Source organism: uncultured Chloroflexus sp. (assembly GCF_938091255.1).
Taxonomy (GTDB): domain Bacteria; phylum Chloroflexota; class Chloroflexia; order Chloroflexales; family Chloroflexaceae; genus Chloroflexus.
Genome location: NZ_CALLJH010000025.1, coordinates 1 through 92,267, shown reverse-complemented (window position 1 = coordinate 92,267; position 92,267 = coordinate 1). Strand labels below are relative to the sequence as shown.

Annotated in this window: 79 protein-coding genes and 2 tRNA genes; 44 read left to right on the top strand and 37 right to left on the bottom strand. The window is 58.5% G+C overall.

Annotated elements, in window-relative coordinates:
- Positions 1-1,519: hypothetical protein (locus tag Q1A00_RS09710; protein ID WP_299756501.1), on the top strand; the 1,519-nt coding region annotated here is incomplete at its 5' end.
- 118 nt (positions 1,520-1,637) lie between these two features.
- Positions 1,638-3,185, top strand: a complete 1,548-nt coding sequence (locus Q1A00_RS09705) for a nicotinate phosphoribosyltransferase (protein ID WP_298406612.1) — start codon at positions 1,638-1,640, stop codon at positions 3,183-3,185.
- A 592-nt stretch (positions 3,186-3,777) separates the two neighbouring features.
- On the opposite strand, the gene Q1A00_RS09700 is transcribed toward Q1A00_RS09705, so the two are convergent.
- Positions 3,778-6,057: a histidine kinase N-terminal 7TM domain-containing protein gene (locus Q1A00_RS09700; RefSeq protein ID WP_298406614.1), complete on the bottom strand. Its 2,280-nt coding sequence runs from the start codon at positions 6,055-6,057 to the stop codon at positions 3,778-3,780.
- 245 nt (positions 6,058-6,302) lie between these two features.
- Between Q1A00_RS09700 and Q1A00_RS09695 the strand changes: the two genes are divergently transcribed.
- The 11 genes from Q1A00_RS09695 (at position 6,303) to Q1A00_RS09645 (ending at position 17,125) form a co-directional block, all read left to right on the top strand.
- The gene (locus Q1A00_RS09695; RefSeq protein WP_298406616.1) at positions 6,303-6,776 is read left to right on the top strand and encodes a hypothetical protein; all 474 of its coding nucleotides are present in this window, start codon (positions 6,303-6,305) and stop codon (positions 6,774-6,776) included.
- Between the two features lie 76 nt (positions 6,777-6,852).
- Positions 6,853-7,758, top strand: a complete 906-nt coding sequence (locus tag Q1A00_RS09690) for a GGDEF domain-containing protein (protein WP_299756497.1) — start codon at positions 6,853-6,855, stop codon at positions 7,756-7,758.
- Positions 7,759-7,803: 45 nt separating this feature from the next.
- Entirely contained in the window at positions 7,804-8,328 is a 525-nt protein-coding gene (locus Q1A00_RS09685; RefSeq protein ID WP_298406620.1) for a type 1 glutamine amidotransferase domain-containing protein, read from the top strand.
- The gene (locus Q1A00_RS09680; protein WP_298482870.1) at positions 8,325-9,725 is read left to right on the top strand and encodes a glycosyltransferase family 4 protein; all 1,401 of its coding nucleotides are present in this window, start codon (positions 8,325-8,327) and stop codon (positions 9,723-9,725) included. The genes Q1A00_RS09685 and Q1A00_RS09680 overlap by 4 nt, the downstream gene beginning before the upstream one ends.
- Positions 9,725-11,566: an SLC13 family permease gene (locus Q1A00_RS09675; protein ID WP_298406624.1), complete on the top strand. Its 1,842-nt coding sequence runs from the start codon at positions 9,725-9,727 to the stop codon at positions 11,564-11,566. Before Q1A00_RS09680 ends, Q1A00_RS09675 begins: the two co-directional genes overlap by 1 nt.
- Before the next feature lie 79 nt (positions 11,567-11,645).
- Positions 11,646-12,713: a hypothetical protein gene (locus tag Q1A00_RS09670; protein WP_366144824.1), complete on the top strand. Its 1,068-nt coding sequence runs from the start codon at positions 11,646-11,648 to the stop codon at positions 12,711-12,713.
- A 444-nt stretch (positions 12,714-13,157) separates the two neighbouring features.
- Positions 13,158-14,540: a circularly permuted type 2 ATP-grasp protein gene (locus Q1A00_RS09665; protein WP_299756492.1), complete on the top strand. Its 1,383-nt coding sequence runs from the start codon at positions 13,158-13,160 to the stop codon at positions 14,538-14,540.
- A 19-nt stretch (positions 14,541-14,559) separates the two neighbouring features.
- Complete coding sequence (locus Q1A00_RS09660; protein WP_298406630.1) at positions 14,560-15,342, top strand: helical backbone metal receptor; 783 nt, start codon at positions 14,560-14,562, stop codon at positions 15,340-15,342.
- Complete coding sequence (locus Q1A00_RS09655; RefSeq protein ID WP_298406632.1) at positions 15,339-16,211, top strand: DUF547 domain-containing protein; 873 nt, start codon at positions 15,339-15,341, stop codon at positions 16,209-16,211. The genes Q1A00_RS09660 and Q1A00_RS09655 overlap by 4 nt, the downstream gene beginning before the upstream one ends.
- A gap of 86 nt (positions 16,212-16,297) precedes the next feature.
- On the top strand, positions 16,298-16,828 hold the full coding sequence (locus Q1A00_RS09650; protein ID WP_298406633.1) for a glycine/sarcosine/betaine reductase selenoprotein B family protein: 531 nt from the start codon (positions 16,298-16,300) through the stop codon (positions 16,826-16,828).
- A gap of 18 nt (positions 16,829-16,846) precedes the next feature.
- Positions 16,847-17,125, top strand: coding sequence for a hypothetical protein (locus Q1A00_RS09645; protein WP_298406635.1), 279 nt, complete (start codon positions 16,847-16,849; stop codon positions 17,123-17,125).
- Positions 17,126-17,163: 38 nt separating this feature from the next.
- Here Q1A00_RS09645 and Q1A00_RS09640 read toward each other — a convergent pair whose 3' ends face one another.
- Positions 17,164-18,606: a 1,4-alpha-glucan branching protein domain-containing protein gene (locus tag Q1A00_RS09640; RefSeq protein ID WP_298482866.1), complete on the bottom strand. Its 1,443-nt coding sequence runs from the start codon at positions 18,604-18,606 to the stop codon at positions 17,164-17,166.
- Positions 18,607-18,665: 59 nt separating this feature from the next.
- A complete protein-coding gene (locus Q1A00_RS09635; RefSeq protein WP_298406639.1) occupies positions 18,666-20,306 on the bottom strand; it encodes a serine/threonine-protein kinase in 1,641 nt (546 codons plus the stop codon).
- A 150-nt stretch (positions 20,307-20,456) separates the two neighbouring features.
- Here Q1A00_RS09635 and Q1A00_RS09630 point away from each other — a divergent pair, with 150 nt between their 5' ends.
- The 8 genes from Q1A00_RS09630 to Q1A00_RS09595 all read left to right on the top strand — a co-directional run bounded on the left by Q1A00_RS09630 (position 20,457) and on the right by Q1A00_RS09595 (position 30,219).
- Positions 20,457-21,122 (top strand): winged helix-turn-helix domain-containing protein, encoded by a 666-nt coding sequence (locus Q1A00_RS09630; RefSeq protein ID WP_298406641.1) that lies wholly within the window; start codon positions 20,457-20,459, stop codon positions 21,120-21,122.
- A gap of 16 nt (positions 21,123-21,138) precedes the next feature.
- Positions 21,139-22,446: a 3-phosphoshikimate 1-carboxyvinyltransferase gene (gene aroA / locus Q1A00_RS09625; protein ID WP_298406643.1), complete on the top strand. Its 1,308-nt coding sequence runs from the start codon at positions 21,139-21,141 to the stop codon at positions 22,444-22,446.
- The gene (locus Q1A00_RS09620; RefSeq protein ID WP_298406645.1) at positions 22,443-23,024 is read left to right on the top strand and encodes a hypothetical protein; all 582 of its coding nucleotides are present in this window, start codon (positions 22,443-22,445) and stop codon (positions 23,022-23,024) included. The genes aroA and Q1A00_RS09620 overlap by 4 nt, the downstream gene beginning before the upstream one ends.
- A 21-nt stretch (positions 23,025-23,045) precedes the next feature.
- Positions 23,046-24,029: a UDP-glucose 4-epimerase GalE gene (gene galE, locus Q1A00_RS09615; RefSeq protein ID WP_299644945.1), complete on the top strand. Its 984-nt coding sequence runs from the start codon at positions 23,046-23,048 to the stop codon at positions 24,027-24,029.
- Positions 24,022-26,034 carry a protein kinase gene (locus Q1A00_RS09610; protein WP_298406649.1) on the top strand — a complete coding sequence of 671 codons (2,013 nt, stop codon included), beginning with the start codon at positions 24,022-24,024 and terminating at the stop codon, positions 26,032-26,034. Before galE ends, Q1A00_RS09610 begins: the two co-directional genes overlap by 8 nt.
- 93 nt (positions 26,035-26,127) lie before the next feature.
- Positions 26,128-27,075, top strand: a complete 948-nt coding sequence (locus tag Q1A00_RS09605; RefSeq protein WP_298406651.1) for a MoxR family ATPase — start codon at positions 26,128-26,130, stop codon at positions 27,073-27,075.
- A gap of 219 nt (positions 27,076-27,294) precedes the next feature.
- Positions 27,295-29,832 carry an ABC transporter permease gene (locus Q1A00_RS09600; RefSeq protein ID WP_298406653.1) on the top strand — a complete coding sequence of 846 codons (2,538 nt, stop codon included), beginning with the start codon at positions 27,295-27,297 and terminating at the stop codon, positions 29,830-29,832.
- 120 nt (positions 29,833-29,952) lie between these two features.
- Entirely contained in the window at positions 29,953-30,219 is a 267-nt protein-coding gene (locus Q1A00_RS09595) for an acyl-CoA-binding protein (protein ID WP_298406656.1), read from the top strand.
- A gap of 93 nt (positions 30,220-30,312) precedes the next feature.
- On the opposite strand, the gene Q1A00_RS09590 is transcribed toward Q1A00_RS09595, so the two are convergent.
- Complete coding sequence (locus Q1A00_RS09590; RefSeq protein WP_298406658.1) at positions 30,313-30,597, bottom strand: RNA-binding protein; 285 nt, start codon at positions 30,595-30,597, stop codon at positions 30,313-30,315.
- Between the two features lie 349 nt (positions 30,598-30,946).
- Between Q1A00_RS09590 and Q1A00_RS09585 the strand changes: the two genes are divergently transcribed.
- Positions 30,947-32,212: an MFS transporter gene (locus tag Q1A00_RS09585; RefSeq protein ID WP_298482864.1), complete on the top strand. Its 1,266-nt coding sequence runs from the start codon at positions 30,947-30,949 to the stop codon at positions 32,210-32,212.
- Between the two features lie 564 nt (positions 32,213-32,776).
- Here Q1A00_RS09585 and Q1A00_RS09580 read toward each other — a convergent pair.
- Entirely contained in the window at positions 32,777-33,322 is a 546-nt protein-coding gene (locus Q1A00_RS09580) for a hypothetical protein (RefSeq protein WP_298406661.1), read from the bottom strand.
- 180 nt (positions 33,323-33,502) lie between these two features.
- On the opposite strand from Q1A00_RS09580, the gene Q1A00_RS09575 reads away from it, so the two are divergent.
- Both Q1A00_RS09575 and Q1A00_RS09570 read left to right on the top strand, forming a co-directional pair.
- Positions 33,503-34,594 carry an NAD(P)-binding domain-containing protein gene (locus Q1A00_RS09575; RefSeq protein ID WP_298406663.1) on the top strand — a complete coding sequence of 364 codons (1,092 nt, stop codon included), beginning with the start codon at positions 33,503-33,505 and terminating at the stop codon, positions 34,592-34,594.
- Between the two features lie 55 nt (positions 34,595-34,649).
- A tRNA-Arg gene (locus tag Q1A00_RS09570) sits at positions 34,650-34,725 on the top strand.
- A gap of 106 nt (positions 34,726-34,831) precedes the next feature.
- Here Q1A00_RS09570 and Q1A00_RS09565 read toward each other — a convergent pair.
- The gene (locus Q1A00_RS09565) at positions 34,832-35,173 is read right to left on the bottom strand and encodes a potassium channel family protein (protein ID WP_298406665.1); all 342 of its coding nucleotides are present in this window, start codon (positions 35,171-35,173) and stop codon (positions 34,832-34,834) included.
- A gap of 196 nt (positions 35,174-35,369) precedes the next feature.
- On the opposite strand from Q1A00_RS09565, the gene pepF reads away from it, so the two are divergent.
- Positions 35,370-37,178, top strand: coding sequence for an oligoendopeptidase F (gene pepF / locus Q1A00_RS09560; RefSeq protein WP_298406667.1), 1,809 nt, complete (start codon positions 35,370-35,372; stop codon positions 37,176-37,178).
- A gap of 63 nt (positions 37,179-37,241) precedes the next feature.
- A complete protein-coding gene (locus tag Q1A00_RS09555) occupies positions 37,242-38,000 on the top strand; it encodes an expansin EXLX1 family cellulose-binding protein (RefSeq protein ID WP_298406670.1) in 759 nt (252 codons plus the stop codon).
- Between the two features lie 14 nt (positions 38,001-38,014).
- Here Q1A00_RS09555 and Q1A00_RS09550 read toward each other — a convergent pair whose 3' ends face one another.
- Entirely contained in the window at positions 38,015-39,619 is a 1,605-nt protein-coding gene (locus Q1A00_RS09550; RefSeq protein WP_298406671.1) for an ATP-binding protein, read from the bottom strand.
- 149 nt (positions 39,620-39,768) lie between these two features.
- On the opposite strand from Q1A00_RS09550, the gene Q1A00_RS09545 reads away from it, so the two are divergent.
- The 4 genes from Q1A00_RS09545 (at position 39,769) to Q1A00_RS09530 (ending at position 42,561) form a co-directional block, all read left to right on the top strand.
- Complete coding sequence (locus tag Q1A00_RS09545; protein ID WP_298406672.1) at positions 39,769-40,122, top strand: response regulator; 354 nt, start codon at positions 39,769-39,771, stop codon at positions 40,120-40,122.
- A 172-nt stretch (positions 40,123-40,294) separates the two neighbouring features.
- Positions 40,295-41,086: an HAD-IIA family hydrolase gene (locus tag Q1A00_RS09540; RefSeq protein WP_298406674.1), complete on the top strand. Its 792-nt coding sequence runs from the start codon at positions 40,295-40,297 to the stop codon at positions 41,084-41,086.
- Between the two features lie 55 nt (positions 41,087-41,141).
- Positions 41,142-41,387, top strand: coding sequence for a hypothetical protein (locus Q1A00_RS09535; RefSeq protein ID WP_299756475.1), 246 nt, complete (start codon positions 41,142-41,144; stop codon positions 41,385-41,387).
- 253 nt (positions 41,388-41,640) lie between these two features.
- Positions 41,641-42,561, top strand: coding sequence for a sortase (locus Q1A00_RS09530; protein WP_298406678.1), 921 nt, complete (start codon positions 41,641-41,643; stop codon positions 42,559-42,561).
- 309 nt (positions 42,562-42,870) lie between these two features.
- Here Q1A00_RS09530 and Q1A00_RS09525 read toward each other — a convergent pair whose 3' ends face one another.
- The 11 genes from Q1A00_RS09525 to Q1A00_RS09475 form a co-directional block, all read right to left on the bottom strand.
- Complete coding sequence (locus Q1A00_RS09525) at positions 42,871-43,938, bottom strand: methyltransferase domain-containing protein (RefSeq protein WP_298406680.1); 1,068 nt, start codon at positions 43,936-43,938, stop codon at positions 42,871-42,873.
- A gap of 41 nt (positions 43,939-43,979) precedes the next feature.
- Positions 43,980-44,621, bottom strand: a complete 642-nt coding sequence (locus tag Q1A00_RS09520) for a phosphatase PAP2 family protein (RefSeq protein ID WP_298406682.1) — start codon at positions 44,619-44,621, stop codon at positions 43,980-43,982.
- A gap of 11 nt (positions 44,622-44,632) precedes the next feature.
- A complete protein-coding gene (locus tag Q1A00_RS09515; protein ID WP_298406684.1) occupies positions 44,633-45,787 on the bottom strand; it encodes a glycosyltransferase family 1 protein in 1,155 nt (384 codons plus the stop codon).
- Positions 45,788-45,789: 2 nt separating this feature from the next.
- Positions 45,790-46,845, bottom strand: a complete 1,056-nt coding sequence (locus Q1A00_RS09510) for a lysylphosphatidylglycerol synthase transmembrane domain-containing protein (RefSeq protein WP_298406686.1) — start codon at positions 46,843-46,845, stop codon at positions 45,790-45,792.
- Between the two features lie 96 nt (positions 46,846-46,941).
- A complete protein-coding gene (locus tag Q1A00_RS09505; protein ID WP_298406688.1) occupies positions 46,942-47,898 on the bottom strand; it encodes a GDP-mannose 4,6-dehydratase in 957 nt (318 codons plus the stop codon).
- The gene (locus tag Q1A00_RS09500; RefSeq protein ID WP_299756468.1) at positions 47,895-49,370 is read right to left on the bottom strand and encodes an O-antigen ligase family protein; all 1,476 of its coding nucleotides are present in this window, start codon (positions 49,368-49,370) and stop codon (positions 47,895-47,897) included. Before Q1A00_RS09500 ends, Q1A00_RS09505 begins: the two co-directional genes overlap by 4 nt.
- Before the next feature lie 11 nt (positions 49,371-49,381).
- Complete coding sequence (locus tag Q1A00_RS09495; RefSeq protein WP_298406693.1) at positions 49,382-50,881, bottom strand: sugar transferase; 1,500 nt, start codon at positions 50,879-50,881, stop codon at positions 49,382-49,384.
- 64 nt (positions 50,882-50,945) lie between these two features.
- Complete coding sequence (locus tag Q1A00_RS09490; RefSeq protein ID WP_298406695.1) at positions 50,946-51,089, bottom strand: hypothetical protein; 144 nt, start codon at positions 51,087-51,089, stop codon at positions 50,946-50,948.
- A 189-nt stretch (positions 51,090-51,278) separates the two neighbouring features.
- On the bottom strand, positions 51,279-55,880 hold the full coding sequence (gltB, locus tag Q1A00_RS09485) for a glutamate synthase large subunit (RefSeq protein WP_298406697.1): 4,602 nt from the start codon (positions 55,878-55,880) through the stop codon (positions 51,279-51,281).
- 378 nt (positions 55,881-56,258) lie between these two features.
- Entirely contained in the window at positions 56,259-57,137 is an 879-nt protein-coding gene (locus Q1A00_RS09480; RefSeq protein ID WP_298406699.1) for a J domain-containing protein, read from the bottom strand.
- A gap of 161 nt (positions 57,138-57,298) precedes the next feature.
- On the bottom strand, positions 57,299-57,682 hold the full coding sequence (locus Q1A00_RS09475) for a hypothetical protein (protein WP_298406701.1): 384 nt from the start codon (positions 57,680-57,682) through the stop codon (positions 57,299-57,301).
- Positions 57,683-57,960: 278 nt separating this feature from the next.
- On the opposite strand from Q1A00_RS09475, the gene asd reads away from it, so the two are divergent.
- Positions 57,961-59,007, top strand: a complete 1,047-nt coding sequence (asd, locus tag Q1A00_RS09470) for an aspartate-semialdehyde dehydrogenase (RefSeq protein ID WP_298406703.1) — start codon at positions 57,961-57,963, stop codon at positions 59,005-59,007.
- The gene (locus tag Q1A00_RS09465) at positions 59,004-60,056 is read left to right on the top strand and encodes a hypothetical protein (RefSeq protein WP_298406704.1); all 1,053 of its coding nucleotides are present in this window, start codon (positions 59,004-59,006) and stop codon (positions 60,054-60,056) included. Before asd ends, Q1A00_RS09465 begins: the two co-directional genes overlap by 4 nt.
- 99 nt (positions 60,057-60,155) lie before the next feature.
- On the opposite strand, the gene Q1A00_RS09460 is transcribed toward Q1A00_RS09465, so the two are convergent.
- Positions 60,156-60,584: a response regulator gene (locus Q1A00_RS09460; protein WP_298406705.1), complete on the bottom strand. Its 429-nt coding sequence runs from the start codon at positions 60,582-60,584 to the stop codon at positions 60,156-60,158.
- Between the two features lie 263 nt (positions 60,585-60,847).
- Between Q1A00_RS09460 and Q1A00_RS09455 the strand changes: the two genes are divergently transcribed.
- Positions 60,848-61,705, top strand: coding sequence for a carotenoid biosynthesis protein (locus Q1A00_RS09455; protein WP_298406707.1), 858 nt, complete (start codon positions 60,848-60,850; stop codon positions 61,703-61,705).
- Here the strand turns inward: Q1A00_RS09455 and Q1A00_RS09450 are convergent.
- From Q1A00_RS09450 to dusB, 3 genes are all read right to left on the bottom strand, one after another.
- A complete protein-coding gene (locus Q1A00_RS09450; RefSeq protein WP_298406709.1) occupies positions 61,626-62,432 on the bottom strand; it encodes a lysophospholipid acyltransferase family protein in 807 nt (268 codons plus the stop codon). The genes Q1A00_RS09455 and Q1A00_RS09450 overlap by 80 nt on opposite strands.
- A 54-nt stretch (positions 62,433-62,486) precedes the next feature.
- A complete protein-coding gene (locus Q1A00_RS09445) occupies positions 62,487-62,966 on the bottom strand; it encodes an NAD(P)H-dependent oxidoreductase (RefSeq protein ID WP_299756460.1) in 480 nt (159 codons plus the stop codon).
- A gap of 70 nt (positions 62,967-63,036) precedes the next feature.
- Positions 63,037-64,092: a tRNA dihydrouridine synthase DusB gene (gene dusB, locus Q1A00_RS09440; RefSeq protein WP_299756457.1), complete on the bottom strand. Its 1,056-nt coding sequence runs from the start codon at positions 64,090-64,092 to the stop codon at positions 63,037-63,039.
- Positions 64,093-64,319: 227 nt separating this feature from the next.
- Between dusB and Q1A00_RS09435 the strand changes: the two genes are divergently transcribed.
- Positions 64,320-64,496: a hypothetical protein gene (locus Q1A00_RS09435; protein ID WP_299756454.1), complete on the top strand. Its 177-nt coding sequence runs from the start codon at positions 64,320-64,322 to the stop codon at positions 64,494-64,496.
- Positions 64,497-64,637: 141 nt separating this feature from the next.
- Entirely contained in the window at positions 64,638-64,892 is a 255-nt protein-coding gene (locus tag Q1A00_RS09430) for a hypothetical protein (RefSeq protein ID WP_298407165.1), read from the top strand.
- Between the two features lie 77 nt (positions 64,893-64,969).
- Here the strand turns inward: Q1A00_RS09430 and Q1A00_RS09425 are convergent, their stop codons facing one another.
- Positions 64,970-65,869, bottom strand: a complete 900-nt coding sequence (locus Q1A00_RS09425) for a thermonuclease family protein (protein WP_298490110.1) — start codon at positions 65,867-65,869, stop codon at positions 64,970-64,972.
- Between the two features lie 187 nt (positions 65,870-66,056).
- Positions 66,057-66,701, bottom strand: coding sequence for an alpha/beta hydrolase (locus tag Q1A00_RS09420; RefSeq protein WP_298407160.1), 645 nt, complete (start codon positions 66,699-66,701; stop codon positions 66,057-66,059).
- A gap of 285 nt (positions 66,702-66,986) precedes the next feature.
- On the opposite strand from Q1A00_RS09420, the gene Q1A00_RS09415 reads away from it, so the two are divergent.
- The 3 genes from Q1A00_RS09415 to Q1A00_RS09405 all read left to right on the top strand — a co-directional run bounded on the left by Q1A00_RS09415 (position 66,987) and on the right by Q1A00_RS09405 (position 70,024).
- On the top strand, positions 66,987-67,850 hold the full coding sequence (locus Q1A00_RS09415) for an ABC transporter ATP-binding protein (protein WP_298407157.1): 864 nt from the start codon (positions 66,987-66,989) through the stop codon (positions 67,848-67,850).
- Positions 67,851-67,913: 63 nt separating this feature from the next.
- Positions 67,914-68,972, top strand: coding sequence for an ABC transporter permease (locus Q1A00_RS09410; RefSeq protein ID WP_298407155.1), 1,059 nt, complete (start codon positions 67,914-67,916; stop codon positions 68,970-68,972).
- Complete coding sequence (locus tag Q1A00_RS09405) at positions 68,969-70,024, top strand: ABC transporter permease (RefSeq protein ID WP_299756448.1); 1,056 nt, start codon at positions 68,969-68,971, stop codon at positions 70,022-70,024. Before Q1A00_RS09410 ends, Q1A00_RS09405 begins: the two co-directional genes overlap by 4 nt.
- On the opposite strand, the gene Q1A00_RS09400 is transcribed toward Q1A00_RS09405, so the two are convergent.
- The 5 genes from Q1A00_RS09400 to Q1A00_RS09380 form a co-directional block, all read right to left on the bottom strand.
- Complete coding sequence (locus Q1A00_RS09400; RefSeq protein WP_298407151.1) at positions 70,002-70,754, bottom strand: DsbA family protein; 753 nt, start codon at positions 70,752-70,754, stop codon at positions 70,002-70,004. The genes Q1A00_RS09405 and Q1A00_RS09400 overlap by 23 nt on opposite strands.
- A gap of 76 nt (positions 70,755-70,830) precedes the next feature.
- Complete coding sequence (locus tag Q1A00_RS09395) at positions 70,831-72,177, bottom strand: BCD family MFS transporter (protein WP_298407149.1); 1,347 nt, start codon at positions 72,175-72,177, stop codon at positions 70,831-70,833.
- Positions 72,178-72,180: 3 nt separating this feature from the next.
- Entirely contained in the window at positions 72,181-72,804 is a 624-nt protein-coding gene (locus Q1A00_RS09390) for a helix-turn-helix domain-containing protein (protein WP_298407147.1), read from the bottom strand.
- Positions 72,805-73,254: 450 nt separating this feature from the next.
- Entirely contained in the window at positions 73,255-74,085 is an 831-nt protein-coding gene (locus Q1A00_RS09385; protein ID WP_298407144.1) for an NADPH-dependent oxidoreductase, read from the bottom strand.
- Between the two features lie 160 nt (positions 74,086-74,245).
- The gene (locus tag Q1A00_RS09380) at positions 74,246-76,207 is read right to left on the bottom strand and encodes an AAA family ATPase (RefSeq protein ID WP_298407141.1); all 1,962 of its coding nucleotides are present in this window, start codon (positions 76,205-76,207) and stop codon (positions 74,246-74,248) included.
- Positions 76,208-76,437: 230 nt separating this feature from the next.
- Between Q1A00_RS09380 and Q1A00_RS09375 the strand changes: the two genes are divergently transcribed.
- A complete protein-coding gene (locus Q1A00_RS09375; RefSeq protein ID WP_298407139.1) occupies positions 76,438-77,286 on the top strand; it encodes an ABC transporter substrate-binding protein in 849 nt (282 codons plus the stop codon).
- A gap of 546 nt (positions 77,287-77,832) precedes the next feature.
- On the opposite strand, the gene Q1A00_RS09370 is transcribed toward Q1A00_RS09375, so the two are convergent.
- From Q1A00_RS09370 to nrfD, 3 genes are read right to left on the bottom strand one after another with little or no spacing between them, the layout of a single operon-like run.
- The gene (locus tag Q1A00_RS09370; protein WP_298407136.1) at positions 77,833-78,771 is read right to left on the bottom strand and encodes a molecular chaperone; all 939 of its coding nucleotides are present in this window, start codon (positions 78,769-78,771) and stop codon (positions 77,833-77,835) included.
- Complete coding sequence (locus Q1A00_RS09365; RefSeq protein WP_298407132.1) at positions 78,768-81,728, bottom strand: molybdopterin-dependent oxidoreductase; 2,961 nt, start codon at positions 81,726-81,728, stop codon at positions 78,768-78,770. Before Q1A00_RS09365 ends, Q1A00_RS09370 begins: the two co-directional genes overlap by 4 nt.
- A 13-nt stretch (positions 81,729-81,741) precedes the next feature.
- On the bottom strand, positions 81,742-83,427 hold the full coding sequence (gene nrfD / locus Q1A00_RS09360) for an NrfD/PsrC family molybdoenzyme membrane anchor subunit (RefSeq protein ID WP_298407129.1): 1,686 nt from the start codon (positions 83,425-83,427) through the stop codon (positions 81,742-81,744).
- Positions 83,428-83,716: 289 nt separating this feature from the next.
- On the opposite strand from nrfD, the gene Q1A00_RS09355 reads away from it, so the two are divergent.
- Together Q1A00_RS09355 and Q1A00_RS09350 are read left to right on the top strand one after the other, a co-directional pair.
- The gene (locus tag Q1A00_RS09355) at positions 83,717-84,598 is read left to right on the top strand and encodes a LysR family transcriptional regulator (protein ID WP_298407127.1); all 882 of its coding nucleotides are present in this window, start codon (positions 83,717-83,719) and stop codon (positions 84,596-84,598) included.
- A 274-nt stretch (positions 84,599-84,872) separates the two neighbouring features.
- A complete protein-coding gene (locus Q1A00_RS09350) occupies positions 84,873-85,346 on the top strand; it encodes an NUDIX domain-containing protein (RefSeq protein ID WP_298407125.1) in 474 nt (157 codons plus the stop codon).
- Positions 85,347-85,488: 142 nt separating this feature from the next.
- Here the strand turns inward: Q1A00_RS09350 and dprA are convergent, their stop codons facing one another.
- Complete coding sequence (gene dprA, locus Q1A00_RS09345; protein ID WP_298407122.1) at positions 85,489-86,571, bottom strand: DNA-processing protein DprA; 1,083 nt, start codon at positions 86,569-86,571, stop codon at positions 85,489-85,491.
- 133 nt (positions 86,572-86,704) lie between these two features.
- Between dprA and Q1A00_RS09340 the strand changes: the two genes are divergently transcribed.
- A complete protein-coding gene (locus Q1A00_RS09340) occupies positions 86,705-86,989 on the top strand; it encodes a DUF427 domain-containing protein (RefSeq protein WP_298407120.1) in 285 nt (94 codons plus the stop codon).
- A gap of 166 nt (positions 86,990-87,155) precedes the next feature.
- Here Q1A00_RS09340 and secF read toward each other — a convergent pair whose 3' ends face one another.
- The 4 genes from secF to Q1A00_RS09320 all read right to left on the bottom strand — a co-directional run bounded on the left by secF (position 87,156) and on the right by Q1A00_RS09320 (position 91,267).
- Positions 87,156-88,157, bottom strand: a complete 1,002-nt coding sequence (gene secF / locus Q1A00_RS09335) for a protein translocase subunit SecF (RefSeq protein WP_298407117.1) — start codon at positions 88,155-88,157, stop codon at positions 87,156-87,158.
- A 59-nt stretch (positions 88,158-88,216) separates the two neighbouring features.
- Positions 88,217-89,605: a protein translocase subunit SecD gene (gene secD, locus Q1A00_RS09330; protein WP_298407115.1), complete on the bottom strand. Its 1,389-nt coding sequence runs from the start codon at positions 89,603-89,605 to the stop codon at positions 88,217-88,219.
- A gap of 123 nt (positions 89,606-89,728) precedes the next feature.
- A complete protein-coding gene (locus Q1A00_RS09325) occupies positions 89,729-90,427 on the bottom strand; it encodes a DsbA family protein (protein WP_299756436.1) in 699 nt (232 codons plus the stop codon).
- Positions 90,428-90,493: 66 nt separating this feature from the next.
- The gene (locus tag Q1A00_RS09320) at positions 90,494-91,267 is read right to left on the bottom strand and encodes a YceI family protein (RefSeq protein ID WP_298407110.1); all 774 of its coding nucleotides are present in this window, start codon (positions 91,265-91,267) and stop codon (positions 90,494-90,496) included.
- 297 nt (positions 91,268-91,564) lie between these two features.
- On the opposite strand from Q1A00_RS09320, the gene Q1A00_RS09315 reads away from it, so the two are divergent.
- Both Q1A00_RS09315 and Q1A00_RS09310 read left to right on the top strand, forming a co-directional pair.
- On the top strand, positions 91,565-92,035 hold the full coding sequence (locus Q1A00_RS09315) for a DoxX family membrane protein (protein ID WP_298407107.1): 471 nt from the start codon (positions 91,565-91,567) through the stop codon (positions 92,033-92,035).
- A gap of 103 nt (positions 92,036-92,138) precedes the next feature.
- Positions 92,139-92,214 (top strand) — tRNA-Gly (locus Q1A00_RS09310).
- Positions 92,215-92,267: the final 53 nt, after the last annotated feature.

The window sequence follows — 92,267 nt, the reverse complement described above, 5'->3', positions numbered from 1 at the left end:
GGTGTGGCTGGTACAGTTGCGGAATATTGCCAGTGCATACGAGGCGCGCAACCAGATTGCGCTGGCGCTGAACCTTGACGCCAAAGCCGCTGAGAGTGATGCAACGCTCGCCGCTGCCCTGCGCGACCGCCATAGCCTGCTCGTCCTCGATGACCTCGACGCGCTATTGACCCACGACGCCAATGGTCTCGCAGTGTTGCTCAATGCACTGCTCGGCACGCAACGTCTGCAACTGCTGACCACTGCACGACGCGACCTGCCGGGGAAGGTGTATCACCGGTTGTTTAAACTGACCCGCCTCGACGTGTCTGATGCGCAGCGTGCGTTCGTCGCTTACGCACCGCCGGTTGATGATTGGGGTACATGGACAGTGGAACACTGGCGCGATCTCCACCGCTTGCTTGACGGCTACCCCTTCCCGATCCGATTGGCGGCGACTGCTATGCGGCAGGCGCGGCTGACATTACCCGAACTGCTGCACCGATTGCAACAGAACCCGCGCGGCGCCTTCCGTTACCCCGGTGATGAGGAAGACCGCGAGACCAGCTTAGCGGCAACCCTCGACCTCTCTTACACTCTATTGCCCAAGACTGCGCGGCACGTGTTTGCTCGACTGGCGCTCTTTCCAGCAGGGCTAACGCGCGATGCGGCCCGTGCTATTCTCGGCGATCAGAGCGAGCAGCAGCTCGAAACCTTGGCGCAGCATAGCATGGCTGAACTGCGCGACGACGGCGGCTATCGGCAGTTTGTGCTGCCTGAACCGGTGCGGCGTTACGCCGAGGCGCGGCTGCCGCCGGATGCGCTGGCAACGTATGCACCACGCGCGTTAGCCTTCTTTGCTGCGCTGATCGAGCATGCGAGCGATAATATGAACCGCAATCAGGAGGTAAAGTGGCGACGGATACTCACCCGCGAATGGCCAAATATCGCGCAGTTTCTGACGTGGGGGTATGACCACGAGGAATGTAGTGGCGGAATCAGTCGGGCGGCGCGCGCCACGGCCAAGTTGAGTTTCTACTGGTATCTATCGGGCGAACGGGGGCGACCAGAAACGCTCGATCGCCTTACACGCGCCCTTAGAGCCGCACAGCGTGCTGGCGACCGGCTGGGCGAAGCCAATGTGCAGAAAGCGATGGGGGACGTGCAGCAGTTCCGGGATGATCGTGAGGCGGCGCTGGCGAGCTATCAGCAGGCGCTCACCCTCTACCGGGAGATTGGCTCAAAGCTGGGCGAAGCCAATGTGCTAGCGGCGCTCAGTCGGCTCCATATTGACCGTGATTCGACCGAGTCGCAACGTTTGCTTGCACAGGCACTGGAGTTGCGCCGCTCAATCAATGATAGATACAGCGAGGGCAACGATCTCGGTAAGTATGGCGCTGTGTTGGTGCAGCGCGGGCGCGGCGCAGAGGCGTTGCCGTACCTCGAACGAGCTCGGGCGATTTTTGCCGAGCTTGGCTTGGCTGAGCTTGTGGCATCGACGGATCAGGTGATTACGCAAGCAAGGGGTGATAGGCCGTAGAGCCACACGACTGTGCGGCTCTGCGGCCGTGTGGTGGTACGTTTGTTTGCTATTCATTGACAAGCTTCCCCATTCCTGCTATATTAGTGTATAACTTACACTATATAGCGAGGCACCTATGAACGGCGCGCAGCTCCGTACTGCTACCGGGATACTCTTCACCGACCAGTATCAGTTGACGATGGCCCAGCTCTATTTTCGGATGGGCATTCACGAGCGTCCGGCTCAGTTTGACCATTTCTTCCGACAGCCGCCCAATTATGGCCTGCATGCAGCCGGCTATTGTATCGCCGCCGGTCTTGAGTGGTTGCTCGATTGGATGGAGACAGCAGCGTTTGGGCCAGCCGAACTTGAGGTGTTGCGCAGTCAACGGAATCGGGTGGGCAAGCCGATCTTTGGCGAGGATTTTTTGGCCTATTTGCGCGACCATGGTCATTTTGGCGGGATGACATTGTGGGCAGTGCCTGAAGGTCGGGTGGTGCATGCCCAAGCGCCGCTGACGATTGTGCGCGGGCCGTTGTTGATGGCGCAGATTCTGGAGACCGCACTGCTAAACCATCTCAATTATCAGACCTTGGTGGCGACCAAGGCGAGCCGTATCCGCGAGGCGAGCGGGGCAAGTACGGTGCTGGAGTTTGGCCTGCGCCGCGGGCAGGGGTTAGGGGCGAATGCCGGCACGCGCGCGGCCCTGATCGGTGGCGCCGATTTTACCTCGAATGTGGGATTAGCTCATACGATCGGTCAAACGGCGAAGGGTACCCACGCGCACGCCATGGTGCAATCATTTCTGGCTCTTGGGATGAGCGAACTTGATGCCTTTCGCGCCTATGCCGAGGTGTATCCTGACGATTGTTTGCTACTGGTAGATACAATCGATACCTTGCACAGCGGAGTGCCGAATGCGATCCGGGTGTTTGAGGAGTTGCGCGCCAAAGGCCATAAGCCGGTTGGGGTGCGGCTCGATTCGGGCGATCTTGCCTATCTTGCGATCCAGACTGCGTTGATGCTGGATCAGGCCGGTTTTCCCGATACGGTAATTGTGCTGTCGAACGATCTCGATGAGTTAGTGATTTGGCAGATTCAGAGCCAGATTGCCCAAGAAGCGCGGCGCTATAACGCCGATGCCGATGCGATTATTCGTCGGTTGGTGTATGGTGTCGGTACCCGGCTGGTGACGTCGCACGGCGAGGGAGCGCTGGGCGGGGTCTATAAGCTCGTTGCACTTCACGATGGCAAGGCGTGGCAGCCGGCGATTAAGATTGCCGAGAGCGCGGCGAAGCTGACTAATCCCGGTCTCAAGCGGGTTTGGCGGTTGTACGATGCCCGTGGCAAGGCGACCGCTGACCTGATCGCGCTCGAAGACGAAGATCCATCGAGTGAAGAGTACATCCGCTTGCGGCATCCGAGTGATCATACCCGGCAGCGCATCCTGCGGCAGGCTGAGCTGACTGGGATCGAGCCGTTGCTTGAGCCGGCGATGATTGAGGGGCGACGACTAGTTGAGCCGCTGCCACTTGAGCAGATGCGTGCTCGTCGCTATGCCGATGTCGAGCGGCTTGATCTTGGGGTGAGGCGGATTATGAACCCGCATATCTATCACGTTTCGCTCAGCCAACGCCTGTGGGATCTCAAACAAGAGCTGCTGGCGCGTTTACAACAGGGATAAGCCGCAGAGGGGGCAAAAACGCAGAAGCCGGAGGACGCAAAGACGCGAAGATCGCAAAGGGCGCAAAGCATTTTACGATCTGGGCCAAAGCGCGCTTAAGAACCATCTCAAACAACCTTCGCGCCTTTGCGTTGGTATGCTATACTAGAGTTGGTGCTGGCGCATGACGCGCCGCCGCTGGGGTTTCCCAGAGGAACTTCCCGACTCCCCGCCTGCCGTAAGGCAGAACGCCGCCCCGCGAAACAGCAAGCGGGGGCACTGGCTGAGCAATCAGCCGGTGACGCAAGACGGCAACAGAGAACAGTCCCGCCGGGTTTCCGGTAAGGGGTGAAACGGTCGGGTAAGAGCCGACCAGCGCCAGCAGTAATGCTGGCGGCTAGGCGACTGCGCCGGCGATGGGGAGCAAGGTGCGTGGGGCGGGCTTATCGGTGGGAGAGCGTGGTAAGGCCACGTTCATTGTACCACCCTGTTCGCTCGCATCGCCGCCGCGACGGCAACCCGGGTAACACCCGGCGCGCTAGGAGCGGCCGCTGCTTGGCAGCGAGAGAGATGGCGGCATCAAACAGAATCGGGGGTACGGTCACGCGCCAGCTCATTCCCCTACAATGCGTGATACCGCAACCATCGGCAGATCGCAGAAAAATGTCGATCCTTCGCCGGGAGTGCTCTCGACCCCAATCTTGCCTCCCATGTGAGTGATGAGACGGCGGCAGATGGCAAGGCCAAGTCCGACGCCATGCACTTTCTGCCCATTAAGTTGGCGAACGCGCTGGAATTCTTCAAAGATCCGCTCTTGATCGTCGGGGGCAATGCCAATGCCGGTGTCTTTGACGCAGATGCGCACCCATTCGCCGCGTGGTTCAGCGCAGATTTCCACTCGCCCGTCGGGGCGGTTGAATTTGATCGCGTTGCTGACCAGATTGATCAACACCTGTTCCAACCGGCCAGCATTGGCCGTCACTTTCGGCAGATCAGACGGTACATTCACCACCAACGCCAAATTGCGTTCGCGGGCTTGCGGCAGCATCTGTCCGGCCACATTCTGAATGATCGTACTCACCTCAACCGGCTCGACCTCCATCTCCAATTGGCCGGCCTCTAGGCGCGAAAACTCAAGAATATCGCTAATCAAGCGCATCAGATTGAGACTGGCCTGCTTCATATAGCCGAGCGTCTCTTGCACGTCGGGGCTAAGTTCACCCAATACCCCGCGCCGCAACATATCGGTATAGCCAATGATTGAAGTCAGCGGCGTGCGCAACTCGTGGCTGACAGTGGCAAGAAAGCCGGTCTTGAGGCGGTCGGCCCGTTGGACTTGCTCGTAGAGGCGGATGCGAATAATCGCGTCGGTAATCAATTCGCCGATGGCAGTGACCAACTCACTCAAGGTTGGCGTCATGGTCTGGGGCGCATTGGTGGCTAACCCTAAGACGCCAGTCGCTTGGTGTTCGTGCCGGAGCGGCACCAGTAACAGCGATTGCAATCCTGCTTGCCGTAAGCCAATTGCCAATGGATCTTCCTCGGTGAGTTCGGCCAGATGGATCAATTCTGGCCGTCCTTGTTGGATGCGCTGGATCAAGCTTGCGGCGGCAGCGCCGCTGATGATTTCGTTTTGCAATTGGCCGGCGCCATGGGTCGTGTGGTCAACGACCACTGTAATACGCTGCTGCGATTCGTCGATCAGGCCAATTGAAATCCGTTCCCAATGGCCTTCACGCACAATGATCCGCGCAATCGTATTGAGCAGCGAGCCGGTTTCTTGAGCAGTGTTGGCGCTGCGGGCGATAGCGTTGATTAGGCGCAGCGCAGCGATATGGCGCGCGCGTTCTTGCTCAGCACGCATCCGCTCGCTCACATCACGCACAAGCACCAACGAACCTGTGGCAATCCCGGCGGCAGATTGGAGCGGGCGGAGGCGCACTTCAATCGCTTGGATCCCGTTATCGAGAATGATCGGACGGGTTGGTGCAGTGAGCGTCGTGTTCAACAGATGCTGTAAATCGCGCCCAAAGGGCGAGGTGGCGACCAATTGCGTTAAGGGGCGGCCAATCCAGCGATCGCTATCAACGCCGAGCAAACGGGGTGCGTGCTGGTTGATCTCGGCGACCAGTCCGCGACTATCGAGCACGATCAGGCCGTCAGGCAAGCCGGCGATCACTTCTTGTTCGGCCAACGGAGCGAGGTCGTACAATCGGTAGCGCATCGTCGTGTAAATGCCGAGCGTCGCCGAGATGAAGAGCAGGATCGGAGTAGGGTCATCGTTCCATGGCATCTTTAGTCCGCTAAGGAAAGCAATATTACCGGCAGCCGGAATGAGGGCCGCGGTGAGCATCAGGCGAGCATGATAACGATGCACCGGCGGCGCTTGCCACGAGGCGCGGGCCAGCACGATGATCCCAATGGCGAGACAGACGTAAGCATAGACCGTATGAAACCAAAATGCCGGCCCCCTTGTGACCGACAGCCAGAGGAATGGGCGTGAGGTGTCAGCTTCGACGGTGGCCCACCAGAGGTTATGCAGATTGTTGGTGAGTGCAATGACCAGCGCTATCAATTCGGGCACAAAGATGCCGCGCCGGAGCCAACGTGGCACCCGCCACCATTCACCCGAATAGGCGAGTGCAATAAGGAGCCAGCACGGCCCGATCAGTACCGTCCCTACATTTTGCAACAATGACCAGAAGAGAGTACCTTCAAAGGTCGTGTCAGCAATACTTAACGCATGGCACATATTCCACCATCCAACTGCAGCGAGTAGGAGGGTGAAAGGGCGGCCACCGCGATAGTAGCGGTTTTGCCACATCATGATCGCTAGACCGGCCGAGATAACTGCCGGAATGAGATAGATCATCACAAATGGGATTGCCGCCATTGGTGCGTTCCACTCAGATGTGATCGCTGCCATCTTTCGTCTGAAAAAAACTCTTTTGGCCAATCTGATGTGGTAAGGCGAGGGTTGCGTCGTTTTTACGATACCTCCTATTGTACTTCAAACGAATAAACGGCAAACAACGATTTCCTTACACTATTGATATCAGGATCACTTGACCTTCCACTAACTAGAAGGCGTATGGTAACGACAGCCGTGTCATTGCCGGTCGCGAAGGAGTCATCACAATGCGAAAAAGCCGCGCGTGCTCGTCACCTGCTGAAACAACAAGCCATGAAACACATGCGCAGTTGGGGCTGTGTCCAGCTTGTGGTGCTAAGGGGGTGTCTGTTTCGATACAGACCGTGAAAGTAATGGCTGCAATCAGCTTGCGTTGGTTGCGATCAACGTCGTATCAATTTTGTCATACGCCTCACTGTCCGGTCGTTTACTACTGTGTAGCTGATGCACAGACACTTACGGTTGATCAGGTGCGTGAACGAGTATATCAAAAAGAAACAGATCAATCTAACGTTTTTATCTGTTACTGCTTCCGGTATCGTGCCAGTGATCTTCAGCAGGCTACCGCCGCTGAATACGAAGCCATCATTGCCGATATCAGAGCGGGTATAGCCGCCGGCCAATGCGCTTGCGAGTTACGCAATCCACAGGGATCGTGTTGTTTGGGGAATGTATACCGCGCGCTCCGCGATAGAGGCTGACCCATCACTGTCTTGTCGAGAAGGTTGAAGTGTGCTATCGTTGACGCAGGATCGGTCATCTAACTGCAGGCAGGCTATGGTATCCGCCACCCAGCTCTTTCCAGTCTTGACGAGCGATCAGGCGTTGATAGCACAGCTCAGTGCGCTATTGGGTTCAGCGTGGCAGGTTGTGCCGGTAGCCACGGTTGCATCCTCGTCACCGCATCTTATCGACTTGCGCGAACAGATACCGCCCGATCTCGCCGCGCAAGCCGAGCAGTCGCCTTTGATTGGTCTCGTAGCAGATGTGGATGCTGCCGTCGCCGCGTTACAGGCGGGCGCTCATGAAGTGCTGACAGTAGCTGATTTACAGCCGTTATGTTTGCTGCGCGCGTTGGCGACTGCGCAAACGCGCTGGCAGATTGAGCAAACGCGCCGCCACCAGTTGGCCGAGGCGCGGGCCCAAGCGCATGCCTTGACGGTGCGTTTGCAGAATGAGCAGATCCGCGATCCGCTCACCGGTCTGTATACGCGCCGCTATCTCAACGAGACGCTGGAACGCGAGTTGCGGCGCGCCGATCGTGAACAGGTGGTGTTGAGTGTGGCGTTGATCGATATTGACCAACTTGAACAGGTGAATTGGCAATTTGGCCGTGCGCTCGGTGATGCGGTGTTGCAACATCTGGCGAGTCTGATTGGCCGGCAAGTGCGTGGCGGCGATATCTTCTGTCGCTACGGCAGCGATGAATTGCTGCTCGTATTACCCCGGGTGACGCTAGAAACCGTCCTGCACCGCGCCGAACAGTGGCGCGATGCAGTGGCGCGGACGGTGATTCGCCCTAGTACGCTTGATCTGCAAGTGACGATTTCGATCGGCGTAGCCGCCTTCCCTCGCGATGCGCGCAATGCGGCTGATTTATTGAGCCGCGCAGGGGAGGCATTATACGCGGCGAAGGCGGCTGGTGGGAATTGTGTACGGCCGTGGCCGGGTTCGGGCAAGTAGAGACGTTGCACTGCAACGTCTTTCCATAATACAGGAGCACCAGTCATGCGACTAGCAGGCAAACGGATTGCAGTTCTATTGGCCGAAGGGGTTGAAGACCTTGAGTTTTACGTGCCACTGATGCGCCTGCAAGAAGAGGGCGCTGAGGTGTTGGCCGCTGGGCTTGATCTGCGCCCGGTGCGTGGTAAGAATGGGCTAGAGATGACCCCCACGACGACCATTGCCGAATTGCGCGCCGATGACCTGTTTGGCTTGGTGTTGCCCGGTGGTTGGGCGCCGGATAAGCTCCGTCGCTATCAGGTGGTGACCGATTTGGTGCGAGCGATGGATGCCGCCGGTAAGGTGATAGGGATTATCTGTCACGGCGGTTCGATCGCGATTTCCGCCGGGATTGTGCGCGGTCGTCCGGCCACTGGCTCGACCGGGATCAAAGACGATTTGATTAATGCCGGCGCGACATGGGTGGACGAAGCTGCCTTCCGCGATGGTCATCTGGTGTGGGGGCGAGTGGTGGCCGATATTCCCGCCTTCTGCCGCGAGCTGGTGGCGGCTTTGGTGGAGCGTGCATGACCCCGCGTATCGCTTATTGTTCACCCGTCAACCCTGCCCCGTCGGGTATTTCCGATTATAGCGAGGAGCTGCTGCCCTACCTCGCCCAATACGCTGAGATCACGCTGTTTGTTGCGGATGGGTTGCGTCCGACAAACCCGCAGCTTGAGCGGCAGTTCACGGTCTTGCCTATCCGCAAGCTTGAACGGCTAGCCCGGCGGGGAGCGTTTGATGCGATCGTCTACCATATAGGCAACAGCCCTGCTCATGCCAGTATCTGGCGGGTTGCGCAGCGCGTTCCCGGCGTGATCGTGCTGCACGATTTCGTGCTGCATCACTTTATGCTATGGTACGCGGCGAATGTGCAGCACGACGTGCAACGTTACGTGACAATGATGCGGGCGCGCTACGGCGCGGATGGCGAACATGTTGCTCAGCTCATGATCCGTTCGCGCTTTAGCGAAGCAGCGTTTTCGTTTCCCTGCAACGAAGATGTGCTGGCCGCTGCCAAGGCGGTAATCGGGCATAGCCGGTATCTGTTAGATCGGGTAGCTGCCATCCGGCCCGATCTGCCGCGTGGTCTTGTGCCGATGGGAGTGCCGTTGCCGCCAGTGATTGATCGAAACGAAGCGCGCCGGCGGTTGGGCATTCCGCTTGAGCTGCCGTTATTGGCTACATTTGGCCATATCAATGCTTGGAAACGGATCGAACCAACGCTGCGGGCACTGGCTCTCTTGCGCCGGGAGGGGATCGATGCTCACTGCGTGTTAGTCGGTTCCGTGTCGCCTAATTACGACCTCAAGAGCGTGATCCAACGGCTTGGCCTGCAAGCCGCAGTAACCGTCACCGGCTATGTTGAGCGTAGCCAATTTGAGGATTATGTCGCGGCGACCGATGTTTGCCTGAATTTGCGCTACCCAACCGCTGGCGAAACGAGCGCCAGCCTGTTGCGTCTGCTCGGCGCGGGCAAGCCTACGCTGGTCAGCGCAGTTGATGCTTTCCGCGAACTACCGCCCGACGTTGCGGCGCAGGTGGATGTTGACGAGAGCGAGACCGATATGATCGTCGCCTACTGTCGGCGCTTGCTGGCTGATCCGGCGCTGGCGGCGGCCTTAGGAGCACGGGCGCGAGCCTATGTAGCAACCAATCATACCTTGCCCGGCGCGGCGCGGGCGATGATTGGCTTTTTGGCCGAGGTCTACGGTTGGCCGGCCCCGCGTTTACTCCGCACCGAGCCGCTCTGGGATCCAGCCCCACCTTTGGCGGCGGTAGCTTCGCCTGCATCGCCGGTGCAGCCGGCGGCGTCGCCTTCGCTGTTGGTTTATGCGGCAGCGCGTGCTGCTGCCGACATCGGGTTGACCGAAGACGATACCGCGGCGCTGCGTTCGGTCGCGGCACTGATTCATGAATTGACGTAATGACAAACGATATTGCCTTTGTGTTTATCGTGCTGGGGGTGATGATCGCGCTGTTTGTCAGCGATCGCATCCGGCTCGATCTAGTCGCAATGATGGGGATGCTGGCGCTGATGCTGAGCGGCATTCTCACCCCTGCCGAAGCGGTGGCTGGATTTGGCGATACAACCGTGTTGCTGATCGCCGCGCTCATGGTGGTTGGCGATGGCTTGTTCCAGACCGGCGTGGCGGCGTGGATTGGTCAGCGATTGGGCCTGCTTGCCGGTAACAACGAGCGCCGAATTCTGGTGACGTTGATGATTCCGGTGGCCGTACTGTCGGCATTCATCAGCTCAACTGGCACAGTAGCGATTATGCTGCCGATTGCAGTCAATTTGGCCCGTCGCGCCGGCATTAGCCCGTCACGCTTGCTGTTGCCGCTGGCGTATGCGGCTTTGGCTGGAGGAATGCTAACGCTTGTCGGAACGCCGCCTAATCTCATTGCTGCCGATGCGGTGGTAGCTGCTGGGCGGCCTCCGCTCGGCTTTTTTAGTTTTACCCCGATTGGCGGCTTGGTTGTGATCGTGATCACGCTCGTAATCGTGCTGTTCGGTCATTGGTTGTTGCCAGCGCGGGTTGCGTCGGCGACGGGCGAGACGCGCGGGCCAACACTGGCCGAATTGGCTGCCGAGTACTGCTTAACCGAGGGTCTGGCACAGGTGCGGGTCGCCGCCGATTCGCCGCTAGCCAGTTTGACGCTGGCCGAGGCACGTTTGCACAGCCGGTATGGGGTGACGGTGGTGGGAATTCGCCGCTGGCCGGCCAATCGGCCAGCTCCCGGCCCGGCGCGCGCAGTCACTGCTGCAACGCGGGTACTGGCCGGCGATCTGCTCGATGTGATCGGTGATGAGGCGGCGGTGGCGGCGCTCTGCCGTACCGAGCGATTGATCCCGCAAGCGCCGCAGCCCGATCTGCCGTTTGGGCCGGATTTGCCGGTGATGGAAGTGGCACTCACCCCGCGTTCGCGGTTTATTGGCCAGACGGTGGTTGCTTCGGAGCTGCGCCAACTATTTGGGGTGACGGTATTGGGCGCGCGCCGGTTGGGCCAGCCGCTTGCTGGCGATCCGGCCCACGAGACGTTGCGCTTTGGTGATACGTTGCTGGTTGCTGGTCCGCCGGCCCGGCTTGAGACAATCGTGCGCGATCAACGCACCTTTGGCGATCTGGCGGTGGTGGCGCTGCCGCGTGATCTGGCTGTCAGCGGCGACCGGCTCAGCCGGCGTGCGCTACTCGCGATCGTCATTATGCTGGCGATGTTGGTCGTAATGGCGGGCGGGTGGCTACCGACGGTCACAACGGCGCTGATCGCAGCCGTGGCAATGGCGATAACCGGTTGTGTACCGCTTAACGACATCTACCGTCGTCTCAGTTGGGAGAGCTTGGTGTTGATTGCGGCGATGTTGCCGATGGCGACGGCTCTCACTAAAACTGGCGGCGCAGCTCTGATCGCCAGCGAGCTGGCGATGACGCTCGGCGCGTTCTCGCCGCTAGTGGTGCTGGCCGGTGTGTTCATCATCACCAGTTTCCTCAGCCAATTCATCTCAAATACTGCTACTGCCGTGTTGATGATGCCGATTGCGCTGGGGATTGCGCAGCAATTGGGCCTAGCGCCGGAGCCGCTCATCATCACGGCGGCGATTGCCGCTTCGACGGCGTTTGCCACTCCGATCGCCTCGCCGGTTAACACGCTCGTGCTGGCACCGGGAGGCTACCGCTTTGCCGATTATGCCCGCGCCGGTATTCCGTTGCAAGTGGTGGTGCTCGTGATCTGCCTGTTGGTGGTACCGTTGCTGTTTCCGTGGTGATCGAGCTGGCATGCTTTATGCTACAATCAGCCATGCTGGTTTATGAAATGATACCTGTTACTATATAAGGAGGTTTATGGTGAATGTCAGAAAGATCGGCATTCTCGTCGGTCGCGAGTGGTCGTGGCCGCCCGCCTTTATCGAAGAGGTCAATCGGCGCAATGTTGGTGTGCGGGCCGAGTTCATCAAGCTGGGTGGAACGCGCATGGCCGAGTTGTGCGACTACGACGTGATTGTCGATCGCATTAGCCATGAGATTCCATACTACCGCACGTTTCTCAAGACGGCGGCGCTGAGTGGCACCCGCATTGTCAACAACCCCTTCTGGTGGAGCGCAGATGATAAGTTTTTCGGCGCGTCGTTGGCGACGGCGCTCGGCATTCCCCACCCGCGCACGGTGGCGCTGCCGTCGCATTCCTATATCGAAGGCGTGGTTGAAGAGTCGCTGCGCAATCTCCAATACCCGATTCCGTGGAAAGAGCACGTCGATTATGTCGGCGGTTTCCCGGTCATTCTTAAGCCGGCGTGGGGCGGCGGTTTTAAGAAGGTCTACAAGGTGCATTCGTATGAGGAGTTGTGGCGTGCTTACAACGAGACCGGCATCGAGTGCATGATGCTGCAAGAGTACATCGCGTGGGAGAAGTATGTGCGCTGCATCGTGATCGGTCGCCGCCACATTATGACGATCAAGTTCGATGCCAATGCGCCGTGGCCGCACCGCTATTTCCGCGACGATAACTACCTGACCCCTGACGAAGGCCGGCAAGTGGTGGAAGGTGCACTCAAGCTGAATCAGGCTCTCGGCTACGATATGAACACGGTCGAGTTCGCTATCCGCAATGGTGTTGCCTACGCGATTGACTTCACCAACCCCGCCCCCGACTTCGATGTCAATTCGCTCACACCCTTCTATTTCGACTGGGTGGTGCGCACGATGGCCGATTTCACCATCGAGCTGGCCTTGCAAGGCCGGGCCAAGCCGGAGGAGTTTGCATGGCATCGCTTGTTGAACGGCCCGATGGCCCCGGCTGCTGCACCGATTGCTGCACCGGAAGCTGCTCCCAATGGTGATCCGCCGGCTGCCGAAGCGCCGGCTGCGCCCAAGCGCCGGACAACGCGCAAGAAGAAGATGGCTGAAGAAGCGTAAAGGTACCCACCCCTCCCGCTGGAGAATGGCCGCGAAAACCCGCAAAAGGCGCGAGAAAGCAAGTTGTCGTTGGGTGCCTTGTGTGTCCCTTGGTGGTTATTCAGAGAGGGCCGAGGAGGGGATACCCCTCACCTTCCCGGCCTCCTCTCCCACCGTCAGGTGGGAGAAGGTAGCGGCTGGATGGCGGGCAAGGCATTGCTGGGCGGAATGCAGCAGCGCCCCTCTATGAGTGATGAAATCGCGCCGTTGTGGGAGATTGCTTCGCCTCGCTCCACTCGACTCGCAATAACAACCCCAAAGCTCTTCGCGCCTTTGCGTTACCAATGCGCCACACAAAAGGAATCTCGTGTTATATTTTTGGTACCTTTTATGTCTCTTTGTGGCTATTCAAAGAGAGCTGGGGTGAGCCATTAAACGTTGTCTAAAGACCGGTAAGGAACGACCATGACCCTTGCACAGGCAATCGCCGATTACCATGCTCTGCTCGATCCGGCGCTGGCAGCCGCATCATGGCAGCGGCTAACCGAAGAAATGCGCGCCCGCCAGCTCTATTTCGGCGAGCGTCCGCTGGCTACCGTATTGCGCCCGCGGTTGATGACGGCATCGCAGTACGATTTGTTACGACGAGGAACGCAACAAGTCGCTGAAGCGGCGCGTGCGATCGTAGCCGCAGCATTTGAACACAACGAAACCGGCCAAGCGGTGCGCGATACGTTAATGCTCACCCCCCTCGAAGAGCGCCTGATCGCGATGCATCCCGGTTATCTCGAACCGAGCGCCCATTCCCGGATGGATACCTTCCTCACTGTGGATGGTTCGTCGCTGCAATTTGTTGAGTATAACGCCGAGAGTCCGGCGGCGATTGCCTACGAAGATTTGCTGGCGCAGGCTTTTTTGGCCATGCCAGTGATGGAAGAGTTCGCCAAACGCTATTCGCTGATGCCGTTGCCTGCCCGCCCGTACATGCTGCGCACGCTGATGGATTGCTGGCGAGCAGCCGGTAGCCCCGGCCAAGAGCCGCAGGTGGCGATTGTTGATTGGCGCGGCGTGCCGACTGCTACTGAATTCGAGATGTTCCGGCGCTATTTCAATGAGCACGGCTTGCCGGCGGTGATCTGCGCGCCGCAAGACCTTGCCTTCCACGATGGCCAGTTGTGGGCGCGGTTGGAAGACGGTAGCGAAACGCCAGTCACAATCGTCTTTAAACGGGTGTTAACCAGCGAGTTTCTTACTCACTACGGTGATGATGCGCTCAGCCATCCGCTGGTGCAGGCGTATGCCGCCGGCGCATGCGTGATCGTCAATTCGTTTCGCGCCAAGTTGCTGCACAAGAAGTCGCTGTTTGCCCTGCTGTCTGATGAACGGTTCCACGATCCGCTGAGCGCTGAACAGCGCGCTGCGGTTGCTGCGCACGTGCCATGGACGCGCGTCGTGCGATCCGGCCAGACGACCTATCAGGGTGAGACGATTGATTTGCTGGCCTTTGCCCGAGCTAACCGCGAGCGGTTGGTGCTAAAGCCGAACGATGAGTACGGCGGCAAGGGGATTACCATCGGCTGGGAGGCGAGTGCCGCCGAGTGGGATGCTGCGCTGAATGCTGCCCTTGCCTCGCCGTTTGTAGTGCAAGAGCGCGTGACCATTGCGTATGAGCCGTATCCGGCACTGGTTGATGGGCAGGTCGTGATCGGCGAGCGGTTGGTTGATAGCGATCCGTTCCTGTTTGGCACCGAAGTTAATGGCTGTCTGTGCCGGCTGTCTACAGTGACGTTGCTGAATGTCACTGCCGGCGGCGGCAGCACCGTTCCGGTCTTCGTGATCGATGGTTGATGACTGTGCGGAGGACGTGATGCAAGTGCGCGATGCCGTTGGCCGGACAATCGAGTTGGTCGCGCCGCCGCAACGGATTGTCTCGTTGGTGCCGAGTATGACCGAGTGGCTGTTTAGCGTAGGCGCCGGCGAGCGGGTAGTGGGGATTACCGACTATTGCATCGAGCCGTCAACAGCCATCGCGCATCTGCCGCGACTGCGCGGTACTAAGAACCCGGATCGGACAGCGATTCTCGCGCTGCACCCCGATTTGGTCATCGCCGAGCAAGAAGAGAACCGTGAGCGTGATGTGCTGGCTTTAGCTGCTGCCGGTGTCAATGTCTATGTTACCGCCATTCGCAGCGTGGCCGATGCCGCCATACAGTTGGCAGCGCTGGCTGACGCGCTTGGGGTGGCGGTCACGGCTGCGCCAATGGTTGCCGCGATGCAGGCAGCTATGGCCGATCCGCCGCCGCCGGCGCGCCGGGTACTGGCGTTGATTTGGCGTGATCCGTGGATGGCGGTGGGGCAAGATACCTACGCTGGCGATCTCTTGCGCCTCAGTGGCGGGATCAATGTAGCCGCAGCGCTGCCGGGCCGCTACCCGCGCGCGCCGCTGCCCGAACTGCTCGCCCTCAATCCCGATATGATCCTCTTGCCGAGCGAGCCGTACCCTTTTAGCGAGCGCGATCTGCCGGCGTTTAGCGACATCGCCGCTCGTTGCCAAATCGCGTTCTGCGATGGCATGGCGCTAACGTGGCCTGGCCCGCGCACTGCCGCAGCAATCGCCTCGTTCCGGCAACTGCTAGGGAGTAACCTATGAGCCAACTGGTCTGGTTGCGCGAAATGGCATTTGGGTTGGCGCTGGGCAATCGGGCGCGTAGCGTGCTCAACGCTGGCCCCGTGCCGGTGACGACGGTCGCTGGGGCAGCGTTGGCCGCCGAACTCAAGCGGGTAGTCAACCGGTTTAAGGCACAGGCGATGGATGCTAGCGGTACGCAGGTGGCCTACGATCGGCTCCGCACGGATCCGGCTTACCTCGCTTTCCGCGCTGAACTCACCCCGCAGTTGCAGCGCTTCGATCCGGCTTCGTTGCCGGATCGGGCGACGCGACTGGCCTTCTGGATCAACCTCTACAACGCGCTGGTGATTGATGCCGTCATTGCTTTTGGCGTCCAGACCAGCGTTGCCAATGAATTGGCCGGCTTGAGCTTCTTTCAGGCGGCGGCCTATCTCATCGGCGGCCAGCGTTGTTCGCTCAACGACATCGAGCACGGCATCCTGCGCGCTAATCGTGGCCATCCCTTTATTCCCGGCCCCCAATTTGCCGCCGGAGATCCGCGCCTCGCGTGGATCATCGATCCGCCTGATGTCCGTATCCACTTTGCACTCAATTGCGCCAGCCGTTCGTGCCCGCCGATTGGCGTCTACAGTGCCGAGCAGATCGATGCCCAGCTCGATCTGGCGCTGCGCAGTTTTGTTGAGGCTGACGTGACCATCGATCCGGCTCGCGGTGAGATCCATCTGTCGCGCATCTTCGACTGGTATCGCGAAGATTTTGGCGGTCCCAGTGGGATTGTACAACTCTTGCGGCAGGCGCTGCCCGATGACGAACGCCGAGCATGGCTGCTACAAGCGCAGCGAGGCCGCTTGGTCTATCGTCCGTATGACTGGTCGTTGAATCGCGGTTAACGCTGGCCGGGATCGACCAACCGACCAAAACGAGGGTATACTACAAGCGCAGGATCACCAGTAGTATAGGTATTGCAGAGGATAATATGACCGGCGACTGGCGCAATCGCTCACTCAAAGATCTCTACCGGCTGACCGGCCAGATCTTCTCGCAGCTACCGGCATTGGCCCGCTTGTGGGGTGGTGCGTATCGTGCGCTCAGTTTCGATACGGTACCCTTCACCCCCCTGCGTAAACCGCTGGCCGAAGCTCGCTTTGCGCTAGTGACGACCGGCGGCGTTCACCGGCACGATCAACCGCCGTTTGATATGGTCGATCCACGCGGTGACCCTACCTATCGCCGCATTCCGGCTGATACGCCGGTGGCCGATCTCACTATCACGCACGACTACTACGATCACACCGATGCCGAGCGTGATCTCAATATTCTCTTCCCGCTAGAATTGATGCGCTCGTTGGCGCAGCGCGGGATTATTGGCAGTCTGGCCGATTGCTACAGCTTCATGGGCCATATCGAACCACCCCATCTCGAAACCTTACTGCGGCAAACTGCTCCTGAAGTCGCCAGCTTCCTCAAGCAAGAGCAGGTTGATGCTATCTTGCTTACCCCAGCCTGAGGGTTGTGCAATCAGTCCGTGGGACTGATCGCACGCATCATCGAAGACGCCGGCATCAGCACGATTTGTATCGTCAGTCTCAAGCCGATTGCTGAACAGGTGCGTCCGCCACGTACCCTGCATCTGGCATGGCCGTTTGGTCATCCGTTAGGCGAACCGGGGAACCGGGCGCAACAGTTGACTGTATTGCATGCGGCGCTACACAGTCTCTACTTCGCCGAGCCGGGAGAGATTTTAGAGCCGGGTTGGCGCTGGCGGCGCGAAACGTACACCATACCGGCGGGGTGGGAGGTATGAGTGATGCCGTCCGGCATCTTAGCCGGCTACGTAATCGCTCATCCCTTGCCAAACAAGCGGTAATTCAACACCGGAAAGATCGCGTCGTGCGTTTCGATCTGCTCAAGCGTAAAGAGATCGGTCGCGCTCAACGACTCTTGGCGCGCAAGCGCGAATAGTTGCTCGAAGCGATCGAGGTGTCGTTGCCAGCCCAATTCTTGCGGATCTTCAGCCCAATCACTCTGTTCAGCTAGCAATATTTCGCGTGCCGCTTGCGTCAGTACCCGTTCGCGAAATCCTTCAACTGCCGGGTAGTGTGCGATTAAATCAGCAAACCGTTGTTCAGCGTCGTGGAGTGCCTGCCAATAGCGCTGCGCGCTTGGCGACTGCCAACGCGAGAGGGAATGAGGGAAATGGGCATCAGTGTGCAGCGAAACGGTCTCGCCCGTGCGTAGGCCGGCCAGTATCGTTCCGGGATGCGTCAAACCGAGACGAGCATCAGTCGCGCAGCGGGTTAATACTGCTTGCAGCCATGTTGGCCCTTCAAACCAGCAGGTTCCCCACCAGCGAGCATCAATTGGTACCACGATCGTGGTGTCAGCCGGCAAGTGATTCAACCGGTACAGGAGTTGCTCGACGAAATGGTTGGCATGTTCTTGCGCGCGCCGCAGCGCATCATACGGATCATATGGTTGTGGCTCATTGAGGCCATTGGCCGTATAACCGGTTGGATCAGCAGCGTTCCGGTAGAGCGGATCACCCGGATATCCTAGTTCGGTAGACCAAATGTGGCGGGATAGTTCGCTCTCAACCCCAATGGCTGCAAGTCGACGCGGGATGATCCAGCCGGGCAATTGGCCAGCGCGCACGTAAGTTGGATCCACAATGACATAACGTAGATCCAAATCGAGCGCTATCTGCTCGATTCCCGGTCGCCATGCGCAACCGGGCAGCCAGAGTCCTTCCGGTCGTTTGAGGTGGCGCGAGATATAGAGCAAGCCGTGCTCGAGTTGCGCTCGCACGAGGCTCTCACGGCTTAGCAATGGTAAAATGGCGTGGCTGGCCGGCAAACAAAGCGGCGTAAGCACCTCGGTTATAACTAATTCTTGCAGCCGCCCGGCCAAATTGCGCTGGTAGCGAGTATTGAATGTGCGCAGCGTTTGGCGATCCCAATCAAGGTAAAACCGTGCGAGATAAGCACCGTGGCGATTGCCTTCCGCTTCAAATCGAGCGAGTTCGGCTTGATGGCGAGCAATTTTATCTTCCAGCCACTGCGTAAAATGCTTGCTGACAACCCGGTCGCGCCACTGTTCCAGTGCAACTGGTGAGCATGCCAAGGCGAGCGTGATCGGTAGATGGTGGCGTTGCAATTCACCGACCAGATCGAGCAGGGGAATCAGCATCTGTGCGGTAAAAGCGTGCAGATACTCTTCGCCAATAGGATGCCGTCCGGGATGACGCACGTATGGGATATGCACTTCAATGACAAACGCGACCGGCATAATGCCCTCGCTCATTACATTCCCACCGGCTCTCGTAATCCATTATAGTACACAGGCGCTTATGGGTTCACCGGTGTTACTGGTACTGGCGTTGGCAGTGGCGTAGCAGTTTCTGTCGGCGTAGCAATACTGGTGGTAGCCGGCGTGCCTTCTGGCGTCGGGGTGCCGGTGGTAGCCGGTGTGCCCGTTAGGGTTGGCGATGGTGTTACCGTCAGCGTTGGCGTCTCTGTTGGCGATGGTGTTACCGTCGGTACTGGCGGCGGTGGTGGCGGCGGCGCAGTTGGCGACGGTGGAACCGGTGATGGGGTGTCGGTAGGCAGAGGTGTTGCGGTTGGGGGGGCTGTCGGCACGGTTGTAAACGTTGCCGTAGCCGTCGGCAGAGGCACGGCCAAGGTGGGTGACAGAGCGGATGGAACCGTCGGCGCCGGTGGGGGTGCGGCGTTATCGCTGAAACTGCGTGCCACAAACACGATTAATGCAATGGCGACCACCAGCAAGATACCGCCGATAATGAAAAACGGCAGTTGATCGGCCCGATCGCTGGGTACCGCAATATTCCCGTGCTCGTACGGATGGGCCGGTGTATTCCGCCGGGCAGGGGGTTTGGCGGGCGGGGCCGGTGGCGCAACCAGCGGTTGGTTGTTTGGTGCGTTAGGCGGTGCAGCCGGGCGGTTCGGTACAACGCTGGCCGATAGCGCTGCTGGCCGGTTGGAGCCTGCCGGTGGATATGAGCTAGGCGCTGGTTGGGGCGCTGGCGGCTCGGCCATTGCCCGTGGTTGGGCCGTCAATGCTGGTATTGTCGGCTCGGCTTGATCGAGGGCCGGCAGTGCGACAAGCGCCGCCAGATCGGCAGCCGTGGCGGGAACAATCCCGTTCCGATCAGCAATATCGCGGAGCGCAGCGATAAAGGCTGCGCCGGTTTGGAAACGCCGTTCGGGGCGTTTGGCCAGTGCGCGGGTCAGCACTAAATCAAGATCAGTCGGTAAATCGGGGGCGATGGAAGAGATCGGCGGCGGCGGCAGTTGGGCATGGGCGACGATCAATTGCGGCGTTGGCCCGCTAAACGGCACCCGTCCGGCAATAATCTCGTAGGCTACCACGGCCAGCGAATAAAGATCGCTGCGTCCGTCAACCCGGCGAGCCTCGGCCTGTTCGGGTGAAATGTATTCCGGCGTTCCCATAAAGACGCCGGTACGAGTCAGCCGTTGATCATCGGTTTCGGGGGTTTGGGCAATGCCGAAATCAGTCAACACCACCCGGCCATTGCGATCAACCATAATATTATGCGGCTTGATATCGCGATGGACAGCGCCAGCGTGATGAGCGTAATCGAGCGCGGCGGCAATTGGTTCGAGTAGGGCAATCGCATAGCCAAGCCCAAGCACGACATGCCGTTCGAGAATGGTATGCAAGGGCAAACCGTCAATGTACTCCATCGCGATATAGTGCAGCCCCTGATCCTCACCGATATCGTATACCGTCACGATATTCGGATGGCGCAGATTAGCGGCGGTACGCGCTTCGCGCTCGAACCGCTTGATAAACTCTGCGTCCATGCTTAGTTGTGCAGCCAGCACCTTGAGGGCAACGATGCGCTGAAGTTGGGTGTCACGCGCCCGATACACGCGCGCCATCCCGCCGCGGCCCAGCTCCTCGATTAACTCGTACCGGCCAATGCGCCGCCCGCTAATACTGCTCACCCGTGTCTCCGATCACCCATTAGTGGAATGCTGTGAATTCAACGTCTGCCACAGGCGAATATGCCATGGTATAATCAGCAAGGTCAAAGCGATTGTACCACATCGCATCTGCGCATTCAAAAGCATGTTGTAGCTGGAGGCTGGTGAACGATGCAATCCGCTCCCGCCCCGCAATTGATTGTCAAACGTAGTAACGGCGACTATCGGGAAATCGTGTGGGATCGATCGGTCATTACCGTTGGCCGTGATAGCTCGAATGACATTATTATCGATCATCCGCTCGCTTCCCGGCGTCATGCGCGCTTTGAACAGACGGAAGAAGGGTTTTTTATTCGCGATCTTGAGAGTACGAACGGCACCTTCCTTAATCAAGAGCGCGTGAGCGGCGCGCGCAGCCTGCATCATGCTGATCAAATCTTGATCGCCGATACCGTTATTGTGTTTAACGACCCCGCCGCAACGATGAAGGGGATGCTTGACCCTGCGCTGTTGCGGGCAGTGCGGGCCGAGATCCGGGTTGATGAACCAACCAAGTCGGTGTACATTCGCGGTGAGTTGCTCACGCCGCCGCTCACGGTGAAAGAGTTCCAATTGTTGGCCTTGCTCTACCGCCGGCAGGGTGAGGTGGTGAGTAAGGAGGAGATCGCTAATCAGGTGTGGGATTATGCCATCTTTGATTACAATGCGATAGATGCGCTTGTCTACCGGTTGCGCCAGCGAATCGAACCCGATCCGTCGCGACCGCGGTATTTGGTGACACAGCGCGGGTTTGGGTACAAGCTGATTGTGGCTCCCGACGCTGAGCCGGCGGGCTAGAGCGGATGAGGCGGCGATGACAGGGATAACATTAACTGCGCCGAGCCGGTTGCGCGGTGTGGTTCAGGTGCCGGGTGATAAGTCGATTTCACATCGCGCGGTGTTGTTTAACGCTATCGCGACCGGCAGTGCGCAGATTGCCAATTTTTTGCCCGGCGCTGATTGCCTTTCTACGGTGGCTTGCGTGCGGGGGTTGGGGGTGACGGTTGAACAGCTCGGTGAGCGCGAGCTGGTGGTGCATGGCGCCGGCTTGGGTGGCTTCCGCGAGCCATCTGATGTGCTCGATTGCGGTAACTCTGGCACAACCTTGCGCCTGCTGGCCGGGTTGCTGGCTGGTCAACCGTTCTTTAGTGTGTTGACCGGCGACGCCTCATTACGCTCGCGTCCGCAGCGCCGGATTGTTGTGCCGTTGCGCGCGATGGGAGCGCAGATCGATGGCCGCGCCGAGGGCGATCGGGCGCCATTGGCGATTCGCGGCGGCGCGCTGCGCGGTGGCCAGTACGAGTTGCCGATCGCATCAGCTCAAGTCAAGTCGGCCCTCTTGCTGGCGGCGTTGAACGCCGATAGTCCCATCACCCTGACCGGTCGCATTGACTCACGTGACCATACTGAGCGCATGCTGGCGGCGATGGGGCTTGATATTACGGTGACTGCCGAGCAGATTACGTTGCGTCCGCCAACCGCGGCCACTGCTCCAGCGGCGCTCTCGCTGCGCGTGCCCGGCGATCCTTCGTCAGCCGCCTTTTGGTGGGTAGCGGCGGCGATCCATCCCGATGCCGAATTGGTTACTCCCGGCGTGTGCCTCAATCCGACCCGCACTGGCGCGCTCGATGTGTTGCGTGCGATGGGAGCGGCGATTGAGGTTGTCAACGAGCGCTTAGAAGGGAGCGAACCGGTTGGCGATGTGGTGGTGCGTTCGTCAACCCTGCGCGGCACAACCATCGCCGGTGAATTGATCCCGCGCTTGATCGACGAAATCCCGATCTTGGCAGTGGCCGCGGCCTGTGCCGATGGTGAGACGGTCATCCGCGATGCGCACGAGTTACGCGCCAAAGAGACCGACCGTATCGCGACGGTGGCAGCCGGTTTGAGCGCGATGGGTATGTTGGTCGAACCAACCGCCGATGGGATGGTCATTATTGGTCGGCCCGGCCAATTGCACGGTACAACCCTTGATAGCTATCACGACCACCGGTTGGCGATGGCATGGGCGATTGCAGCGCTGGTAGCGCGAGGCGAAACCACCATCTTAGAACCGGCAGCCGCTGCGGTGAGCTATCCCGGCTTCTGGCAAGCGCTCGCTGCGGTGCAGGAGACAGTATGAGCGATGGCTTCACCTTTACGGTCGAGATCTTCACACCTACGTTGCTTTACACCGGCAGTTATACGCTGCCCTTGTACCGCAGGGTGAGTGATGCCCTTAACAACCGGATGAGCCGCTTTGTGAACCTCCATGAGGTCAGCATCGCCCCGCTCTGGCGTCCGCAGCACGCGCAGCGGGTGCCACAAGCCTTAGTGGCATGGGGTGATGCGCTGCTCGTGGCAGTGTTAGCAGAGCCTGAACCCCCGCCGGATTATCGCGTTTTAGCGCCGCCGCGGGCTACACAGCCGGTGATGTTTTTTGCTAGCGAATTTGCGGTGCGGGCCGAAATGTATCGCCGGCCAGACGTTGAATTGGAAGAGATGTTGACGGCGTTGGCCGATGATTTCATTCCGCTCCGCAACGTGACGATCTTCCCGATCAATGGCGGTGCGCCGTTGCACCGCTCGTTTGTTTGTTTGGCACAGCGCGCTATCCAAGCCCTCTACAGTGTGCGTAGTCCGGCTCAGTCTGAACCGGCGCCAGAAGCGCCGGCGGCTGCGGTTGAACCTGCTTCAGATGGAACCACACCCGAAGGTTAATAGACGAGGGAGATGACTACTATGAAGGTATTGGTTACTGGCGGCGCTGGTTACATCGGGAGCATTACTAGCGCCGAATTGGTGCGGGCCGGGCATGAGGTGATTGTCGTTGATAACCTCTATCAAGGGCATCGCGCTGCTGTACCGCCAGAGGCGATATTTGTCGAGGCTGATTTAGCCGATCGCAATGCGCTGCGCGAAATTTTCGCTGCTTACCCCGGCATTGATGGGATTATGCACTTTGCCTCGTATACGCTGGTCGGTGAGAGCATGGAACAACCAATGCTCTATCTGCGCGATAATCTCGTCAATGCTGCCAATCTGCTCGAAGTCGCTATTGCCGCCGGAGTGCGTCGGTTTATTCTCTCGTCAACCGCGAATCTGTTTGATCAACCCGAACGCATTCCTATCGCTGAACACGAACGGATTGTCCCCGGTTCGCCCTACGGTGAGTCAAAGTTTTTTATCGAGCGGATGCTGCACTGGATGCACCGGATCTATGGGATGCGCTACGCTTGTCTGCGCTACTTTAATGCTTGCGGCGATACGCCCGACCGCGGCGAAGATCACGATCCGGAAACGCATTTGATCCCGATCGTGTTGCAAGTGGCGTTGGGCCAACGCCCGCACGTTACGATTTTTGGCGATGATTACCCGACCCGCGATGGTACCTGCGTGCGCGACTACATCCACGTGCTGGATCTGGCCAGCGCCCACATTTTGGCGATGGAGTCGCTCGACCGCTTGGGTGAACGTCGCTATAACCTCGGCAATGGTCAAGGCTTTACCGTGCGGGAAGTGATCGAGACAGCGCGCAAAGTGACCGGCCATCCGATTCCGGCGGTGGTGGGGCCGCGCCGACCCGGCGACCCGGCAGTATTGGTCGCCTCTTCTGAAACGATCCGCGCCGAGCTGGGCTGGCAGCCGCGCTACCCTGATCTTGAGTCGATTATTGCATCGGCTTGGGAATGGCATCGCACCCATCCACACGGTTATGATGACTAGCATCTCTTCGTCACCCAGCTTGCCGCGCATCTTCGGCCAATACGAGATTGAGCAGCGGATTGGGCGCGGTGAGTCAAGCCGCGTCTTTCTCGCTCATCATATCCGGATTCGCGAGCATAAAGTTGCGCTGAAGGTGTTGCTCAGCCAAGAGGCGGCGCGAATTATGCGGTTTGAGCAAGAGGCGAGCATCGCTGCTCGCCTTCGGCATCCACATATTTCACGCTTGATCGACTACGGCGTGCAAAATCCGTTTCACTACGCGGTGTTTGAATATATCCACGGCAGCTCGTTACGTGATCTGCCCAAGTTGCTAGCATCAACGAATGCAAACGCGCTGAAGAAGGGTTCTTATTTGCCCTTGTCGCCCGAATTGGCGCTGCGCTATTTTCAACAGATCGCTGCTGCCCTTGATTATGCCCATAGCCTTGATATTGTCCATCGTGATCTGGCACCGGGCAATATCTTGATCGATCCCGATGCCGAGAAGGCCTACTTGATCGACTTCGGGATTGCTCGCGATCCTGACCAGTCGTTGACCTCAACTGGCATGATTATGGGCACGCCCGGTTTTATCGCACCAGAGTGTATGCGCGAGGCGCAAAAAGCTACCCATTTATCCGATATATTCAGTTTGGGTGTAGTGCTGTTTTATATGCTGACCGGCGAGGAGCCATGGTTTAAAAAGCCAAAACCGGGGGATAGCTGGCTGGAGTTGCCACAGGTTCGCTCATTAGCTGAAGCGGGGCAGAAGCTGCCGGAGGAAGTGGATCGGATTATTCGCACCCTGTTGGCATGGGAACCGCACCATCGCTATGCTAGCGCTAGGGCTGCGGCCGCCGATCTTGAAGCAGTACTTGCTCCCTATTTGTCGCAAACACAGGTCGTTCCGGTGGCTGCGGCCAGTGTTGCGCAACCGGCAAGCCAACCTAAACCGTTCACCCTCATCGAACCCAATGAGGTTGAGCGTGCGTTGACCGGTGCCGTGTTTCACGAACCGCTCGAGCGCGCACAGCAGCGCGCGCGTAAGCTCGATGCCTATCATATTAGCCAGTTACTTGACCAGTGGGCCCAAGAGCACCCGTTCCGGCTGCCGCTGCTTGGCCGGTTGGCCCGTTTGCATAGCGTCCGGCACTACAATGTCTTCTTCTTCCATTTGCAATTGCTGGTTGAGCAGCGCCGTGACGCTGGGATGGAGGAAGAACCTGACACCCAACAGAAAGAATTACCGCCCCATCGTGAAGTGGAGCGTTGGCAGATCGAATTACCGCCACCCAAGGAGTTTCAAGACAAGGCGGGTAGCCTGCTGGTTGTGCCCGGTTCCGAACAAGTGGTTAATTGCCCGGCTTGTAAAGGAGAAGGCGTGATCGTGTGCTCGATGTGTAAGGGCATGCGGCGCGTGACGGTGACTGAACAGCCGTCTGCCAGATCAATGACCGCCGAGCAACCAGCCGGCACGACGGAGGACGCCGGCGCATCGACGGTGGTACGCCAACGGGTCATTGCTTGTCCGCAATGTAATGGGCGCGGTTCGCTCCCTTGCAAGCGATGCGCCAGTTTTGGCCGCGTCGTGCAGCGCAAGTTGATCGAGTGGTCGCGCCGCATCGTGCGCGATGAGGCTCAGAACGATCTACCTGATGTTGATGAGACATGGCTGCGCCGCACATGCAAAGCTGAATTGGTGTATAAACACCGGGTGATTGGGCAAATTCCGCCTGAATGGCTCCAAATCACCGAAGTGAAAGCGATGATCGATCGCCAGCGGCAAGCGCTCGATAACGATAGCCGCATTGTGATGGCTGAACTGCAAATCCATTTTATCCCACTAACCGAGATCGGATTCGATCTTGGCCGGCAGGAGCAATCCTACCGGTTGGCGATCTATGGGTTCGAGAATCTGATCCCACCTGATTGGCGGCTGTTGCACTGGGAGCGAATTCTCTTTTCTGCCGGCATCGGTGTGCTGTCGCTCTTTTTGATTATTAGCTTGGCCTTTCTGACGCTGTGAAGATCCCCGTTGCGACTGTAGCGCCGTTGCATTGCAACGGCGCTACGATTGGCGATAGGACCATCGTGTTCCCCACGCATTGGAGAATATGCTATGCAAACTGCGCAGTTGGCGTCGGCGTTGTTGAATGAAGCGCGCAAGACACTGGTTGGGCAAGAGGAACCCTTGACGTTGCTCCTGACGGCATTGCTCAGTGGCGGGCATGTGTTGCTCGAAGGTCCGCCCGGTACGGCTAAGACGCTCATGGCCAAGACCTTGGCTCAGATGATCCAAGCCGAGTTTCGCCGTATTCAGTTTACGCCTGACTTGATGCCATCTGATATCGTGGGCACTCAAGTCTTCGATCTGAGCAGTAGCCAATTTCGCCTGCGGCAAGGGCCAATTTTCACCCAAGTGTTGCTTGGCGATGAAATTAACCGCGCGCCGGCCAAGACGCAGAGCGCGTTGCTTGAGGCAATGGAGGAGCGGCAGGTGACGATAGAAGGTCAACGATTGCCTTTACCGGAGCCGTTTTTTGTGATTGCGACCCAAAACCCGATTGAGTACGAGGGGACGTACCCGCTGCCCGAAGCCCAGCTTGACCGCTTTCTGTTTAAGGTGGTGATTGATTATGCTCCGCGCGAAGTTGAGACCGAGGTCTTGCGGCGCTATCACCTCGGCTTCGACGCACACCAGTTGGCTGCTGCCGGGTTGCGCCCCATTGTGACGCCGGAGGCGTTGGCTGCCTGCCGGGCCGAGATTGCACAGGTGCAGGTTGAGCAGGGGATTCTCGATTACATTGTCTCGATTGTGCAGGCGACGCGCACTAGCCCTGAATTGTTGGTCGGCGCATCGCTGCGGGCCGGAGTGGCGATGTTGCTGGCGGCAAAGACGCTGGCGGCAATTCACGATCGTGGCTACGTGACGCCTGATGAGGTGAAGATGTTGGCCCGTCCGGTGTTGCGCCACCGGATCGTTCTGCGGCCAGAAGCCGAGATTGAAGGGCTGAATGCCGATATGGCGATCGGGCGTATCCTCAATCGGGTGGAAGTGCCGCGGTAAGATGTTCTGGAAAGACGTACCTTAATTGTTGCTTATGGGTGGTTGGCACACAGGGTCGCTGTATGCTAACCACCCAAAATTATCTCTGGAGAATACGCGCATAGCGATCCGGTTCATGAAAAAATAAGAGAACAGTGGCAAAATGATAGAAGGACACAATCACTGCCCAGTGCCTGATCATCGTCTGTATTGCGCGTTTCACAACCATAACGAGGTCGTATGCTTTTCCGTAGTTCCATCCGCTGGATTGTGCGCCATCCGTGGCAGATGTTGCTCTGTATTCTAGGGGTAGCATTAGGAGTGGCAGTCGTAGTGGCGATTGATCTGGCCAATGCCAGTGCGCGCCGCGCTTTCCAATTGGCCGGCGATACTGTGGCCGGCCAATCAACCCATCAAATCATTGGCGGCCCATCCGGCCTGCCCGAAACGGTCTATCCCGAACTCCGGCGGCGCTTTCCAACCTTGGCTGCGGCGCCAATTGTCGAGGGGTATGTGATTGCCCCCTCCCTCGGCCCCGGTGTTTATCAGCTTTTTGGAATTGATCCATTTGCCGAAGCGCCCTTCCGGCCCTATCTGGCCGGCGGTGGTGCGGTTGATGTGGCCGCGCTATTGGTTGAACCGGGGGCGGCGCTGCTGGCTCGTGCCAATGCCGAACGGGCCGGTTTGCAGCTCGGTGATGCGTTGCCGATCCAGATTGGCCCGCGCACGGCTACCGTGCAGGTGGTGGGAGTGCTGGAACCGGCTGATGATCTTAGCCGGCGCGCGCTGGCCGGGATGATCGCCGTTGATATTGCCAGCGCGCAAGAGTTGCTCGATAGTGTCGGACGGTTAAGCCGGATTGACCTGATCGTACCTGAGTCATTTGATCTGGCGGCGCTGGCGCCGCTGTTGCCGCCCGGCGCGACGGTGCAACCGGTGGCGGCCCGCGCCGGCGCGTTGCAACAGATGACGGCTGCTTTCGAGCTGAACCTTACTGCGCTCAGTCTCTTGGCCCTGATTGTTGGCATGTTCCTTATCTATAACACAATGACGTTCAGCGTCGTGCAGCGGCGCGCGCTGTGGGGGACGCTGCGCTGCGTGGGGGTGAGTCGCGGCCAATTAGCCGGTTTGGTCTTGGCTGAAGCGTTGCTGATCAGCTTCTTGGGCGTGGCCGGTGGGTTGGTGTTGGGTGTGGTGTTAGGACGCGGCTTGGTTGGCTTGGTGACGCAAACCATCAACGATCTCTATTTTGTGGTGACAGTGCGCGATCTGAGCGTTGAGCCGGCGGTGTTGCTGAAAGGCGCAGTGCTGGGGATAACAGCGACGCTGTTGGCGGCGCTGGCTCCGGCCTTGGAAGCAATGTATACCCCACCGCGTACCGTCTTGCGTCGTTCGAGTATCGAAGAACGGGTGCGGCGGGCAACGCCGCGCTTGGCCGGCGCTGGCGTTGGCTTGCTCGCGATCGGTGGTGCGCTGCTAGCAATGCCGGCGCCTACCGGCGCTGTTAGTCTCTATGTCGCCTTCGGCGGGTTGTTTGCTGTCGTTATCGGAGCGGCCTTGCTCACCCCGCTGGCGCTAGTGGGGCTGATGTCCCTGTTACGTCCGGCGTTAGGGCGGGTATTGGGGTTGCTGGGCCGGATGGCAGCACGCGATGTGGTAGCAAGTCTCTCACGCACTGCGGTTGCCGTCGCTGCCTTGATGGTTGCGGTGTCAGTAACGATTGGCGTTGGTATCATGATCGGCAGCTTCCGCCAAACTGTGATCAGTTGGCTTGAGCAAAGCCTCGTCGCTGACATCTACCTCTCGCCGCCAAGCAATGTCGCCAACCGGATCGACACGACGCTTGATCCGGCCTTGCCAGCGGTGTTGGCAGCTCTGCCGGGAGTTGAGTCGATGACGACCTTCCGCAGTGTGCAGATTGATTTGCCTACCGGGCCGACAACGTTATTGGCGGTGGATGGAGCGACCGAGCAGGGACGGCGCGCGTTGCGCTTCCAACAGGGTGGTGATGCGGCGACGTGGGCCGCGTGGGAAAACGGCGCGGTGTTGATCTCAGAGCCACTCGCCTTTCGCACTGGTTTAGGGGTGGGTGATACCTTGACGGTGCGTACCGATCGCGGCTTGCGCGACCTGCCGATCGCTGGCGTCTATTACGATTATGCCTCTGATCGGGGTGTGGTGCGGATCAATGCCGCTACCTATCGCGCTTTGTGGGACGATCCGGCGATCTCGTCGCTGGCGATCTACGTGCGCGATGGCTACGACGTTGATGCCGTCATTGAACAAGTGCGGGCCATAAGTGCTGCCTATGGGATGGTGTTGGTCAATTCAAGCCGGGCGTTGCGTGAAGGGACGTTGGCAGTCTTTGATCGCACCTTTGCTATCACGTCGGTATTACAATTGCTGGCAACCATTGTCGCCTTTATCGGTATCTTAAGCGCATTAATGGCCTTGCAACTCGAACGCACCCGTGAATTGGGCGTCTTGCGCGCAAACGGTTTAACACCCGGCCAACTGTGGGGCGCAGTGCTGGGCCAAACCGGTCTGATGGGGTTGGCTTCCGGTCTGCTGGCTGCGCCGTTGGGGTTTGCGTTGGCGCTCGTGCTGACCTATGTTATCAATAAGCGTTCGTTTGGCTGGACACTGGAACTCGCCGTTGATCCGGCCCTGTTTGGGCAGGCGTTGGCGGTTGCGATCGGGGCGGCTTTGCTGGCCGGTATATGGCCGGCGCTGCGCATGAGCCGGATTAGTCCGGCGGTGGCGTTGCGTGATGAGTAGCGTATTGCGCCTTGTTATGAAGGGCGGCAATTTGACTGCCGCACTTCATCGTTTTCTTGGTATAGATATAGTAAATATGGTACGATACTGCTATCATTCGCGCACAGTGAGGAGAGGAATATGAGCGATCTGCGAGCGGCTTTTGAACGAGCAGCGCAAGAGGTGCAGGAGTTGCCGCGCCGCCCCGATAACGAGACATTATTGCAATTGTATGCGCTCTATAAGCAGGCCACGGTTGGCGATGTGCAGGGATCGCGGCCCGGCGTGCTGGATATGACCGGGCGGCTGAAGTATGATGCGTGGACAAAACTCAAAGGCCTCTCAACCACCGATGCGATGAATCGTTACATTGAATTGGTTGAGCGGCTTAAGCAAACGATCAAGTAGACGACGATCCGTATACAAACAATAAACCGGTGAACAATGGCGTTCACCGGTCTTGTTTTTTGCCAGCGCCTTGAGTGACGTGGCAGCTACTTTCTAGTAGCGGCGGCCAAAATTGCCTCGCGGCGCGCTGCGCGGCTTGTCTTCAGCCTCATTCACGCGCAGATTGCGCCCGCCAATCTCAAGGCCGTCGGTCGCCCGGATGACGGAGGCGACGTTATTGGTCTCGATCTCAACAAACCCGAAGCCACGCGAGCGACCAGTATCGCGGTCGTTAATAACACGCGCGCTCTGCACCTCGCCGTGCGGCTCGAAGATCGCACCTAGCTCAGCATCACCGACACTCCACGGCAAATTCCCGACGAACAGTTTCACTAACATTGCATACACTCCACAGAGACTTGGTTTGGCAGACACGTTCGTGGCATACCAAAAACCGGCTATCACAGACCTCTCGTACAGCCGCCGCCGATAGATATATCGGGCGTTCGCTCCGGCGATCGACAACGTTCCTACTTCGAGCGATGAAGCACTGCCGATCGACCTAAAGCTTGAGAGTTCTCTGATGCCGGTCTCGCAGCACACGACGTTGATTGACTTCTATACTATACCACACTTTTACAGAATTGCAAGAGGATAGTTTCGATCAGTCGCGGGAATGATCCCTTTTCGTCGAAACAAGGCTACGATTCATTGTGTGGAAGCGCAAGAATAAACAGTAGGATAAGCTATGACCACGTCGTCAGAAGCGGTGCTGGCCCGTTATGCCCGGCGGAATTTCTGGTTGAATGTACTCGATGGCAGCGCCTTCACCTTCGGTATCAGCCTTGTTTCGCGGTTTACCGTCTTGCCGCTGATCGTCGAACGGTTGACCGATGCGCGATGGGTGCAGGGATTGATTCCGGCGATCTTTTTTGCCGGCTGGTTATTACCGGGATTGTTTACCGCGCCGTTGATAGCAGCGCAGCCGCGGCGCAAGCCGTGGGTGCTACTGGCGACGATCGGTGAACGCCTGCCCTTTTTGGCGATGGGCATTATTCTGCTAACGTTGCCTGATTTACCGACGAGCGTGTTGCTGGTAATCGTGCTAACGCTGTACGCCATCTTCGCCACGAGTGCCGGTCTCACGTCAATCGCGTGGCAAGATCTAATTGCGCGGGTCATTCCGGGCCGCCGTTGGGGAGTCTTCTTTGGTCTACAGGCTGGTTTGGGCGGTCTGCTCGGCATTGGCGGCGGTGCGCTGGCAGCAGCGATTTTGGCCCAGCAACCATTCCCGCAAAGTGCTGGCATGCTCGCCTTAATTTGCTTCGCAGCGATGGTGGTCTCATACCTTTTTCTTGCTCTGACGGTCGAACCGGCCCAAGCGCCGGCGCCGACCCGCCCGTTTCACGTCTTTTTGCGCGGCTTGGGGCCGCTCTTGCGGCGTGATGTCGCTTTCCGGCGCTATCTGTTCTGCCGAGCGGCGATTGCGCTCGGCTTGACCGGCCATAGTTTCTTGACAGCGGCTGCGCTAGAGCGGTTTCAGGTACCGGCGGCAGAGATTGGTCTGTTTACCAGCATGATGCTGGCTGCGCAGGCACTTGGCAATATCGGCTTGGGGGCGCTGGCTGATCGATGGGGCCACAAACAGGTATTAGTGTTGTCGGCGGGGATGGGGATGGCGGCGCTGGTGTTAGCTCTTATCGCGCCGGCAAGCGCGTGGTTTTACCTTGTCTTCGCCTTAGTCGGCGCGGCCCAGGCTGGCTACCAGCTCTCCGGCTTTACGCTTGTCTTTGCCTTTAGCCCACCAGCCGAACGAACCACCTACATTGGCGTCGCCAATCTGGCATTGGCCCCGGTAGCCGCGTTGGGGCCAGTAGTGGTAGGTCTTGTGGCGACAGTAACCGGTTATGGTGTGATGTTTGCCCTGCTCGCGCTGGTAGGCGTGATTGGTATGGGGTTGTTGCATTGGCACGTGGCAGCGCCGGCTCGCACCGGGCAAGTGCCGGCAGCGTGATAGACTGCCATCCCCCGCTCCCGCTTGTTGTTGCGAGCCGCCGGTCAATGGCGAATCAATCCCCCGCGCGCACGGGCGGGATAACTCAGCAACCCAAGCATACGCCAGCAGCCTCGGCAATCCCCCGCACGCACGGGAGGGATTTGCGCCAACGAGCAACAACGCGGTCTGCAAACGGCGATCCCCCGCGCGCACGGGTGGGAACCGCGCCGGCACGGCGATCGGCAGTGTTAAAACGGCAATCCCCCGCGCGCATGGGCGGGAAAGTCTGTACACATCGTTCCCACTGAAGTACAAACCTAGCTTCTGGCGCTGCGCGCTGCATAATGACCGGCGGGAAGCGGTGTGCGCCTACTCTGGCCTAGTTCCCGCTGCAGCGGGAGATTGCTGCGGTCGGGCGACCTCTAGCGCAGCTAAGTGCTACCACTCGCTGGCAATGACCGAAGGGCGATCCGTAGGTATGGGTAATCCTGCATGCAAGCAAGCCTCCTTGCGTCACTACTCGCTCGCAATGACCGGTTGGAGATCACTTGCGCAATGACAGGAGAGAACACCGTCATCCCCTCACACACCGCTGGCAAACGACATTGTGTTACGCGGTGGTTGTGGTATTGCGACCGGTAATGCCGGCCCGCAGTAACACAGGCGATCGTCGCGCCAGTCAGCTAACCCGATTTCGGTCAGCCATGCCGTGACAGTGGCTGCCCGGCGTAGGGCAGTTGATTCGGCTAATGGGGCGAGTTGTTGGAGGATGCGTGCAACATCGTGGCGGGTCAAACCTTCGAGGGTGTCGCGGAGGGCGGCAATCACCGAGCGGGTTGGCTCGTACCGTAAGAGTTGCCGGCGCAGGGCAGCGCGCTGGTCGGCGCGGTTGTAGCGCGTGAAAGCAAGCCCAAACTTGGTTAGTCGCGCCGCCTCGGTCTGCTCACCCATCTCGATTAAGCCAATGATCCGCGCTGCCTGCATATAGTAGAGACCTTGACGCTGACCCTTGGCGCCGATGTACTCTCCGATCTCCTCTGCCGTTACTCGCCCACGCGCAATCGCTTCCGCGACTCGCGCAACGTCCCAAAGCATATCGGCCTGTGGAATGTCCGCTGTGGCCAGCATCGCAGTACCTCCTCTTCCTTGCACGTACCCGCTCGTACTATGTCTTTACCATACCATACTCGAACGTTTGTGTCAATAGGAATATTCGCGCAAGTATTCACATCTTAGCGCGCGCACGGTTGTGTCTTTTGCGGGTATGATACAAATGGAGATAGCAATGCACGTTGGAGGTGTTTATTCATGACCTACGATCTTCCGCTCACTTCTACTCACGAGGTGGCGATTGTTGGCGCTGGCCCAATTGGTCTCGAACTAGCGGTGTGCCTCAAGCAAGCCGGGGTTGATTACATCCAGTTCGATGCGCGCCAGATTGGGTATACGATGACGTGGTGGCCGCGCAATACCAATTTCTTCAGTACGACCGAGCGGCTGGCGATTGCCGGTGTGCCTATTCCTAATAACCATCAGCAGCGTATCACCGGTGAAGAGTATTTGGCGTATCTGCGCACGGTGGTTGAGCTGTTCGATCTGCGTGTGCAGAGCTACGAGCCGGTCAGCGCATTACACCGCGAGCGCGACGGTTTTACGCTCATCACCCAGCCACTTAGCGGGCCGCGCCGCTATTACGCGCGCCGGGTGGTGTTGGCGATTGGCGATATGCACTTTCCCCATCGCCTCAATATCCCCGGTGAGGATTTACCACACGTGAGCCACTATTTTCGCGATCCGCACGACTATTTTCGCCGCCGGTTGCTGATCGTCGGCGGCAAGAATTCGGCGGTTGAAGCGGCATTGCGTTGCTGGCGGGCCGGCGCGCAGGTGACGTTGTCGTACCGGCGGGCGCAGCTCGATCCCAATCGGGTTAAGCATTGGCTGTTGCCCGATTTTGCCGCCCAAGTTGAGGCTGGCACTATCCGCTTTCTCCCTCAGACGATGCCAATCGCGATCGATGCCGGCGGTGTGACGCTGGCTCGTACCGATGCCGATGGTCAGCCTACGACCGAGCAGTTCTATTACCCGACCGATTTTGTCTTGCTGGCGACCGGTTTTCGTGGCGATCAGAGCCTGCTTGAGCAGGCTGGCGTGATTTTGCAGGGGCCAAACCGGGTTCCAGTTTATCATCCCGCAACGATGGAGACGAATGTGCCCGGTTTGTATCTGGCCGGTACGGTGGCTGCCGGGATTCAGCAACGCTATACGCTCTTTATTGAGAATTGTCACGAGCACGCCGGCAAAATCACTCAAGCGCTCACCGGGCAGTGGCCGGCGCGGTTGGGTGATGTGGCCGCGCGTACTTATCAGCTCAGTTTTGAGCAGATCGCGGCGAATTGAGCATTCGCTCCCTCTTGCCAAAATTGCCGAGTGTGCAGTATAGTAATCGGCATGCGGGGCTGTAGCTCAATGGATAGAGCACCGACCTTCTAAGTCGATGGTTGCGCGTTCGAGTCGCGCCAGCCCCGCCACTGCCTTGTTGATCTTATTCCCTCGATGTGGAAGGCCCCTCTTCGATCGGTTGGGTGAGTGTAGCCAGCAATTGTTTGCTGCGTTCGATCCGTTGGTTGATCTAGGCTAACTCGGCTTGCATGCGATCGACTGCATCTTTCTCAACAAAAAACGCTCAACGTTGGCTGTGAGCAGCCCAAAGAGCGCGATGCCGATAATCATCACAAAGACGGCAACGCCACGTCCCCGCCCTATGGCCGGGTAGGTGTTGCCGTAGCCGACGGTGATGATGGTGGTTAAGGCCCTCCAGCCGGCATCAGCGAATGTAGCGATCGGACCGCCGGAGCCTTGTTTGGCTACTACCATCAGCGTCGCGCCACCTACCACGAGCGCCAGACTAGTGACGCCAATGACAGCCGGCATGCGCTGGCGTAACATACGGCGCGATTGGCGCCAGAGACGGGTCACAATGGTACGCTCGAAACGGGCCAACAGGATCGCGCGTCATTCAGGTAGCGTTGCTCTTCAATTCGGTGTCGTGATGGCTCTGTTGTAGCAATCTTTCAGGGCTGAGCGTTTAGATCGGTGCGGTTGGTGCGATTTTTGGCAAATAAACAGGTATAATACCTCGCGAACCGCAATCGTATTGAAGGAGACCATTGCAATGCAGACAGTGCGGGAACGCAGCGAGATTCCGGATCAGTATAAGTGGGATCCGTACAGTATCTTTCCCTCTCAGGCAGCGTGGGAAGCGGCGATCGATGAGACTGATGCGCTCATCGCTACTGCCGTGCAATTCCGAGGCCGACTGGGTGAAGGCCCGCGCATCATTGCCGATTTTCTCAGTCTGAGCGAAACGATTATGCGCAACGTCGGCCAGATCGCGGTCTTTGCGACAATGTTTTACACGGTTGATACCAACGACCGCGAGGCGAGCGCGATGCGCGATCGGGCGACTGGCTTGCAGGCGCGGGCGAGCGCGGCGCTGGCCTTTGGTGAACCGGAGTTGTTAGCGATCGGTGGCGATCAGTTATTGGCATGGGCCGAGCAAGATGAGAGTCTGGCGACCTATCGCCATTATTTCGAGCGACTGCTCGCGCGTGCGCCACACGTTCGCTCCGCCGAGGTGGAAGAGTTGCTTGGTCAAGTGCGCGATCCCTTTGCCGCTGCCAGCGCGGTGCATGGCGTGCTGGCCAATGCCGAATTGCGCTTTCCGCCAGCGTATGATAGTAACGGCGAGGCGCACGAGATTACCCAAGGTACGATCAATGCGTTGATTACCCATCCCGACCGCACGTTGCGCAAGAATGCATGGGAAGGCTATGCCGATGCCCATATCGCGGTCGAAAATACGATGGCGCAGTGTCTGGCTGCCGGTGTTAAGCAGAATGTGTTCATGGCCCGCGCCCGCCGTTATGCTTCGGCATTGGAAGGTGCGCTCAAGCCGAATGTTATTCCGCTTGAAGTCTTCCACAATCTGATCGCCACCTTCGAGCGCCATTTACCGGTGTGGCATCGCTATTGGCGAGTGCGCCGCGCAGCGCTAGGGGTTGATGAACTACACGTCTACGATACCAAAGCGCCGCTTGCCACGCCATTGGTTGTGCCATACGAGCAGGCAATTGATTGGATTTGCGCGGGTATGGCGCCGTTGGGCAGCGAGTATGTGCAGATTATGCGCCGCGGTTTGCGCGAACAGCGGTGGGTTGATGTCTACCCTAATCGCGGCAAGCGGGCTGGCGCATTTTCGACCGGCGCCCCCGGTACCCATCCGTTCATTATGATGTCGTACAACGACGACATCTTCAGCCTCAGCACACTTGCCCACGAATTGGGCCATTCGATGCACTCGTACTATACGCGCCGCACCCAGCCGGTGATTTATTCGAACTACGGCTTGTTCCTCGCTGAAGTGGCTTCTAATTTCAATCAGGCGCTCGTGCGCGATTACCTGTTCAAGACGCTGACCGATCGTAATGCCCAGATCGCTCTGATCGAAGAGGCGATGGCTAATTTCCACCGTTACTTTTTCATTATGCCGACACTGGCCCGCTTTGAGCTGGCCATCCACCAGCGCGCCGAGCGCGGTCAGCCGCTGACCGCTACTATCTTCAATGAGCTGATGGCCGATCTCTTCGCCGAAGGGTATGGTGCTGAAGTTGTGGTTGATCGGGCGCGGGTCGGTAATACATGGGCTCAGTTTTCTACCCATCTCTACGCCAATTTCTACGTCTATCAGTATGCGACCGGCATTGCCGGCGCGCATGCGCTTGCCGCACCGATCATTGCCGGTGAGGCCGGTGCGGCTGAACGCTATATCAACGAGTTCCTCAAGGTCGGTGGTTCCCGCTTCCCGCTCGATACCCTGCGCCGGGCCGGGGTTGATCTCGCTTCGCCTGAGCCGGTCGAGCGTACCTTTGCCGTTATGGCATCGTATGTTGACCGGCTGGAGCAGTTGGTCAACGAGGTCTAACCCGCCGGGTGGCGCATTGGAGAGCGCTACCCGCGGCTATGCATTCCCTGAGAGGTTCCTGCGATGCGCCGCTCTTATGGGTGGATGCTGCTGGTCGCTCTGCTCTGGCTGGCGTTGTCACCAGCGACAGCCCAATCCCCGTATCGCGTCTTAGTGCCGCTCGTGGCTCGCTCAGTCCAGAATCCGCTCTTCAGCGGCGAGGCGACCTATTATCTCGAAGCCGACGGGAGCGGCGCCTGTCTGTTTGACCCGATCCCCGGTGATCGGATGGTGGCAGCGATTAGTTATCTCAATTACGGCAATGCCGATTACTGTGGCGCGTATGCCGAAATCTTTGGGCCGCAAGGAAGTGTGGTGGTGCGGATTGTTGATATGTGTCCGGATCATCCCGGCTGCGGGCCGAACCATCTCGATCTGAGTCCAGAGGCGTTTGATCGGATTGCGCCACGTGCATGGGGGAGAGTGCCGATCACGTGGCGCGTGATCAGCCCGTCGCTGAGCGGGCCGGTGCAGGTTCATCTCAAAGATGGCAGCAATCCGTGGTGGTTAGCATTTCAGGTGCGCAATCATCGCAATCCGGTTGCTAAGCTCGAATATCGCACACCACAAGGACAGTGGGTCCAACTGAGTCGCACCACCTATAATTACTTCATCCGGCAATGCAATTGCGCTGGCGGCGAATTTGGCCCCTTCACGCTACGAATTACCGACATATATGGCAATGTGCTGACTGAGACGGTGCAGTTTACCTCTTTCTCAAGTACAAGCAATTCGCCGGGTGAATTGGTCAACGGGATCGGCCAATTTCCCTACGGGCCGTGAACGTTGCGCACCGCTTAATCGGGAAACAGTTCATCAACCGCTTGTTGCGCTGTGACCATATCGCTGGCGCGGCGTGTGCGCTGTTCGATAAAGCGGTAAAACTGTTCGTCATAGGCACGAGTTTGCACCACCACCGGCATCGGCACCGCATGGCCTAGCACTAACGCCTGCTGGCGCGTGTCGAGATTGGCTAGCACGGCCCGCAAGCGCGCGCTGCCGCCAACGCCGGTAAATACGGCGTCAATGTCCTGTTCATCACTGAGCAGCGCCGTGATCCGGGTGCCAAGCTGGCTGAGCACTTCGCTGTCGATCGATGAAGGGCGTTGGTCAACGACCAGCAGTGTCACGCTGTACTTGCGCATCTCGCGGGCAATTGTACCAAAGATAGTTTGGCGGGCAAGACGCGGATTGAGAAACTTGTGCGCCTCTTCGATCGTGATCATCAACGGTCGGGGTCGGTCAGCCTCACTTTTTGTGTGCAGGTACCGCTCGGTTTGCTCGCGCCAGCGCTGGTGAATCCGGCGGGTCAGCACATTAGCGACGAGCATGTACGCCAGTGGGTCATCATAGCGACCAAAGCTCAGCACCACGTGTCGTCTGTCTAGGAGTGCTTTGATCAGATTATCGACTGGTGAAAGATCAGCCTGTGCCTGCACAAATCCCAGCCGCTTGAGTTGCAATGTCTTGCGTTTGAGCGCATTGAGCGAGGCGAGGCTAGCGCTCTTCTCGTCGGCAAAGTTCTTTAGCTCTTCTTGATCCATCGCCCAGAGCTCGGCCAACCATTTTGCGCCGTACTTGTCTACCAATAGCTCCGCCGTTTCGGCAGCGGTTGGATTAAGATTTAGCTCTTCGCTTAACAAGAGCACATCTTCCGGCTCGATCTGGTCATAACCGATCACAATTTCGCCGTCGATGCGCGAGCGGTCAAACGCGCCGCCGGCCAGCGCGTAGAGCAACACCTTGCTGCCGAAGAGTTGGCGCAATCCTTTGACGAAATTGGCTCCCTCTGAGCGAGCTGACCATCCATACTCGTCGTGCATGTCGAAGATCAGATTAGAGGCCACGTCGCTGAGAATAACGCCGCACACCAAGAGTCGGGTTAGAAAACTCTTGCCGGTGCCGCTCTTACCAAACACCCCGTTCGAGCGTTCGACTAGCCGGTTCAGATCAATACATACCGGCGCTGACATATCGAGCGGCGTGCCGATCATAAACCGGCTGCCCTCTTCGTGGCCGAAGACTTGGGTGAAATCTGCGTCGCTCGCTTCAAACAACGGCGCAAAATGGTGTGGCACCGTCTTGACCGGCAACAAATCGGCGCTGCCGTCGAGCGGTAACATCAGGCGCAAATCAAGCCGGACTTCGCCGTAGGTGGTCGTGCCGGCCAGTACGTGACTGAAGAATTCGTCATCCGGCGGCGGATCGGCCATTACCTTGGGTGTGGTCGCGCCGAGACGCACATCCGTCACCATTGAGAAGAAGGTGAAACGCTGCCCCTTCACCACCACAAACTTGCCGACCCGCACATCCTCGACCGGTGTGCCAGCGTCAAGCCGGACGGTCAACCCCTCTAGCAGCGATCCCCCTGTGACGACGCCGAGGCGCTGTCGTTGTGGCATAGCAACCTCCTTCACAATCTTGCTCTGGTGAATCTTAGCACAAGTTCACAGGGTCAAATGAATGGAGTGTCAGGTCAAAGATGTGGAAATTGGAAGGTCATTCTCGTTTCATGAAGTGATAATTGTTCTACATACTGAGAGAGACAATTATGCGCATTCTCATCGTAGAAGACGAATCAAGCGTGCGCTCGTTTTTGCAAAACGCGATGAAAGCGTTGCGGCGCAGCGTAAAGATCGATACGGCAACCCATGGAGCTGATGGTCTCAAGCTGGCGCGCCGTCAATGGTATGATCTGATTATCACTGACTACCACATGCCAAAAATGAATGGATTGGATATGACTTACTACCTCCGCCAAGAGGGTTACACCACACCAATTGTGGTTATTTCGGCTGATCCGATGATCGAACAGGATTCCTTGGCGGCAGGTGCCTCACTGTTTCTCCTCAAGCCGGTTTCGCTCGAAAATCTCCGCTATATGCTCGATGTGTTTGGATTATGAGGGCTGAGTTGATTGGGCTGCCTGTGTGCCATCCCATAAGAAGCGTGCTACAATGCGCATCTGCGCGGGGCAACATACCGGTTGCCCCGCTTCTTGCCTTGATCAGCCGGTGTCGCCAGATATGGTACCATCTCAAACGAGATTGGCGATGTGTGATAGTGTTGGAGACACCATGCAATCAATCCCCCGCTACGATGGCTACATCTTTGATCTTGACGGCACCATCTATCTCGGCGACACCCTTTTGCCGGGCGCTGCCGAGCTGTTAGCAACCTTGCGCCGTGAGGGGCGCCGGATCACTTTTCTCTCGAATAACCCGACCAAAACTCGCCGGCAATACGCCGAACGCTTGCAACGCTTTGGCATTGCTGCTGATGAAAGCGAAATTGTCACCAGCTCGGCGGTTATGGTAGAGTGGCTGTTGGCTAACGCGCCGGGTGTGCCGCTGTTTGTGGTTGGTGAAGCGCCGCTGATTAGCGAGCTTGAGGGAGCTGGCTTCCCGATCAGCGAACGTCCGGGTGAGATTAAGTTCGTGGTAGCGTCGTTTGATCGCACCTTCACTTACCGCAAGCTCCAGATTGCCTTTGATGCCATCCGGGCCGGCGCGCGCTTGGTCGCGACCAATCCCGATCGCTTCTGCCCGGTGCCCGGTGGCGGTGAGCCAGATGCAGCCGCGATCATCGCTGCCATCGAAGCTTGTACCGCAACACGCTGTGAGGTGATCGTTGGCAAGCCATCGCCAATTATGGCCCGCACGGTCAGCAATCTGATCGGGTTGCCACCTGCGCGATGCCTGATTGTGGGTGATCGTTTGATGACCGATATTGCGATGGGGGTGACAGCCGGGATGGATACGGCGTTGGTCTTGACCGGCGATAGTCAACGCGCCGATCTTGAACGCTCACCTTACCAGCCGACCTACGTGCTCGAGCGAATCGATGAATTGATTGGTGACTTGGCTTGACGATCGGGCTGCTTCCAGTTACACTATCAATAATAATCGATAGAGAGGAAAATCCATGACTGCCGCTCGTCGCACCCCCTCTGCTTTACCCCAACCTCCATTTACCGGTGATCAGCCGTCATCACCGCCTGCTGACGCATCTGATACCTCGTGGTTGCTGGCGATGCGGGCGTTGTTGCTGCTGCATAACACGGTTTTGCCGCCCGATCCACTAATCGCAGCCTTGTCTGACGCTGACGTGATCGCATTGCGCGGGAGTCTGATGTTGCTCCAGCATGATGAGGCGGTTAATATTGCCTGATCAACGCCAGTGCTGATAGGTGTGTAGGCTCAGTCGCAGTGTAGAATAAGCGATTAAGGGCGGGGTGCAACCCCGCCTTGTTGACTCTTCAACGCCGTCGTCTGCCAGCCATCTTGCGTCGCCCAGCCACTACGATCCGCCCCCCCATACATCCTTTCGTCTGCGCTATGCGTAGCGTAAGATGCGGCGCAATCCGCTCCGGCGGGTCGCGTGGTATACTGAAGGCAGAACACAGCAATGAGGATAGTTGGCAATGCTCCACCGTTTTCCTATGCTTGGTGAACGAATTTGGCACATCATCGCTCGCCGGCGCGTCACGCCGGTGAGGCGCGGGCCGTGGCTGCTCGGTACGACGCTGATGGCGCTTGGCGCCGCCTTACTGATCTATGTCTTGGTGGCGACATTGCAGATCGAGTATTACCGTTGGGCTGCGCGCGGTGATTCGCCCCTCCCTGCGCCGCAGCTTACCACCAACGGTTTCCGTCCGGCTAATGAACGTCCGTTGCCGTTGCTGACCGGTCTAGCGCCGTCAGCGCCAGCTCCTACCGTTGCGCCGTCAGCGCCGGCTGGCGATATTCCACCTCCTGCCGTCGCTGCTCCAAGCACGTTACCTGCGGTAAACAGTGGTTTGTTGATTTCCGAACCGCCTGAGCCGGTGCGCGCCGAGTGGGTGGCCATGGTTGATCGACTGGTCATTCCAGCAATTCGGGTCGATTTTAAGGTAATAGAAGTTGGTTGGGATACGATCGAAGAAAACGGTCAATTGATCTCGGTGTGGCAGGTGGCCGAGTATGCGGTTGGCCAGCACCGCGGTTCGGCCAATCCCGGCGAAGGCGATAATATTGTGTTAGCCGGTCATGTTGGTGGCTACGGTCGAGTGTTCAAAGACCTCTTCTACCTTAAGCCCGGCGATGAGGTGATTGTCTATAGCCGTGGTCAACCGTACCGCTACCTCGTCAGCGAGCGGATCATCGTTGATGAGGAGGGTGCGCCACCTGAACAGCGTCTCGCCAATGCCCGCTATATTGCACCTACCGGCTATGAAGTGGTGACAATGGTGACGTGTTGGCCACCAAGCGGCCCCGATAAGTTCAAGCAGCGGGTGATCGTGCGGGCGTTGCCGGTGCAGCCAACCAATAACGGTACGGTAATGCCGGAGGGCCCTACTCGTTAATCGCATCAGCACGGTGACCCATCGCGCGAGGTGTTGCCCCTACAAGGCGGTTTTAAGGGCACACGGCCATGTCAAACATCCCTCTTATTGCCGCGTATGTACTGCATGGTAGGGCAGTTTTCAAGCCGCCCTGTTCCTCCACTGTCTGCGGCGCACGAGGTAGGGCGTAGGAGTGCTGCACCTAGCAACCGGCGAATTGCTGTCACCTTTACACCACCTAGCCGGCCAGATAGCACTCACTGAAGCCTCCTGTCATGGTAGTCAGGGCTTTGCTTCACAGAGTTCTCTGATAGTTTGTAGTCAATGCTCTTACAACCGCTCGCTAATCAGCGTAAGATTACCACCGCAACGACGATAAAACTGATCCATCCATGCTTGTGGTGGTAATAACGCCGGATCAGGTCGCCGCTTGAAGCGGCTCTGGATCGTTCGGGCAATGTGGTGTAAGCTAAAACGACGGTTACGCTGCAAATCTCTCATCTGTTGCTCTGTCAGCGGTGGCAAGTTGTTCTTCTTGCTCCATGCTTGCAGTTTTTCAACCGTTACCCCATACGTTTCATGGTGAAACATTGCTAATTCGCGCAGTCCAGCTTGTTGCAAGGCGCGCCGATAATCGTCTAACTTTGGGCGCAACTCCTGAATGTGATAGGCTGTTTCACGTGCAATGTTTGGCGCATCTTGCTCTGGAGTGATGTGATCAGCAATGCACGGCTCATGAATGGCAACCAGCTTGCCGCCACGGCGTAGTATGCGTGCTGCTTCTCTTACTACCTTTTCCAAACTGGTTGAGTGATGGAGCGCTGCCGAAGCAAAGACAATATCATAGCTTTGATCGGCGAGCGGGAGATGTTGGCTGTTGGCAATCAGAATATCGTAGGAAACACTGGCCTGCTGCATCAGTGCTAGTGAACGCCCAACTCCAATCTGATCGTCATCGTTGATTTCAACCGCAACGACGTCGCAACCGCGAATGGCAAACTGCTTGGCTGCCCATCCACGCCCCGCCCCGAGATCGAGGACACGGCTGTGCGGTTTTGGCCGAATGATACTCAGAATAAGGTCAAATTGGTATGCAATTTCAGGCCATGGTTCACTCGCAACGTATGGCAGGCGAAAATCGATGTCAACATGAGTTTGATCATAACAACCGGCATCCTTTGCCATTTGTACCCATCCGCTAGCTTCGGTTGCCAGCCGTTTCCAGTCATCATTATCAACATAGATATAGGCTATGCCCTTACGTATGCAATAGCACTGGTTACAATGAGTACAAATGAGTTCACCATGTTCGATCCACTGAGTCGCATACGGTTCGGTCCAGCGGAGTGGTGCTTGGCAAGCGGGGCAACGAAGGTACTGAATGAGTGTAGGGCGCATGCGATATTATCCTGCTTCTTCACGATAAGAAGAATGTTTATTTACACCAACCCAAACAGCCGGAACACGACCAATACACAAACCACCGCCAAACTCATTCCGGCGATCACCTGCATCAAGGTGTGATTGCGGGTGCGCAACCGTGCCCATCCCAACACAATAGCCGCCGCCCAGCAAATGCCGCCGAGCGCTGGCAAGTAGATGCTGGCCAGCGTAGCGCACGATCCAATGCTGGCCGAGTGAATGCTAATCTTCCAAAACAGATTAATGACAAACGAGATCGCATTCATCACCGCTACCGATACCAGCATTGCCAACAACGGCAACGGTGCGTTCATCGCCCACAAGATGGCCGTGCCTACCAGCACATTCACCATGCCAAACAAGTAGAGTTCATTGCGTTGGGTGCGCACCGAAATATCGTCATCGCTATACGCGCCTTGGCGCAGGCGAATATTGAAAAAGATGGTCGGCGGCACCACGTGCAATAACGCACACACAATCGACCACCACAACCCGCTCACCCGGTTGTCGCTGCCAAGCACGCCGACGATAAAAATACTGACAATACCCAGCGGCACGGGGTGCAGAATTTGCGAAATGCGCCGGGCTATCGCATAGCCGCGCCCCGGTAATGCGCCGCGGCTAAGAGCTTCTGCAGTCAGATCGTTTGGTTGCATCATGCTCATCATCCTCAAGTGGCAGCGGCTTTTGCCGCTAGCTCACGGTAGATTGCTACCAGCGCCTGTCCGGTCTGTTCCCAGCGAAAGGTAGCGGCCTGCGGTGGCCCGGCGGCGCGGAGCGGCGTCGGATTAGCGAGCACAGCACGGATACCGGCAGCAATATCTTCGACCTCTAACGGATCGACCATGATCGCGGCTGATCCGGCCACCTCAGGCAAACTTGCTACCTTAGCAGTGATAACCGGGGTGCCGCAGGCCAACGCTTCGAGAACCGGAAAACCAAACCCTTCGTACAATGACGGATAAACGAAGGCTTCAGCTAGATTATACAATGCCGGCAGATCGTCATCGGCAACAAAATCGAGGAAGTGAACGCGCTCACGCGCGTTAGAGCGCTCAACTGCGGCAAAAATCTCGTCGTATAACCAACCACGCCGTCCGGCAATCACGAGGTTCAGGTCGGGGTTGTCAACGGCTACGAGCGTGAACGCCTGCAACAGACGCACGAGATTCTTGCGCGGTTCGAGCGTGCCGACAAAGAGTAAGAAGCGATCGGGCAAGCGCAGCCGCTCGCGAACCGGAGCCGTCTCAGCCGCTTGCATTGGTCGGAACCGTTCATCCACTGCCGGATAGAGCAGGCGGACGCGCCGGCTGAGAATGCCATACAGCCGGCCTAAATCGTTCGCTGTTGCTTTCGAGTCGACCACGATTAAGTCGGCGCGCTGTAACGAACGCGGCACTGCTGCGCTCAAATAGCGGCGCAACGTTGGTTCGGCGCAGGCTGGTTCGACCAGAAAGGTCAAATCGTGGATGGTGAGCAGCGTGCGGGCTTGGGTTGGCGGCAAGACAAAATCTGGCGCATGCACCACATCGATCGGTCCGATCAGCCACTCGACCCGGATCGGCAATCGCAGCCGTTGCCAGAGGATCGTCAACAGGCGCGGGCTGATCGGGATGGGCCGTAAGGTGATGTTTGGGTAAGTCGCAGCTAATTCGTGGGCATAGCGGGCAAAAGGACTCTGCGGATCAAGCCCGCCAGCGGCATAAAAGAGGTGGAAGGCGAGATCTGGCCCTGCCTGCGCCGCCGCGCGCACCAGTTCGCGCGTATACCGGCCAATGCCGGCCCCCTGCCACATCCCCGCTGTAACATCGATCCCGATCCGCATCGCTACTTCCGCCGACTGAACAAGTAGAGGATAAAGCCAAAGACGACGATGCTCCAGAAATTGATCAGCCGGTCGAGCAAGGTCACGGCGCCACCCAGACTAGCGGCGATGCCGAAGAGGGTCAGTACCGCGGTGATGGTGCCTTCCACCACCCCCAAGCCAGCTGGGGTAATTGGTAATGCCGTTAAGAGCGATGAGGCAAGGGCGACAAAGATAATCGCCGCCAGCGTCAGGTTGAGACCGGTGTGATTGAGCGACTGGATGACAAACCAGAGCCGGAATCCCTCCAGCAGCCAGATCGCGCCGGTAAAGGCGAATAGCCGCGGCAAAATGGCCGGTGTAAACGACTTTAGGGCCGATTGCTCGAAATTGCCGTAGACATTGTGCAGCCGGCGCGGAATAAACCAGCGGATCTGTGGCCCCAGCCAACGCATGCCGGCCAGTCCGCTAACAATGACAACCACGAGCAAGCCGCCGAAGAGAAAGACGATTTGCGTACCTTCAGGCATCTGCGCGCCAAAAGTGAGGTAGCCGGAAAGCACCAGTAAGCCGAACAAGCCAATCATATCGAGCAGCCGCTCGGCGAAGATCGTGCCAAAGGTGGCCGAAAATGAGACATTGCCGTTATGCTTGAGCAAATAGCCCCGATACGCATCACCAAGCTTAGCCGGCACAATACAATTGGCAAACCACGACAAATAGATGTACTCAATCAGCGCCGGCAACGACGCCCAACTGCCCCGGCCCGCTTGGATCGGTACCCCAGCGTTGGCCAATAGCATCCGCCACCGCAACGCGCGCAGCGGGAATGTCATGTAAAACACCACCAATCCCAATCCAAGCAGGATCGGGTTGGCTGAGCGCATATATTGCCACGTCGTGGCGATGTCAATATCAAGACTGCGCACAGCAAACGCAACGATTGCAATCGCAATCCCAAACGAGATCAGCGTGCGTGGTTGGCGCAACCGCTGGCCGAGCGAAAAGCTGCTGCGCTCTTCACCACGTGCTCCGCGTTCCGTGGCCGGTATCTCAACCGATGATGGTTGATCGGTCATAGGTATCTGTGCCTTCCCGTGATTCGTTACGGTTGCTGGTTCGCTATCTGGCATAATCCTACTCGATCCTATGACGTAGATGCAAATATCAATAAGTTAACGTTCGATCTCTGCGCAATACCATGCCCAGAAGCGTTCCACGCCTTCTTCAATTGCCACCGTTGGCGCAAAGTCGAGGAGCTGGCCAGCTTTTGTCGTATCAGCGTAGGTGATCGGCGGTTCAGTCGCCGGCAACGGTTTGATCTCGATCTGGGCCGGATAGCCGGTAATGTGTTCGAGCAAGCTGACAAAGCGCCGCAGTTCAACCGGCTGCGAATGGCCGAGGTTGAAAATTTCGTAAGCTCGTGGGCGGTCGAGCGCATTGATAACACCGGCAATGATGTCGTCAATGTAGGTGTAATCGCGAAACAGGTTTTCACCGCCATTGAAGAGGGTAATTGGCTGCCCACGCACCATGCGCTCGACAAACAGGTACGGCGTCATATCGGGCCGGCCACGTGGGCCATAGACAGTAAAGAAGCGGACAACGCTGATCGGGAACCCGTACAGGCTGTGAAAAGTGTAAGCCAGCACTTCAGCCGCCTTCTTGGTCGCCGCGTATGGCGACAGTGGCCGGTCGGTGGGGTCGTCTTCGCGGAAGGGGATGCGATCAGTCTTGCCATAGACCGATGAGGTCGAGGCGATCACCATGTTCTCGACCTCGGCACGGCGCGCTTGTTCCAACATCACCAGCGTGCCGCCTACATTCACCGCTTCATACAACACCGGATTGGCGATCGATGGCCGGGGGCCGGGCATTGCGGCGAGATGGGCGACATAGCGCGGTCGGTAGCGAGCAAAGATCGCCGCTACGGTTTCGCTATCCCGAATATCGCCCTCGATGAAGGTGAACCCCGGTTGTTGCAGCGCCTGCGCCAGATTGCGTCGCTTGCGCGCTGGGCTGTAGTAATCAACCAAATTGTCAAGACCGATCACCTGTTCGCCGCGCGCCAGCAGGTGATCGACCAGATGGCTGCCAATAAATCCGGCTGCGCCAGTGACAAGATACGTCATACATCCTCGTTATCAAGTGGCTGGGAAGCAGGCTCGGCGGTGATGGTTGCCAGCAGCGCAATCACGGCGCCAAGCTGTACTCCCATATTCAAGACGTGCAGATTTTCAAAGAGATTGTGACCGCTCAGCGCCCCAATAACGCCTATCCCGCCAAGCGCGATGCCGCGCGTTGGCCAATCATGCGCCCGCCGGATCGCGCCAATGGCAATATACCAGACACTGCCGAGCCAAAGAAGATAGGCGAGCGCGCCGATCAATCCGCTTTCAGCCGCAACGTGGAGATAATAGTTGTGAGCATGGCCACGTGAATCATACCACGGTTTGATCCATGTTGGTGTTTGCCCGCTGTACACCAGCCGTTCATAGGCGATACTGAAATTGCCCGGTCCCACCCCGAACAACGGGCGCTCTTGAATCATGTGCCACGCCGCTTGTAGATGGGCCATGCGCTCAACCACGGCAAAATTGGCCGGGGTGATTTCGACGCCGCGAGTGTCGAAGGGGCGCAGGTTTGCAAGGATGGAAGTGACGCGACTGCTGAGTGCTGCCGGTATGAAGCCACTATTGAGCAGCAAGAGACCCCCAAGGCCAGCGATGAGCGCAGCCGCGCCAATCCGCCCTCCTATCCGGCGTCCGTACCGTCCGGCAAACGCAATACCTAACGTCAACGCCCCGACTAACGCCCCGATCCAGCCGCCGCGCGAGAAGCTAGCCAGCAACCCGCCGAGCAAACAAGCCCCGGCAAGGGCAATCGCACCGAGGATCAGCCACCAGTGATATTTGTGCCAGCGTCGCGTTTCGATCAGGGCTAAGCCCATTCCGGCAGCCAATGGCCATGCTTGATTAAGGTAGCCGGCGAACGAGTTGGGCTGGCCGATGGTGCCATACGCGCGCATTCGTCCGCCACCAATCGCGAAGCTTTCCGGGCCGATGCCAGTCAGGTATTGGCCGATGCCGATCAGGCCGGTGATCGCTGGCGCAGCTAGCAAGCAGGATGCGAGGACGGCCCGGCGCCATTGCGCGTGGGCCGGGTCTTGCAAGGCCCACCCTGCGGCGAGGTAGATGAGCAGCACAGTACCCCAACGCAATGTCTCTTTCAAGCCTTCACTGCGGCTCAGCGGGGTTAATGCAGCGGCGAGCGCCAGTGTCCAAATGAAGATCGCTAAGGTAATGCCCGGTATCCCCAGCATTGGCCAACGCTGGCGTGTGTGCCACAACAGGCTCAACGCAACCAGTCCAAAGCAAAACTGGGTAACGCTGACGCCGCCGGGCAGCATCACTAGTTGTTGAAAGGGAACGGAGAGAACGGCTAACGCTACTGGCCAGATCGGATCACTGACAGCAAGCCCCAACCCAACCAGCCCTAGCAGCCAACTCACTGCAAGGAAGGGCGGCAGAACAGCTAAGCCAGCGCCGATCGCAATCGCACCCGCCAGCCACAGCCAACGCGACCAATCTCGTTGTGCCATCATTGGGAACTGCATCACCACGCGCCGCGGCCAGACAAAATCGCTGGAATAACCATCATGAGGATGCGCAGGTCAAGGCTCAATGACCAGTTTTCGGCGTAGTAAATATCAAGCCGAACCTGCTCGTCAAATGAAATTTCGCTCCGTCCCAGTGCCTGCGGTAAGCATGCCAACCCCGGTTGCACTTCCAGCCGGCGATGGTGCCATGGTTCGTAGCGTGCGACCTCTTCGGGCAACGCCGGTCGGGGGCCGATCAAACTCATCTCGCCGCGCAGCACATTCCACAATTGTGGCAACTCGTCGAGGCTGGTGCGCCGTAACCAACGCCCCACCCGCGTTACGCGGGGGTCATCGCGGATCTTGAAAAGTGGCCCATCAGCTTCATTGTGCATCAACAACTCTTGACGGCGCTGCTCGGCGTCGGGAACCATTGTGCGGAATTTGTAGCAGGTGAATAGGTGACCATGCTTGCCGACTCGTTGTTGACGAAAGATCACCGGCCGGCCCGAGTCGATCCAGATCAAGAGCGCAATAATTGCGGCCAGCGGCAGCGTGAGCGGCAGACTCAGCAATACTGCTGCCAAATCAAAGGTGCGCTTGAGCGCCAGATTCAGGCCATGCAATTGAATCTCTTTTGGTTGCAGCAGCGGCACGCCGCTCAGATGCATAATATCAACCCGGTCAAAGCTCAATTGATAAATATCCGGTGCGATTTGATATTCAACGCCCAATTGGTGGCAACGCGCGGCTAATTCGGGTAAGCGATCGTAGTTCCAAAACGGCAAGGCAATGATGACCTGCTGGATCTGTTGTTGTTCGATAACTTGCTCGAGATCGTCAAGATCGCCAAGATGTTGAAACACGCGCGCGCGATTACCAGCGATGATTGGTTGCTCGCTCAGATAACCGGCGAGGGTATAACCGACACCCGGTGATGCAGTCAGCGCGTGCATTACCAATTGGCCCAACCCGGTACCGCCTACCACCAACACTCGTTCGCGGCCCAAACCACGCGACCAAAACCAGTGCCGGATACCGATCAGCAAGAGCCGCCAACTCAGGAGTAACCCAATCATGGTGATGGCGGCAAACGCGAAGATGAGCCGTGAATAAAAGAATGGCCGGTAGAGAAAGACGACCACCATAACCAGCGCGATCATCGTGATCACGCTGCCAGCAATGGCTTCAGCTTCATCGAGCAACGTCATCCGCCGGCTTGAGCGGTAGAAGCCGCGCATGATGAAGTGCAGCCCCAGCAGCAGTTGCAGCATGAAGACGATAGGTAAGAACGCGCTGAACGGCACCTGATTTTCAATCGCCACTTCAGCGATGATCTGGTCAAATGGCGGTGGCCAGAGTACTTGATAGCGCAAGATGTAGGCTATCGCAAAACCGACGAAGATCAGCGCTTGATCCACCAAAAATAAACCAACCATCGTCCAGCGTCGTCGGTGATGCAACCGCTGGCGGGTGGTTGGAGGTTGCTTCTCTTGTGCCGGTGGGTGTTCTATCATGTGCAAGCCTGTGTGCCTGCCCAACCGCGCCGAACGTGGAGTGGTCGTCACTTGCTGCATCAGCTTAAGAAGCATCGTGCTGATACGAGGGTGTGTCTCCGGCTTGCTCAAACTGGATGGCACCTGCCTGCCGATGTTCAAAGTAGAGCATAATCCCCGGTGAAGCCGCAATCAGAACCATCAGTGCTATCAAGCTGATCCAGAGCATACTTGGCTCTTCTCCATTGCTAATCACGAAATGGTAGCGACGATACTACTGTATCAGGCAAGGTGATAGTTGCCCGATGCTGTTATGACGCAGCGCCCTATCTTACCATGACCCGGCTAGTCTGCAAGCTGATAAAAAGCTGACAGATGGGACAGAATTTTTGTCCCATCTGCCGGTGCTGCGTGCCAGTTACGCTGCATGCACTTTGGCTGGCTCTTCGGTGCCTTCGGCAGCGGCTTCAAGTTGGGCCACGGCATCGCGTGGCCGTACGGTGAGGAAGAGATTACGATAACGATCCCAGCGGGCCAGAATCTCACTACCGCGCGGACTCTTGGTCAGCTCGACGTGACGGCGAATGAGGTCGCGCAACCGCATCTCATCGCGATCACTGAGTGGGCGCAGTTCAATCAACTGCGGGTTATAACGCCGGCCAAACGTGCCGTGTTCGTCGAGCACATAAGCCACGCCGCCGGTCATACCGGCACCGAAGTTACGCCCGGTCGGGCCGAGCACAACCACCGTGCCACCGGTCATATATTCGCAGCCGTGATCCCCGATGCCTTCCACCACTGCCGTTGCGCCGGAATTGCGTACCGCAAAGCGTTCGCCGACTCGTCCTGCTGCGTACAGTTCGCCGCCGGTGGCGCCGTACAGCAACGTATTGCCGGCGATCACATTCTCGTGCCAGACGTATTGCGCGTCTGGCGGCGGAGCGATGGTGATCAACCCACCGGCCATTCCCTTGCCGACATAGTCGTTTGCGTCGCCAATCAGCCGCAGTGTTACCCCCGGCGCATTGAAGACGCCGAAGCTTTGGCCGGCGTGGCCGTGGAACGTGATCGTAATCGTATTGGGCGGCAAACCTTTGTCGCCGTACAGATGCCCGATTGCGCCGGCCAAGCGCGCACCGACTGAACGGTCGCAGTTATTGATCTGGTACTGTAAGCGTACCGGGCCGCTGGCTTCGAGCGCGCTGGCGGCATCGCGCATAATCCGGTCGTTGAGGCTCTCTTCCGGCGGCAGTGCGTTTGGTTTGCCGCCGTGGCGGATCGGGCCGCGCCCGATCAGGCTGGCCGCACCCAACACCGGCGTCATATCGAGCAGATCGGCGGTTTCAACCTCGGTGTGGCGCTGGCGCAGCAAGTCGGTGCGCCCAACCGCTTCTTCAATCGAGCGTAGGCCAAGGCTGGCGAGAATCTCGCGCACCTCTTGGGCCAAGTAGCGGAAGAACGCCATCACCATCTCTGGCTTGCCGGGGAACTTGGCCCGCAGATCGCCGCGTTGGGTGGCGATCCCAACCGGACAGGTGTTGTTGTGACAGGCCCGCGCCATAATACATCCTTCGGCCACCAGCGCAGCGGTGCCGAATGAGAACTCGTCGGCGCCGAGCAAGGCCGCTATCACCACATCGCGCCCCGTCTTGAGGCCGCCGTCGACGCGCAGCCGTACCCGCTCGCGCAACCCGTTGAGGATCAGTGTCTGCTGCGTTTCTGCCAACCCAAGCTCCCACGGGATGCCAGCGTTCTTGATGCTGCTGAGCGGCGAGGCGCCGGTGCCGCCAGCGTGACCACTGATTAAGATCGTGTCGGCATACCCTTTAGCTACACCAGCCGCTACCGTTCCCACGCCAGCCGTTGCCACCAACTTGACCGAAACACGCGCATTCGGATTCACCTGCTTGAGGTCATAGATCAACTGGGCCAAATCCTCGATGCTGTAGATATCGTGGTGCGGCGGCGGGCTGATCAGGGCGACGCCGGGCACGGTATGGCGGATACGCGCGATCTCTTCGTTGACCTTATGGCCGGGCAACTGGCCACCCTCGCCGGGCTTGGCCCCTTGCGCCATCTTGATCTGCAACTCGCTGGCGCTGGCGAGATAAGCCGGCGTGACCCCAAACCGGCCCGACGCTACCTGCTTGATCCGCGAGTTGCGCTCGTCGTGGTAGCGCTCCGGCGCTTCGCCACCCTCGCCGCTGTTGGCCATACCTCCCAGCCGGTTCATCGCGATCGACAGCGTCTCATGCGCCTCTGAGCTGGTCGAGCCATGGCTCATCGCCGCAGTTGAAAACCGCTTCACAATCGCCTCGATCGGCTCCACCTCATCAATCGGCACTGGCGGGCCAGCCGGCACAAACTCCAGCAGGTCGCGCGGCTCGACCGGTGGCCGATTGTTGACGAGCTCGGCATAGGCGCGATAGGAAGCATAGCCCTCGCTACTCAGCTCTGGCCCAGTACTGTCGCCATTCAGTGCATGCGGGTTGCGCACCGCTTTGTGGAGTGCATGCACAACTGCCGGACTGAAGGCGTGGTATTCGCCATCCTTCTTAAACTTGTACAAGCCGGGGTGCGGCAACGTCACCCTCCCGGTCTGGAAGGCGCGGGCATGGCGGGCAGCCAGATCGCGGGCAATGCGATTGAACGAAATGCCGCCGACTCGTGATGGCGTGCCGGTGAAACAGCGCTCGATCACCTCGTGGGCCAACCCAACCGCCTCGAAGATCTGCGCGCCGCAGTAGCTGTCGAGGGTCGAGATGCCCATCTTTGACATAATCTTTAACAAGCCCTTTTCGAGCGCGTGGATAAAATGCTCTTCAGCTTCCAGCGCGAGCGTATGGGTGCGCGCCTCGCTCTGCTTGTGGTCGAGGCTATGCTCGGCGCGCTGGCGCACCGCCTCGCGCTCGACCGCGATCCGGCGCACGCTGGCCAGCGCCAGATAGGGATTAATCGCCTCGGCCCCATAGCCGATCAAGGCGGCAATATGGTGGACTTCACGCGCCTCGCCGGTCTCGACCAGCAAGCTCACCCGTGAGCGCAAGCCGGTGCGGATCAAATGGTGGTGGACAGCGCCGGTGGCGAGTAAGATGGGTAATGCAGCGTGATCGGCATCAACCCCGCGATCGCTCAAGATTACGATAGCCGCCCCATCGCGCACCGCCTGCGCCGCCTCGTCACCGATCCGGTCGAGCGCCTTGAGCAGACTCTCGGCCATAATCTGGCGGGCCGGGAAGAGCAGGCTAATCGTCTCCGAACGTAACAGCGGATCGGTTTGGGCACGGATCGCCTGCAACTGGGCATCGGTCAGGATTGGCGATGTCAGTTGCAGCAGATGGGCATGCTCTGGTGTCTCGAGCAAGATCGAGCGGCGGCGGCCAATGCCGACGCTGAGCGACATCACCAGCTCTTCGCGCAGCGGGTCAATGGGCGGATTGGTCACTTCGGCGAAGCGCTGCTTGAAGAAGTGGAACAATGGGCGGCCCAATTCCCACTGTGAGAGGGGCGGGATCGGTGTATCGTCACCCATCGAGCCGACCGGTTCGTGGCCGGTCATTCCCATCGGCTTGAGGATCACGTTCAGCTCTTCGGAGGTATAGCCAAACGCCATCTGCAACGGTTGCAGGTCTTCTGGTTCGTCAGTGGCGATTGCGGGCAATTCGGCTGGGAGATAGCACAAATGCTCGTTCAGCCATTCGGTGTAGGGCTGGCGCGCAGCTAACAGCGCTTTAACCTCGCTATCGGTGTAAATCTGTCCGGCAGCGGTATCGACAGCCAACATCTGGCCGGGGCCGAGTTTGCCTTTACAGACAATCCGCGTTTCAGCGATCGGCACCGCGCCGACTTCCGATCCTGATACGACCAAGCCGTCATCGGTCACGATATAGCGCGCCGGGCGCAAGCCGTTGCGATCGAGCGACGTACCCACGATCACGCCATCCGAGAAAGCTAGCGCCGCCGGGCCGTCCCACGGCTCGATCAGACAGGCATGGTACTGGTAGAAGGCGCGCAGAGTGGGATCAATATCCTGCACCTTTTCCCACGCTTCCGGTACCAGCATCGCCGTAGCATGGCGAATATCGCGTCCGGCCATAACCAGCAACTCAAGCGTATTATCCAGCATTGCCGAGTCAGAACCGCTCTCATCAATCACTGGCAGCAGTTCGCTCATTGGCGGCGCACCACTAGGCAAGAAATCGTCGGGTAACGTGATCGCTTGCTCGCGGGCGCGCATCCAGTTCACATTGCCTTGCAAGGTGTTGATCTCGCCGTTATGCGAGAGCATGCGGAAGGGCTGGGCCCGATCCCACGTTGGGAAGGTGTTGGTGCTGTAACGCTGATGATAGACGGCCAGCGCCGTGGTGAAATCAGGATCGCGCAGATCAAGGTAGAAATCGGCTAAATGGGAACCGAGCAGCAACCCCTTGTAAACAACCGTGCGCGACGAGAAGGAGGGGACGTAGGCCGGCAGACCGGCGCGGCGGAAATACTTCTCCATCGCCTTTCGGGCAAGAAAGATCGTGCGCTCGAAGGCACGATCATCAAGCCCTTGCGGGCGGCCAACAATCACCTGCCGGATCGTCGGCATCGCCTTGCGCGCGCGCTCGCCGAGCACATTGGGATCGACCGGCACCTCGCGCCAGCGCAGCAACGGCAACTGGTGTTCGGCCAGTGCTTGCTCGATCAGCGCGCATGCGGCGGCGCACTGGGCGGGATCTGCGGGTAAGAAGAGCATGCCAAGCGCGAGATCAGTCTCAGCGACGTTAATACCAGCGGCGGTCAGCTCACGGCGTAAGAGCCGGCGCGGTAATTGAGTCAGCACGCCAGCGCCATCACCGGTGCGCGCATCATCAGCCACTGCGCCGCGATGTTCAAGGCGGCTCAATGCAATGAGGGCCAGCTCAAGAATATCGTGGCTCTCCCGACCATTCACACGGGCCACGAAACCGATACCGCAAGCATCGTGCTCAAAGCGCGGATCGTAAAGTCGGGCTGGGTCTCGCGCAGGAAGGTACATCGCTCGTTCCTTGCTCTTCACTAAAAGTAGACGAATGCCAAGTACAGAAAAAGACAAAAGCGCGCTCGCTGCTCCTCGACGATGAGAGAGAAGGGCGAGCGCGCTCTCGCTTTTGCAATTTACCGTAGAGATAGTGATACCGCCGCACAATGACGGCGATCACATCTCGGCGACAAAGCCAATCCAGTTCGATTTACGAATGATAAAGATGGAAGATACAGGAAAGTGCCACACTCGATCGTTGAGTGTGACCACTGTACCGCCCGGTACGGCTAAACAGCACTGTTATCGTGGATTATTACCAAATAATATACCGCACTTTGGGCAAGCGTGTCAAGCGGTTTTGTGCGAAAGTACCAAATCAGCCGGCTCGCCGGATCATTGCTGCTCGGCTAGATTTCCAGTGAGCCGCTGCAACTCTTCGATCAACTGGCGGGCTTTGGGGGAAAGATTGGTCGGCAAAACGGCGCTCACGGTGATGTATAAGTCGCCGTACCGCGGGCTGCCCATCAGCGGCATGCCCTGTTCGGCGATGCGAAATACCCGCCCATTTTGCGTTTGCGCAGGAATGGCCAGCTTCAGCGTTTTACCAGAGAGCAATGGAAGCTGAATTTGCCCGCCCAGCAATAACGTGTACATGCTCACCGGCACGGTTGTGTACAGATCGTTGCCTTTGCGCTCAAAGCGAGGATGCGGCTTGACCGTTACCACGAGATACAGGTCGCCGCGGCGACCGCCGTTCAGGCCGGGTGCGCCTTCGCCGGGAACACGCACCCGCTTGCCGGTATCAATGCCGGGGGGTATCTTAACGGTAATGGTGCGCGGAGTGCCGTTGGGGTTGGAAAACTGCAACGAGCGTTGCGTGCCGTGGTAGGCCTCTTCAAGCGTCAACTCGACGTTCTGCTCGACATCTTGGCCGTTAAGGCTGACATTGAACCCGCCGCCGGGAGAACGCCGGGAGCCAAAGAGGGTTTCAAATAGATCGGCGACATCGGTAGCGTTGCCGTAATCAAACCCGCCATACCCAGCTTGCTCATAGCGGCGAAAATCGCTGCCGAACCGATCATATTTGGCGCGCTGATCTTTGTCAGACAGTACCTGATAGGCTTCGTTAATCTCTTTAAACCGGGCTTCGGCCTGCGGATCGCCCCGATTAACATCGGGATGGTACTTGCGCGCTAGCCGCCGGTAAGCTTGCTTAATCTCTTCATCGCTGGCCGAACGGCTTACGCCAAGCACCTGATAATAGTCCTTCATACACCTGCCTCGCGCCGCAGAGTTTGCCGCCACATGGGTCTGTTTTCGATTGTAGAGAGCATTGTCGCCAGCGTCAAGACAGGCTGTGTTAGATCTGTGTTAGCATAGCAATGGCGCGGGGTATACCCGCGCCAGAGCAGCCGTGTTGCCGCAACGGAACATCAGACAAACTCGAACCGTTCCAATTCGTTGCGCCGGAACGAGGCTAACGCAGCAAGATCGCGAATGGTGCGCTGGATCAGGTCGCGTTCGAGCGGATCATTGTAGCTGCGCACCAACCGCCGGATCGCTTCGTGCCATTCTGGCGGCGGTGTGTAACGGTAGATCGGCTGGCCGCCCATCGTGTTGGTTACGGATAAGAATCCGGATGCGGCTAGTTCGTCGAGCGCCTGTTGCACGCTCCAAATATCGCGGAAGAGCCGTTCGGCGATTGCGGCTGCCGATAGCTCGCTGCGAGGGTTTTCATGAAACATGAGGAGTAAATGCAGCTTAGTTGGTGTATCGAGCACGTGCTCTAACAATCGTTGGACGTGCGGATCGATCATAGTGCTGCTCCTTCCTGCGTGATCAACAGTGATCAGCGTTGCTGAGGGAATAAATAACGACTCCTGCGTCGTGGGAGGAGCACAAATAGCGAGGCAGAGATGAATAATGTTTCAGATCTCACAGAGATTATACACCATCATGGGTTGAAATGCTACTCTTTTACCGGCTTTTTTTACAACAAACGTGGGCGAATAATAACCATTAGTAGTTGTTTATGCAACCGTTCGTCTTTGAGTATAATGAAAGCGACTGAGTTCTAGTGACAGGAGGTCTCGGAATGGCTACGATCCCGGTTGCAGTGCTGGGCGCCACCGGCGCGGTGGGCCAGCGCTTTATTCAATTGCTCGAAGGGCATCCGCTCTTTGAGGTGGTGGCGCTGACCGGTAGCGAACGCAGCGCCGGCAAGAAATATCGCGAGGTATGCCGGTGGGTGCTCGATACGCCGATGCCGGCAGCGGTGGCCGATCTGACCGTGCTTGATGCCGATGCTGATCTGCCGACGCCACTGGTCTTCTCGGCTCTGCCCAGCAATGTCGCCGGGCCAATTGAACAACGGTTGGCCGCCGCCGGCCATATTGTCTGTTCCAACGCCTCCAACCACCGCATGGAACCTGATGTGCCGCTGGTGATCCCCGAAGTGAACCCCGACCATCTGCACCTCATCCCGGTGCAACGGCGCCGGCGCGGCTGGTCAGGCGCGATTGTGACCAACCCAAACTGCACGTCAACCCCGGCGACGATGGTGTTGCGTCCGTTGCTCGATGCCTTTGGCGTGCGCCGCATGCTGCTGGTCAGTATGCAGGCCCTCTCAGGCGCGGGCTATCCGGGTGTGCCTAGCTACGATATTGTCGATAATGTCATCCCGTTTATCGGCGGCGAAGAGCCAAAGCTCGAAATTGAACCGCAAAAGATGCTTGGCCAGTTGCGCGATGATACGATTGTGCCGGCGAGTTTTGCCACTTCCGCGCACTGTAATCGGGTGCCGGTGCTCGAAGGTCATCTGGTTTGCCTATCAATCGAACTCGAACAAAAGGCGACTCCCGATGAAGTGGCAGCCGTCTTACGCCAGTTCCGCGGCTTGCCGCAAGAACTGCGCTTGCCTACTGCTCCTGAACAGCCGATCATTGTGCGTGATGAACCCGATCGTCCGCAACCACGCCGTGATCGCGACGCTGGCCGGGGTATGGCCACGGTCGTGGGCCGGATCCGTCCGTGCTCGCTGTTTGATATCAAGTTGATTGCCCTGAGCCACAATACGATCCGGGGTGCGGCGGGCGCGTCGATTCTGAATGCCGAACTGATGCATGCGCAGGGGTGGTTATGAATGTGCGGGCAACGATTGCCGACCTCACCGGCGATTATGTAATCTATCGCGATTTGCAGCCGTGCGACCCTGCTTTGCCCGGCTTGGCCACGTTACGCACGGTGTTGGGCTTGCCGACCAATGTGACGCCACGTAAGCGGGATGTGGCCTATGCGCGCGTGATTCTTGCTCTTGCCCGCGCGGCGCAGGCGTTGCGCAACGGCCCGCCGCTCACGACTGTGGCTGTGATTGGCGATACCGAGAATGATCGGCTCTTGACCGTTCATTTGCAAAGCTTAGGCGCGATCACTGCATATGGCTTTATCGGCGTTGACCGGCCAGTAGCGCCGGCAACCCTTGAGTGGGCCGATGCGGTAGCGACGGCGACCCGCTGGGCTTTGGTGCAGCAGTGGGCGGCGGAGCTAGCGGCACGGGGGGTGGATTGGGCGCAAACCGCCGTGCTGATCGATATTGACAAGACCCTCCTTGGCCCGCGCGGGCGGTCAGATGGCGCGATTGATGATGCGCGGGCCGAGGCGGCCTTGATGGTTGCCACTGAGTTATTGGGCGACCAGTTTGATCGCAGCTTGTTTCGCCGGAATTATGCCGAGTTGTGCCGGCGGGAATGGCACAGTCTGACCCTCGACAATCAAGACTATACGGTGGCGCTGGCCCTCTTCGCTACGGTCGAGGTGTTTGATTTGCCGGCGATTGAAGTGCAATTGGCCGCCGGCTTGTCGCCGACGCTACTCGAATTGTTGATTGCAGCGCAACAGGTACCGGTTGAGTTGCAGGCGCTGCGCAAGCAATTGATCGAACGAATCGAAGCCGGTGATCCGACGCCGTTTACCCAATTCCGCCGCGCCGAATTGGTGACAACTGCAGCGCGCATGGCCGATGGCCGGCTGGCCCTCAGCAGCGAGCTGTTCCGGCTGGGGCAAGAACTGCAAGCCCGGGGAGCGTTGCTGTTGGCCGCTTCCGACAAACCGGCTGAGTCGGCGTTGCCGTCGCCGGAACAGGCCGCAACCGGTTTGCTGCCGTTGCATCGCACGCCAGCGGTGTTAGATTAGCGTGGCTGGCTGAAACACAGCGTGCGGCAGGTGCCTGCCGCGCGCTACTCTAACGTTGCTTGCGTGTTACCTTCGTCGTAACGAAGCGGATGAATTGGCTCAATCCCCATTGATCACGCGCTCGTGGACGATGTGGGCCGAGGGTAGCAGTCGCTTAATTCGCTCGATCAATTCGTCGATAAAAAAGGGCTTGGTCATGTAGCTATCGACCGCCGCTTCAGCGGCTGCATTCCGCACTTCAGCCGAGTCGTAGGCGGTGACGATCAGCGTTGGCGGGTAATACCCTTGGGCGTGCAACTCTTTAATCAAGCGCACTCCGCTCATGCCGCGCAAATTGTAGTCAGTGATCAGCACATCGAATGGCTGCTCCTTCCAGCGTTCGAGGCCCTCTTCCGCGCTTAATACCGACACGAATTCGTATGGAATGCCAAGCCCCCGCATGGCAAATTCGATGATGCGCCCAATATTATTATCATCCTCTACAAGGAGAATGCGCACTGGATGGCCATTAACTTGCGCGTGTGTCATTGGTCACCCCCCCTGTCGCTTATCCTGCGCCATTGCAAGGAATGAGAGGTAGAGGCGGCGCTGGTAGAATTAGTACTTTAGTCCCATATTAGTGTAGCACATGTTTGTGATTGTCGCTATAACAGTTTTGTCAATTTGCTGCTGGAGCTTGTTATGCTGGAGTTAGGTCGTTGATAGGCTTTGACAGGCCATGAAAGCGAATTTATAATCAACTATAGGGGCTGCCGAATGGTATGACCCGTCTGTCAGGAATATATTACCCTATGCTTTCTGATCAATCTTTGTTGCCACAGTTTCGTCGCAGTGTTATTCTTCTGCTCGCCGTTTACCTCTTTATCTATCCGTTCGCTATCGTATTAGTCGCGCTGGATCGGGTGCCGGTATGGGGCACGTGGATGGGTGGTGCCTTGTTGATTTTGCAAGGCGCGTTGATGGGCGTGTGGCTGACCGTGCGCTATCGCTGGTGGGGGGTGCTGGCAGCCGGCTTGATTCTAGTCATCTCGTGGGCGGTTGAGCACATTGGCGCAACCACCGGCTTTCCTTTCGGGAGTTATTCGTACACTGATGTGTTGCAACCGCAAATCTTCGGCGTGGTGCCGCTGGCTATCCCCTTTGCATGGCTGTTAATTGTCGTGGCCGCTGTTGGCGTCGCCGAGCGGATCCTCAACCGTGATGGCCGTTCGGTAGACGATCGCCTGCTTAATCCGACCCGCGTCTTAACGGCGGCGTCGTTTGCGTTGCTGCTTGACGTAACTATCGAGCCGTTCGCCGTCTACATTAATCGCTATTGGGTCTGGACGAGTGACGAGACCGGTTTTTACTACGGTATCCCTGCGTCCAACTTTATCGCGTGGTGGGTGACGAGCTTGATCTTATCGTGGGTGTTGCTGGCGTTGCGCCAGCAAGCGGCGCGCCACAGCCATGCGCCGCAGCATTTTATGCCGTGGCTACCGCCGGTGTTGTATTTAACCAACCTCACAATGTTCGTGGTCGTTAATCTTGCCCGCGGCCAAGTGTTGCCGGCTCTGATCGGCGGCTTGATTATGCTCGTGCTCGCAGGCGATTGGCTGCTGCCGCGGCTGGCCCGCCGTCTGCGTCGTGTCGCCGAAACCAACCCGTAACTGTATCCCACGTGCGGTCAATCCCCCACCGTCCGCTGAGCAGTGGCTGGAATCGGCCTAGCCGCTGCTCGATAACGTCGGCGCGGAGCGTGTCAACTGCCGCTGTCAGCCGCGCAGCAACATCGGTGCGGATCGCTTCGATATCTTCACGGCTGGCCGGCGGGTGGGGCGGGCCGATTTGTACAAAGGCATGCGGCCATTGCTGACCAAGAAATTCGTAGCGCAGTGCGATCGGGCAGAGGGTGACATCGCCAGCTAGCGCGGCGATGCGGGCAATGCCGGGGTAGATGGTCAGCGGGCGGTAGTCGTTGGCTTCGATCCGGCCTTGCGGGAAGATGTAGAGCGCCCGATCGCGCCGTTCGCGCAATAGGTTCGCGGCATAGATCTGCGCGCGCTGAGATTCGGCGGGATCGCGCCGTTCAATCGAGAAAGCGCCGCACCACGTAAAGAAGCGGTACGCGCGCAGTTGCCGCTCTTCCATCATGAGATAACTGTCAAATGCCCGCTGCATAATCGCGCGGTGAATGAGCATCATCATATACCCATCCCACCACGCCGAATGGTTCAGATAGAAGATGTACGGCCCTCGCTGCGGATCGGGGCGCGGACCGTATTGGGCGAACCAGATGTGATCGAAGCTGCGCCTGAGTGCCGGACGAGCTAACAAATAGTAGATGACTTCATCGGCGATCCAGATTTTGTTGGCTGGGATGCGAGGCGTGACCATAGTGGCTTCGTAGTAAAGATAGACGGCGTCGGGCAGATCAGCGCTCTGCCCGTACTATGGTAGCGCATGCGGCGCTAAGGCTGCGCGCGCGGCCTTATACGCCGCTTGAATGCCGGTGTGTGGTAACGGCGTGTCGTTGGTCAGCGCAAATGCACCGGCAAGCGTAAAACCGCATGTCGCAACCGCAGCCCGCAATTCGTTAAGCACAGCGGCGGCATGCGGCCCGATTGCAACCAATGCTGCGTAGCGTCCGGCCAGATCGGCGGCATAAGCGGCGCGTAGCAGGTCGTTGAGGCGGGCCGGCAGTTGCGGCACGGTGGCCGGCGTGACAATCACGATTAACTCCGCATCGCGCATATCGGCCACGATATCGGCCAGCAGCGCGTCGGGTTGGCCGGAAGGCAACGGGCCGAGAAATGCAGCCCGCTTCACCGGTGGTAATTGGCCGAGCAGCGCGCTCAATACCTCTGGCGCCGGATCATCTTCATCGGCGCTGCCGCAAATACCTAACGTAAACAGATATCCGTCATGCATCACAGGTTGCTTTATCAGACGCCCAGACCCTCAGCCGCAACGGTTCTCGTTATGGTTGAGGGCCGGCGCATTAATCCGCCGCTAGCGCTGTTTCAGGTACAGCAGCGTCAGTTTCGAGGTAGGGTGCAAAAAACCGCTCAATCGCGTCACGGGCAGCGGCAAGACTGGTTGCCGTATGCACCGCCACGCGCAGGTGGTTGCTGCCGGGTAAGCCAACATGGAACTGGCCGATCAACTGCTTGATCTTGTTCAGAGCCAACCGTTCCGGCAATTCTTCGGCGCAGATGGCCATGTACTCGATCAGCAAGTTTCGCTTGTCAGCCTGCGCCGGCGTAAATGGCGTAACCCCGCGGCGCAGATCGGCGATCTGGCGAAAGATCCACGGATTAGCGATCGCGCCGCGCCCGATCATCACCCCATCAGCACCGCTGTCGCGTAACCGAATCAGCGCATTAACCGCTGTTGTCACATCACCACTACCGATCACTGGAATTGAAACAGCACGCTTGACCTCAGCAACCCGCGACCAGTCAGCGTACCCTTTATACCCTTGCTCACGGGTACGCGGATGCAGTGTCAACGCCGCAACTCCAGCAGCTTCGGCTCGCTGCGCTGCTTCGATGTAGTTTAGACTCTGTTCGTCCCAACCAGCGCGAAACTTGAGCGTCACCGGAATCTGGACTGCTTCCCGTACAGCCCGCAAGACACGTTCCATTTTTGGCAGATCACGCAGCAGCGCCGACCCATGGCCGCCGCCGGTCACTTTGGGTGACGGGCAGCCACAGTTGATGTCAATAATGTCGGCGCCTACACGCTCGACGATGCGCGCCGCGTTGGCGACCAGATCAGGATCGTTGCCCGAAATCTGCATCGTCAGCGGGCGCTCTTCCGGTAAATAGTCGAGCAGCCGGTGGCGGCGCAAGGCTTTGGGGCTGACGCTGGCCGCGTTAGTCATTTCGGTGCTGACCAAACCACAGCCGCCGAGGCGCAGAATCATCCGGCGGAAGATGCTGTCGGTTACGCCGGCCATCGGGGCGAGGATGATATTCGGTTCGATACGGATATGCGCGACGTTGTAGGCGGTCGGTAGCCGCGCAATCTCGGCAAGAGTGATGTGTTCGCTCATACCTTTTATTATAGCAGAGAGTGCAGTCACGTTGGCAAAGAGGGTGCATTCCGCGATGGTGTGCGGCTGTTTGACGACTGTTGGGCGAGTTTTCACACTCGCCCTAAAATCTCGCTGCTTTTTCACATTTGTGAAAGTTCTTCCCTGTCTGCTCAAGCTATAGCGCCTCGTATCTTCCGCCGCACACCGACGCTACTGACACGATGCTCTTGGGCGAGGAGGAGGTTATGGTATGGTGTCTCGCTTCGTGCGCGCTCTGCTGCATCGGTTGGGCGATCGCTGCGCTAACGTTCAAACTTTGCTCGATCTGGTTGCCGCCCCATCTGTTGCGCGGCTGCCTAGCGACGACCTTCCTGATCATCAGCGCGATCGTTCTCATCCTCGCTTCTAGCCTGCTCGCCTAGCCGAATGGTTGATTGTGCAAATTGATGGCGCGCGGCATGGCCGGCTTGGGCGTGCTGGTGCGCAGCGAGCGTGGCGCGGTGATCCGGGTCTATACGGGACGCGCGCCAGCCCGCACCAGCAACGAGACCGAGTATTAGGCCTTGAACGTGGCACTGCGTCTGATCCGGCGCGGCTTTCCCAACCGGCGGGTGCGCTGTCTCACCGATAGCCAGTTGCTGGTTGAGCAATTGCGTGGTGCAGCAGCGGTGCGCATCGAACCGATCTGCCTGCTCTGCCAGACCACCCGCGCGCTGATTGACCAGTTTCCCCCGGAGACGTTCAAGCTGGTGCGCATTCTGTGCGACCTTAACCGGTTGGCTGATGCGCTGGCATGGGAGGCGTTGGATGGCCAGTAAGCGTTGCTGCGTCAGGCGGGTATGGGGAGGTAAGGCATAGGCAGATAGTGAATGGTGCGGTACAAAACGTCCCGACCCTACCGCTCGCATCCGATCCCGTCCCGGTCGCCATCAAAGCCATGCGGATCACCATACGTCTGATTTACCCGGAACCGCCGGTGCGGGATGTCGCGGCAATCAAGATCGGGTGGCGGCGGCGGGATGCAGACATCAGGGTAGGCTGGGTGGCATAGCTGGCCGGTTGCCGGTGCAACCGTTGGCTGCGTCGCCGGCACTCTCCGGTTCGCCCACAGGCCGGTGCCATTGTCGCGCGCTCGCTGTTGCGCGGCGAGATAGGTGTCTGCACAGCGTACATCGGGTGGAAAGGTGGCGACTTGCGCCATCCCTTGTTCAACTAGTGCGAGATTGACAAATTGCTCGCCGGCAATGACGTAACGGAGCAGCCTCCCAAACCGATCCCGTTCGCTGACGTCGCGTGCCAGCCAGAGTGGGCCGCTCTCGACAAGGCTGCGGTTGGCTTGAGTTGCCTCACTGTATCCCGGCTGATTGCGCTCAGGTGTATTGACGCCAATGTACCGGACGCGCTCGGTACTGCCGTTGATCCGCACGTCAATTGTGTCGCCGTCAATCACCCGCACGAGCGTGGCCGGTTCCCATTCCAATCCGTCAAGGCAAGCAACAGCTATAGTTGGCGTTGTTCTCGTTGGCGATGGCGCCGGTGATGCCGAATGTGGTGTTGGTGATGGTTGCGTGGTAGTGGGTAATGCAGGAGCCGGGGTTGGCGTGGCAGCCAACGGTTGAGTCACTGGTGGGGTGCTAACGATGGTTGGCGATGGCCGCGCGCCGGGTTGATTGCTGTTATCTGCTGTAGTGCTCATCCGTGCGCCAACGATGCCAATGATGCCGCATATAAGGACGGCGCCAATCAGGATGCTGCTCATCCCGAAGTTTGCGGTAGGTTTACGTCTTCGTCGCATGTGATGTTCCTTTCGCAAACGCGCCAGATGAAACTAGACGCTTGAACGGTTCGATCGTACTCTGCGCCGAACCCGATTGGTAGGGAGTTCTTGCCTGTTTTTGGGCATAAGAACCCTACCAGAGTTGGCTCCGGCGGGGTTCTTAGGTGTCGTGGATCCACACGACTCTATCGTCTTGTCCGATCGCTCATTCAATCACCACGTGCCCTGCCTGTAGCCATTCCCGAGCAATGCGGATGTCCTCTTGGCTCAATTGATGGCCTTGTTCGAGCATAGTCAGCGTGACGGTTGCCCTAGCTGTTTGCAACAGACCCACGAGCCGTTCAGTCTCTGCTATGGTCACTAAACCATCGTGGCTACCCGCTAGTACAAGCACCGGCACGCCCGCTAGCTCAGGCAACGGTTCAGCTTTAAGAGGTGTCATTGGCCGCAACAGGATGGCTCCGGCCAGCACGGCACCGTGAAGTAAGAGGAGCGTGGAGGTAATGTTGGCTCCGTTTGAGTAGCCAACGGCGATGACCCGCTGCCGGTCAACGCTATATTCTAGGGCCGCAGCGTTGAGAAATGCATAGAGCGCCACTGCCTGCCGTTTGATGTCGGCGATGTCAAAGACACCCTTGGCAAAGCGGCGAAAGAAGCGCGGCATGCCCCGTTCCAGCACGCGCCCCCATAGGCTGAACAGCGCGGCGTGCAGCATCAGTTCGCGCCCGATCGGGATCAGGTCGTGTTCGTTGCCGCCAATGCCGTGTAAGAGCAAGAGGGTGGTAGTCGCCGCCGGCGGGTTGGGTGGTGAGATGAAGCAGTGGGTGAAGCTGGTTAGGGCGGTGCTCATGAAGCTTTCGATGATAGATGGCTAGGTTGCGGTTTGGGTTGGGAATATGTCTGCTGCCCGCTCGCACATTTCATAGCATGGCATAGGGTAGGATAGCATGATTGATTGCAATTGACATAATTTTTGTTTCGTGCAGTAGTCGCTCTGCCAAGCTTTAGTTGCGCTAGTTGCGCCCAAAACTGCCTTACATTATCTTGCAGTCTGTCGAAACGGGATTATAATGGCTGCATAACCGCATGGGCCGCCGGCGCAATACCGGCGGTTCTTGTCTTGCGCGAGGTCGTTATGCCTGAACCTGCTATCGTTGCTGAAGACCTGACCTATCGCTATGGTGATTTGCTTGCGGTCGATCACATCAGCTTTACCGTCGCCCCCGGCGAAATTCTCGGCTTTCTTGGCCCGAATGGCGCCGGCAAGTCTACGACGGTCAAGATGTTGACTGGCCAACTCCGTCCGGCTAGCGGGCGCGCGTTGTTGCTGGGGATTGATGTGGCTCGCCATCCCAAGCAGGTGCAGGCCCGCATTGGCGTCTGCTTCGAGCAGCCTAATCTCTACGAGGAGTTGAGCGGCGTTGATAATCTGCGTCTGTTCGCTAATCTGTTCAATGTGCGCGATGTTGATATCAACGCTTTGCTGCGCCGGGTCGGTCTCGATGGTCGCGGCGCCGATCTGGTTGGGCGCTATTCCAAAGGCATGAAGCAGCGGCTAATGATTGCCCGCGCCCTTGTTCATCGTCCCGCTATTCTCTTTCTCGATGAGCCGACCGAGGGGCTTGATCCGACCTCTGCCGAGGCGATCCGGCGCGTCATGCTCGAAGAACAGCAACGCGGCGCGACGATTTTTCTCACCACTCACGATATGTACGAGGCTGACCGGCTCTGTCATCGGGTCGCCTTTATCAATAGCGGCAAGATCGTAGCCCTCGATACGCCGCATAATCTCAAGCAGCAGTACGGCAAGCGCATGGTGCGCGCCGAGGTGGTTGGTTCCGATGGGAAGTTGCTCACCCGCGAGATTATTCTTGACCGTCCCGAAACGCCGACTGAAATTGCCGATCTGCTCGCCCATCAACAGGTGGTGACGCTCCATAGCGAAGAAGCGACGCTAGAGGATATTTTTATTCGCCTGACCGGTCGCGGTTTGGCGTAATGTTTTGTCATTGCGAGGGTGCAACGCGCCCGAAGTGATCCGCCTAGCTATAGGAATCTACCTATGAACGCTGCTGCCATCTGGGCGTTGATCCAAAAAGATGCTCGCCTCTATTTTGCCAATCGCTTGTTTGCTTTGGTGACGGTGCTCGGTTTGGTGGCCTACGCGGCGATCTATTTTCTGTTACCGGCTACGGTTGATGAGACGCTAAAGGTGGGGTTGGTCATTTCCGAAATGCCGCCGGCGCTAGCCGAGGCGCTCGATGACGATGCGGTGGTGGTACAGCAGTTCGCTTCCGTCACCGATCTGCGCGCCGCCGTGGCTGCCGGCGAGGTGACGGTCGGGTTTGCCTTTCCGCCCGATCTGTTTGACCAGCTTCGCCAAGGCGCCCGTCCGACCGTGGAGTTGTTGCTAGCCCCGGAAGTGACACCTGACTTTGTCAGCGTTTACGAAGCGGCTGCCCGCGAGTTGAGTTTCAACCTCACCGGCCAAGCGTTACCGGTCACGATTAGTGAGGTGATCCTTGGCCCCGATCTGGCCGGCGCGCAGATCGCGCCTCGCCAGCGTATGTTGCCGCTCTTTGCGGTGCTCGTGTTGATGGTTGAGTGCCTCGGTTTGGCTAGTCTGATCGCTGCTGAAGTCGAGCAGGGGACGATCCGGGCGCTGTTGGTGACGCCCCTGACGATGCGTGGCCTATTTGTCGCCAAGAGTCTGTTCGGTTCGCTCTTTGCCTTTGCGCAGGCGGTAATACTGCTCGCCGTCACCGGTGGGTTGGCGCAGGCGGCATTCCTCAATCTGACCGCGCTGCTAATCGGCTCAGTATTGATGACCGGCGTCGCGTTTTTGATCGCTTCGCTTGGCCGCGATCTGATGTCGGTGATGGGGTGGGGTATGCTGGCGCTGTTGATAATGGCCCTGCCCACCTTTACAGTCTTGATCCCCGGTTTGGCCGCCGATTGGATCCGGCTCATCCCGACCCACTATCTGGTTGACACGATCTACCGCACGCTCAATTTTGGTGCAGGCTGGGCCGAGGTGGGCAGCAATCTGCTGCCGCTGGCCGCTTCGGCTCTGCTCTTGCTGGCGCTAGGCATGGCCATTTTACAACGGAGGTTCGCATGAGTCTGCGCCGTATCCTTGCCCTGCTCTACCGCGAGGCGGTGCAGGGGCCAAAAAACTTTATTTTCATCTTTACCATTGTGGTGCCGCTTGGTCTGAGTTTGGCGCTCGGCCTGATCTTTGGCACGTTCTTTAGCGGTAAGCCGCGGCTAGGGATCGTCGATCCCGGCGCTTCCCGCCTGACCCAACTGGCCGAAGCGATGCCGGGCCTGATGGTGCGTCGCTACGCGAGCGAGGCCGAGTTGCGCGACGCGACGGCGAATGGGGCAGTAGATGTGGGATTACTGGTATCAGCCGATTTTGATCAGCGCGTGTTAAGTGGGCAACACGGCAGCCTGACCGTGTATGTTTGGGGTGAGAGTTTGCTGCGCGATCGAGTCTTGATTGGTACCGCGATTGCCGATTGGCTGCGCGAGCTAGCCGGTCACGAACCTCCGGTCACCATCGCGACCACGATGCTCGGTGCGAACAACGAGCTGACGTGGCAACAGCGGTTGTTGCCGTTGCTGGTCTTGATGACGGTGGTGTTCGGCGCGCTGATGCTGCCGGCCTCATCGTTGGTCAGCGAGAAGCAGCGCCGCACCTTGAACGCGCTGCTGGTGACGCCGGCGACCCGCGCCGAGATCTATGTCGCCAAGGGGGTGCTTGGCGTGGCACTGAGCACGGTGATGGCGCTGCTAGTGCTGGCCCTCAATGGCGCATGGAGCAGTCAGATGTGGTTGGTGTTGCTAGTGCTCTTCCTCGGCGCAGTGTTATCTGCTGAGTTCGGCATTCTGCTCGGCGTGCTGGTCAACGACATCAACTCGCTGTTCGCCACGGTCAAGGCGCTCGGTTTGCTGCTCTACGCGCCGGCGCTGATCGGGCTGTTCCCGATGATTCCGCAATGGATCGCGCAATTCTTCCCGACCTTCTACATGGTTGATCCGGTGATTTCCATTGTCCAGCGCGGCGCTACCCTCTCCGATATTGCTGGTCAGCTTGCTGTGTTGGCCGTGATGATCGTAGCATTAGCCGGGGTGTTGCGGGCGGCCCCTACCGTCCGGCTAACTGTCTAATCAAACTGGCAAAACTTTCAAACGGCAATGCGCCCCGCACCAATTGGCCATTGACAAGGAAATTGGGCGTTGAATTAATACCCAATCGCGTAGCCGCTTCAACCTCAGCCAACACCGCCGCTTCGGTCGCCGGGTTGTCGAGGCAGGCGATGAGCTGCTCTGTATCAACAGCGAGGTTGCCGGCCAGCTCGATCAACGTTGCTCGGTCGCGCTTCGGCACCCCGCCCCACTCCACCCCGTGGGTTTGGAACAGCATCTCATATACCGGCCAGAACCGATCTTGCGCTGCCGCGCAGTGGGTCACGCTCGCCGCCAAGACTGCCGAACCATGGATCGAGCTTAGCGGGAAGTCGCGCACTACCAAGCGCACGACCCCGGTCTCGACAAACTCGCTGATAATGCGCGGGCGCGTCTCGTTGACAAAGCGGGCGCAGAAGGGGCATTCATAGTCGGTGAATTCGATCATGAGCACTGGCGCCTTGGGATCGCCGAGCGCTCGCGGATCATCATCGGTCAGGTTGAGCAACTCAACCAGATTGATCGCTGGCCGTGGTGTTGCCGTAGACCGGGCCAATTCGGTTGGCGCTGGCGGGACGGTCGGTAAGCCTTGGAGAGCAATTTGTGTTTGCCGTACTTCAACGGGCGAGCGGGTTGGGGTAAGCGGGGCGGTGCTACCGCAACCGATCAAAACCACCGTGAACAAGGTCAGCCAGAAGTGTGCAAGGCGCATAGTGTTGGTCCGTTAGCGGCGGGCATCGTCGGGGCCGGTTCCAAACCGGCCCCAAGCTACCCAACCACGGTTTCAATCACCCGTCCGCTGCGGCCAACGTTGCCGTTGCTCCCAGTGGCCGGCTCTCGCCGCGCACGAAGCCGGGTACGTCGACTCGCTGCAAGATCAGGATGCAGGCGACAAGACCAATTGCTTCGAGCATAAACACGCTCGCATAGGCGATAGTATACGAGCCACTGGCCCAAAGCGCAACATCACGCACCGCACCGCCGGCAAAGATACCGAGACCGCGGAAGAGTAATTGCGTCATCGACCACAGGCCAAGATACGCTGCCGCGTGCCGTTCGGTGGTCATGGCGGCCAGCAACGATACTGCGCCGACGGTATAAATGCCAAAGCCCAAGCCAAACAAGAATAGCACCGGAATAAGCAAGGCTTGCCATTCGGTGAGCGCGATCATACTGAGCAAGAATAGCGGCAGTGCGGTGGAGGCCAATCCAATCATCGCTACGCTAGTCTGCTCGTGCGCGGCGCGGTGGCGGGTGAAGTAGACTGTGCCCAAGAGACTGATCATCACTCCAACCCCCCAGTAGGCGTTGAAGCGGGTGGTCTGGCCGTTATCTAACCCAAACACATCACCGCCGAACGGTTCGAGCACCGCGTCTTGGGCGAAAGCGCTCACCGCCCCTAGCGCGAGGAAGAGGAAGAACCAGCGCGCTCGCTGATCCGACCACATCTGGCGCAAGAGCGGCAGAAACGGTTCGGGTGGGGTTGGATCAACGTTTGCCACCGCTTCCGCTGGGCGTTCCGCTCGCCAGAGGGCAAAGGCGATAAACGCAAACGCGATGGTCATTCCGATCAGCACGAGTCGCCAGAAACTAGCTTGATCATACACTGGCATCAGGCGACCGTAGATGACTCCCGCCAACGGGAAGCTGATCACCAAAAAGACCTGCACAATCGCCAACGCTTGCCCACGGCGAGCCGGCGGGGCGCTATCGCGCACGAGGCTAAGGTAGGTAGCTCCCGAAATAAGGGTACCAACGCCGTAGATGAGAAAGGCAAAGAATGCTAGCCCCCACCCTAATACCGATGAGGGATTAGCCGCCAACAATCCGGTTACGAATGGCAAGAGTGGTAACGATAACAGCATTGGCAAACGTCCACCCCAGATAAAGGGCAGTCGACGCAGTTTGCCGGGCGGGCGCAAGTCTGAGCGGTATCCGGCCCAGATGCTGAGCGGCGCTAACAAGTAGCGCAGCGCCGATAACAACGCGACCGGTGTGGCAGCGAGTGCTAAATCGGTAATCAACACCCGATTCAAAACACCTGATGTCAACAGATCAATGAACGATGAACCGATGTGAAAGGTGCCCAGTTTCAGCGTGCGTGGCACATTCAAGCGTTGTTCTTTCGCATCCACGGTTCACTCCTCTGCTTCATAACCAGCAACGACTGCCAGTTGCACTTCATTCGCCACTCGGCTGATCCGGCGCAAGAGCCGAGCGCTCTCAGCCGGACGCAGGTGGGCTTCCTCGGGGAGATCCATTGCCGCCTCAACGAGCGAATCGCGAAAAAAGAGCGCCGCGGCAATTGCATCGGTCAGCGGCAAGCCGGTGGCACGGGCCAGCCGGGCGTATTTCAAGCCAATAGCCCGCGCCTCTTCGAGTAATGGACTATGCTCATCGTGTGAGCTTACATAACGCAACACCACTCCCATCAACTGCTGGCCGACTCGCCGCCATTCTAGCCGTTCATGCTCCTCCATCGTCATCATCCACGCGGGTGCTGTCGAAGGATTTGATAGTTCGCTTCGTGTCTGCGCTAAGGCTTTGCTAGCTAGGACGCTACTGATCGATTGCGCCGGCAAGGGCCGCCGCGCCGCCAGCGCGAGAATATCGGCGCGGGCAAAACGGCGGTGCCCACCGGGAGTGATGTACACCGGCACGGCCCCTTCATCGGCCCAGCGCCGTAAGGTCGAGGCATGCACCCCTAACAACTGGCTGGCCGCCGATAATGAAAGATAGGTTGGCGGTTCTTTGTCGCTCATTGTTCGTTTAGTTACTCCCCGCGTGTCATTGCGAGTGCAACGGAGCGAAGCAATTCCCCACTCCCCCACATTGTCCTTGCGCGCCGCCGGAGGCGGTGAAGCAATCTCCCACGAGTACGGATGTGCCTTGTTCTAGCATCCATCCCGCCGTAGCGGGGGATTGCTGCGGGGCTGCGCCCCCTCGCAATGAAAAGAGGCTGCTCACGCGCTAATTGTCAACGTTCGCTCAACGCACCCTTAAAATCGCAACCGAGCGTATGCCGCAAACAACCTGCACCCTCACCTTTGAAGAGTGCGTCGCTCCACCATCTGTACTGTTAGTTATACACGGCGCTCGCAAGGCTCAGGAATCTCACTAAAACTACTCAAAACTTTATATAGTATAACATAACTCCCGCTGCACAAGGTATTGCGCAGCGGGAGCGTGAAATGATCGTGAGCGAGGTTGTGTTATTTCAACCGAAAGCCGAGCTGGTGCAGGACATCGCGCAACACATCGCGTCCCGACAGGCTCTGCGGTCCGGCGACGCGCTTGGCCGAGTGATCAACCCAGTCGCCTTCGACATTCATCCGTTGCGCGGTGTAGAAGGCGGCCATCGTGGCGTTGTAGTGCTCAACCGCTGGCGGCACTTGCTCAGGCTGGTACACTTCGCGATGCAGGACGGCAGCCTGCGGCAGGCGGGGCTTGATCGCTGCTGGCCGGTCAGGGTTGGGTTTACCGACGCACATGCCAAACACGGGCATCACCATCGGCGGGAGGCGCAATTCGGTGGCGACATGGAGCGGTTGGTTGCGGATTGCGCCGATGTAGACGGTGCCAAGGCCGAGCGATTCGGCGGCGATCACCGCGTTTTGCGCTGCGAGCGCGGCATCAATTACACCGACGAGCCACATTTCAAGGTAATCTAACCCGTCGTGCGGCATCTGGCGCGCTTCCGCCGCCTGCGCGATCCGGTTGAGATCGGCGAGCCAGACCAAGAAGAGTGGCGCACGCCTGATGTGATTTTGGTTGCCGGCCAGTGTCGCTAGCCGCTCTTTGCGTTCTGGGTCGGTCACTGCCACCACGCTCCACGTTTGCAGGTTCGATGACGTGGCAGCCGATTGCGCCGCTGCGATTAAGGTTTCGAGCGTGCCTTCCGGCAGCGGTTCATTGCTATACGAGCGCACCGAGCGGTGGCTGAGCAGCAGATCGATCGCCGGGTTACTGATGATCTGTTCGGGTATAGCATCGCCGTACCGTTGGCGCAAAAGTTCATGCGTGGTGAGGGTTGTCTCGGTCATGGCACTCCTCAGGTATCTGCTATGTCTTCTATCAGGATTGATTATACACGGTCTCGTAGGTGTGGCATCAGCAATAGTATGCCGGGATAGTAAGGTAAGGGCGGGTTGCAAACCCGCCCTTACGATCCGTCTCGCCGCTTTGTACGCACCTATCCCATCGCTACGACGACGTTGCGCCTTCCACCCCTTCCCGGCGCTGCGCATCGATAATCGTGATCTCAGGCGCTGGCCGGCTAGGAGCCGGGAGTGCCACTGCTTCACGGCGGCGGCGTACCAGTGTGGTGTTCGAGCGCGCCAGCGCCGCGGCAAAGCCAAAAGCTGGCCGTTCCGGCTTCTCGCTCGGCGGTAAGTAGGGATGTTCGGCCTCGACGCGGGCCAAAATCTCGTTCACATCAATATCGGTCAGCTCGTTGCGCAAGATCAACGCCTCGGCGATCGCAATCACTGCCATCCGGTTCTGCTCAAGCATTTGCTTGACGATCCGGTACTGCTCTTGCAAGATCGCCTCGACCCGCGGCTTGACATCCGGCGCTGACAACCCTTGCATTCCAAAGAGCAGGTACGAGAAGAAGCTGTTGTCCATGCCATACGCACCGACCATCATCGCCGCAATGCCAGTTGCGCTCTGCAAGTCACTGGTGACGCCGCTCATTTGCGTGCCGAGGAATAGTTCTTCGGCGGCGCGGCTGGCCAGTGCGATCTTGATCCGGTCGAGCAACTCTTCGCGAGTGCGGGTGTGAATCTCTTCTTCCGGCTTCCACGCTGCAAAGCCGAGCGCGTTGCCGTGTCGCACGATCGTCACCTTGGTCAGGCGCTCTTTCTTGAGCAGTTTGACGGCGGCGTAGGCATGGCCGGCTTCGTGGTACGCTATTCGCCGGCGCTCTTCGTATGACATGCTGCGGATCGGCTGCTTAAGACCCCATTCGTGGATCTCGCGCGCTTGGGTGAAGTCCCAGTAATTGATTGCAGCGCGGCCATCGAAGTGGGCGTGGATGGTAGCTTCGTTGATCACATACTTGATCGCCACTGGTGTATAGCCGATCGTGTCGGCAACCATGCGATCAATCGGCATCGGCTCGTGCTTGACTTTGCTTAGGTAATATTCGATCACTTCGCGGCGGCCATCGGCGTCGGGTGGCTCCACCGCGATCTTGCGGTCAAAGCGACCGGGGCGCAACAGCGCGGCGTCGAGCGTTTCGGCAAGGTTGGTAGCAGCCATCGTCAGTACCGGCGGCATTTCGGCCTTGCCGCGCCGCAATCCGACGAGACGCAGCAGCTTGCCCCACCATGTCTGCTCTTGCGGCGGTGGATCCATCTGCAACAGCAGCTCGTTAAGCAAGCTGCTGCCACCACCCATCATGCCGCCAACACCCATCACCACATTCTCGCGATTGCTCATGCCTGCGCCAGCAGCGCCAGTGCCCATTAAGTTCGAGCTGCGGGCCATGCCAATCGCGTCAATTTCGTCAATAAAAAGGATGCATGCGCCGTATTCGCGCGCGAAGCGACGGGCTTTACGGTAGAGGTTCATCACCTTAATGTTACCCATACCCATCCACGCCGAGAGCAACGATGGCGCGCTAAGGTAGCCAAACGGCACCCCGGCTTCAGTTGAGATCGCTTGCGCAAGGTAGCTCTTGCCAGTGCCCGGAGGCCCAATCAGCAAGATGCCACGGGTGACTTCGCCACCCATTTGCTTAAACTCTTTCGCACCTTTGAGTAGCGTCACCACCCGACGCGCCGCTTCCAACACCTCGGGATTGCCGCGGTAATCTTTGAAGCTGACGCCCGTTTCACCCGGCTTGACCCAGTAGATGCGGGTTCGGGCCATAAAGAAGTACATCAGCCAGAACTGGAAGCCGATGAAAAAGAAGAGGTATACGGCCACCGGAATGATTTGGAGGATCAGATTGCCGATTTCACCGGTGATAATAATGTTAAAAATGCCGGGGAGGAGGTTAGCCGCTAGCCAGATGCCAATGCCGAGAAAGAGCATCAAGCGCAAGAATCGAAATAGCTTCCAATTCCAGCGCTCGAACAGTTTCGCGATCTTTTTCTCTAGCTCCTGCTCGCGATTCGTAGCGGTTGAATTAGGGGTTGGGTGGTAGGGCTCAATTGCCATGCGCGACTCCCATTCCAAAATTGACGTGACGGCTGTGCGCTGATACGTTGACGTTTCGAACGGGGGAAAATACTACGTGTTATGATTATTACGATGCTGCTATATGAAGTATACCGATGGTTAGATGAGCGGTCAAGGCGTAAAGATGAGAATGCTCTCATAAATTTGCGCCGGCTCTGAATGTAGCAGATAGATGCGCATTGCGGCGCATGTGCAATGCGCAGGATCCAATGAAGGGCTTCGTCGGCATGGGCAATGTCTCGCTGCATCACTGGCATCGTTGGCTTGATGGGATGGCTCTTGTGACGGTGGCAGCCTACGTATGGCTGGTGTGGAGCGTGCAGACTGGCGCTGCTCCAATCGACCCGGTCTATGCCAGTATCCGCGAGCGTGGTGTGCTGCGGGTGGCGGTCGATCCCGGCTACCGCCCGTTTGTCGAAGATCAACATGGGATGCTGACCGGCTTTGACATCGAACTCGTACAAGCATTGGCTGCTGAGTTGGAGGTTGAGGTGGTGTTTGTGCGGAGCGGGTTTGATGCCCTTTACGATCAGTTGACTAGCCGGCAGGCCGATCTGATTGCCTCAGCTCTGCCCTACGCTCCCGAACAAGGCTACCGTGCCCGGTTTTCCCAACCCTACTTCGATGGTGGGTTGATGCTGGTTACACGAGCCGTTAGCCCGATTGCCGGCTTGCTCGATCTGCGCGATCGCCGCCTTGGCGTAGTGTTGGGCAGCGAGGGTGATGCCTTGGCGCGCCGCTTGGCTTTGACGACGCCGGTGACGCTCGTTGAAGCCGAAGAAGCCGCATCGCTGACGCACGCCCTGCGCGCTGGCGCGATTGATGCCGCGATCCTCGATCATGTGGCCGCATTGGGTGCGCTGGCCAACGGCGATCTGCGCATCGCCGCTGCGCTGTCCTACGAGCCGTATGTGTTGGCGATGCCCGCCGCCGCCTTCCAGCTCGAAGCTGAGGTCAACCGCGCGCTTGCCCGTCTCGAGGCGCGCGGGGTGTTGGCGGCTTTGCGACGGCGGTGGATGGAGCAAGGCTCTCTCCCATTGCTCCCTTCTCTCCCCTGATGGGGGTTACCGTAGAGGACGCTGAGGACGCGGAGGGAAAGCGATCAGTCAAAACCCCTTTGCGCCTTTCCGTATGCTTCGCGCCTCGGCGTTACCCCCCAGCTCCTCTCTCCTGATGGCGGGAGCGTTTTTTACCGCAGAGGGCGCTGAGGATGCGGAGGGGGCAGGGAAGAGTCACGCTGTCATTGCGAGGGCACGCAGCGATCGAAGCAATCTCCTGCTTCAGCGCACGCCATGCCTGAGCAGATCCTTCCTACTCACGCGAGAGCTTGCTTCACCTCACAGCGGGCCGAGTGGTGCTCGACTCTGACTGCTCGGCTCGCAATGACAATTTGGGGAGCGGCTCTTCCCCCAACACTTTCTGCGCCCTTGGTATTCTTCGTGCCTTGGCTCCCTTTGCGGCAAGGAGTCCGACTCCCCTTCCCCGGCGGGGGAGAGGTTGGGAGTGGGGGAAAGAGCCTTACCGCAGCGGGGGAAGGGGGATCGGGAGCGGGGTGCGGGCACTCCCCTCCCCCGGTGGGAGAAGGACTGGGTGTGGGGACAAGCTTAGTTCACAGCTAACCAGCGCCTGTCCGCCAACCGCGCCAGCCACGGTTGCAAGGCCGGTTCCCACACCGGTTGGGCGGCGATCAGTCGGCGCAGCTCTGTAGTTTCAATTGACATAATATTTTGAAGGGCGGCGATCAACGCTTCGACCTGCTCGAACTGGCCGGCTGTCTCGAACAGGGTGCGCGCCATGCCAAAGCGGTCGCCGATCGGGATTGCGAAACCCAGTTGCCGCGCCAGTGCCGAGCAGTCGGCCCGGCTGAGGAAGAAGCCAGCTTTGACCGGCGTGATCAGATGGCGGATCAGCGCGCTCAGATCGGTCTCTTCGTCGTGGGGGGTGGCCGGTTGCAGGGGAATATACTCTTGTACCACGACCGGCTCACCGGCTAGCCGCTCAAGTTCGCTGCCGATCAACTCCACCACTAAACTGGCCACCGTCTGATAAAAGGGATGGGCCGGAATGCGATGCACCGTGCGCGCCCAAATCGGCACCCAACCGGCGAGATGCTGGTGCAGCAATGTCGTCGCTTGCCGCCGCGCCCAACTGCGCAGCGCAGCGTCGCCATTCGCCTGCGCGGCGGCTTCGGTCGCGATCAGGCGTGCTAGGACGGTCAGTTCCAACCCCAAATGGTCTGGCGCACCCACATTGGGATCAGGGACAAAACCGCATGACTCGTACAATGCCGCCACTCGCTCGGCGGCGGCGGTGTTGAGCATCAGCTCTTCGTCGCGGTAAAGCGATTCGTAAGGGTAGACGTTGCGCCCAATCAGATATTCGTAGGCGACGGCTAACGCCTCGCGCCCGTCCCCCATTACATCAGCTAGTTCTGGCAACATCGCCGCCTCCGCCCATAATTCGGCGGCAGGCGGCGCTAGCAGTAGGCGGCCAATCAGGCTGGCTAAGGCCTGACGGGCCACCAATTCGGAATATGCCGTCACGACTTTTTCCTCGGCAACAAGTACGCTTCACGCGCCGGGCGGAATGGACGCAACAGCCAATGTGGCCGGCGCAAGCCGTCGGGTGAGACCTTCGACGCTGGACGGGTCATCGCTAGCCATTCGCGGTAGACTTCGTGCGCCCGCTTGGTGTCAACAAAAATGTCGCCGTAGCGGTCGTTCGGGCCGGCTGGCTCGATTCGCACTTTCTGGTGCCAGCAGTGCATACCGCTGATTGGGTCGGGATGCACTGAGAAGGTCAGGTTCTGATGCACACCGGCATCTTCCCACCAAATTCGCGCCGTATCGGGGTCTTCGCTCTGGTAAGGTTTGATGCCATGCACTTGGCGCATCTTCCACTGACCATCGCCCTCTTGCTTCAATTCTACCAGCGCGGTCGAGAGCTTGCCGCCACCGTCTTCTTGCAATCGCCAGCGTCCCAAGTGGTGGGAACAGGCGATTACGCCGGGGCGAATGCCTTCAGTCACCCAGACTCGGTCAACGAAGTAGCCAATTTCGGTGATGACCTTGATCAGATCGCCGGTGCGCAACCCTAGCCGTTCGGCGTCGCTGGTGTGGATCCAAACTGGGTTCTTGTGGCTGATTTCGTACAACCACTTCGCGTTGCCGCTGCGGGTATGGATCAACGTCGGCAAGCGGAAGGTCGAGAGAAGCACGACTTCATTCTTGTTCCGATCCACCTTGCTGGGGTGAACGTGACTATGGATATAGGTCGGAATGGCGTATTCGGGCCAACCCCAATCGCGCAGCGTCGTCGAGTAGAACTCAAGTTTGCGCGACGGGGTAAGAAAGCCGGTCGCGATGGTGCCATCTTCGAGCTGGATACCGATTGGTCGTCCGCGTTCCGGGTCTGGCTCGAAGTAGGGCAGCGGCGTGATATTCGACGACGGCTGGGCCGGCGTCTTGGTATAGACGATCTTGGTTTCAGGATCGATCGCCGCGTTTGCCAATTCGCTTGGGCTTGGCGGCTTGTCGAAGGTCGGCATAGCGCCTCTGCGAATCTCGAACGCACCGTAGCGCCGCATATACTCAAGCGGGGTCAAGCCCTCTTTCGCCGCTGCTTCGGGCAAACCGGGTACGTGGTTCTCGAACATCCAGCCGTACAACTCATCAACCGTAATCTTCTGGCCGGGCCGGTATGGGCTTTCAAAGGTCTTGCGCACGCCAAGGCTACCGTCGGGATCGATCCGCCACGACAGTTCGATCCAGAACTCCGTCTCTTCCCAGACTTCGCCGGGGTTGGCTTCGCGAGTGTCTTTAACCGACTTGCCCAAGCGCCGCATCGCTTCGCGCAACACCGGTTGGCGGAAGGCGATCCAGCAACCGGCATGGGTCTCTTGGCTCATCATATCGTGGCGCTCGGCCCCGACCCCCATCGGCAAAATGTAGTCGGCGAACCAACCGGTCTCGCTCCACGTCGGCGAGAGATGGACGTGCAACCCGATCTTGCTCTCATCGGTCAGCACTTCCAACCAGCTCATACCGTCGGGATTCGTCCACAACGGGTTATAGACGCGGGTGAAGTACGTGTCAACCTTGCCGCGACCCTCTTTGAGAAAGTGTGGCAACAGGATGCTCAGCTCATAAAAGGTGAGCGGGTACTCTTGCGGCCACGTCAATTCATTCCAGACTTTCGGATGCGGCGCCATGTTGGGATGGCGCGGCACCCACTTATCCCAGACATTGGCCGAGGTGCCGCCTTCGACACCAATCGAGCCGGTGAGCACATTGAGGAACCAGAGGCAGCGCGCGATCATCCAGCCGCCGAGATTGGCGCTGGTGGCGCTGCGCCAGCTATGGGTAGCCAGTTTGCCTTCGCAACGAGCGACAATCTTTGCCACCCGCTCGATCTGCTCAGCGCTGACCCCGCTCTCTTGGGCGGCGAACTCGAAGGTGTACTGGGCATACAGCTCTTGCAGCTTCATCTCGAAATGCTCAAAGCTGACCGGCGTACCGGGATGCTCGGCGCGCAGATAGGCATCCCAATTCACCCAGCGGCGCACAAAGTCGCGATTGTACTGGCCGGTGCGGATGAGATAATTGGCGATTGCGAGCAGGATAGCAGCTTCACTACCCGGCCATGGCGAGAGCCATTCATCGGCCAGCGAGGCAGTATTCGAGAGGCGGGTATCGAGCACGATCAGCTTGGCGCCGGCCATCTTGCCTTCCATGATCCGCTGGGCATGCGGGTTGAAATAGTGGCCGGTTTCGAGGTGCGAGCTGATCAGGAGGATCACGCGGGCATTGGCATGATCGGGCGAAGGCCGGTCATAGCCCATCCACATTGCTTGGCCGCAGCGTGCCCCCGATGAACAGACGTTGGTGTGCGAGTTGTGGGCGTCAACTCCCCATGCCGGCAGTACCCACTCCATAATTCCGTCGTGACCGGGGCGGCCAACGTGATAGATGATTTCAGTCTGGCGCTTTTCGATAATCGCCTTGCGGATGCGACCAGCAATCTCGTTGAGCGCCTCGTCCCACGAGACACGCACCCACTTGCCTTCGCCGCGCTTGCCGGCCCGCTTGAGCGGGTAAAGGATGCGGTCAGGATCGTAGACTTGGTTGAGCGTGGCCGGCCCCTTTGCGCAGTTGCGGCCCCGGCTACCGGGATGGAGCGGATTGCCCTCAAATTTCTTAATCTTGAGCGTCTCGACATCAACATACGCCAGCAAGCCGCAGGCGCTCTCGCAATTGAAGCAGATCGTCGGTACCAACGTATAGCGGCGGGCCACCTTCTGCGGCCACAGCTTCGGATCGTACTCCGTCCAGTCATTCCAGCGTTCAACCGGCGGATAGTCACGCAACTCAGTGCTGGCCGGTACAGTTGCCGGCGCATCGCTAGTGACATACCGGTCGACCGGCGGGGCCAGCGGTTCGACCCGCGCTTGCGGCTTCTGGCTGAGCGTTCCTAACAAACGGTTGAGCAATGACGTCGCCATAACCACACCTTTCCTAACTGTTCGGCACGTGTTGCGGCGCCATAACGAATGCATATTCAAAGGCGTACAGGCCAGCAATAGCGGCCAAGCCAGCTACCGCCAAGAGCGGCGCAGCCAAAGCGGGCGCGAGTAAGGCTAGCGCGATCAGGGCCAACGGCGCTACGTGACCCACCCCAATCGCACCTTGCCAGAAGTGGCGGCGGTAGCGACCGTGGCTAATGTCATGGGCGGCGCGGGCCGCAACTTCGCTGGCATGTGGAATGCCGAATTCACCTAACAGGAGCATAAAGAGATCGAGCGCAAGGCCGCCGGCAAACAGCCAGCCGAGCAAGGTGAGAATTTCGGCTGGCATCGCCACAAATGGCGCCATGAGCAACAGCGTTCCTGCGCCAACCATTAACGCTTGCACCAGCAAGTGAGCCGGCAAGAGCGGGCTTTGCCAAAGATCGCGACCTTCGGCTTGGGCGAAGAGAAAGGCGGTGTAAATTGCGGCCATGACCGCCAGCGGTATGCCTACCCACGCAAAGAGCGGGCGTAACCCGGCGATGGCCGCTTCCGGCCACAGATTAAAGGCCGCACCGGCTTCAGCAAGGAACCACAACCCAGCTACACCGGTAAAGCCGATCAGAATAAACGCGCCGCGGGTCAACCAACTGCGCCATTGCGGCCGGGTGAGAATGGTAAAGAACATATGCGGCTTGTCGAGATCGAAGACTAACAAGCCAGTGGTGATGCCGATAAAGAGCAAACTGACAAAGAGTGCTATCGCCAGTAGCGGCGCGGCCAGCGGCGCTAGCCCCAATCCGACTGCGACGGCAATCGCCAAAAAGACGCCGCTCCCAATCCCCTTCGTGACCAAATAGGCCGGCACCGGCCAGTGCCACGGAATCTTGTGCTGGGCGTTATAGGCGGTCTGCACCATGTGGCCGGCCACCCGCCCGCCCATCATCAACGCGCTCTGGCCGATCCCAAGACCTTGCTCGCGCGGCGGGCGGATCTTCGCACCCGAAGCGGCAGTGAGCGGGATGACCTCGCGGGCGGCCTTCACCCGGCCATTGCCGTTGCCGTGGTGGTGACCCACCAACTGCTCGCTGACCACATCAGCCCACATAAAGGTCGAGCTGGTGGTTGAGGCGGTTGGCGTCAATGTGGTCTGATCGGCGTCGATGTAGAACAACTTTGGCGCTGTACCCTGTTCGGGCTTGCGCACCGACACCGGCTCGCGGGCGATCAATTGGCTGATCAAGCTGTTCGGATCATCGAGATCGCCAGAGATGATCGCCTGTTCGGGGCAGACAATCTCGCAGGCCGGTTTGAGACCCTGATCAACGCGATGGGCGCAAAAATGGCACTTGGCGGCGTTGTGCGTGTCAGGATCGATGTAGATCGCGTCGTAAGGACACGCCTGCATACAGGCTTTGCAGCCGATGCACACCTTCGGATCAAACTCAACGATGCCGTCGGTGCGCTGGTACATCGCGGTGACAGGACAGATGCGGACACAGGGCGGATTGGCGCAATGGTTGCAGCGGGTGACTTGGAAGTGGCGGCGGGTGTTGGGAAACGTGCCGGTTTCAACGTACTTCACCCACGTGCGATAGACCCCAAGCGGCACTTCGTTTTCCGACTTGCAGGCCGTACTGCATGCATGGCAGCCAATACACTTCCGCTGATCGATGAGGAAGCCGTAGTTTGTCATGGCCAGCTCTTTCTGGCTATGAGAATAAGATCACAGTTGTATTATATCGTAACAGAAACCTACTTATCGAGCAAGCAGATATTTTCAATGTGAGGCATCGAATAAGTGCATACCTGCAACATGGTAAGGCGTCTGGGTGGAATGCGGCCGTGTGACTGCCGCTAGTAACTCAGGAGACTTCGGTATATGGAGTGCGACAGTGTGACTGCCGCACTCCATCATTATCCTTTCATCTGCATGGTACAATGCAGCCATTCTGATTCACGTATCTTAATTGTGAGGCCTGAAAGTGACCCTCAACCTGCACCTGTTGCGGATCTACGTCGCCGTGCTTGATTATGGCAGCTTTACGCGCGCCGCCGAGGCGCTGACGATGAGCCAATCGGCAGTATCGCGGGCAGTCCAAGAGCTGGAGCGACAACTCAATACCGTGCTGCTTGAGCGGCGTGCGCGCGGCGTAGCTCCCACCGAAGCCGGTATCGTTCTCGGCGAGCATGCGCGTCGGATCTTTGCCCACGAACGATTGGCGGTCGAGGCGCTCAAAGAGTTGCGCGGCTTGCAACGGGGCCGACTGGCAATTGGGGCAAGCAGCACGATTGGCATCTATCTGCTGCCGCCGCTGCTGGGGGCGTACCACCGCCAATATCCGGGGATTGAGCTGTTTCTCGATATTGGCAATACCCAACAGGTGCTCGATCACTTATTCTCCTACCGGATCGATATCGCCTACGTGGAAGGGCCGGTCACGCCACAGGAACATCTTCAGATTACGCCATGGCGCAACGATGAACTCGTGGTGATTGCCCCACCCGATGACCCGCTTAGCCGGCGCGCTCATGTGCCTGCCGCCGAACTCAACGGCGCGCCGTTTATCTTGCGCGAACCCGGTTCGGGTACCCGTGAGGTAATGGAACAAGCCTTAGCGGCACGTGGGATTACGATCCGTCCGGTGATGGAGTTGGGCAGCACCGAGGCGGTGAAGCAGGCAGTGAGCGCCGGGTTGGGCCTGAGCATGGTTTCGCGTGTAACGATTAAAGCCGAGGTGATTGCCCGCAAACTTGAGGTACTCAATATTCCTGATCTGGTGGTGCAGCGCCAGTTAAGCTGGGTGCGCCTGAGTGATCGTCCGCAGAGCCAAGCTTTGACAGCGTGGTTGAAGGGACAGGTATGAGGGAGGGGGGAGCAGAGATTAGGGAATGCTGTCATTGTTGGGATGCGCAGCGACCGACGCGACATTGTGGGCTTGGCCGGTTTGGGGTTTTGGGCAGGTTTCCATGATTATCTCATGCCTCTCCAACCCGCTCCCGCCGCACCGCGAGCGATTTTAGCAAGCAGCTCTTCGTAATGAGAAGTGTTATAATAGCCGTCAACTTGAGCAAAGCGACCAAAAATTCGCTAGATCTTTCATGTTTGAATCTGGGGGCTATTCTCAACAGGAGCCGGGTATGACCGTGAAATACACACGCTGGCTGCGCAGCTACGTTGGCCATCAACGCATTCTGCAAGTGCGCGCGAGCGGGTTTGTCCGCAATGAAGCGGGGCAGATATTGCTATGCCGGCGAGCCGATGTGATGCTATGGGATGTGCCGGGGGGGACGATCAGCCTCGATGAGTCGCCGGCGCGGGCATTGGTGCGCGAAGTTCACGAAGAGACTGGCCTGATCTTGGAGCCATTTAAGCTGATCGGGATCTATAGCGGCCCCGATTTTGCGTGGAGTTACCCCAACGGCGATCAGTCGCAGATTTTGGCTATCTTTTTCGCGGCCCGGATCATTGGCGGTGAATTGCAGCAAGCCGGTCACGAGAATGTCAATGTTGGCTTTTTCGACCCCAACCGGTTGCCGCCATTACTGACTCGCACGCGCCGGATGCTGGCGGATGCGTTCGCTGACCGGCCTGAAGCCTCGTTTGATTTTTGATGCAGCGCCGGACGGCCGTCCGGTTTCTGAAGACGCAGAGGTTTTTGGCCGAATAGCTATGAAGAAACACAAAAGGTGCAAATGTAAACATCTTTTTTGTGCCTTTTGCGTTTTTTCGTGGCTGTTCACCTTTTCCCTCTCATCAGCCTCGTGCGTAGTAGGACGGCGCAACTTGGCGCACGATCCCCTTCAGTTCCAACAACGCCAAAGCGGCAGCAGTCGCGGCTGCCGGCAACCCAGCGGTGCGGCCAATGGCATCGATATGCTGCGGTTCAGCTTCGACAGCTCGGTAGATCGCCTCTTCCTCGGCGGTGAGGGCTAGCTCCAGCGGCGACTCATTAGGCCGGTTCGGCCCATCTAGACTAAGCGCCTCCAATATATCGCTCGCATCAGTGATGATCGCCGCCCCCTCGCGGATGAGGCGGTGTGGGCCGGCGCTGAGCGGGTTAAAGATTGATCCCGGCACGGCCATGACATCGCGCCCTTGATCGAGTGCAAATTGCACGGTGATCAATGCGCCGCTTTGCTCGCTCGCTTCAGTAACCAGCGTGGCCAGACTCAAACCGGCGATAATCCGGTTGCGCGGGGGAAAGTTGAGCGGCGCGGGCGGCGTGCCGAGCGGGTAGTCGCTGATGAGCGTGCCGGCCGTGATGATCCGTTCGGCTAACGCGCGGTTCCGTTCGGGGTAGACGCGATCGGCGCCGCAAGCGAGCACTGCAATCGTGCGTCCGCCAGCATCGAGGGCGGCAGTATGGGCGATCGTGTCGACTCCCAACGCTAATCCACTGACAATGGTGACTCCCGCCGTGGCGAGATCGCGGGCCAGCCGGTGCGTAACCTCGCGCCCGTAGTTACTTGGCCGGCGGGTGCCAACGATGGCGACTGCGCGTTGGTCGGCCGGTGTCAATGTGCCACGCACGTAGAGTAGCGGCGGCGGCGCCGGGATCATGCGCAGCAGCGGCGGGTAAGCCGGATCAACGATTGAGACTGGAGTCACGCCAGCGGCGCGCAGCCGGGCCAGCTCGGCGTCGAGGTCGATGGTCTGGCGGGCGGTGCGCAAGCCAGCCATACTGCGCGCATCTAAGCCGGCGGCGATCATATCTTTGTCACTTGCATGCCACGCCGCGGCTACCGATCCGCACTGCTCGATCAAGCGGGCGAGCCGGAGTGGGCCGATGCCGGGCACAAGATTGAACCCAAGGTAGTAGCGGATGATGTCGTGCATAGTTGATTGCGCTCTCAGCAATGATCTCTATATAAGAAACCGCACCAGATCGGCAAAAGTTGCGCGAAGTGGGGCATAATACGAGTAAGGGAGATTATCGCGTAGACCAATACCTAGCAGACAGGAGCAAACGATGCCACGGGCAATATGGAATGGCGCAGTGATCGCCGAGAGCAATGCGACGATCGTGGTTGAGGGGAATCACTATTTTCCACCGGAGGCGGTGAAGCGTGAGTATTTACGCGACAGCCAGACGCATACGGTCTGTTCGTGGAAGGGGACGGCGAGCTATTACGATGTAGTCGTGAACGGCGAGGTCAATCGTGATGCGGCGTGGTATTATCCGGCGCCGAAAGAGGCGGCGAAGCAGATTGCCGGGTATATCGCCTTTTGGCGCGGGGTGAAGGTCGAGCCGTAAGCAGCCAAGGTTGCAGAAGGTGAAACGCAACGGCGCGAAGGCCGCAAAGGATAGGTAGAATACAAGCACGCTGACGCCTCATCCATACCCACTCTTTGCACCCTTCGCGATCTTTGCGCCTTTGCGTTAAGAATCTCCGCACCTGTGCTCGCTCTGCGCCTCGATATTACACTGCTTGGGCAGCTTCATCGCGGCGGCCACGGCCAAACCAATTCCGCCACTCGCGATGCTCCCACACCACCAGCAATTGGGCCGCATTGAAGATCGACGAATAGGTGCCGCTGATCAAACCAATCAGCAACATCAATACAAAATTGCGAATCGTATCACCGCCGAACAGTAGCAGGGCCGTGAGGGTAAAGAAGGTCGTCAACTGGGTATTGATCGACCGCGGTAGCGTCTGCACCAGACTATGATTCACAATATCGTCGAACGTCTCGGCGGGATGGCGGTTGAGCAGATTCTCGCGGATGCGATCAAAGACCACGATTGTATCGTGAACCGAGAAGCTCAGCGTTGTGAGCAGCGCAGTCAAAAAGAGGGCATCAACTTCCAGCCCAATCGCCACGCCAAGAATAGCAGCGATACCAAGCACCACCAGCACATCGTGCAGCATCGAAATCAGCGCGCAGACACCGTAGCGCACCGGATGCGGCGCCTTGCGGAAGGCCCACGTCAGATAGAGCAAGATCACCAGCGACGCGCCGAGCACCGCGATCACGGCGCTGCGGGTTGATTCGGCGCTGACCGTGGGACCAACGCTCTCAAGCCGTTCGCGGGTTACCGTGCCAAAGGCGTCGGTCAAGGCCTTCATCACCGCCTCGATCTCGCTATTCGGATCCGACTCGCTGAGCGGGCGGGTGCGCACCAATGCAGCGGCTACGGTACGACCGTCAACCGTTGTTGGGCTGAGCTGCACCTGCGCGTTCTCGAATCCACCCACTGCAAATGCTTGCGCAATGCGGTCGGTCGTTAATGATTCCGGCGTAGTATCCGGAAAGCGCAACTCCCACAATGCACCGCCAGCGAAATCAATGCTCGGTCGCAGCCCAATCGCAAACTGCCCGGTCGTGATGAGCGGGTGCAGGAACAGCATATACAGACCGGGCAAAATAACCAAGAGTGAAAACGCAAACCACCAGTAGCGACGGCGGACGAGATGTTCCATAGCGACATTACTCCAGTGTCACGGATACGATTCGTTGCACGCTTGCGCCTCCTCACCCGCTAGGAAGCCGCCGTCGCCGCCGGTGCAGTCTCGCGGCGATCGACGCCGAACCACCATGCGCGTTCATCGCTAAACAGCGGCAGCACGACGCGCAAGAAGGTACGGGTTACAATCACGGCCGTAAAGAGGCTAATCACAATACCAAGCCCCAGCGTGAGCGCAAACCCTTTGATCAAGCTGACGCCGAAACTGTTGCCAAACATAAACAGCACAATGCTTGTAATGAGGGTAGACACGCTCGAATCGCGGATCGCCGGCCACGACTCGACAAACCCTAACTCCAGTGCATTGCGAATATCGCGGCCCCGGCGGTACTCTTCGCGCAAGCGGGCAAAGATCAGCACATTTGCATCAACCGCCAACCCGATCGAGAGGATAAAGCCGGCAATGCCCGGCAGCGTCAGCGTCACCGGGATCAGGCGGTAAATGGCGAAGCTGATGACGGTATAAATCAAGAGCGCAAGCGTCGCGATCAAACCGGGACCGCGATAGAAGAGGATCATGAAGATGGCGACGACTGATAGGCCAATAATACCGGCAACAATGCTCGCGGCCACACTCTCTTGGCCGAGGGTTGCAGTCACGGTACGGCTCGTCTCGATGACTAGCGGCACTGGCAATGCACCATACTTCAACTTATTAAAAATCTGATTGCGTTCTGCTTCAGTCGTCACCTCAATCACGCCGGAGCCATCAGTAAGGGCGGCGTTGATCACTGGGCAGCTTACCACGACATTATCGAGCACGATACACATCGGGCGGCCAACGTTAGCAGCGGTAAACGAGGCCAAGCGGCGGGCCGATTCGCCGCGGAAGGCGAACGAGACCGCCGGACGGCTGCCGAGCGCACCACCCTGCGAGAAGGTTGGCTGCACGGCGCTGGTGTCGAGATCGGCGCCGTCGGTAATGCTCTGATAGATCGGGCCGAGGCTATTCACATCGGTGACGGTGCCGCTTTCGAGCAGTTGCGGCGGGTTAGGACTGCTTGAGGTGCGCACAATCGCGCCATCGGCCAGATATTGGCCCTGCGAGTCGATAAACTCAAGCCGGCCAGTGCCGCGCAGCGTCTCAATCGCCTGTTCGGGGTTAGCCACGCCGGGCAATTCAACAATAATACGGTCATTGCCAGCTCGTTGCACCACCGTCTCGCCAACGCCGAGGGCATTCACGCGCTGCTCGATCACGCCGGCGGCGGTGGCAATCTGTTCTGGGGTGGCATTAGGATCTGCCGAGCGCAACAAGACTTGAATGCCGCCTTGCAAGTCAAGGCCAAGGCGCACGCTGACATCACGGCCCAAGAAATTGTTGTTGGGGGCAAAATTAACGGCCAGCGCCAACCCAGTCACGACAATAATCAATATCAGCGCTGAAAGATTACGGTTTTGCACGGTAGCCCTGCTCCTCACTCATGTCGAAAAGCCGGCCCATTATAGGCCGGCGACGGCGGCGCGTCAAGGCCGCCGTCGAGGAAATAACCACAACGCAAGTCGTTGCGTTACTATAAACGCTCATCAGCGGCCAGCGGCGCGCAGTGCAGCGTCAATCGCCGTAAACAGGCGGCTCGAATCAACAAGCTGGCCGTTAACGCTAAACGACGGCGTTGCTTGCACGCCAAGTTCGGCAGCCGATTGCGCTGCGGCTAAGATCGCTTCGCGATGGGTACCGGCTTGCATGCAGGCATCGAACTGGGCGCGGTCAATGCCCACGATGCCGGCATAGCCGCTGAAGGTGTTCAGCGGCGAACTGAGTTGTGCCCAAATACTCTGGTTGGCGAAGATCTGGCTATGCATCTCCCAGAACTTGCCCTGATCGCCGGCGCAGCGGGCGGCTTCGGCAGCCGGCAACGCATTCGGGTGAATGTTAGTGAGCGGCAATTCATGATAGATAAATTGCACCTTGCCGGTATTGATGTAGTCACGTTCGAGAATTGGCTCAAGGCTGCGGGTAAAAAAAGCGCAGCCGGGGCACTGATAGTCTTCAAACGCGATCACCTTCACCGGTGCGTCGGGGTTGCCTTTGTAATAGAACCCTTCAGCCGTGCGCCCGACCGGCGCAGTCGGCGTTTTGACTTCACCCGTATTGCGGGTGAGGAAGACGATCAGCGCGGTGAGGGCCAAGACCGCTACCACACCAACCGCAATGTACAAATAGAGTAAGTTGTTCTGTTTGGCTACCTTGACACGGCGGCCACGGGTGCTCTGCACGCTCATTGCTGTCTCCTGACCTTACACTGCCAAAACTCGCGTCATTATAGCCATTGCCCGATCCGCCGTCAATTAGCCCACGAGGGTCGCCACAAACTCTAGCTCAAGCCGCACTTCGTCGGCCACCGTGTCAACCGATGGCGAATCGGGAATAATTAGGTTAAAATCGCGGTAGAGCACGGCAGTCTTCGCTACCCCGCTGATCTCAGTCTGGCTCACCGGCGTCACAGTGACGGTAAACGTCACCGGACGGGTGACGTCAGTAATGGTGAGGTCGCCTTCGATAGTGAACTCAAATGGCACGCCAATCGTAACCTTGTCCGGCAGACCATTGATCGCGCGCGGGGTGAAGGTGATCAGCTCGAATTGGTTGGTGCGCAAAATGGCGTTTTTGATGGCGCGATTGCGAAACTCGTTATCGGTGGCCAAGGTGCGGGCATTAATCTGGATCACACCCACTTGCGCCGCCGTAGGTACATTTGGGTCGAGAGCGATCTGGCCGGCCACCTGATTGGTCACGCCAACGACAGTCACAGGCTGGCCGCGCAGTACCTCATCGATCAAGAAACGAGCTTCCGAGCGGCTCTGGTCAATGGCGAAGAGTTGCAGAACCGGCGCGGTTGCAGTGGTAGGCGATACCGACGTCGTAGTCGCTTCAGCAACGACAGTGGTTGCCGGGGCAGCCGTTGGTTGGGCAAGAGGCGCTGTCGTAGGCAATGCCAATGGCACCGCTTCAAGCGGGCCGCTGGCCGCCTCGGGCGGGCGGAAGACGTAAAAGGCGAGCAGGCCCAGCGCAATCACTACAATGAAACTGATCACTACCACTATTCGTCGGATGGTCATCATCGCATATGCCTCGTAGTACAGAATCTGCACGTAATACCATCAACCATGATACTGGATCAGTGGCCTGAAATGCCGTTTTCTCATCAAACATTTAGCTTTTTGCTATGACATATAAACACAATTTTTGCTAAAAAGTGCTATACTTGAGAGAGATAGGAAGTAGGGTGTGAGGAGTAGGGCCGTGAAGGGTAGAACAGCACATGCATATCAGCCGAATTTCGGCCCACTTCGCGATCTACTGTTCATGTGAAGCGCGTTTGCATCCCTGTACCAACTGCTATGCACAGGAGGCATCCGATGGATCGGTCGAGCACGTTGTGGAAAGCGGCGCGAATTGGGCTAGTGCTCTTGCGCTATGCGTTTGGCGCAACGTTTGCCTATGGCGCGTACCACAAGATCACGCGGGGTTGGCTGACCACGCCGGTCATGCGCGAGCATTTTGAGCAGCGTCTCTCGGAGATTGATTCCAACAGCTTTAGCGCGGCATACTTACGCCATTTCGCCATTCCACTGTATCGCCCGATTGCATGGATTTTGACGATCGGCCAAGTGATTGTCGCAATCAGCATGCTCACCGGCAAAGGTGTGCGGCAAAGTGCGGCGCTCGCACTGTTTTTATTGATCAACATCAGTGCCGGATCGTACTTTAACGCGAGTATGCCGCCGTATCTGATTACAGCGCTCTTGTTGATGCTGGATAAGGAAGCGGGCCGGCTGGCGTGGGAGGAAACCACATTCGAGCAGCTTGGCGTGGGAGAGACGTTGTAGCGGTTGATGCGGTGTCCAAGTAGCCGCGTACTGCCGTGGGGCTGCGCCCTGCCGTGTGCGGCTACTTGCGGGCGAATAAGGAATGTGCTACAGTAATGGAGGTGCGGGCGTAGCTCAGTTGGTAGAGCATCTGCCTTCCAAGCAGAATGTCGCCGGTTCGAGTCCGGTCGCCCGCTCCATTTTATTACCCTCGCCGATCATACAGGTGAGGGTTTATTGTTGGAACAGAGAG

Bases quoted from the DNA above. Each gene is read 5' to 3' on its own strand.
- Q1A00_RS09705 (WP_298406612.1), top strand. From the start codon at position 1,638: ATGAACGGCGCGCAGCTCCGTACTGCTACCGGGATACTCTTCACCGAC.
- Q1A00_RS09700 (WP_298406614.1), bottom strand. From the start codon at position 6,057: ATGGCGGCAATCCCATTTGTGATGATCTATCTCATTCCGGCAGTTATC.
- Q1A00_RS09695 (WP_298406616.1), top strand. From the start codon at position 6,303: ATGCGAAAAAGCCGCGCGTGCTCGTCACCTGCTGAAACAACAAGCCAT.
- Q1A00_RS09690 (WP_299756497.1), top strand. From the start codon at position 6,853: ATGGTATCCGCCACCCAGCTCTTTCCAGTCTTGACGAGCGATCAGGCG.
- Q1A00_RS09685 (WP_298406620.1), top strand. From the start codon at position 7,804: ATGCGACTAGCAGGCAAACGGATTGCAGTTCTATTGGCCGAAGGGGTT.
- Q1A00_RS09680 (WP_298482870.1), top strand. From the start codon at position 8,325: ATGACCCCGCGTATCGCTTATTGTTCACCCGTCAACCCTGCCCCGTCG.
- Q1A00_RS09675 (WP_298406624.1), top strand. From the start codon at position 9,725: ATGACAAACGATATTGCCTTTGTGTTTATCGTGCTGGGGGTGATGATC.
- Q1A00_RS09665 (WP_299756492.1), top strand. From the start codon at position 13,158: ATGACCCTTGCACAGGCAATCGCCGATTACCATGCTCTGCTCGATCCG.
- Q1A00_RS09660 (WP_298406630.1), top strand. From the start codon at position 14,560: ATGCAAGTGCGCGATGCCGTTGGCCGGACAATCGAGTTGGTCGCGCCG.
- Q1A00_RS09655 (WP_298406632.1), top strand. From the start codon at position 15,339: ATGAGCCAACTGGTCTGGTTGCGCGAAATGGCATTTGGGTTGGCGCTG.
- Q1A00_RS09650 (WP_298406633.1), top strand. From the start codon at position 16,298: ATGACCGGCGACTGGCGCAATCGCTCACTCAAAGATCTCTACCGGCTG.
- Q1A00_RS09640 (WP_298482866.1), bottom strand. From the start codon at position 18,606: ATGCCGGTCGCGTTTGTCATTGAAGTGCATATCCCATACGTGCGTCAT.
- Q1A00_RS09630 (WP_298406641.1), top strand. From the start codon at position 20,457: ATGCAATCCGCTCCCGCCCCGCAATTGATTGTCAAACGTAGTAACGGC.
- aroA (WP_298406643.1), top strand. From the start codon at position 21,139: ATGACAGGGATAACATTAACTGCGCCGAGCCGGTTGCGCGGTGTGGTT.
- Q1A00_RS09620 (WP_298406645.1), top strand. From the start codon at position 22,443: ATGAGCGATGGCTTCACCTTTACGGTCGAGATCTTCACACCTACGTTG.
- galE (WP_299644945.1), top strand. From the start codon at position 23,046: ATGAAGGTATTGGTTACTGGCGGCGCTGGTTACATCGGGAGCATTACT.
- Q1A00_RS09610 (WP_298406649.1), top strand. From the start codon at position 24,022: ATGACTAGCATCTCTTCGTCACCCAGCTTGCCGCGCATCTTCGGCCAA.
- Q1A00_RS09605 (WP_298406651.1), top strand. From the start codon at position 26,128: ATGCAAACTGCGCAGTTGGCGTCGGCGTTGTTGAATGAAGCGCGCAAG.
- Q1A00_RS09600 (WP_298406653.1), top strand. From the start codon at position 27,295: ATGCTTTTCCGTAGTTCCATCCGCTGGATTGTGCGCCATCCGTGGCAG.
- Q1A00_RS09595 (WP_298406656.1), top strand. From the start codon at position 29,953: ATGAGCGATCTGCGAGCGGCTTTTGAACGAGCAGCGCAAGAGGTGCAG.
- Q1A00_RS09590 (WP_298406658.1), bottom strand. From the start codon at position 30,597: ATGTTAGTGAAACTGTTCGTCGGGAATTTGCCGTGGAGTGTCGGTGAT.
- Q1A00_RS09585 (WP_298482864.1), top strand. From the start codon at position 30,947: ATGACCACGTCGTCAGAAGCGGTGCTGGCCCGTTATGCCCGGCGGAAT.
- Q1A00_RS09580 (WP_298406661.1), bottom strand. From the start codon at position 33,322: ATGCTGGCCACAGCGGACATTCCACAGGCCGATATGCTTTGGGACGTT.
- Q1A00_RS09575 (WP_298406663.1), top strand. From the start codon at position 33,503: ATGACCTACGATCTTCCGCTCACTTCTACTCACGAGGTGGCGATTGTT.
- pepF (WP_298406667.1), top strand. From the start codon at position 35,370: ATGCAGACAGTGCGGGAACGCAGCGAGATTCCGGATCAGTATAAGTGG.
- Q1A00_RS09555 (WP_298406670.1), top strand. From the start codon at position 37,242: ATGCGCCGCTCTTATGGGTGGATGCTGCTGGTCGCTCTGCTCTGGCTG.
- Q1A00_RS09550 (WP_298406671.1), bottom strand. From the start codon at position 39,619: ATGCCACAACGACAGCGCCTCGGCGTCGTCACAGGGGGATCGCTGCTA.
- Q1A00_RS09545 (WP_298406672.1), top strand. From the start codon at position 39,769: ATGCGCATTCTCATCGTAGAAGACGAATCAAGCGTGCGCTCGTTTTTG.
- Q1A00_RS09540 (WP_298406674.1), top strand. From the start codon at position 40,295: ATGCAATCAATCCCCCGCTACGATGGCTACATCTTTGATCTTGACGGC.
- Q1A00_RS09535 (WP_299756475.1), top strand. From the start codon at position 41,142: ATGACTGCCGCTCGTCGCACCCCCTCTGCTTTACCCCAACCTCCATTT.
- Q1A00_RS09530 (WP_298406678.1), top strand. From the start codon at position 41,641: ATGCTCCACCGTTTTCCTATGCTTGGTGAACGAATTTGGCACATCATC.
- Q1A00_RS09525 (WP_298406680.1), bottom strand. From the start codon at position 43,938: ATGCGCCCTACACTCATTCAGTACCTTCGTTGCCCCGCTTGCCAAGCA.
- Q1A00_RS09520 (WP_298406682.1), bottom strand. From the start codon at position 44,621: ATGATGCAACCAAACGATCTGACTGCAGAAGCTCTTAGCCGCGGCGCA.
- Q1A00_RS09515 (WP_298406684.1), bottom strand. From the start codon at position 45,787: ATGCGGATCGGGATCGATGTTACAGCGGGGATGTGGCAGGGGGCCGGC.
- Q1A00_RS09510 (WP_298406686.1), bottom strand. From the start codon at position 46,845: ATGACCGATCAACCATCATCGGTTGAGATACCGGCCACGGAACGCGGA.
- Q1A00_RS09505 (WP_298406688.1), bottom strand. From the start codon at position 47,898: ATGACGTATCTTGTCACTGGCGCAGCCGGATTTATTGGCAGCCATCTG.
- Q1A00_RS09500 (WP_299756468.1), bottom strand. From the start codon at position 49,370: ATGATGGCACAACGAGATTGGTCGCGTTGGCTGTGGCTGGCGGGTGCG.
- Q1A00_RS09495 (WP_298406693.1), bottom strand. From the start codon at position 50,881: ATGATAGAACACCCACCGGCACAAGAGAAGCAACCTCCAACCACCCGC.
- Q1A00_RS09490 (WP_298406695.1), bottom strand. From the start codon at position 51,089: ATGCTCTGGATCAGCTTGATAGCACTGATGGTTCTGATTGCGGCTTCA.
- gltB (WP_298406697.1), bottom strand. From the start codon at position 55,880: ATGTACCTTCCTGCGCGAGACCCAGCCCGACTTTACGATCCGCGCTTT.
- Q1A00_RS09480 (WP_298406699.1), bottom strand. From the start codon at position 57,137: ATGAAGGACTATTATCAGGTGCTTGGCGTAAGCCGTTCGGCCAGCGAT.
- Q1A00_RS09475 (WP_298406701.1), bottom strand. From the start codon at position 57,682: ATGATCGATCCGCACGTCCAACGATTGTTAGAGCACGTGCTCGATACA.
- asd (WP_298406703.1), top strand. From the start codon at position 57,961: ATGGCTACGATCCCGGTTGCAGTGCTGGGCGCCACCGGCGCGGTGGGC.
- Q1A00_RS09465 (WP_298406704.1), top strand. From the start codon at position 59,004: ATGAATGTGCGGGCAACGATTGCCGACCTCACCGGCGATTATGTAATC.
- Q1A00_RS09460 (WP_298406705.1), bottom strand. From the start codon at position 60,584: ATGACACACGCGCAAGTTAATGGCCATCCAGTGCGCATTCTCCTTGTA.
- Q1A00_RS09455 (WP_298406707.1), top strand. From the start codon at position 60,848: ATGCTTTCTGATCAATCTTTGTTGCCACAGTTTCGTCGCAGTGTTATT.
- Q1A00_RS09450 (WP_298406709.1), bottom strand. From the start codon at position 62,432: ATGGTCACGCCTCGCATCCCAGCCAACAAAATCTGGATCGCCGATGAA.
- Q1A00_RS09445 (WP_299756460.1), bottom strand. From the start codon at position 62,966: ATGCATGACGGATATCTGTTTACGTTAGGTATTTGCGGCAGCGCCGAT.
- dusB (WP_299756457.1), bottom strand. From the start codon at position 64,092: ATGAGCGAACACATCACTCTTGCCGAGATTGCGCGGCTACCGACCGCC.
- Q1A00_RS09435 (WP_299756454.1), top strand. From the start codon at position 64,320: ATGGTATGGTGTCTCGCTTCGTGCGCGCTCTGCTGCATCGGTTGGGCG.
- Q1A00_RS09425 (WP_298490110.1), bottom strand. From the start codon at position 65,869: ATGCGACGAAGACGTAAACCTACCGCAAACTTCGGGATGAGCAGCATC.
- Q1A00_RS09420 (WP_298407160.1), bottom strand. From the start codon at position 66,701: ATGAGCACCGCCCTAACCAGCTTCACCCACTGCTTCATCTCACCACCC.
- Q1A00_RS09415 (WP_298407157.1), top strand. From the start codon at position 66,987: ATGCCTGAACCTGCTATCGTTGCTGAAGACCTGACCTATCGCTATGGT.
- Q1A00_RS09410 (WP_298407155.1), top strand. From the start codon at position 67,914: ATGAACGCTGCTGCCATCTGGGCGTTGATCCAAAAAGATGCTCGCCTC.
- Q1A00_RS09405 (WP_299756448.1), top strand. From the start codon at position 68,969: ATGAGTCTGCGCCGTATCCTTGCCCTGCTCTACCGCGAGGCGGTGCAG.
- Q1A00_RS09400 (WP_298407151.1), bottom strand. From the start codon at position 70,754: ATGCGCCTTGCACACTTCTGGCTGACCTTGTTCACGGTGGTTTTGATC.
- Q1A00_RS09390 (WP_298407147.1), bottom strand. From the start codon at position 72,804: ATGAGCGACAAAGAACCGCCAACCTATCTTTCATTATCGGCGGCCAGC.
- Q1A00_RS09385 (WP_298407144.1), bottom strand. From the start codon at position 74,085: ATGACCGAGACAACCCTCACCACGCATGAACTTTTGCGCCAACGGTAC.
- Q1A00_RS09380 (WP_298407141.1), bottom strand. From the start codon at position 76,207: ATGGCAATTGAGCCCTACCACCCAACCCCTAATTCAACCGCTACGAAT.
- Q1A00_RS09375 (WP_298407139.1), top strand. From the start codon at position 76,438: ATGAAGGGCTTCGTCGGCATGGGCAATGTCTCGCTGCATCACTGGCAT.
- Q1A00_RS09365 (WP_298407132.1), bottom strand. From the start codon at position 81,728: ATGGCGACGTCATTGCTCAACCGTTTGTTAGGAACGCTCAGCCAGAAG.
- nrfD (WP_298407129.1), bottom strand. From the start codon at position 83,427: ATGACAAACTACGGCTTCCTCATCGATCAGCGGAAGTGTATTGGCTGC.
- Q1A00_RS09350 (WP_298407125.1), top strand. From the start codon at position 84,873: ATGACCGTGAAATACACACGCTGGCTGCGCAGCTACGTTGGCCATCAA.
- dprA (WP_298407122.1), bottom strand. From the start codon at position 86,571: ATGCACGACATCATCCGCTACTACCTTGGGTTCAATCTTGTGCCCGGC.
- Q1A00_RS09340 (WP_298407120.1), top strand. From the start codon at position 86,705: ATGCCACGGGCAATATGGAATGGCGCAGTGATCGCCGAGAGCAATGCG.
- secF (WP_298407117.1), bottom strand. From the start codon at position 88,157: ATGGAACATCTCGTCCGCCGTCGCTACTGGTGGTTTGCGTTTTCACTC.
- Q1A00_RS09325 (WP_299756436.1), bottom strand. From the start codon at position 90,427: ATGAGCGTGCAGAGCACCCGTGGCCGCCGTGTCAAGGTAGCCAAACAG.
- Q1A00_RS09320 (WP_298407110.1), bottom strand. From the start codon at position 91,267: ATGATGACCATCCGACGAATAGTGGTAGTGATCAGTTTCATTGTAGTG.
- Q1A00_RS09315 (WP_298407107.1), top strand. From the start codon at position 91,565: ATGGATCGGTCGAGCACGTTGTGGAAAGCGGCGCGAATTGGGCTAGTG.